This window comes from Arminella tubonensis (assembly GCF_003240585.1).
Classification (GTDB): Bacteria; Pseudomonadota; Alphaproteobacteria; order Rhizobiales; family Rhizobiaceae; genus Rhizobium; species Rhizobium tubonense.
Genome location: NZ_PCDP01000039.1, coordinates 1 through 113472 on the forward strand (window position 1 = coordinate 1; position 113472 = coordinate 113472).

Consider the following 113472-nt stretch of genomic DNA (forward strand, 5'->3'; position numbering starts at 1 on the left):
AAGATTACGAGGACATCGTCGCCCATTGCTGCGACGCATGGAATAAGCTGGTCGCTCAGCCGTGGAAGATCATGTCGATTGGAATGCGTGACTGGGCGCACCGGTTTTGATTAGCGCTCGTTGGTATTAGGTATGACCTTTCCGTGTCGTCCGGATCCCCCGGCGTCGTTGCAGGTATAAAAGATGATAATCAAACTCAAGCGGACATACGATGAGAAAGGTGCCGAAGACGGCTACCGGATCCTTGTCGACAGGCTGTGGCCCCGCGGTCTTCGCAAGTCGGAGGCGAACTTCGATGTGTGGATCAAGGACGCTGCCCCGAGCACGTAGCTTCGCAAGTGGTTTGATCACGACCCTCAAAAGTGGGACGAATTCAGGCAAAGGTACAATGCCGAACTGGCCGGAAGCGAAGGCTTTTCGAAGTTGTCGGCCCTGGCCGATCGCTATCCAGTCTTGACGCTCTTGTCGGCCAGTAGAGCGACCGAATACACGCATTCGATCGTTCTCAAAGATGCGCTGCTCGCAGCGAAGACTGCTGACTAGGCAGCCTTTGGCCATCCTCTATTCAGAATTCCGGCGTTCAAGGAATGCGGCCATGGCCCATCTCCTGCCTGTTCGTGCAGCACGATAGGACCGCTTGCCTTGATGCCGAAACTGGCTGCAATTGCGGTATCTTTGTCCGTTTTTTCAATAACATTCCAATTTCGGACGAGCAAGGCCCCCACTATATATTGGCCAAGACCTGAACGAGCCCGGTGGCTCGAGCCGCAACAGCTGGAGAGATCCATGGAATCCCGTCACATACCTTCGACCGCTTCCCCGACAACATTCGAGGAGATGACCGGCGCGGAAATGGTCGTCCGTGCATTGGTCGATCAAGGTGTCGATACTCTCTTCGGGTATCCCGGCGGCGCTGTTCTGCCTATTTACGATGCTTTGATCGAGGAACCTCGCTTGCGCCATATTCTCGTTCGCCACGAACAAGGAGGTGCTCATGCGGCTGAAGGATATGCACGCTCCAGCGGCAAGCCCGGTGTCGTTCTCGTTACGAGTGGGCCGGGGGCAACCAATACTGTAACCGGGATCGTCGACGCACTGATGGATTCAATTCCGATGATCGTTATCACCGGTCAGGTGCCCACGCATCTGATTGGCACGGATGCATTTCAAGAAGCCGACACCATCGGCATCACTCGGTCCTGCACCAAGCATAGTTACCTCGTCAAGACAATCGAGGACCTCCCTCGTGTCATGCATGAAGCCTTTCGAATAGCGACAACCGGCAGACCGGGGCCGGTCGTTATCGATATCCCGAAGGATATACAAGTTGCACGTGGTCACTATACCGGTCTGCAGAATTCTCCCCCTTTTCACGTCTACGAACCACAGATCAAGGGCGACCCGTCCAGCATCGCAGAAGCGGTCAGGTTGTTGTCAGAAGCGCGCCGCCCCATCCTTTATACGGGCGGAGGCATCATCAACTCCGGCCTCAGGGCGAGCGCCCTACTGAGAGATTTCGCAGCGCTGGTTGGGGCACCCGTCACGTCCACGCTCATGGGTCTTGGAGCTTTTCCCGCCTCCGATCCCAAATGGCTGGGAATGCCTGGAATGCACGGCGCGTACGAAGCCAACCATGCGATGCACGACTGCGACGTCATGCTCTGCATAGGCGCTCGCTTCGACGATCGGGTCACCGGTCGCCTCGATGCGTTTTCGCCGGGTTCCAAGAAGATCCATATTGATATTGATCCATCTTCGATCGGCAAGACAATCGCGGTCGATGTCGGAATCATTGGAGATGCCGCTTCCGTCTTGGAGGATCTGATCGCTGCATGGCCTCATCAGGCGCAGAACGGCGAGAATGGAATGCTTGCGCCTTGGTGGCACCAGATCAACATCTGGAGATCGCGCAAAGGTTTTGGGTACAAGAATTCTTCTACGGTCATCAAACCGCAATACGCTCTGGAAAGATTGCGAGCCCTCACGAGTGAACGGGATGTCTATGTGACCACGGAGGTAGGCCAGCATCAGATGTGGGCGGCCCAGTTCTTTCATCTGAACGAACCGAACCGCTGGATGACATCCGGAGGACTGGGCACGATGGGGTATGGGTTGCCAGCAGCGATTGGCGTTCAATTGGCACATCCAAACAGTCTCGTCATTGACATTGCCGGCGAGGCCTCCGTCCTGATGAACATGCAGGAGATGTCGACCGCGGCGCAATACAAACTGCCGATCAAGATCTTCATCCTCAACAACGAATACATGGGGATGATCCGGCAATGGCAGGAGCTGTTGCACGACGAGCGGTACAGTCACTCCTATTCGGAAAGCCTGCCGGATTTCGTTATGCTTGCAAAGGCTTACGGGGCAGTCGGCATTCGTGCCGAGACCCCCGACGAGTTGGATGAAAAGATCCTGGAAATGATCAATACGCCCGGGCCAGTCATCTTTGATTGCCGTGTCGAGAAGAGTGAAAATTGCTTCCCGATGATCCCCTCAGGAAAGCCCCATAATGAGATGATCCTGTCCGATGATGCGGAGAATATCGGCTCGGTGATTACCGGTGCGGGGCGTGCCCTCGTATGACGGAACGTTCTTTAGCATTGCCAGTCACCACGCGACTTATTTTGAGGTTTCCTTGTGAATAGTGCTGTCGAGACTGGGATCAAGTCGACAGGCGACGCCGCGGCTCCTGGTGGAGTGCGGCGTGCCAGTTTTGCTGTCATCGTCGATAACGAGCCCGGCGTATTGCATCGAGTAGTCGGGCTGTTCTCGGCGCGTGGCTACAACATTGAAAGCTTAGCCGTCGCGGCAACGGATCGCGGCGCGCTGACGAGCCGCATAACGATCGTGACGTCGGGGTCGCCGCAAGTTCTTGCCCAAATCAGAGCTCAGCTCGCAAAGATGATTTCGGCACGCGAAGTCTTCGTCGTCAGCGACGATCCCCATAGCGCAGAAGGCCAACCTCCGCCGGTTATTGCCATGAGCAAGGGTGACGCTCTTTGAACGGAAGTTAGATCACGGCTCTATTGAGCTGTTCTCGATCGATCAGGTTCGTGGCTTGCGGCACGCGTGAATGTGGCAACGGTCGTCTCCGCAGGACGAAAGCGTTGGCGATACTCGACTGGCGTAACGTTGATACGGCGCATGAACGCACGGCGGAGACCACTTTGATCTGAAAACCCGCACATGCTCGCAACCCTCTTTAGAGGCGTATCACTTTCCTCAAGCATTCTGCGGGCTGCTTCAACCCTTGTCGTCTCCACATAGTCGCCAGGCGTCATTCCCGTTTCCCGCTTGAATTGCCGCGCAAAATTCCGGCTACTCATGCCGAGGCGCGCCGCGAGTGTCTCGACAGACAAATCCTCAGAAATATTGTCAATGATCCACTCGTTGATATCGCGGATCGGACCAATCTCCGCCACCTGGGCTTCAAGATGCACGCTGAACTGAGATTGGCCACCGGGCCGCTTCAGGAACAGGATAAGTTCCTTCGCGACCCGTAACGCGACGCTGCGTCCGAAGTCTTCCTCGACAAGGGCAAGGGCCAGATCCATGCTCGCAGTAACGCCAGCGCTTGTATAAACGGGTCCGTCTTTGACGAATATGGTATTTGGCTCCAGCTTCACCTTTGGAAACATTTCCGCAAGCCGGGAGGTGGAGTTCCAGTGCGTTGTTGCGCGCCGGCCGTTTAACAATCCGGCTTTCCCAAGGAGAAACGCACCCGTGCAAATCGAGCCCAGGCGTCGCACGTGATGCGACTCCCGAACTATCCATTGGACCAATTCGCGATGATCCTCGAACTTCCTTATGCCGGGGCTACCTGCAATCAGAAGCGTATCGAAACCTTCAAGAGATTCCTCAATCGACATATCCGGGAGAAACCGCGTGCCGTTGAGAGCCGTCACTGGTCCCATGGATAGTCCGACGATCTTGAGAGAATAGGCGGATTCATCCCGCATCAACGTGGCGGCCTCAGAAAACACATCCATCGGGCCAGCCAAATCCAGCATTTGCACTCCGGGAATGGCAAGAATGGCTATACGCATCACTGCACCTCTTGTTTTTGAAGGCGCCGAGATTCTGCACTGATCGCGCCAAGCCTAGGCAAAACACAACAATCTCAGCCACTCGAACGAGCCAGTATAGACCATACTGGATTGGCCGTAATCTAAATAGAAGTTAAAAAACAGACATTCAAAGGGCAATGCCGGACAAGATTCTGACGCCATTTTGGCGATCACGATGACGGCCTGGGCGCTCCAGCCCAACTCAGCAAACGGCAGCAATTGGGTCAAATATGTCCGTTTTTTATGCGTGATAATAATTGCCACTGACGATAACCCAGTTACTGTCACGTTGATGCCAATGGATGCCCAAACGGCGAGTTCGATTTGATGGATCGAGCATTTGCCGACTGACAGAGAAGCCGCAAAGGGCCAAATGCAACCAGCTCTGCCGATTTCAGATTCGGACCGCTTGCTCGCCGATATTCTTTCGCCCGGCCTGTCGGTGTTGTTTTGCGGCCTGAACCCTGGCATGCGAGCTGTTAAAGTGGGTCATCACTTCGATGGTCAGAATAATCGGTTTTGGCAGACGCTGTATCTCTCCGGCTTTACGCCTAAACAACTTCGACCTGATGAGGATCGCAGCCTGCTTTCGTATGGATGCGGGCTGACCACTCTGGTCGAACGTGCCACTCCCGGAGCAACGGATATAGCCATCAAGGAATTTTCTGACTCCTCGCATCTACTTGAGGAAAAGATACAGGAATTCTCTCCGAAGTGGGTAGCTTTTCTCGGCAAGGATGGGTTTGCCGCTATTTCGCGGCAGAGACATCCGCACTGGGGTGAACAGCAAGAGACTTTCGCCGGCGCAAAAGTCTGGCTATTGCCGAACCCGAGTGGGCGGAACCGAGCCTTCACGCTTGGCTCCTTGGTGGCTTCCTATCGGGAGCTGCGCGCGGCGTCGATTTCGAGCGGTGCCTGAACTCACCAATCACTGGGCGCGTGACGGATCGTCTTCGAAGATGACTTCACTCGCCTGATCAAGAGAAATCCCGTGCGCTTGTCGCGATCAGCGGTCACAATTTTGTTCTTGACCTTCTAGTCGCTGGAAGGTTGATAAGCGTTGGATGGGGGCCTTGATGCCCCGTGGAGTTCCAATGACACTGCATGACGAACACGCCCATCACCATGAACGAACGCCTCGCCTTGCAGCCGTGGTGCGCGATCCCGTTTGCGGCATGACTGTCGATCCCAACGCAGGCAAGTCGCTGAACTATGACGGGCGCGTCTATCACTTCTGCTCGAAGAGCTGCCATGCCAAGTTCGAGGCGAAACCAGGCGACTATCTGACCGCCAAAGACCCCGTCTGCGGCATGGACGTAGACCGGTCGTCCACGGCTCATTTTCTGCGTGTTGAAGGCGAGAAATTCTATTTCTGCTCGGCCGGCTGCCAGGCCGAATTCGAAGCAGATCCAGCGGCCTATCGCGCTGGCGACCAGCCGGTTCCCATCGCCTTGCCGAAGGGCACGCAATATACCTGCCCGATGCACCCCGAAATTATAAGCGACCACCCTGGCGATTGCCCGAAATGCGGCATGGCGTTGGAGCCGATGGGCATTCCCGCCGCCGACGAAGGGCCAAACCCCGAACTCGTCGACTTCACACGCCGGCTCTGGGTCAGTGCGGGTCTTGCCGTTTGCCTGTTGATCCTCAGCATGGGACCGATGCTGGGCATGCCGCTGCGCTCCTGGATCGGCGAACCTCTCGCCACCTGGATCGAACTCCTCTTGGCAACGCCGGTGGTACTTTGGGCGGCACGACCGTTTTTCCGCCGGGCCTGGAATTCGGTCGTCAACCGAAGCCCGAACATGTGGACGCTGATAGGCGTCGGCGTCGGCGTTGCCTATCTCTACAGCCTCATTGCGACCCTGCTTCCCGGATTGTTCCCCATGGGTTTTCGCGCCCATGGCGACGCCGTACCCGTCTATTTCGAAGCCGCGGCAGTGATCGTCGCGCTGATCTTTGTCGGCCAGGTGCTTGAACTCAAGGCACGCGAGCGTACAGGATCGGCAATCCGCGCGCTGCTCGACCTTGTTCCTAAGACCACGCGTCGTATCGAGGCGAATGGCAATGAGATCGACGTGCCGGTCGATGCGGTCATGGTCGGCGATCGATTGAGGGTGCGGCCCGGAGAGCGGGTCCCGGTCGACGGTTCGGTTATCGAGGGTCTGTCGGCCGTCGATGAATCGATGATTTCGGGCGAACCCCTGCCGGTCGACAAGGCGCCGGGTGCTGCACTCATCGGCGGCACGATCAACCGCAACGGCGCGATGATCATGGTCGCTGAAAAAGTCGGGGCCGATACGATGCTGTCGCGGATCGTCGACATGGTCGCCAAGGCACAGCGCTCCCGCGCGCCGATCCAGGGCATGGCGGATCGCGTCTCGGCCGTTTTCGTGCCCGCGGTTATCGCAATCGCGATTGCCACTTTCGCCCTATGGGCCTTGGTCGGACCGCAGCCGCAGCTTGCAAATGGGCTGCTTGCCGCCGTCGCGGTGCTTATTATTGCCTGCCCATGTGCTCTTGGGCTTGCCACGCCGATGTCCATCATGATCGCGACCGGTCGTGGGGCGCAGGAAGGCGTACTGATCCGGGAGGCCCGGGCGCTGGAGCGCTTTGCCAACGTCGATACGCTGGTGGTCGACAAGACCGGGACGCTGACCGAGGGCAAGCCGGCCTTGACGGATGTACTGCCGGCAGCAGGCGTCGATGAGGGCCAGATGCTGTCGCTTGCCGCCAGTCTGGAGCGGGGCTCCGAGCATCCGCTTGCCGAGGCGATCGTTACCGGCGCCAAGGTTCGCGGCATCGATTTCCAAGATATCTCGGGCTTCGAGGCCAAAACCGGCAAGGGCGTTCTCGGTCAGACCCGAGATGCCGCGGTTGCGCTTGGCAATGCTGCCATGATGGCTGATCTCGGGATCGACATCGATCCGATGAAGGAAGATATCGCGCGGCTTCGCGGCGACGGCAAAACGGTGATGTTTGTCGGCATCGACGGAAAGCTCGCCGGTATCGTCGCCGTCGCGGATCGGATCAAGCCGACGACGAAGGCGGTGATCGCGGCACTACGCCGAAGCGGCATCAGGATCATCATGGCAACAGGCGACAATGCCGTGACGGCGCAGGCCGTTGCAAGGAGCCTCGGCATCGATGAGGTTCGCGCCGACGTGCTGCCGGAAGGCAAGAAGACGCTGATCGAGGAACTGCGGCAGGCAGGCGCCATCGTCGCTATGACCGGTGACGGCGTCAATGATGCGCCTGCCCTTGCGGCCGCCGATGTCGGCATTGCCATGGGAACGGGCGCGGACGTTGCGATGGAAAGTGCCGGTATCACCTTGGTCAAGGGCGATCTCAACGGCATTCTGCGCGCGCGTCGTCTGTCCGAAGCGACGATCCGCAACATCAAGCAGAACCTCGGCTTCGCATTTGGCTATAATGCGCTGGGCATTCCGCTTGCGGCGGGCCTCCTCTACCCGGTATTCGGCTTGTTGCTTTCACCGATGATTGCAGCGGCTGCAATGAGCCTTTCCTCAGTCTCCGTCATTGCCAACGCGTTGCGACTGCGGTTTGAGAAGCTATAGGAGAAGACGATGAATATCGGCGAAGCCTCTGATCGGTCCGGCCTGCCCGCCAAAACCATCCGCTATTATGAGGAGATCGGCCTGATACGTACCGATCGTGGAGGCAACGGCTATCGTGACTACGGAGCCAAGGATGTGCACAAGCTGCGCTTTCTCCAGCGCTCGCGGGGTCTAGGCTTTTCGGTCGAGGAATGCCGGCAATTGCTGGCGCTCTACGAGGACAAGCGCCGGGCCAGCGCAGATGTGAGGGAGATTGCCTCCTCCAAGCTCACGGAGATCGACCGCAAGATCCGTGAGTTGACAGAACTCAAGCACACGCTTGAGCATCTGGTCCATGCCTGCCACGGCAACGACCGTCCCGACTGTCCCATCCTCGAGGAACTGGCGGAAGGGACGGCCGCCTAGCCGCCTTACCAGACCCCGACGTGCAGGGCTGCCGCTTCTTCGGAAAGCACCGGACCAATGACCTCGACCTTGCGCTGACCTGCTTCGAAAACGACGCGGCAGGCCAGGTCCAGCGTTGGGTTTTCCGGATGGTTGCCGGTGATGTCCTTCAACTGGCTTTCGCTCATCGCATAGACGACGCGACCGACGCCGGCCCAGTAGATTGCACCGGCGCACATGGCGCATGGTTCGGCGGAAATATAGATCGTGCAGTCCTTCAGGAAACCCGGCTCGTATTGCTGCGAGGCCCGCGTCATCAGCACGCGCTCTGCGTGACCGGTCATGTCATGCAGCGGATTATAGGCATTTTCTTGTTCCATCAGCACCGTTCCATCGGGGCCGACAAGGATGGCTCCAAACGGATGATTGCCGTTGCGATGGGCCCGGGCAGCGACCTCGAAGGATTGCCGGAGTAGCGTTTCCTCGCCGGGCGTCAGATTGGTGCTGTTCGTCATTGCGTCTCTTCCGTGGTTGACTGAGACGCAAATTGGCGCATCGCAACGCAGCTGACAAGCGTGGAAACCGTCTGGGAAGAGAAGGTTGAGGGGTTCACCAGCCCTTGGCTTCGGCTCGCCCGGTTCCCGGAGCCTGAGCCGCGACCTCGTTCAGAAAATCCAGCCCGATATCGAGGATTGGCGCGCTATGGGTGATCCAGCCGATAGAGATGAGATCGACGCCGGTTGCCGCGATCGCGGCCACTGTCGAAGGCGTGATCCCGCCCGAAGCTTCCGTTATTGCGCGGCCCGCGACGATGCCGACGGCTTCTCTAAGCATATCGGGTGTCATATTGTCCAGAAGCACCGCATCGATGCCCATTGCCATTGCTTCGCCAAGCTGCTCGAGCGTGTCCACCTCGACCTCGATCTTGACCATATGGCCGCTGCCCTCGCGTGCGCGGCGGATCGCCTCCCTGACCCCGCCGGCGATGGCAATATGATTGTCCTTGATGAGCACTGCGTCGTAGAGCGCGAAGCGGTGATTGACCCCACCTCCGGCACGAACGGCGTATTTCTCCAATGCGCGCATCCCCGGTGTGGTCTTTCGCGTGCAGGCAATCGCAGCACCCGTCCCCTTTACAGCGTCGACGATGCCGGCCGTCGCGGATGCTATCCCTGATAAATGGCTGAGGAAATTCAATGCTGTACGCTCGGCGGTGATTACGCCACGCGAAGGTCCCCGAGCGGTGGCGATGACATCGCCGGGACGGACGGCTGATCCATCCCGGACATGCCGATCCACGACGATTGTCGGATCAACGAGCTCAAAGGCCAGTTGCGCCGCATCGAGACCGGCAACGACGCCAGCCTGCCGGGCGGCTAGGACGACGACCGACCGATGATCCCTCGGAATAAGCGCTGCTGAGGTTATGTCTCCGGCAAGCCCGAGATCTTCCAGAAGTGCCGCGCGGACGATCGGCTCGACGATCAGGCGATTGAGAGGGGTGAGTGTCATGTCAGGCGCTCCTGGCAAGAGTATGTGGCGAGAGGGACCGGGCGATGTCCACCACCGCGCGCGCGGTCAGTATTTGCCGTCGGGCTACGGCGAGTTTCTCAGTAAAATCGGTTCTGGCATGCGCTCCACGCGATTCCTGACGGAGCTTGGCAAACGTCGCGACCAGCAGGCCTACGAGCGCCGGATCGGATGCGGCGCCCTTGCCTTCCGCCATCGGCAGCAGCAAGGAAATCGCGTCATCGAGGCCGTCCCCATTGCGCAGGACGCCGAGATATCGGGACATGATCGGCCGAACGACAGAAGCGTCTCCGGCTGGCGGCAACGGCTTACTTTCCGGGCATGATTGCGGATCGAGCGAAGAACGGCCGATATCCCCCGCGACGCGCAAGCCCATCACGGCCGCTTCAAGAAGGGAATTGCTGGCAAGGCGATTTGCACCATGCAGCCCCGTCGAACCGGCCTCGCCGGCAACCCAGAGACCGCGAACCGAGCTCCGCCCCACGCTATCGGTTGCGATGCCGCCCATATGGTAGTGTGCGGCTGGCCGCACGGGAATGAGCTCTACCGCGGCATCTACCCCCACTTTCCTGCAAAGTGCTTCGATCCCCGGAAAACGCGAGGCGAAGCGGGCTCCGATGGCTGTCCGTGCATCGAGATAGACACGCCCGCCGCGGGCGATCTCGGCGCTGATCGCCCGCGCCACCACGTCTCGCGGCGCAAGCTCGGCGCCCGGAACGCCGGCCATGAACCGCTCGTTTCGCCCGTTCAGCAGTGTCGCTCCCTCGCCTCTCACCGCCTCGCTGACGAGCGCGAGCGGCCGCTGCCTTGAATCGAGGGCGGTCGGATGGAACTGGACGAATTCCATATCCGCAAGCTTGGCGCCGGCTCGAGCCGCAAGCGCTATCCCTTGCCCGTAATTCGCAGTGGGATTGGTCGTCGCGTCATACAGTCCGCCGATGCCACCGGTTGCAAGAACGACTCTGGTCGTCGGAAGGATCGCCGCGCCTCTCGGCGTCGCGCAGAGCAAACCCGCAATCGTGCCGCCCCGCGTCAGGAGCCGGCGAACATCGAAACCTTCCAACACGGTAACGGACGGAGTTGATGTTACGGTTTCGCTGAGCGCGCGGACGATTTCGGCACCCGAGCCGTCGCCTCCTGCATGAACGATGCGGTGGCGCCGGTGGGCCGCCTCCAGTCCAAGCGCCAGTTTCCCGTCCGCACGTCTGTCGAACAGCACACCCATGGTTTCAAGCTTAGCGATGGCGCGCACCGCTTCCCCGACAATCCCGGCTGCAACATCGGCGTCGCAGAGACCGTCACCTGCCGCGAGCGTATCGGCGAGATGAAGGTCGGCACTGTCATCAGCGCCAAGGCTTGCTGCAATGCCGCCTTGCGCCCAGGCAGTCGAGGTGCCGGCCCCTATTCCCGATCGGGTGAGGAGAACAACCGGTTCGGGTGCCAGCGCGAGCGCCGTCATCAAGCCGGCGAGACCGCTGCCGACGACGGCCACCCGGCCGGAAAGTGCGTGGAGGATTTCTGTCATACCGCCAGCATCCTTTCGACCGCACGACGGGCGGCAACCGCGATGGCCGGATCGATGGTGACCTCGTGCCGGTTTTCTTCCAGCGCCGTGCGAATATTGGACAGACTGATGCGCTTCATGTGCGGGCAGAGATTGCAGGGCCGTACGAATTCGATGTCGGGGTAGTGCACTGCTACATTGTCGCTCATCGAGCATTCGGTAAGCAGCACGACGCGCGCCGGGCGCTTCGTCGCCACATAGTCCGACATGACCGCAGTCGACCCGGCAAAATCGGCCTCCGCCACAACGTCGGGCGGACATTCCGGATGCGCCAGGATCGTCACGCCAGGGTAATTCTCCCGCAGCTGGCGCACGTCTTCGGCCGTAAACAGTTCGTGCACCTCGCAGTGGCCATGCCAGGCTATGACCTCGACCTCGGTCTCGCGCGCGACATTGCGCGCCAGATATTCATCGGGGATCATCAGGACGCGCGGAACGCCAAGCGACTCCACCACTTGTTTGGCGTTGCCGGACGTGCAGCAAATGTCGGATGCGGCCTTCACTGCCGCCGAGGTGTTGACATAGGTGATGACGGGCACGCCCGGATGCGCCTGGCGCAACAGCGCGATGTCATCCGGCGTGATGGAATCGGCGAGCGAACAACCTGCCCTCATATCCGGAATAAGGACGGTCTTTGCCGGGTTAAGGAGCTTGGCGGTTTCGGCCATGAAATGCACGCCGGCCAGAACGATAACCTCGGCATCGACCTCCACCGCCTTGCGGGCGAGCGCCAGACTGTCGCCGACGATGTCGGCGACGCAATGAAATATCTCCGGTGTCTGATAGTTGTGCGCGAGGACGACGGCGTTGCGTCGGCGCTTGAGATCGATGATGGCCTCGACGTCGTCCTCGAACGTCAACCATTCTGCCTTCGGAACGACCCGGCTCACGCGCTCGTAGAGAGAAGACGCAGACAGCATGACCATATCTCCATTCACTTATACTCACATTGAGTATATCATAGCGGCGAAGATATTCTCAATTTGAGCATATTGTCAATCGCGTGAAAGAGGCAATTTTGTGCCGACGAGCGCGCGTTCTTCCAGAACCGCATGCCGGAAGCGGAAAAGCTTGGCTGGACGGCCACCGGTTTCGCTTTCCACGCCCCCGGTCTCCTCGACCAGCTCCTGCTGTTCAATCAGCCGGCGGAAATTCTGCTTGTGGAGCTTCAATCCAGCGAGAGCCTCGACCGTGCGTTGCAGGGCCAGCAAGGTGAAAAACTCCGGCATGAGCTCGAAAACAACCGGTCGATATTTGATCTTGGCGCGCAGCCTGGCGATGCCGGTTGCGAGAATACGGCGATGATCGGCGAACATCTGCCGCCCGAGATTGATATCCTTCGAACCTCCGGCCTCGACAACCTGCTCGGCCTCGTACAGCAACTCGTAGCGCTGCAGGACTAGGTCCTCATTCCAGGGATTCCCATCCAGCCCAAAGGCAAGTGCTGCCCTGCGAAGGCGGGATTCGCGCCGCGCGGCATCCTGTTCCGCCCAGACCTTTAGCCGATTGGCGATGATGGCTATGGCGTCGGGAACGCCCTGGCGATGATCCTCCCAGGGCAAATACTCATACCAGTCGTGCCAGCCGGAACCAGGGCCGCCCTGTTCGCGGACCAGTCCCAGATAACTGATTGAGATCGTCCTGCCGCCGAGAATCTCGTTGTTGCGGTCGCGATCCGCGAAGGTATAAAGCTGCTCCAGATAGCCCACGGGATGCGCGGTCTGCTCCCGAACCCACTCCCTAAGGCCTGCCTGCAGCGTCCGGTGGCCCATCTCGAAGGGGCCTGAGGGCAGAGCTTCGCCGTGACGGACCGTCATGACGCGCGGTCGATCTCCCGTCACCGCGATGAGCACCCCAATCAATTCTGCATGTGCCAGGCCGATCGTCACAGGAGCCGCAAATCCCTTTTTCACGATTGAAGTCGTGAGACCTTCTGACATAGCCGGGGTGCAAAGCCAATGAAAAGACGGAGGAAAGTTCATCGCACCAGCGTAGGGCCGTCCGCCTCAAGGTACATTCGCATCGTCTGTTGCGCTGTTCGATCTCAACACAATTTAATATTGAGATGAGCCATTGTGACGCCCATTAGTTGCATCTAATCTCAACCAAGGGAGCAACGCGAAACGCGACGGCGACGGTGATGGCGCCTGCAACGCAATCCCTTCGATGGGAGCTATCGAGGGACGGATAAGAGTTCTTGAGGTTGTCGCCATGACATCGCTCGGAGTGGTTCCCACGGATGGAGACAAGCATCTGGCTCAACATGTCCTGTCTTTAACCCGCGGTGCCATGAGGGAGAAATGCAATGAGATGAAGCCGTGCCAAGGACACGAAGTCCCATCAGACATGCACAGGAACTCATCGATGCCTCATTCGAATGCATGGACTGTTCCCCGACGGTTATCATTGAAGAGGCGCCAGCCTGACGTGGGCGACTGAAGGCGGCGCGCCACGGATGAAACTGCGATTGAGTTCACAGAACCCCAATCACGAACGCGAACACAAAACCGAAGGCAAAAACCACCGACGCGACCTCAACAAAGCTCCGCAGCAGCGGCAGCAGGGCCGGGCGAGCATCTTGTTGGCTAACGGACAGGAAGGTTAAATAGGCCATAGAAACCTCCTAATACCAGGACAGCGGCGTCGGCTGCCAATAGAAGGCCTCGTCTTCGATCAGGGAACGGAACCGCTCTTCGTCGCGGCCATTTGATCGACCCATACTGTCGGAGTAGTCGTGCGACCGTGGAAAGGGTTCCGCCACAGCCGAGAAACGAAAGAGCACCGAGTTCGTGATTAACTGTCTGAGCTCATTGACCATTGGCAGGCTCCTTCTTCGGGAGGTCCATTTTGACAGAGAGATTAAAATACTCAATATAGTCTACAAAATTAGTATTCTATCAGGGGCGGCGTTGGGAGCAGGCTGTGCTCGTTGGAGCCTATTCCGGCGGAAGTTTTTCCCGCGCCGAATATGCCAGCTCGCCACTATGCGGGAAGATATCTTTTGGTGCGGCTTCCGACCTTGGCCTTGAGCCTGTCGAGAAGCGCGTAACCACCCGCCCACCTGCCGTAGCCGCTTGCGATGTTGATATGCCCGGCGAGCCCGAGATTTTGAACCTCGCTTTTCCAGACGTGCCCATATGTCATCAACAGATCGAGCGGCATATAGGGATCGTTGAGGCTGCCGACCGTAAGCGTCGGGAACGGCAGCGGCTCTTGCGGCATTTCGTGGAAATCCATTACCCCGGGGTGCAGCTTTTCCGTTGCCCACAGATCGCACGGCGCGACAAGGAGTGCGCCCTTGACCCTTCTTGCAGCTGGACGGCCAGCGAGCTGGGCGGTAAGAAGACAACCGAGGCTGTGTGCGACCAGGAATGCCTCCCCCGCCTTCTCGAGTTCGATTTCCAGGTTGTTCAGCCAGTCTGCCTGGCGCGGATAGGTCCAGCTCTCCTGCTGCACGATATGGCTTGTCGGATCTTCGCGAGCCCAGAACCGCTGCCAATGGCCGTCATTCGATCCGTTCAAGCCTGGAATGATGAGCGTCGAAACCATCAGTCGATCCTGTCAGCAACACGGATGATCTGAGCAACCATGTCTCACCTCGCCGCCTGAGAGGAAAAGCCAGGCGATGATGACAGGTATAATCTAGTAAATCAGTAGATTAAAGAAAACGCAGTTTAACGAACAATCCGATTTTGAAAAAACCAACCGCAGGATGCTGAGAACCGCGATCTCCGCCCCAAACTCTGCCCCTGCCTCGGACCTCGGTCGTACCACTTCGGCCTCCCGCCGATGCAACTTGATCACTTTAACGCCGACCATATGATGACAAAACCAGTTGTGATAATTTGGCCTTGGACAATTTGCGCGCCGGTTGCAAAGGCCCCATTATGGCCCCGGGCCGCATCGACTACGCGGTTTGCGTGTACGAATTCTACATGGATGGATGGGAAGCCGAAGCTGAGGACGCCTATCGCGCCATGCTTCCCGCGGTTGCTTTCACGATGCAGGGTCTGGAGAATTTGCTTTGCCATGGCAAGAGGCTCTTTGGCGAGCGGGCTGGAATACCAATCTTTGACAGGGCTCCCGCACTTCGCCCAACCGAGGTCGGTATCGAAATGACCCTTCGTTATGCACGCCAACTGCGCACCTTGTGCCACTGAGCGAGCCGTCTACCGCCAGATTTATCTTTGGCAGTTGCAGACCCCTGGTATCTAAGGATATCAGCAAATGCTGGGATACTATTAGAAACGCTGGAAGGTGATAATTCTTGGAGATATTCGGTTTAAAGGGCGCAATGAACGCGTTTGCCATCGGCGACCGGGGATTGCCGGCGCAGATCGCCGCCGAGATCGGCCGTCGCATCACGCTCGGCGAGCTGAAGCCCGGCGATATTCTACCGAAGGAGTCCGACATGCTTTCCAACCTGCGCGTCAGTCGAACGACGTTGCGGGAAGCATTGAAGATTCTCGAGACCAAGGGTTTTATTGTCGCCAAGCCACGTGCCGGCACGAGAGTGCGGGCACCTGAGTTCTGGAATACGCTCGATCCGACAGTGCTCGCATGGCAGGGGGACGCGGACGACCAGGAGGCGTTGGCGCAGGAACTCTTTGAAATACGACTGGCAATTGAACCGCTGGCGGCAAGTCTTGCGGCGTTGCGAGGCTCCGACATCGAACATTGGCAAATTCGCGCGGCCTACGATGCGATGGCCGTCACGCATGCAAGCCAGTATGAGGCAATCGAGGCCGACATAGATTTTCATCTGAAGATCATTCACGCGGCTCGCAACAGGTTCCTGTTGCCTATTTCCTCTGTCATTCGGGCTGCCCTGACAATCAATATCCCCAAGACCTTCAAAGCCTTCGGCGGGCTCGAGCATTCACTCGCCTTGCACGAGGCGATAGCCATCGCGATCGGCAAGCGTGATGGACCCGCAGCCGCAAATGCCGCCGAGACGCTGCTCCTCGAAACATATAGGCAAAACCTCAGTTCCGTCGGGCAGTCGGGCGCTGGCAACTGAACGCCGATCCGCGGACGGCGCCGTGGACCGTCGATTATTCTGTTGTTTGCAACTAAACGTGCCGATGGTCCGCAGAACTACGCCGCCTTCGGAACTCGCGATACGAAAGTGGCACGGGTGATCGAGATAATGGTGCCCGCACGGTTGCTCGTCAGCTCGATCTGGGCGCCGAGCTGTTTCACCAGCGCCTGAATGATTGCAGTCCCCAAGCCTCCACCCGCTTCAGCAACTGGGCCTTCATTCTTTCCGATGCCATTGTCGGAGACGACAAGCTTCCAGTCGTTTTCATCAACTTCGTAACTGATAAGAACATTGGCGTCAGCCTTGAAGTTCGGGAACGCATATTTGATAGCGTTGATGGTGAGTTCCGTGACGATCAGTCCGAGGCTGACAGCGTGATCGGAACTGATCCTGGCATCCTCGCATATGACGCTGATCTCGATCGGCTGGGCGCTGCCGGTCATCGACGTACACAAGCTGGCGCAGAGCTTGGAAAGATAGGGACCGACGTCGATCTGGTCTATGCCATGCGTGACATGCAGATGTCGTTGCACCTCCGCAACCGACATCAGGCGCTGGTGCGCGTCCTGCAGGTCGCGACGGGTTTCCTCCGAGGTGACGATGCGGGCCTTTAATAGCAATATGCTGGCAATGATCTGCAGACTATTGGCGACACGATGCTGCATCTCCTGAAGCAGAATTTCCTTCTGTCGCAACAATTCCTCGGAGCGTTCCAGGAGTTTGTCCCTATCGCGCTGGGTGGTTCGGCGGGCGGTGACGTCAGTGAATGCAAGCAGGATAGTCGCGCTCATTTCGTTATCATATATGACCTGCCTTGCATTCAGCAGCATCGTCCGGCGGCCGATGAGCGGAAAATCATGCTCGACTTCAAGGCCGTCCATGGCGGCATGGGTGGGGATGATGGTCTCCAGCAGCAGACGCAAGGCTGGAATATCCCACTGTCCGTCACCGAGCGAAAATAGCAGCCGACCGCGTGTGAGTTCCGGATCGGCTTTGAATGTGTGGTAAAAGGAACGGCTGGCGGCCAGCACGAAAAAGTTGCCGTCGAGGACGAGAAGCGGATCATGGATCGTGTTGACGATCGCCTGCGCAAGTTTCCGCGCGTCGTCGATATTTGCAAAGTCCATCATATTTTGAAAGGTTTCCATCGGACAGGGCGCGATGCCAAGCACTCGTCTCCCGTCCAGGATGGAGCCTACGCGCTTTGGTGAGGAATGTCGCAAGTATTCACGCGACGTGCGCCGATTATTTCGGCGTTCACTGAACGGACACCTCGAAATGGGCAGAAACACGGTACGACATTTGCGACACGACCTGATATCTTCAGTAAATTCTGATGCTTATAGAGCACATCCAGACACGAGGAAGCGCACGCGAGAGCGCAGATCTCTTAACGCCGCTTTTGGGCGGCTGCTTGAATATTCAACTGCCCCATAGGAGAGAGAATTGCGCCGCTTCACATGGATTGCTCTGAGCATGACACTTGGGCTCGCCATTCTCCTTGTGTCTGCCTGGGCTTCACTTGCCCTGTGGTACCGCCTTCCCCTCCCGGAGCTCACCAGAGGCGTCGCCGCCGGCTTGTTCAGCCTTTTTGGCCTCTTCACCATTGGAGCGCTCTTCAGCCGCTGGCGTCTCCGGGCAATCCTCGCATTCCTGATCGCGCTTATCGCGCTACTTGGGTGGTGGGGAACGATCAAGCCGCTTGCCGAGGCCGATTGGGCGCCGGATGTCGCCAGACAGGTCACTGGCAAGCGCGACGCCGATATGCTGACACTGACCAACGTTCGTGATTTCGACTGGCGGAGCAACAGTGATTTTACCGAGCGCTGGGCCACGCGGACCTATGACCTCGGCAAGCTTCAGACCGTGGATCTGTTCATGTCTTATTGGGCAGGACCTGATATGGCACATATGATGCTGAGCTTCGGCTTTGATGGCGGCGACCAGCTCGCCTGGTCGGTCGAGGTCCGCCGCCGCAAGGGTGGCGAATTTTCGCCCGTTGCGGATCTCTTCAAGAGCAATCCCCTGGTCATCATCGCGGCTGACGAGCGAGACGTCGTCGGCGTTCGGTCGAATATTCGTGGCGAGGATGTCGAGATCTATCGCCTGAAAGCGTCTCCCGAAGCGGCTCGGCTATTGCTTCTTCAATATGTCACCGATGCGAATGCATTAGCAGACACGCCCGCCTTCTATAATTCGATCACCACGAACTGCACCACGACCGTCGCCAAGATGATCCGGGCGGTCGGCGATGCCATTCCGTTCGATTGGCGCCTGATCGTCAACGGATACCTTCCCGACTACGCCTATGACCGTGGCGCGCTCGACACGACGCGGCCCCTGTCGGAATTGAGAGCGCTGTCGCACATCGATGAACGCGCCAAGGCGGTTGGCCTGACGGAAGGGTATTCGCAGGCGATCCGCGTCGCCGTACCGTCTCCGGTGCAACTGAAAATGCCCTAAGGTCGCGTGGTGGGTTAAATTTAAGTAATAAAATGGCAAGTTTGGTTAAAGTTATTTAATTATACCTAGATCATAGGCATTTTCGTCTGAATTATGGCATCATAACTCGGATTAGATTATTAATATTTAACGTGACAAAGAACTGCTCGAGGATATTACTCAGATCGAAGCTTAACACCTCAGCGGCTCCCATCGGGTGAGCTGAAAGTCAAGACTCTCGATCTGATCCATCACGCGAGATAGATGGACGCTTGGTCGATCCGATCCATCTCGCCAGGGACCACTCTCATGTCATCAATTCTCCAAAGACATCGCACGGCCGCGCTTGTCGGCGCGGCATTTATCATCGGCGCGGCATCCTTGCCATTCGCTCTCGACACCTCTTCGGCCAATGCAGCCCCGGATGCCGTCGCAGGCGTCGTTGCGCCAAACGGCTCATTCGCGTCCGTCGTCAGCGCCGACAAGCCGGCCGTCGTCACCATTACCACAACGATGAAGGCATCGAGCGCGACCGCCGACGACGGCGACTCTCCGCTGGACGAACAGTTCCGCCAGTTCTTCCAGAACCAGGGACGCATGCCACAGCAAGCGCCCGAAGGCAGGTCTTCGCAGCACGCCAAGGCGCTCGGCTCCGGCTTTGTTATCAGCGCCGATGGCGTCATCGTCACGAACAACCATGTCATCGACGGCGCCAGCGAGATCAAGGTAACGCTCGACGATGGAACCGAGCTGCCTGCAAAACTGCTTGGAGCTGATGCGAAGTCGGATCTTGCGGTGATCAAGGTTCAGTCTCCAAAGCCGCTGGCAACAATCGCCTGGGGCGATTCCGACAAGCTGAAGCTTGGCGACCAGATTCTTGCAATCGGCAATCCATTCGGGATCGGCACCACGGTCACGGCCGGCATCGTCTCGGCCCGCGGCCGCGATCTGCACAGCGGCCCCTATGACGATTTCATCCAGATCGACGCACCGATCAATCACGGCAATTCGGGCGGGCCGCTTGTCGACAACAGCGGCAACGTCGTGGGCATCAACACCGCGATCTACTCGCCGAACGGCGGTAGCGTCGGCGTCGGCTTTGCCATCCCGTCCGATCAGGCAAAGGCGATCGTTGCAAAGCTCGAGAAGAACGGATCGATCGATCACGGCTATCTCGGCGTCCAGATACAGCCTGTGACGTCAGACATCGCCGATGCGGTTGGGTTAACCCGGCCAGAGGGTGCGCTCGTGGCTGAAGTCAGCGACGGAACTCCCGCGGCAAATGCGGGCGTGAAGTCCGGCGACATCATCACCGGACTGGGCGATCAGACGATCAAGGCGCCGAAGGACCTGTCTCGCGTCGTGGCCGATCTGTCGCCCGGCACCAAGGAGAGCCTGGCCGTTTGGCGTGACGGCAAGACGGTCGACCTGAGTGTGACCGTCGGCGGAAACGACACCGACCAGAAGCAGGCGGCTACCGAGGGCCAGGACGGCCAGTCCCACCAGGCAAACCAGCCATCGATCGGCATCGGCCTGGCGGATCTGACGCCCGACGCGAGACAATCGCTGAACCTGCCGAAGAGCGTGACGGGCGCGATCGTTGCGAGCGTCAACCCGGATAAGCCCGCTGCCTCCGCAGGCATCCAGGCCGGCGACATCATCGTCTCCGTGAACCAGCAGCCGACAAAGAGCGCCAAGGACGTCCAGACCGCTGTCGCGCAGGCTGGAAAGGCCGGCCGCAAGTCCGTTCTCCTGCTGGTCGAGCGGGCAGGCACGAAAACCTTCGTCGCCGTCCCATTTGCGACCGCCTGATGCGATGATCGGTCCTCTTCCGCCCGGCACCATTTAGGCCGGGCGGATTTAAGGCGCCGTGACCACTCAACATGCCATGAGGACGGTCTACTGCGGCGAAATCGCCTTCGCAAGGAACGCGATAATCATATCCGCAACCTGTCGGTGGATGGCCTCTCGACCTCGCGTTCCCCCGTCCTTGCAGACGATCCCGTCGCCGGGTGTGTCCTCTTCGATCAAGGCAGCAGCTCCCGGCTTGCAAAGCTGCATGAAGCTGAAATGTATTGCGTCGGGAATCTCGACATAGCTGGACGTTGCCGCGGGCAGATGGGCTGCGAGATACCCCGATTCGAGTTTTGCCGGCAGATCGCCGATATCGACGCCGGCGCTGATCACCAGCACAGGCAAATGAATTCCCTCCAGGCTCTGCACCGTAAAGCCACGTGCGAGCCCGAGATCGAGCGACACCACCGCCGCGATCCTCGCGTCACGCAGATCGCCGTCGAGCTTGGTGGCGCTACCCTGAACGATGCCCAGTTCGCCGGATAATCCGCAGGCGCGCGGGCTTGAGTGCGTCTTGCAGTCTTGCGTAAACTGCTCTGTGCTGAAGCGTGCACCGCCAAGCGCGGCAACTGTCCATCCCCCAAGCGAATGGCCGACTGCAGCAATGCGGGTTGGCTGGATGCTGCCCGCCAAGGACGGATCCGTCGTCAGAGCATCGATAACGCGGCTAAGATCGTGTGTTCGCTCCCAGAGCTTGGCCGCCTCGACGGGGCTTCTGTTGAATGTCGTCGTGCCGGGATGGTCGGGCGCGGCGACAACATAGCCTTGATGCACCAGTTCGCCCGCAAGCCAGCTGAGATTTCTCCAACTGCCACCATAGCCGTGGGACAGGACAACGAGCGGATGGGGCTTGCGCGTCGGTGGCGCCTCCTTGACAGCGGGCACGCCGTAAAAGACCCGGTTTTCACCGGCAGGTATCGTCGGGCCGCCGTCCTCGGTTGGGTACCACATGCTGACATGGAGTGGCCTGTCACCGACTTTATCCGGCAGCTCGATCTCCCTGAAGCCGACGGCATCCGCCGCCTGTGCAGCAGACGCCAAGAGAGCGGTCACCAAAAGCGTGGCAATGGAACGTACAGGCATGAAAATCTCCAGGAGCAGCTGACCATGCATTCATTGCCTGGCATCAGGACCTTCCGCGACCTATAACGCGATCGAGGACACGTTTTCCGATTATCGAAACCAGGGCTGCCCTATGGTTGACCAAGACGGGCAAGGGCGGAGCGCAGGGGATTGGCCGATATCTGGATAATTCCATGGTATGGATTGGCCATTTCCATGATCAGGAAGATCGCGCCGGCAACGGACAGCGCACACACCACCAGTATGCAGACGACCGTCGCGTTGGTTGGCGCCTGCAGCCCGAAAGTTGCAAACAGCAGGGCGAGCCAGAGCACGAGGACGGCGAGGAAAGCCCAGGGAAGCCCCTCATCTGCAGTCTCGACGAAAAGCCAATGGCCTTCCGCAACGACGCCGCTGACTTCAAGGGCCCGGGCTTGGATCTGCCGCTGGCTGTCCGTCTTTGGTTGCAGTGCCCGAAGTGTGGTCTGCACTGCTTCGATGTCCTGAAATTCGCCTTCGGAATTGTTCGACATTGCGTCGGCCGTCGCTGCGGTCCAGCCCTGTGTCAGCCGTTTCTCGACGAGTTTGCGAAGTTGGCTTCGCGCCTCGTCCGTTTCCGGGCCGTAGTGCGCCATGACCCTGTCCAGAAGCACCACGCGGGCGGCCGACGACCTGAGTTCACTATCGGCATTGTCATAGGATGTCTTTGCCGACGCAATCAACAGGCCAAGTGCAAGGGCCGAGAGCGTGCCGACGATAGCTGTGGCAAGCCTGATCACATCCTTGGAATCAGTATTTATGTGATGATCCGGCAAGTGGGCCTGCAACACCATGCCGATTGCAATCGCACCGCAGAGGCACAGAAAGACTAAAGTCGCCATGAGCATCGGGGTCAACGGACAGCCTCTTCAGGTTCCTTGTCGGGCAAGGCCACGAATATCAAGACGGCGATGATCGTCGTCGAAAACCGGAAGGCACTTTCTATGCCGTTCCACTCGGTCGACATCCACATGCCGAACCATTCCCCGCCGACCGACATGAACCCGACCTGCCAGGTCAGAAAGCCGAATGTCAGGCCGCCAATGGCCCAATTCTTGGCGCGGTTGAAGGAAGATGCCTTCGCCGCCAATTTTGTCAGCAGTGCATAGACGCCAGCCCAGCACAAAAGCGCGGTCAGGAGTTCGGCGCCGATGATCAGGCAATAGCCCAAGGTGTGTATCCATGGACTGGTCAGCGCGCGATATCGGATGGTCGACGTCGGGAAGATAGTGTCCATGTCGAGGACATGTTTGACGAACTCGAAATTTGAGCCGTAATCGGTGATATTCCCGAATGCCACCAGCGACGCGAAAAACGCAGTCGCGGCCACAAGTGCGATCTTTGCCAGCCGGAGCACAATCACGCCAAATTCCACCCTGCACGCAGGACCGGTCGCCCCCTCGCGACTATCGGCCCATGCGCCCATCAATATGCGTGATTTACGATATACGAGCCCTAAAAATTCACAACCCTGGCCGTCTCCAACAGCGACGGGCTGACGGGCTAGCGTGAGTGCACGCCATTGAGGGTCGCTTGTCAGCTTTGGCAGCCTGCCCTACATTCTTCTTGCTATAGTTGTCTTTATCGCTCTTTGGCATCTGCCGATGAAGGCCGTGCGCGTCCAATACAGCTTCGAAGGAGAAGGCAGTGTCCGTCTGGTTTTTCATGTTGATCCCCTGGGCTGCCCTGGTGCTTGGAGCAATCGCGGCGACGGTTCGAACCTTCAGTCCTTCTGTCACGAGTGGCATCCAGCACCTTGCGGCAGGGGTGGTTTTCGCGGCGGCCGCGACCGAGGTTCTCCCCGCGATCCGGCATTCGGGCGCGACAAGCGCAATCCTGATCGGTGGCTTCCTTGGTCTGGCCACAATGCTTGGCGTCAAGGCGATTGGAAGACGCCTCCCGGGAGCCTGGTCGCTGGTCGTTCTCGTCGCAATCGACTTCTTCATCGATGGCGTCGTCGTTGGAATTGGTTTCGCGGCCGGAGAAGAACAGGGCACCATTCTTCTGATCGCGCTCACCGCAGAGATCTTGTTTCTTGGCCTTAGCGCGACGGAGGAGCTCCGCGAGGTAGTGAAGTCCCGGCTGGCGGTGATTGCGACGGTGCTGGCAGGCGGAGCGCTTCTGCCACTCGGCGCGCTCCTGGGCGAGCCAGTCCATATGCTGCCGCCGTTCTACCTGACCGCGAGCTTTACGTTCGCTTTGATCGCACTTCTCTATCTCGTGACCGAGGAACTGCTGGTTGAGGCGCACCAAAAGCCGGATAGCTCTCTCGTAACCAGCATGTTCTTCGTCGGCTTTCTGGGCCTGCTGGCGCTGGAAACGCCGATTGGCTGACCGCTCTTATGTGTCGCGCGGAAGGTCGCGAGCCGCGCATCAAAATTGCGTGAAACCATGGCGCGCAGGGAACTTCAGCGGCGGCCATGTGTTCATCTGTCATTCATCCACTTGCTCAGGAGAAGGCAGATGTTCTTGAGAGCTTTCGCAGTCTCGGCGCTTGCAATCGGCATGGCCACGACAGCTATGGCTGAGGGATCCCACGCCACCCATTCCGTCAACACCTTCAAAGGTGGCCGCATCAATTCCGCCATAAACCAGAATAGAGACACATCGAAAGATGCGATCCTGCCCGACGGAACGATCAACGTCGATCCGACGGTAACAGGGAGCGTTTCGCCGAGCGCAGAGGGCAACAGCAATCGCGGCGCGGTCAGGATAATATGCGATTCCAGCCCGAATACGTCTGAGATGCGGTCGAATACCTTCGATGCCGCCTTGCCGGGAGCCTGTCCCTGAGGCGGGACAGGGCTCCCGGCGCTCGTCAGCCGTTCGCGCGGGTCTTTAGGATCGCTGAAAAGCGGGGATCGAAAGCACGGCTGATCGGCTCGGCCGCAGCGCCGAGCGCTACCGCCCATGGGTCCGTCATGCCGAGCTGTACGCGCGGCAGCCGGCGGGTGCGTCGCTCTGCGATTGATGGAAGTAGCGGATCCATCGCCTGCATCAGGCGTCGCGCCAGCGGTTCGGGAGCGCTGCCGCATATGATCACTGTCTCCGGATCGAAGATGGTCTCGATAATCTGCACGCTCCACCGCAGGTCTCCCGCGGCAAGTTCAATCCACCCGGCAAGGGACGGTTCGGAACTTAGGGCGGCGGCTGCAAGTTTCGTGTGCAAGGCAGGATCGGCAGGATCCAGTCCCATATGTTGATAGAGCGAAGCCAGAGATGCCCTGTGCTCCAGCGCCTGATGCCGCTCCCCGGCGTGGCGAGGCGGCGTCAGCACCATGCCGATTTCGCCGGCGTTGCCATTCGCGCCGTTATAGAGTTCTCCATTCAGAATGAGACCGGCGCCGATGCCGTAGCCGAGATAGAGGCAAACAGCGTGGTCCAGGCCGTTTGCAACGCCAACCATGCGCTCCGCGGTCGCAGACGCGGATGCGTCGTTTTGCAGGCCGACATCGAGGCCCGTGCCGGCCGCCAATGTCTCGAGCAGCGGAAAGTTCTGCCAGGCCGCCATCATCCATGGGTCGTCGTCGACAATATCCATGCCGAACGGACCCGGCATGGCCACGCCAAGACCAACCAGGCGCTTTTCAGATTGAACGCTGAGGGTAGCCAGTTCCTTTCGCACGCTCTCGATCAGATCGAGGATCACCTTTGCGCCACGCGAAGGACCGCCGGGCGGCAGGTTTGCTTCCGCGCGTACCAGTACATTTCCAATGAGATTAACGGCGGCGGCGCGGGTCACGTGACGGTCGATCTGCAGGCCGATCGCGAAAGCGCCGTCCGGGACAAGTTTGTAGGGCGTCGACGGCTGTCCCCTGCCCTTGCGCACGACGTCGAGCGACAGGACCAGCCCATCGCCTTCCAATTCCTCGATGATGTTGGAAACTGTCTGCTTGGTGAGCTTCGTCGCCCGCGAAAGATCTGCGCGTGAGAGAGATCCGTTCAGCCGCAGGGCGTCGATCATCACGCGGCGATTATGGGCGCTCGTGCCTTCGTGGTTGGTGCCGCTTTTGGCTCGGATCTCGCGTGCATCGTTCATGCAGATTCCCTCTTGACTTGATTAGAATATTGAAGAAGAAATAAGTCAAGACAATTGACTTAATAAGGAACCGTCAGAGTTCCGGGGAACGCAGACGGTCTTGGAGAGACGACTTCCAAAGCCGGATCAACGCTCCGACACATTTGCCGGCACCGCTCTTTTTCATGCGGCGTCTTCCAACTATCCGGCGCTGGCCAAACTGCCAGCGTCGAATGCAACCGCAACTGTCAGTCACTGGAGGCAAGAAATGTTGAAGTCCACGCGCATAGCGCTTCTCAGCGCCAATCTTATCGGAGCAGGTTTTCTCGGGATGTCCTTCGCGGCGCAGGCGCACGCGGAAACGACGCTCAACGCATTGTTCATGGCACAGGCGGCCTATAGCGAGGCCGACGTTCGCGCCATGACCGACGCCTTCACCAAGGCGAACCCCGACATTAAGGTCAATCTCGAATTCGTGCCCTACGAAGGCCTGCACGACAAGACCGTGCTGGCGCAGGGCTCCGGCGGCGGCTACGACGTCGCGCTGTTCGACGTTATCTGGCCGGCCGAATACGCAACGAACAAAGTGCTGGTCGATGTCTCAGGCCGTGTTACCGACGACATGAAAAAGGGCGTCATGCCCGGCGCCTGGACGACGGTGCAGTACGACAGCAAATATTATGGCATGCCTTGGATTCTCGACACCAAATATTTGTTCTATAACAAGGACATCCTTCAGAAGGCAGGCATCGCGACGCCTCCAAAGACCTGGGACGAGCTGGCGGCCGATGCCAAGATCATCAAGGACAAGGGCCTGCTCGCCACCCCGATCGCCTGGAGCTGGTCGCAGGCAGAAGCTGCGATCTGCGACTATGCCACGCTGGTCAGCGCCTATGGTGGCAAGTTCCTCGACAATGGCAAGCCGTCATTCCAGACCGGCGGCGGTCTCGATGCGCTGAAGTACATGGTTTCAAGCTATTCCTCGGGCCTCACCAACCCGAACTCCAAGGAATTCCTGGAAGAGGACGTCCGCAAGGTGTTTGAAAACGGCGATGCTGCTTTCGCGCTGAACTGGACCTACATGTACAATCTCGCCAACGACCCGAAGGAGAGCAAGGTCGCGGGCAAGGTTGGCGTCGTGCCTGCGCCCGGCGTTGCGGGCAAAAGCCAGCTTTCCGCTGTCAACGGGTCCATGGGCCTCGGCATTACCGCAACCAGCAAGCATCAGGACGAAGCCTGGAAGTACATCACCTTCATGACCTCGCAGGCGGTGCAGAACCAGTATGCCAAGCTAAGCCTGCCGATCTGGGCGACCTCCTACGACGACCCGGCGGTGACCAAGGATCAGGAAGAACTGATCGGGGCTGCCAAGCACTCGCTTGCCGCCATGTTCCCACGGCCGACAACGCCGAAGTACCAGGAGCTTTCGACAGCCCTGCAGCAGGCAATCCAGGAAGCGCTTCTTGGCCAGTCTTCTCCTGAAGACGCCCTGAAGACCGCCGCTCAGAACAGCGGCCTCTGATCGCCGGTCCCCGGGCGGCGAGCCTAACCGCCGCCCGATCCCTATCGCAATTCCGACGCTTGAAAAGGGCTGCCCCATGTCCGGCACCTGGATGACAACCCGCGCGTGGCTCCTGATGCTGCCGCTGCTTGCGGTTATGATCGCCGTCATAGGCTGGCCGCTCATCGACACAGTCGGCCTATCGTTCACCGATGCGAAATTGGTTGGCACCGCTGGCACCTTCGTCGGCATCGACAACTACGTGAAGATGATCTCAAGCGCCGCCTTCCAGCGAACGCTGGTGACGACGACCGAATTTGCGGTCGTCTCGGTCGCGGCCGAGATGGTGATCGGCGTGTTGGCGGCATTGCTTCTCAACCAGGAATTTCGCGGCCGAACCGTGCTGCGCGCGCTGATGATCCTGCCATGGGCGCTGCCGACCGTCGTCAACGCCACGCTGTGGCGGCTGATCTACAATCCGGAATATGGAGCGCTAAACGCGGCGCTGACGCAACTCGGCCTGATCGACGCCTATCGCTCCTGGCTCGGCGAACCGGGTACCGCGCTCATATCGCTCATCGTTGCCGATTGCTGGAAGAACTTTCCGCTGGTTGCCCTGATTGCGCTGGCTGCGCTGCAGGCGGTTCCGCGCGATATTACTGCCGCTTCGCTGGTCGACGGCGCCGGACCGTTCAACCGCTTTCGCTTCGTCATCCTGCCCTATCTCGCCGGCCCGCTGATGGTGGCGCTGGTGCTGCGGACCATCGAGGCTTTCAAGGTCTTCGACATCATCTGGGTCATGACACGCGGTGGGCCGGCCAACAGCACGCGCTCGCTGTCGATCCTCGTCTATCAGGAGGCCTTCTCATTCCAGCGGGCGGGTTCCGGCGCGTCGCTGGCGCTGATGGTGACGCTGCTGGTCAGCGTGCTTGCGGCCGCCTATGCAGGCCTCGTGCGCAAGACAGCGGGGAGCGCCGCCTGATGGAACGCAAGAGCCCCGTTTTCTCCGCCTTCATCTATATCTCCGCCCTGCTGCTTGCGGCCGTCATCTTGGCACCGCTCCTCTGGTTGTTCGTCATGAGCATTTCGCCGCCGGCGGACCTTGCGGCCAAACCGCTGCACTGGTGGCCGCAGTCGATGGATTTCTCCCGCTACGGCGTGCTGCTCTCCATGGTAGAGAACAGCGCCGGCGCTGCATTTACCTCGTCGCTGGTCAACAGTATCGAGGTTGCCGGCATGGCCACGATCGTGGCGCTGGCCCTGGCTGTCCCCTCCGCCTGGGCCGTCTCCCGAACGCCGGCGGTCGGATGGTCGCTCTACATGGTGATCGCCACCTATATGCTGCCGCCGGTGGCGCTGGCCGTTCCGCTCTACATGGGGCTTGCCTATCTCGGCCTGCTCAACAACGTTTTCGGACTGGCGCTGGTCTACCTCACCATCCTCGCCCCGTTCACGACATGGCTCATGAAATCCGGGTTCGATTCCATTCCGCGCGAGATCGAACAGGCGGCGATGATGGACGGCGCCGGATTGTTCGCGACGCTCCGTATCATTACCCTGCCGCTCGCAGCACCCGTCATGGCGACATCGGCGCTCTTTGCCTTCCTGCTTGCCTGGGATGAATTCTTCTACGCGCTGCTTTTCACCTCCGACCAGCGCGCCAAGACCCTCACCGTCGCCATCGCCGATCTCGCCGGCGGCCGGGTTTCCGATTATGGACTGATCGCTGCCGCCGGCGTGCTCGCCGCCCTGCCGCCCGTGGTGATCGGTCTCCTCATGCAACGCGCCCTGATTTCAGGGCTGACCAGCGGCGGCGTCAAAGGATGACCATGAACTCGAGAGATAATCGCCCAGTCGGGCTACAGGCAATCGACCGCGAAATGGCCCGCCAGCATGCTGACGCCATCGCCTCCTACGAAGGTGCCGCAGATATGGCTGCAAAGGTTGCGGCCTCGCTCAGATCGACCGGCCGCCTGCTTTTGCTTGGAATGGGCGGATCGCATGCCGTCAGCCGCGCCGTCGAACCGTTGTACCGCGCGCTCGGCATAGAGACGATTGCCGTCACGCTCTCCGAGCAACTCGGCCAACCGCTGCCGCTAGGTGGGCGCACCGTCCTGGTGACCTCGCAATCGGGCGAAAGTGCCGAGGTTCTGCGCTGGTTTGCCGAAACGGCAGGAACCCCCGACACATTCGGCCTGACGCTCGAGGCTGGCTCGTCGCTCGCCAAGGCAGCCCCCTCGCTTATTGGCGCCGGCGGTACAGAGCTTGCGTTTGCAGCGACCCGAAGCCTGACCGTCTCCTTCGCCCTGCATCTCGCCATCCTCGCAGCGCTCGGAGAAGACCCGACCGCAGCGCTCGGCGCACTCAACGCACCGGAAGCCAATGACATCGATGAAGCGCTGGCGGCCTTCGCGAAGGTTGCAACGGTGGTCACCTCAGGCCGCCGTCTCCAGGGTCTTGCCGAAGCCCTTGCCCTTGGCCTGACCGAACTCTCGCGCCGGCCCTGTTTCTCGCTTGAAGGCGGACAACTGCGCCACGGGCCGATGGAAATGCTCGGGCCTGAGATCGGCGTCGTGCTGTTCCGTGCGCAGGACGCGACCGCCGCTCTCGTCACCGTCATGGCGGTCTCCGCTGTCGAAGCCGGCGCGCCGGTCGTGGTCTTCGATTCCTCGGGAGAGCAGCCGGTAGCGGGCACGACGACGATCCGCTTCAAGCCGGCGGCAGGTATGGCCGCGATCTTTGCGATGCTGCCGGTAGCCCAGCGTTTCATGATCGCCTTCGCCGATGCCCGCGTCGAGAATGCCGGGACGCCGGTTCGTTCGACCAAGATCACCCGGAGCGAATGATGCGTCCGCTTGCAGTCATCGGCAACGTCAATGTCGACCTGATCCTCGGGCCGGCGGAGCCCTGGCCCAAGGCCGGAACCGAAATTATCGTCGATCATGACGAGCTCAGGGTCGGCGGTGCCGCCGGCAACAGCGCGCTCGCCTGGGCAGCCCTCGGCGTCGACTTCGAAATCGCCGCCAATGTCGGCTCCGACGAATTCGGACGCTGGTTGCGTGAGACATTCGGCGAAAAGGCGCAGAAATGGCCGGTTCGTCCCGAAGGCACGACGCTCTCGGTCGGCATCACCCATCCGGACGGCGAGCGCACCTTCTTTACCACGCGCGGCCACCTGCCCCGCTATTCTCTCAGCGACGTCCTGTCGGTGCTCGACGGCGGGCGGCTGACTGGCGGTTACGTGCTGCTCTGCGGCTCGTTCCTGACAACCGATCTGACGGTGGATTACCCCGCGCTGTTCGATTGGGCAGACAGCCATGGCATCACCACCGTGCTCGACACCGGCTGGCCGCTGGACGGCTGGACCGAGGAAAATCGCCTGTCGACCCGCCGCTGGCTGACCCGCTGCGGCTGCGCGTTGATGAACGAGATCGAGACGACGACGCTTGCCGGCATGTCCGATTGCGCTGAGGCTGCCCGCGACCTGCGCACGCATATGCCTGACGGAGCCATCGTCGTCGTCAAGCGCGGACCCGACGGCGCAATCGCAATCGATGCCGACGGCACGCTCGTCTCAGTTTCCGCCCCTCTCGTCAACGTCGTCGACACTATTGGCGCCGGCGATGTCTTCAATGCCGCCTTCCTTGCGGCGCTCGCCGCCGGCAAGCCCCTGCGCGTCTGCCTCGAAGCAGGCACCACTGTCGCTTCGAAGGCGATCTCCACCCTGCCCCGTAGCTATGGCAGGCCCATGCAAACCGACGCCGAGGAGTCTATGCGATGAGCGCGCTCGAAATCCGCAACATCCACAAGAGCTATGGCGACGTCGTGACGTTGAAGGGCATCGATATCGCGCTGGAAAGCGGCGAGTTCCTCGTGCTGCTCGGGCCGTCCGGGTGCGGAAAATCCACGCTGCTGAACATCATTGCCGGCCTTGCCGAGGCTTCCGGCGGCGATATCCTGATCGCCGGAAAATCCGTGATCGGCGTTCATCCGAAGGATCGCGATATCGCCATGGTCTTTCAGTCCTATGCACTCTATCCAAACTTGACGGTGCACCGCAACATCGGCTTTGGCCTCGAGATGCGCAAGGTTCCGGCAGACGTGCGTGACAAGGCGGTGCTCGATGCGGCCAAGCTGTTGAAGATCGAGAACCTTCTGGACCGCAAGCCCGGCCAGCTCTCCGGCGGACAACGCCAGCGCGTCGCCATCGGCAGGGCGCTGGTGCGCAAACCGGAAGTGTTCCTCTTCGACGAGCCTCTCTCCAATCTCGACGCCAAATTGCGCATGGAAACGCGGACCGAGCTGAAACGGCTGCACCAGATGCTGAAGACGACGGTGGTCTACGTTACCCACGACCAGATCGAAGCGATGACGCTCGCCACCCGCATCGCCGTCATGCGCGATGGTCGGATCGAGCAGCTGGGCACGCCTGAGGAGATCTACGACCGCCCGGCTACCCTCTATGTCGCCGGCTTCGTCGGGGCTCCGCCGATGAACATGCTCAACGTGACCGTCCGCGGCGGAACGCTTGTCATAGCCGGCTCGGACGCAGTGGTGCCGCTTCCCTCCCGCTTTCGCGGCCTTGCCCAGGACGGGCAGCGCCTCATACTCGGGATTCGACCGGAGGCGCTCAATCTCTTCCGCGACGAGGTGAGCTTTTCGCTGCCAAGCCGCGCCGAAGTCGCTGAATTGACCGGTCCGGAGCTGGTGGTCACGGCGATGATCGGCGAGCAGCGGCTGATGGCCTGCCTGCCGCCACGCTCCAGCATATCAAGTGGCGAGGATCTTGCCTTGTTCTTCGACGAGGATGCCGCACATCTCTTCGATCCCGAGAGCGGCAAGGCAATCGGCTAGGCAACCTCGATATCCGTTTTGCCCAAGTTGCCGCCCTTGAACAACAATGGCTGGCGATAGTATCTGGCGCAGGCATAGGTCATGCAATCGTCGAGATCGAGGTCGGCGGCTTGGTAACCTTTGCCAAAGCGTTGGTGTGCATCCGCGGCAAGGAACGCAGCCCGTGGTGGTACTGCGAGAAGCTGGATGTTCATGATCTGTAGGAAAGCCTTGATCGCGGTCTCGACTTCGGTCATCGGCATGGCGAGAATCGAGCCGACCGAAACGGCTGCCTTGGCCACCGCCATGGGTGAGGTCATGCGAACGGTCGAGGCATGCATGCGGCGAGCGAAGATACGAGCCTCGCTCTCGCAGGTCATCATCGCAATGATCACTGAGGCATCGACGAACATCAGCTTTCCTCTCCCGCTCGCGTGCCACTTGCGCCAGATGCGCTAACCCGTTGCTCGGCCTTCTTTTTCAAGTCGCGGCAAAATGCGACTGCTATATCTTCGAGCACAGGCTTGGCGAGTTCTTTGTCGAGCGCCAGCTGCAATGCGCGGCGAACCGCTTCAGTCTTCGATGACGCCTGCGTCAGCATCTGGTAGCGACGCGCCAGGCGATCGATGGCATCGTCCTTGATATAGAGCGGCATCCGACATCCCTTTTTCCGAGTTGCCGAGATGGGTAACCACCGGGACGCCCGACTGCAACAAAAAACCCCGCTCCTGATGGAGCGAGGTTCTGGCAATGTCATGAATAGTGCTGGCGGCGCTACTCGGCCGGTTCCGGGGAGACTTGGCCCTGGCTCGCCTGCTCGCTTCCCGGCGCTGGTTTCGGCTCTCTCCAGGCGATCAGCCTGTAGAACATCGGAATGAAGAAGGTGGCGATGAAGGTTGCCGCCAGCATGCCACCGATGACGCCGGTGCCGATGGCATGTCTACTGGCCGAACCCGCGCCGGTGCTCGTCGCCAGCGGTACGACACCGAGGATGAAGGCAAGCGAGGTCATGACGATCGGGCGGAAGCGCAGCCGCGCCGCTTCAATTGCCGCCTGGCCCGCACTCATGCCCTCGTGGCGTTTGATCACCGCGAACTCGACGATCAGGATGGCGTTCTTCGCCGCAAGCCCGATCAGCGTCACCATGCCGATCTGGAAATAGACGTCATTGGTAAGGCCGCGCAGATGGGTGGCCAGCAGCGCGCCGAACAGCGCGAACGGGATCGCGGTGATGACGGCGAGCGGCAGGCTCCACTTCTCGTATTGGGCCGCCAGGATCAGGAAGACCATGATGATGCCGAAGATCATCGCCTGCGTGCCGGCGCCACTCGTCTCCAGTTCCTGGAAGGCCGAGCCGGTCCAGGCGACCTGGAATCCGTCGGGCAGGTTCTGCTGCGCGACTTCCTGCATCGCCTTGATCGCATCGCCCGAGGTATAGCCCGGTGCCGGATTTCCGGTGATCTTGGCCGCATTGAAAGCGTTGAAACGTTCGACCTGATCAGGTCCGATGATGCGGGTAACCTTCACAAGCGCGTCAAGCGGGATGAGGCTGCCGCCATCGGCACGCACGAACACCTGCCTGAGATCGTCTGGCGATTCCCGGAAAGGCGCCTCGGATTGCAGGTTGACCTGATAGTTGCGGCCATAAAGTGTGAAGTCGTTGACGTAGAGGCTGCCGAACGTCGCCTGCATCGCGTCGAACACCGAGTTGATCGGCACGCCGAGGGCCTTTGCCTTCTCGCGGTCGAGATCGGCGCGGAACTGCGGAACGTTGGTATCGAGCGTGGTGCGAACCGCCGTCAGTTCCGGCCGCTTGGCAGCCAGGGCCACCAGCTTGGCCGTCTGCTCGGCAAGGCCGGCCAGACCCTTGCCCGTGCGGTCCTGCACGTAGACTTCGAAGCCTCCTGTCGTGCTCAGACCCTGGATCGGCGGTGGATTGAAGGCGAGCACCATCGCGTCCTTGATCCCCATGTTCATGCCGATGATTGGCCCGGCGAGATTGCGGGCGTCGAGATCGGGCGTCTTGCGCTCGCTCCAGTCCTTCAGCGTCACGAAGGCTACGCCCGCGCTGCTCTTCAACCCGCCCGAGAGCAGGTCGAAGCCGGCGACGGCAAAGACGTTGTCGACTGCGGGAAGCTTTTTCGTGTTCACCAGCGCCTGGTCCATAACCGCTTGCGTGCGCGGCAGGGAAGCTGCCGGCGGCAGGATGGCGATCTCGAACAGCACGCCCTGGTCTTCGTCGGGAACGAGGGAGCCTGGGATGGTATAGAAGAGGTAGCCGGTGGCTCCGAGCAGGCAGGCAACGAGCACCAGCCCCAGCACGAAGCGCTTGACGAAGAAACTGACACCTGCCGAATAGCCCTGCGTCAGCCGTTCGAAGCCGCGGTTGAAAATGCGGAACGGCAGGATCGGCTCATGATGACCCGGCTTCAGGATCAGCGCGCAGAGCGCCGGCGTCAGCGTCAACGCGACGATGCCCGACAGGATCACCGACATGGCGATCGTCACGGCGAACTGCTTGTACATCTGGCCCGCGAGACCGCCCATGAAGGAGACGGGGATGAACACGGCGCAGAGCACGAGGACGATCGCGACCACCGGGCCGGTCACTTCGCTCATCGCTTTGATCGCCGCTTCGCGCGGTGGCAGTTTCTCCGTCGACATCAATCGCTCGACGTTTTCGAGCACGACGATTGCGTCGTCGACCACGATACCGATGGCAAGCACCAACCCGAACAGCGTCAGAAGATTGATGGAGAAGCCGAGCAGATACATGCCCGCAAACGTGCCGATGATCGAGATCGGAACGGCGATAACGGGGATCAGCGTTGCACGCCAGTTCTGCAGGAACAGGAAGACGACGAGCACGACGAGGAGGATCGCCTCGATGAAGGTGTGGATGACCTCATCGATCGAGACCTGGATGAACTTCGTGGTGTCGTAGGGGATCTGGTAGGCGACGCCTTCCGGGAAGGACTTCTGCAGTTCGTCCAGCCGTGAACGCAGCGCCTTCATCGTGTTCAGCGCATTGGCGCCGGGCTGCAGATAAACTGCAATCGGGATCGCCGCCGTGCCGTTGAGGCTGCTCTGGACGGCATAGCTCTTGGTGCCGAGCTCGATGCGCGCGACATCCTTCAGTCGCAACGTCGCCGCATTGGCATCGGCGCGAAGAATGATGTCTCCGAAGGCGTTGACGTCGGGCAATCGTCCCTGCGTTGTCACCGTATAGGTGAACGGCAGCGCCTTGCTATCGGGCTGATCGCCGAATTTTCCGGCGGCAAACTGGGAATTCTGCTCGCGGATGGCGGCGGCCACATCGCTCGGCGTGAGGTTGTATTGCGCCAGCTTGTCCGGACGCAGCCAGATGCGCATCGAATAGTCGATGTCGCCCAGAAGGTTGACATCTCCGACGCCGGGGATGCGCTTCAGATCATCGACGACGTTGAGCAGCGCGTAGTTGCCGACATAGGCGCGGTCGTAGCGGTTGTCGGCCGAATACATCGCGACGAAGCCAAGGATCGACGTCGATCTCTTGGTGACGACCACGCCGAGCCGGGTGACGTCTTCCGGGAGGGTCGAGGTGGCGCGCTGGACGCGATTGTTGACGTTGATCGCCGCCTGGTCCGGATCGGTGCCGAGCGCAAAGGTCACGGTGATCTGCATCGCGCCGCTGTTGGAGTTCGTCGACTGCATGTAGAGCATGTTTTCGACGCCGTTGATCTGCTGCTCAAGCGGCGAGGCAACGGTTTGCGCAACGGTTTCGGCACTGGCGCCGGGATAGGTGGCGGTGACAACCACTTGCGGCGGCGTCAGCTCCGGATATTGCGCGATCGGCAATATCCGCAGCGCCATGATGCCGGCAAGCATGATGATGATCGAGATCACCGCCGCAAAGACGGGGCGATCGATGAAGAATCTATTGCTCATCAGTTCTGCGCCACCTTGTTGGCTTCGCCCGTGGCGGTCGTCGCCTGGACAGGCGAGCCGGGACGGACCTTCATGATGCCTTCGGTGATCAATTTGTCGCCGGCCGCAAGGCCGCTCAGCACCAGCCACTGGTCGCCAACCTTCTGGCCGAGCGTCAGCGGGTTGACGTGCGCCTTGCTATCCTTGTCCACCGTATAGACGAACTGTCCCTGCGGGCTCTGCATCAGCGCCACCTCCGGGATGACGATGGCGTTGTCGAGCGACACGCCGGTGACCGTGGCGCGCACGAACTGCCCCGGCAGAAGCCGGCGGTCGGGATTGTCGACCACGGCGCGGGCCTGGAGCGTTCCTGTCGAGACGTCGATGGTCGACGAGGTGAAGTCGACGACGCCGTCGTGGCTATAGGTGGAGCCATCGCCGAACGAGATCTTCACGCCGAGCTTCGGAGCCTCGCCCTTGGCCTTCTTCAGGTCGACAAGCCGGCGAACCTCTGCCGCCTCGATATCGGAGAAGGAAAAGTTGACATAGACCGGGTCGAGCTGCGTGATGCTGGTCAGCAGGCCGGTATCGCCGCTGGTGCCGATCAGGCTGCCTTCCGAGACATGTTCTAGGCTGGTGATGCCGTCGACCGGCGCCGTCACTGAGGTGTAGTCGAGATTGAGCTGTGCGGTCTGCAAAGCCGCGCGGGCGGAGGCGACCTGGGCTTCTGCCAATTCGCGAGCGGAGATTGCGTCATCGCGGGCCTTTTCGCTGCCGACCTTCTGGTCGAACAGGCTGCCGGTGCGTTTCTCTTCGCGTTGCGTCTGGCTCAGCTGTGCTTCGGCCTGCTGAAGCTGGGCCTTCGATTGCGCCACGGCCGCCTGATAAGTCGCGGGGTCGAGCAGGAAGAGAACGTCGCCGGCCTTCACTTCCGCCCCTTCGATGAAGTTCCGCTTCAGCAGGATGCCACCAACGCGGGCCCGGACATCGACTTGTCGAAACGCTGTAATGCGAGCAGCATATTGATAGCTCAACGGAACCGTCTGCGCCTTGACGTCGACGACGGTGACGGGAGGCGGTGGAGGCGTCTGCCCGGCCTGTTGCGCAAACGCCGGCAAGCCGGAGAAGATTGTCACGGCAGCTGTGACAAGGCTGCTGCATAGGAAAGGGGTCAATCGCGCCGTCATGAAAAATCACCGCTGGTTATGGATTTTCTATTGCGCCGCAACATACAAACATGCATGAATGATTGTAAATATCAAATCGTCGTGACATCATAAAAAAGATGAGGAGCCGAATGCGCAGGACAAAGGAGGACGCCGCCAAGACCCGCGAGGAAGTGCTGAGCGCAGCCGCGGAAGTTTTCTATGAGCACGGCGTCAGCGGCTCGAGCCTGGACAAAATCGCCAAGCGCGCCGGTGTGACACGCGGCGCGATCTACTGGCATTTTAAGGACAAGGCCGAAGTGCTGACCGCCCTGCACAGGGAAATCAAGTTGCCACAGGAGGCCATCATCAGCGATGCCCTGGAACATGGCCACGACGATCCGCTCGGCCTTATTGAAACCGGCTCGATGTCCGTGCTGCGTCTTTTGGCTGAGGATGAGCATCAGCAGCGGATTTTCGCGATCATGACGCTGAGCTGCGAGTTTACCGAGGACATGTCCGAGGCGACGTCGCGCGTGGTGGCCGCCAATGCGGAAATGTACGGCAAGCTTCAAAATATCATCAGGCTGGCTGCCCGCCAGGACATGCTGGCAGTTGGATGGACCGTCGACACCGCAGCCCGTGCCTTCCAGTGCTCGGTCAACGGGCTTTTCGGCGAATGGCTGCGTTCCGGCAAGACATTCTCGCTCGTCGAGGTCGGCGAAAAGCTGGTGACCACGCTAATCGGCTCGATGCGTGCGGCGAAAGCTACGCACTAAAGGGCGCTCTAGCGGCCCGGCTATTGAAGCTGCCGCCTGATCCTCCGGCAACGCTTCGTGACCTCGTGAACGATCTCCGACATCATTTGATGCGGCCCGCCATTCATGGCATTGACGGAGGCAGCGGTGGCCTCAGCATGCTCTTCCACCGAGCCGGCCAACTGAGCCACGCGCCGCAAGGTCGATGCTCCGCTCAACCCAACCTCTCGTGCCAGGGATTCCCAGTCATCCGCATGAAGATCCGCTGCCGCATATCTACCGGCTATGTTCTGCGGCATTTGATGATCGACATTCTGGTAGACGTTTGCGCACATCAGATCATAGAGCGGCGCTAGCTTTGCAGACCCTCCAGATCCGATCAGCACCGAATAATTCTTCGCATGCGCGTCCGAATTGCAGATCAGGACATTGAAGATCACCGCATCGAGCAGTGGCACCCGTGCGGCGGGAGAGACATAGTTGCTGACGGCATCGAACATCTGCTTCAGGGAAACCCCGACGCCTGATTGTGACCGCTCGTATTTCTGATAGGGAAAATAGCCGAGAAGCTGGCAGAGGTCTTCCTGGTGGAGGCGCCGGACTTCTTGCCTGTCATCGACGAAGCGATCATAGCGGCTGAGGAGAAGATAAGTGCGGTCACCTGCGCGACCGGTCACTGCCGCCGCCGCATCCAGTCCGCAGGCACGCGCCAGCGCTAGACAGAACCCCTCATTCTGGACGCTTGCAGGCAGCCGACGGGCGTCGGGTTTTAAGATATGGGTCGACGGCGTTCCATCGAGCGGAATTGACATGCGGCCTTTGCCATCGACAAAGACGGGCAATTTCTCCTGAACCCCTGCAAGCGACATGGAAACGCCACGCTCCCCGACAAGGAACGGCTTGGAAGGGAGTTCGTCCAATATGCGGTTCAGGGCCTGGTCGTCCGGGATCGCTTTCAAGTGAAGGCCGGTCTTGCGGGGGACGCCGATGGAAAAGGCGCCCGCGGTATCCCGTCCGATGTGGCTCAGCATGCCGACGACATCCTGGGGCGAGACCTTCAGCCGTTGGCCAATTTCGGACAGGTGCGTTTCAGGCAGCAGATTTGCAAGCCACGGCATGATACGCGATGCATCGAAAGGCCCCGCCTTAAGCGGCATCGACAGGGAGACCGGAAAAGCCGCGGGGCGATTTTCCCATGCCGGATCATATTCCAACCTCAAATCGGTAGACGTTTGCAGATGCGCGACGGGAAACGTCTCGTAGTAGATCGTTGTCATTTGTCCCGCCTACGGAAATTTGGGGAGAAAGCCAAGATCGTCGTCGATCCGGTCGGCAGGGCCGACCCCGGCCTTCAGATCCCCAAGATCGATGCCGACGACACGGGCAGCAATCAGCGATTTTTCAAGGTGACAGGTCGGCTTGCCATTCTCTAGATCGACGATGAAACGCTCGCCCGTGCCGCAGCGGACAGCCAGCTCTGACTGTGTCCAGCCGAGCGCTTTGCGTCTCTGACGAATGAGCGACCCAAAATCAGCGGCGGACTTGATCATTTCAGCGCCTCCCGTGAACTTACCGTACAGGAAGAATCGGTTTAGTTCAAGAAACATCTTCCCGATCGGTAAGTTATAAGGATTTCCAGTGAAAACATACCGATCGGGAGGTCAAACCCTCATTGCGCAAGCCGCGCAACATCCCTCACCCCCCACCGACCCGCGCGTGCTTCGCCGCTTCAGCAAAGGAAATGTCCGACTTGATTTCACGTGTCGACATCGAGGTCGACGTTCTCTTGACGCCCGGCAGGCGGCAGAGTTCTTGACGCAGGATACGGTCGAGCGCGGCCATGTCGGCGGCGAGAATGTGGAGAAGATAGTCCGCCTCTCCTGTCGTTGCATGGCAGTGCCAGATCAACGGATGCCGGCGAACTGCGGCTTCGAATGCTTCGGAAAGCTCGAAGTCGATCGAGACCTGAACGAAGGCTTCCAGGCCGAAGCCAAGAAGGGCGGGATCAAGCATCGTCTTGTACCCGCGGATAATGCCGGCTTCTTCGAGCGCCTTCACCCGTTTCCAGCACGGCGTCTTGCTAAGGCCGACGAGTTCCGCCAGCGCCGCAAAGGACATACGCGCGTCCGCTTCCAGCGCAGAAACGATCTTCTGATCGAGCATACTTAAGGCCATCGTTCTCTCCGGCGAAGAAATTGCGTCCATTCGTGCTCCCAGCATGGCATTTGCCATGACAAATAGAAACAATGTTCAGCGAGAAATTTCGTATCCTCAGCAACAAGAAAACAGGCTTGCGCTCGAAGAGGCGCCGAAGGGGAACGACAAATGCGTAAGGAAGACTACTACGCTCGCATCGAAACGCCTGACATGCGCGACTATGGCGTCTACCTCCAATGCGACAAGCTGCTAGCCTGCCAGAAGCCCTTGGCCGAGATGGCCAATGCCGATGAGCTGCAGTTCCAGATCGTGCATCAGGTCGAGGAGCTCTGGATGAAGCTCATTGCCTATACGCTGGTGGATGTCATTGCCTACCTCGAACAGGCCGACACGCATCGCATCGTAACGCTGATGGGTCGCGTACACCGGCTGATGCGGATGATGACGACGCAGCTCGACCTGCTTGAAACCATGTCGCCGAAGGAATACCAGCAGATCCGCCTGCAACTTGGCAATGGCAGCGGCCAGGAGTCGCCCGGCTTTAAGTTCCTCCTGCGGCTTCCGCCGGATCTCTGGCAGGCCTTCAAGACAACCTATCTCGACGGACGCGACCTGACGGTCGACGATGTCTATGACGCCAAATATGACCACGGCGACAGCTATGTCGTTGCCGAAGCCTTGATCGAATTTGACGAACTGTTCCAGAAGTTTCGCGCCAATCACCTCTACCTGATCCACCGCTCGATCGGGCTCGGATCGAAATCGCTAAAGGGCCGTCCGGTCGATCTGCTGCAAGCAGGCGCTCGATACCGATTCTTCCCCGATCTCTGGGACGTCCGCTGTTCGATGACGGATCAGTGGGGAAGCCAGTACGGCGTCGTCAGAGACTCGATTTCAAAACAGGAAGAAGCCGGAAATAGCGAGACGGTCGCGACTATTCCGAGGTGAGTTTTCACCGAAATGCAAGCCGTGATGGTGTTGGCCACAGGAACAGCTGGAAAATTAAATTTGCGGTAACGTTTGCCCATATTTCGCCATGTTCTGCCTTAGCTTGGCCATCACCGTGATCTTCAAGGGTTCCCCGCATCGATGGCTGAAAGTCCGCTCTACGTTCAATTCCCGGCGGAAGCGGCAATACAGGCACATCCACACCACGAATTTCACATTCCCTTCTTGCCGCGCTCGGCACATCTGCGCCATCTCATTGCCATAGGCCTCGGCGGAGCGGCATCGGTCGGCCTGCTTGCGGCGGTGATCTATCCCCTGCTCGCCCGACACACGATTGCACAGGCGGTTCAAGTCGCGCATTCCGAGGTCACGCAATCTCTACCTTCGATGCCGAAGGCAAGCCGCCTTAGTGGTCGGAAGCGCTTCGACGGATCGCGGTTTGCCCAGGTTGCGGAGACGCTTTCCAGCGGTGAGACCAGGATATTCACCTATCACCGTCTGACACTGGTCTTCAAAGGCGATGCGAGCGAATATGGCGACGGCGCAGCCATGGCTGCGGCCTCCACGGATATCGATGAAAGCCAAGCCTATAGCGCCCGATTGTCCCAGCCCATACTGGCGGATCTGCGCAACGGCATCTATTCGCCGCCGGGCACGATGATCTCCGGCAAGCGGTCGCGTTTTCCGATCCGGGGCGTACCGCTCAATGTCAGCTACACCTCGGCCGAGGCGCCGCCCGCCCGCGAGATCAAGCGCCTGGTATCCATGCCAAAGAACCGGCAGGAATTGACCGACGTGCTCGAAACCGCCGGTCTCGGAGACGAAAACCGCGACGAGCTTGTGCAGGCGCTAGCAACCGACGCAATCGCACCGGGTGATAGCCTCGAGCTTTTGATGGAAAAGAACCCGGTCGACGGGCAGCCAAAACTGATCATGGCGAAGCTGAACGGCGACAAGGGTGGAGAACGCGTCGTGGCTCGCGATGATTCCGACGGCTTCGTCGCACTTTCGGACGACCATCTCTTCTCCACTCTCTATAGCGAAAGCCAGCCAGAGGCTCCGTCTTCGACCGAGGTCGCGGCAGTGGACCTCAAGGGTGTGCGGGACGGCGATGAGACAGGCCTTCGCTCCCGGCTTGAACGGGCGGGTCTTTCCGACGACGCCGCGACAGGGCTGATGAAACTCGCAGACTCGAAAGGAATTACGCTTGGCGTCGGCGACAATGCGCCTGACAGCGTCGATCTGCTTTTCCGCAAATCCGACGATCACAACCAGGAACTGATGTTCATCGAATTTCATTCCGGCGACGAGGCGCACCGCTTCTATCTGCATCGCAACGGGCCGGAAGCGCTCTCGGAATTTTACGACGAGGACGGCCATTCGGTGGCGAAATACCTCGCGCACCGCCCCGTCCCCGGCGGCAAGCTCGGCGACGGTTTCGCTTGGCGCATCCATCCGATACTTGGCGTGAAGAAATTCCACAACGGCGTCGACTTCCGAGCACCGATGGGAACTCCGATCCTCGCAGCCGGCGACGGCATCGTCGAAAAAATCGATTCCGAGACCGGGTACGGCAAATTTGTCCGCATTCGTCACGACGGCGGCTATGAGACGACATATGCCCATATTTCCTCGACGCCTCGTGACCTGAAGGTTGGCCAGCGCGTGACGCAAGGTGAAGTCATCGCCTTTGTCGGTTCAACAGGCTATTCGACAGGCCCTCATCTCTATTACGAGCTGCGCGTCAACGGCCAGTACGAGAACCCTTTGACGGCAAGCCTGCCTGCCGGCACCAATCTCACCGGTAAATCCCTGGACAACCTGCGCTCGCAGGTAACCCACGTCGACAGCATCATGAGCTATCTCGACGTATCGGCGCCGAACCAGCAGGCCAAGGCCTTCTCCTCCTTCGAACGCAAATAAACAACCGATACCGCCAAGGCCATCCCTTATGCCGGGCGTTCCAACGAGATCGGTGCGGTGGCCAGTGCGGTGGAAGTATTTCGCAAGGGGCAGCCAATAGGCGGCTCGAGCAGGCGGCCGAAGCCAATCGTATCGAGACCGAGGCCAGCCGCGTTCGGCCGACGGCGGAAGCGGAGGCAGCCGCTCAAAAACGCTTGCAAGAGGCAGCGGCAGGCCCGGCTTCCGGGTTGGGGCGGCTCGCGGTGGCTGATCTGGCGTTCGAACTCAGCGCGCCCTTCGCTACAGATTTCGAGGCATTGCGACACGATCTGAACGGTGCGCTCCAACAACTGGGCGAAACACTGCGTTCAGTTGCGCAGTCGACAGCGTCGATCGAAGAAACCGCCGCGGCACTCGATACGCGGCTTCCCCTGCACTGGATAGCTGGGAGGAATTATGAGGAGCCAATTGTGGTGCCGCGATCATCTTGCGGCACCACGCTCGACGCAATCTTGAAGAGACTTGGACGGGTGCGGGCTCACTGCGGACCGACCTTCGCCGCTTGCACCGGACCCAGACCGTGGCAGCCACCCATGCTTTCCAGATAAACAAAATTGGCTCAACCCTTTTCCATCAATGCTGAATGGCCCGGATGCCGCTTTCATTCCTCGCCACTGTCGAATATGACGCATTTGTGACAATGCATGGATGGTTTGTGATGCTCGGTTGGTTCAGGAAGCTTTTGCCCCGCGAAGATAAGTTTTTCGAGCTCTTCGAGAAACATTCGCGGACCGTGGTTGGCGCGGCGGAGGCGCTGGAAGTGTTGCTTTCGGGCCGTGAGACGGAGCGTCATTGCAGCCGCATTGTCGAGCTTGAGAACGATGCCGACGACATTACGCGAGAAGTGCTGCTCGCGGTGCGCCGGAGCTTCATCACGCCGTTCGATCGCGGCGACATCAAGGATCTCATCATGTCGATGGACGATGCCATCGACATGATGCACAAGACGGTCAAGACGATCCGCCTTTTCGAGCAGAGCAGTTTCGAGCCGGGAATGCAGGAGATGGGCGCCGTCATCGTCCAGGCGGCGAAGCTTGTTGCGGAAGCCATTCCGCTTCTCAATCGCATGGGGCCAAATTCCGCCCGGCTCAGCGCCATCGCGGAAGAAGTAGTGCGTGTGGAGGGGCGGGCCGACGAACTGCACGACCTAGGGCTGAAGGACCTGTTCCGGCGCTACGGGAAAAGCGATCCGATGGCCTATATCATCGGCAGTGAAATATATGGCGAGCTTGAAAAGGTGGTCGACCGGTTCGAAGACGTCGCCAATGAAATCAGCGGCATCGTGATCGAGAACGTCTGATGGAGGCCACCCTCGCCTTTCCGCTGCTGGCGGGCCTCGTTGCGATTGCGCTGTTCTTCGATTTTCTGAACGGGCTTCACGATGCGGCCAACTCCATCGCGACAATCGTCTCGACCCGGGTTCTTCGTCCGCAATATGCGGTTCTCTGGGCTGCCTTCTTCAATTTCATCGCGTTTCTGTTCTTTGGGCTACACGTCGCCGAAACACTCGGAACCGGGATCATCAATTCGGCGATCGTAACCCCTCAGGTCGTGTTCGCTGCGTTGATGGGGGCGATCGTCTGGAATATTGTCACCTGGGTGTTCGGTATCCCGTCCAGTTCATCGCACGCGCTCATCGGCGGATTGGTCGGCGCCGGGCTTGCCAAGACCGGCTTCAGCGCCATCGTCTGGTCCGGCCTGCTGAAGACGGTCGGAGCGATTGTGATGTCGCCGCTGCTGGGTTTCATCCTCGCCCTTTTCCTTGTGTTGCTGGTATCCTGGATCTTCGTGCGTCAGACGCCTTTTGCCGTCGACAGCACGTTCCGCATCCTGCAATTCGTCTCGGCCTCGCTATACTCTCTGGGTCACGGCGGCAACGACGCCCAAAAGACAATGGGCATCATCGCTGTCCTTCTCTATTCGCAGGGCAGGATCGGCCCCGAATTCCACGTTCCTCTGTGGGTGGTGTTGTCCTGCCAGTCCGCGATGGCGCTCGGAACCCTGTTCGGCGGCTGGCGGATCGTCCACACGATGGGATCGAAGATCACCCGGCTGAACCCGATGCAGGGCTTTTGCGCGGAGACAGGCGGAGCCCTGACGCTGTTTGCGGCAACCTGGCTCGGCATCCCCGTCTCGACCACCCACACCATTACCGGAGCGATAATCGGCGTCGGCGCCGCGCGCCGCGTTTCCGCGGTAAGGTGGGGCCTTGCCGGCAACATCGTCATAGCCTGGATCGTCACCCTACCGGCAGCGGCAGTGGTTTCCGCCCTGGTCTATTTTGCAGTGGGCCTTTTTGCCCACTAAACGCCTTATGTTTCCTTGCCCCGCGGTGTTATTTCATCCTCGCCTATCGAGGCGAAGACGGCGCTTGCGTCGCTGACGATTGCGACATGGGCGTAGGCGGCGCGGCCCGCCCCTTCGCCATCGGCGCGCATGATCGCGGTCACGATGCCGGCATGTTCGTCATAGGATTTTGCAAGGCGTCCGGGCAGCCTGAACTGGGCGCGCCGGAATGGCGCAAGCCGTGCGCGGGTCTGCGTTACGAGATCGCAAATATGGTCGTTGTGGGCGCCGCGATAGAGCCGGGTGTGGAATTCCATGTTGTATGCGGCATAGTTTTCTTCGTCGCCGGAATGCACCAGCTTCATCGAGGCTCGATGGCCGTTTTCCAGCGCGCGGCGCTCCTCGATCGTCATCCGCTCGGCGCAAAGCCGGGCGCAGATACCCTCAAGCTCTGCCATGGCCTCGAACATCGAAGAGAGATATTTGCCCGTCACATTGGTGACGACAGCGCTACGGTTCGGTTCGCGCCCGACCAACCCCATGGTGCAGAGCTGGCGGAGCGCTTCCCGCACGGGTGTTCTCGAAACCTCGAAGCGGACAGCGAGCGAGAGCTCGTCGAGGCGCTCGCCCGGCTGCATCTCTCCGGTAACGATAAGATCCGCGACCGCTCGTACGACCTGCTCGACGGTCGTTCCAGCCCGGATGATCTGTTTTCGCCTGACGTGTTTCACGCTCGAATCTAACGCTCTTATTATTGCATACACATGCATGCGGACATCGAAGATGTCAAATTCACGTCAGTAGAGACGATTTCTGCCTTCGAAGCCGCCAATTCAACCTCCTCGCCCAAAATTCAGATCGCGACATAGTGGCATAACTGCACATTATTTATTTGCTGCTTCTATTTTCAGCATTCTGGCCGAAAAAGTGCATGCACTTTTGCCGCCTAGCGAGTGATATATCACTAACTCTTTTATTCTCAGAGGCTTAAGAACTGGCACGGTCATTGCATACACTTTCTTGTAGGATTTCAAACCGGCTATCGCCACCTGAGGAGCATTCCGATGACCAAACTCCTTTCTATGACCCGCCGCTCTTTTCTGCAGACCTCTGCCGCTGGCGCTGCTGCAGGGCTCGCGCCCTCTTTCCTCTCTACGGGCGCATTTGCGCAGTCAGCGTTGACCGTCGGTTTCATCTATGTCGGCCCCAAGGACGACTACGGTTATAACCAGTCGCATGCCGAGGGCGCGGCGGTCGTCAAGGCGATGGCGGGCGTTACCGTCGTTGAGGAGGAGAAGGTCCCGGAAACTGTCGACGTTCAGAAGACCATGGAATCCATGATCAATCTCGACGGCGCCACGCTGATCTTCCCGACATCCTTCGGCTACTTCGACCCCCATATGCTGGCGATGGCCGCCAAATATCCCGACATCCAGTTCCGCCACTGCGGCGGCCTCTGGCAGAAGGACAAGAACCCGATGAATACCGGCTCCTATTTCGGCTACATCGGACAAGGACAATATCTGAACGGCGTCACTGCAGGCTATGCGAGCAAGAGCAAGAAGATCGGCTTCATTGCAGCCAAGCCCATTCCGCAGGTGCTGCAGAACATCAATTCCTTCCTGCTGGGCGCCAGCTCCGTCGACCCCGCCATCACATGCCAGGTGATCTTCACCGGCGAGTGGTCACTAGCCGTCAAGGAGGCGGAGGCCACCAACGCGCTGATCGATCAGGGCGCCGACGTCATTACCTGCCATGTCGACAGCCCGAAGGTCGTGGTCGAGACAGCCGCCGGACGCGGCGCCTTCATCTGCGGCTACCATGCCAATCAGAGCCCGCTTGCTCCGGAAAAATACCTGACCGGCGCCGAATGGGCGTGGGGCAACGTCTATTCGAACTTCATCAAACAGGCGCAAGCCGGCGAAAAGCTTCCGAATTTCGTGCGCGGCGGCCTTAAGGACGGCTTCGTCAAGATGAGCCCGCTCGGTCCTGGTGTCTCAGCGGAGGCGGCCAAGAAATTCGAGGCGACCAAGGCCGAGATGATGGCCGGCAGCTTCTCCGTCTTCAAAGGACCGATGAAGGACAACAAGGGCAAGCAGATCGTCGATGCGGGCAAGAGCTACGCCGAAGATGCGATCGAGCTGGAGAGCATGGATTATCTCGTCGAGGGTGTTGTCGGTTCGACGGCTTGAACAAGCGGGGAGAGCGTCATGACGATCGAGGCAGACAATTCCGCAGTATCGGCGATAGGCGAAACCAACTGGCAGACATCACTGCGACCGACGCTGGAGTGGGCGGCGCGGCGGGCGGAACCGGTTGCTATCGGTCTTGGTGCAATCCTGGTCGGACTGGCGCTCTTTTCCCTCTTCATCCTGGCGGTCGGCAAGTCCCCGGCCGACCTCTTCCGGTTCATGTACCAAGGTGGGTTCGGTAGCTGGTTCTCCATTCAGAACAGCCTCAGCCGGGCCGCGCCACTCCTGTTGACGGCGCTCTGCGTCGCCTTACCGGCACGCCTCGGCCTGGTGGTCATCGGCGGCGAAGGCGCCGTCGTGCTTGGCGGCGTGGCGGCGGCGGCAATCGCGTTGCCACTGGTGAACGGGGCGCCCCCTCTCCTGATGCTTCTCGCAATGGCGATCACTTCCATGGTTGTGGGCGCCGCTTGGATCGGCTTTGTCGGCTTCCTCCGGCATTATCGCGGCGTCAACGAAACCATTGCCTCGCTGCTAATGGCCTACATTGCCATCGCATTGATGAACCAGTTCATCGAAGGCGCGCTCCGTGACCCGGCAAGTCTCAACAAGCCCTCGACAATGCCGCTTCCCGCTGCGGACAGGCTGGGTAACATTCCGGGCATGGACGTGCACTGGGGCCTCGTCATCGGCATCGTCGCGTGCATTCTCTCCTGGGTCCTGATCGAGATCACCAGCTATGGCTTTGCTGCCCGCATCGCCGGCGGCAATGTCCGCGCCGCACAAATCCAGGGCCTCCCGGTTGGTCGACTGATCGTCGGATTCACCGGCATCGCCGGAAGCTTCGCAGGCCTTGCGGGCATGATCGAAGTGGCGGCAGTCCAGGGGAGCGCCAATGCCTCGCTCGCCGCCGGCTATGGCTACACCGGCATCCTCGTTGCCTTCCTCGCTCGCCACAATCCGCTGGCGATCATTCCCGTCGCCATTCTGCTCGGCGGCATCAACGCCTCCGGCGGTCTCATCCAGCGCCGCATGGGACTGCCCGACGCCACCGTGCTCGTGCTGCAGGGTACGCTCTTCGTGATCATCCTGTTTTCGGAAACGTTCTACGGCCGCTTCAAGATATTCAATCCCGATCTTTGGAAGAGGAGCGCCTGATGGAATCGACAGCAATAGGCCTCTGGGGCGTGCCGCTTGCCATTCTCGCCGGCGCTATCAGGGTCTCCACCCCCTTCATCTTCGTCAGTCTGGGCGAAACCATCACCGAACGCTCGGGCCGCATCAATCTCGGTCTCGAGGGGACCCTCGTCTTCGGCGCGATGACCGCTTATGCGGTCGCGGTCATGACCGGTTCGCCCTGGCTCGGCGTGCTTGCCGCTATGGCGACTGGCGCGGTATTCGGCACCATTCACGGCTGGATCTGCAAGTGGCCGAAGGTCAACGACATCGCGATCGGTATCGCCATGATGCAGTTTGGCCTTGGGCTGGCATTCTTCCTCGGCAAGGCCTTCATCAAGCCGGCAGCACCTCATCTTCCGTCCATCCCGTTCGGCGCATGGTCCAGCTACCCGCAGATACAGGCAGCGCTGAACATCAACGTCCTCTTCATCATCGGTGCTGTGCTGGCAGTCCTGCTTTGGTGGGCTTTCCGCAACACCAGAATGGGGCTGATCCTGCGCGTCGTCGGCGACAGCACGGATGCTGCCCGTGCCATAGGTATCAACCCGGATCGGATCAGGCTGCTGGCGACCGCGGTCGGCGGATCGCTTGCGGCGGTCGGCGGAGCCTATCTCTCACTTTATTATCCCGGCTCCTGGAATGAGGGCATCTCCTCCGGCCAGGGGCTGATGGCGGTGGCGCTTGTCATATTCGCGCGCTGGAACCCGATCGGCTGCTTTCTCGCCGCCTTGCTGTTCGGCGGCGCCGGCGCCCTTGGCCCGGCCCTGCAATCGGTAGGCGTCTCGGAAGGCTACTACCTGTTTTACGCTGCACCTTACGTGATGACGCTCGTCATCATGATCATCACCTCATCGCCGACGCGCTCGCTTTCCGGCGCGCCGGGCGCACTTTCGATCACCAAATAGGAGATGGACTCCATGGATGCGATGGCAACCACCAAGAGACATTATATCACCGCCGACCCCTATCCATGGCCCTATAATGGCGACCTCCGGCCGGACAACACGGCGCTGATTGTCATCGACATGCAAACCGATTTCTGCGGCCCCGGCGGATACGTGGATCACATGGGCTACGATCTGTCGCTGGTGCGTGCGCCGATCGAACCGATCAGGTCGGTGCTCGCGGCGATGCGTGCCAAGGGCTATCACATCATCCACACACGGGAAGGCCATCGCCCTGATCTGGCCGACCTGCCGGCGAACAAGCACTGGCGTTCGCAGCGGATCAATGCCGGCATCGGCGATCCCGGCCCATGCGGCCGCATCCTGATACGTGGAGAGCCCGGCTGGGACATCATCGACGAACTGAAGCCGCTGGAGGGCGAGACGATCATCGACAAGCCCGGCAAGGGTTCCTTCTGTGCGACGGATCTCGAGTTGATCCTCAACCAGAAGCGTATCGAGAATATCATTTTGACCGGCATCACGACGGACGTCTGCGTCCATACCACCATGCGCGAGGCCAACGATCGTGGCTTCGAATGCCTGCTGCTTGAGGATTGCTGCGGCGCGACCGATTACGGCAACCATTTGGCCGCCATCAAGATGGTGAAGATGCAGGGCGGCGTCTTCGGCTCCGTTTCGAACTCGACCTCGCTCGTGGGCCAATTGCCATGATGCTGGTCACCGACACACCCCTGCCCCAGCCGGGCGCTGCCGTCGGCGTCCAGACGCTCGACATGACCATGAAGTTCGGCAGCTTCACCGCACTCGATCATGTCTCGATCAATATTCCCGCCGGCTCGTTTCATGCGCTTCTGGGAGAAAACGGCGCCGGAAAGTCGACGCTGGTCAAATGCATCATGGGTTTCTATCACCAGACCTCCGGGTCGCTCTCGGTCGACGGTCGCGAGGTGTCCATCGCCTCGCCGAAGGACGCAGCCACCTATGGCCTGGGGATGGTCTATCAGCAATTCACCCTTGTGCCGTCGTTGACCGGCGCGGAGAACTTGGTCATCAGCCGAACGGAAGTGCCGGCCGTGATCAACTGGGCAAAGGAGCGCAAGGCGCTTGCCGCCTTCATGGAGCGCATGCCCTTCCAGATTCCGCTCGACCGCCCGGTCAGCCATCTTGCGGCCGGCGAAAAACAGAAGCTGGAAATCGTCAAGCAGCTCTATCTCGGACGCAGCTTCCTGGTGCTCGACGAACCGACGTCGGTGCTGACGCCCGCCGAGGCCGACGAGATGCTGGGCCTGGTGCGCGGCATGACTGAGCGCGGCGAACTTACCGTCTTGATGATCTCGCACAAATTCCACGAGGTGACCAAATTTGCCGATGCCGTGACCATCCTCAGACGTGGCAAGCTGGTCGGCGGCGGTAAGGTTGGCCAGCTTTCGACCAGCGAGATGGCGTCGATGATGATCGGCGATGTCAAACTTGCGGAGCTGGATACGAGGCTGCCGGTCGAGAGAGACGCCAAGCCGGTGCTCGCGCTTCGGCAGATCAAGGCGCCGGATCGCTCGGGCCTGAAAATGATCGATATCGAAGACCTGACGGTGCGGGCGGGAGAGATCGTCGGCATCGCCGGCATTTCCGGCAACGGCCAGAAGGAATTGATCGAGATTCTTGCCGGCCAGCGGCCTGCGAACTCGGGCACAATCAGCGTCAACGGCGCCGACTATCGCGCGACCCGCGAGGAGACAAGAAAGCACCATGTCCGCTTCATCCCGGAAGAGCCGTTGCAGAATGCCTGCGCGCCCAAGATGACGGTGACGGAGAACCTCTCCTTCCGCACCTTCGATCTCAAGGAGAGCGGGGCCGACGCGATCTGGTTGAACATGGGGGGCATGCGCAAACGCGCCTCGGCTCTGATCGCGGATTTCAAGGTGAAGACTGCCTCGCCCTCCTCGCCGATCGCGGCGCTCTCCGGCGGCAACGTGCAACGTGCCGTACTCGCACGCGAACTGACCGGCGAGGTCGATCTGCTGATCGTCTCCAATCCCTGTTTCGGGCTCGATTTCTCGGCAGTGGCTGAAATCCGCGCACGGATCATGCGGGCCCGCAATGCCGGCGCCGCCGTCCTTCTTCTATCCGAGGACCTCGACGAACTGCTCGAAATGTCGGACCGGATCATGGTGATCTCGGAGGGCCGGCTCGTCTACGAAACGCCGGCACTTGCGGCCGATATAGCCGTCATCGGCGCGCATATGGCGGGGCATCACTGATGGCGGAGATCAAGGCCCAACCCTTCGCATTTCCGCTGCGGCAAGACGCCATCGCGCTCATCGTCATCGACATGCAGCGCGATTTTGCCGAGCCCGGTGGCTTCGGGGCCAGCCTCGGCAACGACGTCAGCCGCATCACGCGCATCGTGCCGGAGGTGAAGCGGCTGCTCGACGGCTTTCGTGTCGCCGGATTGCCGGTCATCCACACGATGGAGTGCCACCGGCCCGATCTTTCCGACCTGCCGCCCGCCAAGCAAAACCGCGGCAGTCCGGCGCTGCGCATCGGCGACGTAGGGCCGATGGGTCGCGTGCTGATCGCGGGCGAACCGGGAACCGCGATCCTCCCGGAGCTTGCACCGATCGACGGCGAGGTCGTCATCGAGAAGCCCGGCAAGGGGGCATTCTACGCCACGCCGCTTAGCGATATACTGAAGAGCCACGGCATCACGCAGCTGGTATTTGCGGGCGTCACGACGGAAGTCTGCGTTCAGACGACCATGCGCGAGGCGAACGACCGGGGCTACGAATGCATCCTCGCAGAGGAAGCGACGGAGAGCTATTTCCCGGAGTTCAAAGAAGCCGCCATCGCGATGATCCGCGCCCAGGGCGCGATCGTCGGCTGGACGGCACATATTGATGATATTTTGAAAGGAATGGACCGTGCCTGAGACGACACGCGAACATCTGACCGCCGAGGGGTGGCGCCACCTCGAATTTGGGTCCTTCCGGCCGGGCGTGACAATCCACTGGATCCGCCAATTCGAAGGTGACCAGCCAGGTGTGGCGCTATTGAAATACGACGCTGGCGCTTCGGTCCCTCTTCATCTGCACCAGGGACTTGAGACCATCCTCGTCCTTGACGGCACGCAATCGGACGAGACGGGCGATTACGGCAAAGGCAGCTATCTGGTGAACGCGCCGGGCACCGAACATTCCGTCTGGAGCGACACCGGCTGCGTAGTACTCATCCAATGGGACAGGCCGGTGAAGATCCTCGAAGAGGAAGCAGCATGACCGACGGACAGGCTTTCGACATCGCATCCCTGCACGCCGCCTATGGCAATGGATGGACCCTGGTGGACATGATCGACACGGTGTTCGCCCGCATCGCCGCCGTCGACGACCCCGGCATTTTCCTGCATCTGGCGGAAAAGGCGAGCCTGATCGCCGAAACTGAAACGCTCGGGCCGTTCGATCCTCTGTCGAAGTCGCTCTGGGGCGTTCCCTTCGCGGTTAAAGACAACATCGATGTCGCGGGAATGCCGACCACGGCCGCCTGCCCCGACTTTTCCTATTTGCCGCAAGCGGATGCCACCGTGGTCCGACTATTGCGACAGGCCGGTGCGATCGTTATCGGCAAAACCAATCTCGACCAGTTCGCCACCGGCCTCGTCGGCGTCCGCACGCCTTATGCCGTTCCCCGCAATGCTGTCGACGCGACATTGGTCCCTGGCGGATCGAGCTCCGGCTCGGCAGTCGCAACCGCCCACGGGATCGTCAGCTTTGCACTTGGAACCGACACAGCGGGGTCCGGTCGCATTCCGGCTGGGTTGAACAACATCGTCGGCCTGAAACCCAGTCTCGGTGCGCTGTCGACGACCGGCGTCATTCCCGCCTGCCGCACACTCGATTGCGTCTCCATCTTCGCGCTGACGGTGGATGATGCATGGTCGGTCTTTTCAGTGGCGGCCAACGCCGACCCGACCGATAGCTATTCGAGAACCGTGGATGTGTCAGGCTCCGCTGCCGCGCCGCCAGCGCTGACCATCGGCATTCCGGCCAGAACCGATCTTGAATTCTTCGGCGACAACCAGATGGAGGCCGCCTACTCCGCAGCCTTAGAGACGTTGACAAAGCTTGGCCATAAGCTGGTCGAACTGCCGTTTGGCGATTTCTACAAGGTGGCAGACCTGCTCTATGAAGGCGCCTGGGTCGCCGAGCGCTATGCTGCGGTAAAGCCATTCTTCGACGAAAAGGAAGCAAGCTTCCATCTGGTCACCCGGAAGATCTACGGTGGGGCAAAAGCTCTGTCAGCGGCGGATGCCTTCAATGGGCTCTACGCCTTGCAGGCGCTGAAACGCAAGCTTGCCCCGCTGATCGCCTCGGTCGATCTCATCTGCGTTCCGACGGCCCCGACACACTATACTGTCGCCGACCTTGCGGCGGAGCCGATCCGGGAGAACTCGCGCCTCGGCACCTACACCAATTTCGTCAACCTTCTCGATATGTGCGGCATCGCTGTTCCGACCGGAATGCGCCAGGACGGCCTCCCGGCAAGCGTGACCCTGCTTGCGCCGTTCGGTTGCGATGAGCTGACGGCGGCGCTCGCACGTGATCTGCATCGAGCCACCCACCTTTCGCTCGGGGCTACCGGTTGGCCCCAGCCCGCGCCAGCAGCAATCCCTGCGCGGACGAAAGGCGATCGCATCAATCTCGTTGTCGTTGGCGCCCATCTGTCCGGGATGCCGCTGAACGGGCAGCTCAAGACACTCGGGGCCCAGTTCCTGAAAGCCATACGGACGACTGCTTCCTATCGCCTCTACGCCCTTGCCGGCCAAACCCCGGCCAAGCCGGGCCTTATCCGCGTCGACGACGGCAAGGGTGCGGAGATCGCCGTCGAGGTCTGGCAATTGACGCCGGCTGCCTTCGGTCAGTTCGTCGCAGCCATCCCTGCCCCGCTGGGTATCGGCACCATTACCCTTGCCGACGGAAGCGCCGCAAAGGGCTTCCTGGTGGAATCAGCGGGCTTGGAGGGCGCGCGTGATATCACAGGCTATGGAGGTTGGCGGGCCTATGTTGAAAGCCTCGTGGCGGCATAGGAACGACGCGTCTTTCGCCCGCACCACCTCAGCCCGCCTTTGTGGCTCTGCGTCGATTTTCGCTGTCCATAAACATCGACCGTCTCGTCAGTGCCAAGGCATTTTGCGGCATACCGCCAGCCACCAATCACTCGGCGGTCGTCGGGGCGCCGGACAATTCATCGAATATGAACTCCGGAATTTGCCGGTCCTGCTCACCCGCGTGACATCCTATGATCGGGCGCCCTCATATGCTCTAGTACCAGCCAACGTGAATCAACGGGGATGTCAGCCATGTCTTCCGAACCCAATCGCCACTTCCAGACCCCCCGCCGCGAAAATCTCGGCCTGCTTTCGATTGCCAATGATACCGGGCTATCGATAACAGTGTTGCCGAACGGCACGCTCTTTGCGATCGAGCATGGCGATCAGCACGGCACCGTCATGATCAACCAGGTATTGGGGTCGCCCGTCTACGGCGGGATAGGACGGCTCTATCTTAGGATCGGTGGCTCCGAGCCGCTTGTCAGCGAGATTGTCGGCCCGAGGGCGAAGGTGGATTTTGGCCATGGTGCGACCAGCTTCTCGTGGAGTGGAGAAACGCAGGGCGTTCGGCATAGCGTGCGGTTGCAACTGCATCCGACCGAGCCGATATGGTTCTGGCGAGTATCGCTGGAGAACAGAACGACGGAGGCTATTTCCGCCGACCTTGTGCTGCTTCAGGATATCGGTCTTGGCGACCAGGGTTTCCTGATGGGAAGCGAGGCCTATGCCTCGCAATATGTCGACCACCACATGGCCCTTCATCCGGCGTTCGGCCCCGTCGTCATGAACCGGCAAAACCTCAAACAGAGCGGCGCGCGAAACCCCTGGCTCGCGCAGGGTTGCATCGAAGGCGCGGCTGCCTATTCAACGGATGCCATCCAGCTTGTGAGCCTTGCAGCCAGCGATGGCCAGCTGGTGCCCGATTTTGGCTCCAGTCTGCCAAGTGCGCGGCGGCAGCATGAGTTGGCGTGCCCTACGATCCAGTCGATGCCGCTTTCCTTGCAACCGGGCGCACCCAGCAAGGTGACATTCTTCGGCCTGCCCGTCCTCGACCATCCCGAGGCATCGAGCGATGCCGACCTGTCTCGCCTCGATCTAGTGTCCCATTTCGCCGACGAACTGAACGATGCCGACATTGCCGAGAATACACCGGTTCGCGGTCTGCTGCAGGATGCGCCTCTCGCAGCGGCCCTATCGCCCGACGGGGCGACAATCGCCCGTCTCTACCCCGAGCGGGAACTGGAAGAGCGTGTCGACGGCCAGCTGCTTTCCTTCTTCGTGCGAGATGGTTTTCAAAACCGCCATGTCGTATTGCTTGAAAAGGAACGCGCCGTCGCGCGGCGTCATGGCGCGTTGGTGCGCAGCGGCGGTAACATGATGCCGGACAACCACACGCTGGCTGCGACCTGCTGGATGCAGGGAATATTCGCCGCGCAGCTGACGATCGGTAATACCTCGTTCCACAAACTGTTCTCGGTATCGCGCGATCCCTACAACCTGACGCGGTCAAGCGGCCTGCGCATTCTGGTCGACGCAGGTCAAGGCTGGCAGCTGCTGGGCGTTCCCTCTATTTTCGAAATGGGGCTCAGTGACTGCCGCTGGCTCTACCGGCTCGCCGATCGGACAATTGCCGTGACATCGGTCGCCTCGGGCGAGGACCCGGCAATGCAGTGGACCATCGCTGTCGATGGCGCTCCCTGCCACTTTCTGGTTTTCGGCCACATCGTACTCGGCGAGCGCGAGTTCGAGACGAGCGGCAGGATAGAGTTCGACGCCGCGCGTAAGCGCATCTCATTCCGGCCGGATCCCGGCTGGCTCTGGGGCGAACGCTTTCCCGACGCCGCCTATCATCTGGTCACCTCCACTCCTGATGCCATCGAGGCCATCGGCGGGGATGAACTTCTCTATGGCGATGGTATCGCGCGTAGCGGCGCGTTTGTCGCGTTCAAGTCCAACCCTGCAAACAGGCTTAGCTTCGCCGTCGTGGGTTCGATGACAGACGCGTCCGAGGGCGAGCGGCTCGCGGAGCGCTATGAAAGCGGCGTGAAGGAAGAGCTTATGATGGCGTCGGCAACACGCTTCTGGCGCCATGTCACGCGCAGTCTCGAGCTTGACGGCAAGGGCGCGGACATCGCCGCACAGGCGACCATTTTGCCTTGGTTTGCCCACGACGCAATCGTGCACCTCAGCGTACCGCACGGTCTCGAGCAATATACCGGTGCTGCATGGGGCACACGCGATGCTTGCCAGGGACCGGTCGAATTCCTGCTCGCCTATGAGCATGACGCCGAGGTGAAACAGCTTCTGGCGATTGTCTTTGCCGAGCAGTATCGGGACCGGGGCGACTGGCCGCAGTGGTTCATGCTGGAGCCCTATTCGAATATTCGGTCGAGCGAAAGCCATGGCGATATTGTCGTCTGGCCGCTGAAAGCGCTCTGCGACTATATCGAAGCAACGGGCGATTTCGCCTTCCTGGACGAGGCAGCATCGTGGCGTGACGACGAGACGACTGAGAAAACGCCGGAAACCGCGACGATTGCCGCACATGTCGAGAAGCTGCTGGAGACCGTGCGCGACCGGTTCATTCCCGGCACCAGCCTTATCCGTTACGGCGAAGGAGACTGGAACGACTCCCTTCAGCCCGCAGATCCTCATTTGCGCGACTGGATGGTTAGCAGCTGGACTGTCGCGCTGCTTTATGAGCAGATTGTCCGCTACTCCGCGATCATGGACCATCGGGGAGAGGCGGCCGAGGCAAAGGCGCTTGCCGAGAGCGCGGAGGCGATGCGGGCGGATTTCAACCGGTTCCTCGTTCGCGACGGGATCGTCGCCGGCTACGGTCTCTTCGATCCCGGCCATGACGACGTCGAACTCCTGCTTCACCCCGAGGATCACCGGACCGGCCTCCACTACTCGTTGATCTCGATGACGCAGGCGATGCTCGGCGGGCTTTTCACGCCCGAGCAGAGACGTGATCACATGAAGCTCATCAACGACAATCTGCTGTTTCCCGATGGCGTCAGGCTGATGGAAAGGCCGGCACGATATTCCGGCGGACCCGAGACGCTTTTCCGGCGGGCAGAATCGTCATCCTTCTTCGGTCGCGAAATCGGGCTGATGTATGTGCACGCGCATCTGCGTTATTGCGAGGCGCTGGCGATCGATGGCGACGCGGAAGCGGTCTGGAAGGCGCTGTCGCTGGCCAACCCGATCGCCGTGTCCGACCGGCTGCTTAACGCCTCGCTTCGCCAGCGCAACACTTATTTCAGCAGCAGCGACGCCGCCTTCCATGATCGTTATCAGGCGGCAGCCGAGTGGGGCCGCGTTAAATCGGGCGATGTCGCGGTCGACGGCGGCTGGCGCATTTATTCGAGCGGGCCGGGCCTTTACGCCAGGAGCTTTCTGCACAACGTCCTCGGTTTCAAGCGGAAGCTCGGCACACGTCTGCGCCAGCCGCTGCTGCCGGCGGGTCATAAGGCGACCGAGGTTACGCTCGACTTCGACGCGTAACCTCGGCTCGTTTCGAGTTCACAACAGCTCGTGAACTTCGTCGATCGACGTTTCGGCCGTGGGCCGATCGAAGACGATCTCTCCGCGCGCCATGGCGACGATCCGGTCGCAGGATTGGAAGACGTGCTGCATGTTGTGGGAGATGAAGATGCCCGTCAGTCCCTGCGCCTTCAGGCCCCGAACGAAGCCGATGACCTTGTTGGTTTCCTTGACGGAGAGATGATTGGTCGGCTCGTCGAGGATGAGGACCTTGGATTTGAAATGCATGGCGCGCGCAATCGCGACGCCCTGCTTCTGTCCGCCCGAGAGCTCGCCGACAAGCGCGTCCGGCGAGCGCAAATGCAGATCGACATCGGCGATTGCCTTGACGCTCTCTTCGCGCATGCGGCGCTGATCCATGATCCCGAAACCTCCGAAGGCCCATTTCAACGGCTCGCGGCCGATGAAAAGGTTTCGCGCGATGTCGGCACAGATTCCGTTCGTCACGACCCGAATGGAGCATTCGGCGTCGAAGAGGCCATCCGCTTTGCCAAAGGCATCGAGGATCTGAACAACGACTACTTCGAGGATCCAAACTGGGGATTGAACGGCATGCGGCGGGTGCGCGAGAACGCTTCGATGCCGTTGGCGACGAACACCGTCGTCATCAATTTCGAACAGTTGGCAACCAACGTACTCAATCCCGCATGCGACGTGATCCTGCTCGACACGACCTTTTGGGGCGGCATCCGCCCTTGCATCAAGGTGGCAGGCATCTGTGAAGCGTTTCAGCTTGGCATTGCCGTTCATTCCTCAGAAACTTGGCATCCAGCTCGCGACGATGCTCCATCTTGGCGCGGTGCTGCCAAACCTCGTCTTCACCGCCGACGCACATTACCATCAGCTCGTCGACGACATCATCATCGGCGGGCCGATGCAATACAAGAACGGGGCCATTGCCGTTCCGACGGGACCCGGTCTCGGCGTCGAGATCGACCGCGACAAGCTCGGCAAATATGCCGAGCTCTACAAATTCCTGGGTGGCTCCTCTATGACCGCGATCAGGCGCGACCTGGCTGGTTCTCCGTGGTGCCCAACACCCGCTGGGCCGATCCGGCTGACGGTCGCGTCGTCGATCATTGAGCTGAAGCCCTGCCGCCAAAATAGGCGCGCGGAGCGACGCCGAGCATGCGCTTGAACATGGTGGTGAAGGCGGCGATGCTTTCATAGCCGAGGTCAAGCGCGACCGATGTAACAGGCTCACCACCGGCAAGGCGCGGGAGGGCGGCGAAAAGGCATGCCTGCTGGCGCCAGATCGAGAGGCTGAGGCCGGTCTCGCGGTGGAAAGCCCGGGTGAAGGTGCGCCGGCTCATGGAGAGTTCCCTTGCCCAATCGTCGATGACGAGGTGTGGAGACGGCTTCGCCAGAAACCGGCTGCAAAGCGCAGCCAGCCGGGGCTCCTCGGGAAAGGGCAGCCCAAGCGAGCGATCCGGCAGCGTCGATATCACGTCGAGCAGCAAAGGCATTATCAGGTCGATCCGTCCGGTCGACGCACCGTCGGGCCGGGGCGCCGCGGCCTCGACGATCAGCGCACGGGCAAGATCGGTGATGGCGACGACACGCGCCACATTGGGAAAGGCCGGAAGCGCATCCTGCGCCACGTAAACCGACAGCATGTTGACCTCGCCCAGAATATCGACGGAGTGTTCAATTCCAGCCGGTATCCACAGCGCGTGCTCCGGCGGCACCATCCAGCGCCCCTGGGTCGAGGTGACCATCACAACGCCGGTGCGAGCATAGAGCAGCTGCGGTCGGCTATGGCTGTGCCACTCCACGAAATCACCGGCGGGATAGTGGCTCGGCATCGCATAGATCGGGCCGGTCGAAGCCTCGATCGCCCTCAGCCGCTTATTGTGACGTTCGGGTGTGTCGGCAGGAACACGTTTCGACCGATTGAGCATGGTTTGGCCCACTTGCGAAAGAAATGGACCAAAACACGAAAGCAAGGCGGAGACAAGCGGCCTATCGAGAGGCGTTGACAGACGGAGTATGAACGTGACCAACAGTGCAATGAGCCTGGAAAAGCAATCGGCCGAAGAGACTGTCTTCGCCATCATCATGGCGGTCAGCTTCTGCCATCTGCTCAACGACACGATGCAATCGCTAATTCCGGCGCTTTATCCCATGATCAAGCAGAGTTACGGGCTCGATTTCACGCAGATCGGATTTCTCGGCCTGGTCTTTCAGGTGACGGCATCGCTGCTTCAGCCGTTGATCGGAATTTACACCGATAAGCGGCCCCTGCCCTATTCGCTGACGGTGGGGATGGGCTTCACGCTCATCGGGCTGCTGCTGCTGGCATTCGCTCACGCCTATTGGGTCTTGCTGATCGGCGCCGGCGTGGTAGGCCTTGGATCCGCAGTCTTCCATCCCGAATCGTCCCGCGTTGCCCGGCTGGCCTCGGGCGGGCGGCATGGGCTGGCGCAATCTCTGTTTCAGGTCGGCGGCAATTTCGGATCGGCCATGGGGCCATTGCTTGCGGCATTCATCGTCCTGCCGCGCGGGCAGACCAGCGTCGCGTGGTTCTCGCTCGTGGCATTATTGGGGATGACGGTGCTGTGGCGCGTGGGCATGTGGTATGCGCGACACGGCGCAGCCAGAGGCAGGCGCAAATCGGTAGCGACGTCAGTCGCCCTCCCGCGCAAGACTGTCATGAAGGCCATCGCCGTGCTGGCGCTGCTGGTGTTCTCGAAATACGTCTACATGACAAGCCTGTCGAGCTATTACACCTTCTACATGATCGAGCGCTTCGGGGTGTCCGTCCAACACGCGCAAGTTCTGCTGTTCGTATTCCTGGGCGCAGTCGCCGTCGGAACCGTGGCCGGCGGTCCCGTCGTCGATTGGTTCGGAACCAAGTTCGTGATCTGGTTCTCGATCCTCGGCGCCCTGCCGTTCACCCTGGCGCTCCCCTATGCCGATTACACCTGGACGGTCGCGCTGACCTTCGTGATCGGCGTCATCCTCGCCTCGGCCTTCTCCGCCATCGTCGTCTTCGCGCAGGAGCTGGTTCCGGGGCGTGTGGGGATGATTGCCGGATTGTTCTTCGGCTTTGCATTCGGCATCGGTGGCATAGGTGCAGCCGGCCTCGGGGTTGTTGCCGACCATATGGGCATCGAGTTCGTCTATCGCCTCTGCTCCTACCTGCCGTTGCTCGGGCTGCTGACGGTATTCCTGCCCAATATCGGCAAGGGTCGGCGGCACAGAAGCCAAGAGCTCTAGGCTCTAGACTTTCACTGCTGTATTTTTAAAGTTGACACGCGCAAAGTTATTTGGTGTTTGGTGCCGTTGCTTGAATGTGGCGGCGTCATTGTTGCGCGCAAAACAAAAAAATCGGAAATAACGGGTCATGAGCAAGATACTTACGATCGGCGAAATCCTGGTTGAAATTATCGCTACCGAGCGAGGAAACGGGTTCCGCGCGCCGGTCTCGCTGATTGGTCCGTTCCCTTCGGGGGCGCCGGCGATTTTCATCGACCAGGTCGGCAAGCTCGGCCAGGACTGCGCCATCATCTCGCGTGTGGGCGATGATGATTTCGGCCACCTCAACGTCGACCGACTGAGGGCGGACAATGTCGACGTATCCGGTATCGACATCGTTCCGCAGGGCACGACTGGCAGCGCCTTCGTGCGCTATCGCGAGGATGGCAGCCGGGCGTTCGTTTTCAACATTCGCCACAGTGCCTGCGGCACGATCGAACTCACCGGCAATGCCGCCCGCCTCGCTGAGGAATGCACCCACCTTCACGTCATGGGCACGTCCCTCTACGCCCCAAGCGTCGTCGACAGTATTCTTGCGGCTATCCGGATCATCAAGTCGAAGGGCGGCACCGTTTCCTTCGATCCCAATCTGCGACCGGAGATATTGAATGCTCCGGGTATGCGAGAGGCGCTGAAGGCAGTCATTGCCCAGACAGACCTTTTCCTCCCAAGCGGCGCCGAACTCTATCTGTTCACCGAGGCGACCGACGAAAAAGATGCGGTCAAGGAATTGCTCGCTACTGGAATCAAGGCGGTCGTCGTCAAGCAAGGTTCTGTCGGCGCCACCTATTTCGATCAGACACGCACACTCACAAGTCCCGGTTTCGCGGTCGAAGAAGTTGATCCAACGGGTGCCGGCGACTGTTTCGGCGCCGCCTTCGTCACTTTCTGGCTGAACGGCGCGGAGCCGGAACAGGCTCTTCTCTACGCCAATGCCTGCGGCGCAAGAGCCGTCACCAAGGCAGGTCCGATGGAAGGCGCTTCCACGCGCGCTGAGCTCGACGCCTTCCTCGTTTCGCAGAAGGTATGACCCCGATGACGCACAACTACCTGCTCGACATCGCCTCCTGGCGCGGCCGCCCCGGGTTCCAAGGCATTCCTTCCATCTGCTCGGCCCATCCGATCGTCATCGAAGCGGCCATGCTCCATGCCCTTAAGGCCGACAGCCATCTTTTGATCGAAGCCACATGCAACCAGGTCAACCAGGATGGCGGCTATACCGGAATGACGCCAGCCGATTTCCGGGAATTCGTCGAGCGGCTGACTGACAAGACCGGCTTTCCAACATCGAAAATCATCCTCGGCGGCGATCATCTGGGCCCCAATCCCTGGAAACATCTGCCTGCAGAAGAGGCGATGGAACAGGCAGTGGTCATGATCGAAGCATTCGCGGCGGCAGGCTTCACGAAACTGCACCTCGACACCAGCATGGGCTGCCTGGGCGAGCCGGTGGCACTGTCGGATGCTGTTACCGCTTCCCGTGCGGCCCGACTGGCCGCCGCCGCCGAAACAGTGCTTCGCGGCCAGGGAAAAGTCATGCCGGCCTATATCGTCGGAACGGAAGTCCCGATCCCGGGTGGTGCGATGGAGGAACTGGGCGAGCTGGAAATCACCAGCCCCGAAGCCGCGCTTGAGACCATCCGTGTCCACCGCGACGCCTTTCGGCGCGCCGGTGTTTCAGATGCTTTTGACCGCGTGGTTGGGGCCGTGGTCCAGCCAGGCGTCGAATTCGGAAATCACAACGTTATCGCCTATATCCCGGCACGGGCCCGCGCACTGGGCGCAAGCCTTGCCAATCTGCGCGGCCTGGTGTTTGAGGCACACTCGACGGACTATCAGACACGGGATGCGCTACGCTCGCTGGTATCAGACGGATTCGCCATCTTGAAAGTCGGCCCCAGCTTGACGTTTTCTCTCAGGGAAGCTCTCTATGGCCTTGATCTAATTGCGGCATTTCTATTTCCAAACAAGCGTTCCGAGACACTCGCCTCCGTCATCGAGCGCGTGATGCTGGACGACCCCAAGAACTGGGAGAAATATTATCACGGGGTTCCTGAGGAACGGCATCTGCAGCGGCATTTCTCCTACAGTGACCGGATGCGGTACTATTGGCCGCACCCGGAAATTGCCGCCGCAGTGGAAACGCTGTTCGCCGTTCTCCAGAGCGTGACGATACCGGAGACGATGATCAGCCAGTATCTGCGGGGGCTGTACTCCGGCGTCCGAGCCGGCGCGGTAAAGCCTGAGGCAGAGGCATTGGCGATCGCCGCCGTCGATGTCGTGCTGGAGAACTATTTTCAGGCATGCCGTTCGTGATCGAGTGGGCCAAGGCTAGTCCTGCTTTGCCGCAGTCAGATGCGGCGACGTCGATTCATGCGCGATCGTCGGCTTCAAGTTGATCCGCATGTTGCACCAACACGCAAACGCAGAACTCAAGAGCGCAAGGCTCTCGCCGATCGCCAGGCGATTGTTGGAATTGCTCAGCAGCGTAAACGCGAAAAATAGCAGGCCGAGCGCATAAGTATGGAGTACCGCTCTCGGGATGAGCCCTGATCGAAAAGCGCGCCACACCGAAACCACCAGCGAAGCGAGAATCGTCGTCATGACGAATGCGCCGAATGCACCGAAGCGGACCAGCATTTCAAGATAACCGTTGTGGAGCAGCGTGTATTGAACATTCGCGTAGCGCGTCTGGTGCCATCGCTCCAGCCACTGATTTTCCCAGCCGAACCATGGCGCGGCGGAGATCAGCTCTCCGGCATTGTACCAGAGCTGCAAGCGCTCATCCATCGAGAAGGGCGTTGCGGTGGATGCGATTGCCCCGGCAACAACCCCGCTGACGTCCCGGCCGTCATCGATGCCCTCCAGCATCGTGATGGCAGCGGTAACGGTCGGGCCGGCGGTCTTGTTCAGATTATGCCGGACCGTATAGATCCCTGCTAACAATAGGGCGGCCGCACAGACGATGATGACAACGCCCATTTTCCGTCGGAGATAGGTCAGCGCGACGAGCCCCACGATCGGCAGGGTCACGATCAGCGCGAGCCACACGCCCTTGGATTTGGCGCCATAGATAGCGATAAAGCAGACAATGATGATCAGCGGCGCCGCAAAATAGGCAAACCGGGCAAAGGCCGGATTGCTCGACTTGTTCGTCATGTAGTGCAGCAGCCAGAAGGAGGCCGAAATGAGGATCAGTCCGCAGGCGACCGCGCCGTGAATCTGGTTGTTCATGATCAGCGGCTTGACGGTTTCGCCAGCAAAAATCAGTTGGAAATGCGTCGTTGTGACCAACATCACCACGGCCACGACGAAAAACGCGGCGACAATTCTTTCAAATTGCGCCTCATAGAGGCCAAACGCGACGCCAAGTATAGGGAAAAAGAAGGGGAAGGCGAAGAGCCAGTCGGATGCTCCAAGATCGTGACCTGGCGTCATGAAATATATGGCTGCGAACCGCACCACGACATAAAGACCCCAGCCCATGCATAGCCAACCGAGCAAATTGGTCCGCGGCCGATCTTCCATCTTCAGATAGTGGACGAGCGCAATGATGGCGAGGATCGCCGACGCGTAACGGTAAGTATCGCTTTCGACGAAAACCGGCGACGCGACAAGTAGCCATAGCACGCATCCGAGCAGCGTCAGCGGCAGGCCCATGGTCCTCATCGAAACGACCGGGGTTGTTTTCGGGGGCATATCTTCAGCATGCGGTTTGTTTGGCAACAATTGCTTCGGTCCTTTCGCTCCAGCCGCGCGTCATGCTTGGAAAGCGCCTGAGTATGATCCGGTGACGTTCCTAGTGGCAGCACATGAAGACGGGCTGAAGAAAAGTCCAACTCCCTCATGAACTTATGCGTCGCTGTTATAGCTGCCGTTAACACCAATAGCGGTCAATGGTCTACACCGTCACCGCGCACAACTTTTAACGCCGTCAGTAACAGTATGCGAAAATCGAACATGAAGGATCGTCGTGTCAGATATTCTTCATCCAGTTTCACTTTGACCGGAATGGGCAATTCGTCGCGGCCGTTGATCTGCGCCCAACCCGTCAGTCCGGGTAGCAGCGCCTCGACGCCGCGCGCCGTGCGCAGCTCGATCAGGTCCTGCTGATTGAAGAGGGCCGGCCGCGGACCGACCAGGCTCATGTCGCCCCTGAGGATGCACCAAAGCTGGGGCAATTCGTCCAAGCTGGACCGCCTCAGAAATGAGCCGATCGGCGTGAGGTAGGACCTGGGATCGCCGAGAAGATGGGTTGCGACCGCGGGCGTGTCTGTCCGCATGCTACGGAATTTCGGCATGCGGAAAATGCGATTGCTCCGGCCAACGCGATCGGACCAATAAAGAGCAGGCCCTGGAGACGTGACCTTGACCGCCGCCGCGATAAAAATGACGGGGATGAGAAGGACCACAGCGGCAACACCGACGACAAGAAGATCGAAAACGCGCTTGGCGATCGAATATGACATTTTCTCGGACATGTTTCTGTTGTCGCGCGCTACGGCTCTGCAGGTTAACTGACGTCTGGGTCAAATCTCACATTGCGCCGTCTTTCACAATCGCAAAGGATCGCTTTTCCTCAAGCATGGTCCGAGATTGCACTTGAGGTTGCGGCCACGTAAGAGCTGAAGCGCTACTCAATCGAATGGACGTCGCATGATATTGGTGACAGGGGCGACCGGCTTCGTCGGGCAGGCACTCTGCGAAGAGCTTGACCGCCGGCAGATCGCGTATCTGCCGACAAGCCGGGCGCCGCGAAAGGGTTTCCACATGTCGGGTGAGATCGACGGGACGACCGACTGGGCCTCAGGTCTCATCGGCGTGACGACCGTTGTCCATCTTGCCGCCCGCGTCCACGTCATGAACGACGTCGCGACGGATCCTCTTGCAGCTTTCCGCGCCGTCAACGTGGATGCGACGCTCAACCTGGCCCGTCAGGCCGCGGCCGCAGGAGCCAGGCGCTTCGTCTTCCTGAGCTCCATCAAGGTGAACGGCGAATCAACAAATCCCGGCAAACCGTTCACTTCACACGACATTCCGCAGCCGGGGGATCCCTATGGCCTATCGAAATGGGAGGCGGAGCGGGCTCTGGTTCAACTCGGAACCCAAACGGGAATGGAAATCGTCATCATCCGGCCGCCGCTCGTCTATGGGCCCGGCGTCAAAGCCAATTTTGCCAGCATGATGGCTTGGGTCCGGCGCGGCGTGCCCCTGCCGCTCGGACGGGTTGCCAACAAGCGCTCACTGGTGTTCGTCAAGAATCTCGCCGATTTGATTCTTGTCTGCGCTGAGAGCGACGGCGCCGCCAATCGCATATTCCTGGTGAGCGACGGGCGCGACCTCTCCATCGCAGAATTGTTGCGCAAGCTCGCGGAAGGCATGGGTCGTCCTGTCAGGATTTTTCCTATCTCACCGCGCCTGCTGGAAGCGGTGGCGCGGGCCGCCGGAAAGGGCGCAGCCGCGCGACGCCTGCTCGGCTCGCTGCAGGTTGATATCAGCGATACGCGCAGTGCTACCGGATGGACACCGCCTTACTCGGTGGACGAAGGCCTGAGGCAGACGGTACGGGCTTTCCTGAAAGACAATCCGAGGGCGTGATCAAAGGCTCCACACCGCGTGACCGGTGAGCCCCGGATTGCCGAGATCCAACGCCGCCTTCACATCCACGATCACGCCGCCGGGCTCTAGAAACCCCAGAATGCCCTGCGCATCTTCAACAAGGTACTGCTGATGCGGAACGGCCAGCACGATTGCATCCAGCGACGGAAAGTCGGCGAGCTCGGTAAAGTGCACGCCGTATTCTTCTTCCGCCTCGCATGGGTTGGCCATGGGGTCGTGAACCAGCGGGGTGAGCCCGAATTGATGCAGCTCGCGGATAATGTCCGGCACGCGACTGTTTCTGAGGTCCGGAACGTTTTCCTTGAACGTCAGCCCAAATATGCCGATGCGAGCGCCGTTGATCGGCCTGTTGGCTGCAACCAGCATCTTGATGAGCTTCTGCGCGATGAAGCTACCCATGCCGTCGTTGATCCGGCGACCGGAGAGGATGACCTCGGGATGGTATCCGAGCTCCTCGGCCTTTGCCGTCAGATAATAGGGATCGACACCGATGCAGTGGCCGCCGACGAGCCCAGGCGTGAACGGCAGGAAATTCCATTTGGTCCGAGCCGCCTTCAATACATCGGCCGTGCGGATATCCATCTTCTCGAAGATGATGGAAAGCTCGTTCATCAAGGCGATGTTGAGATCGCGCTGGGTATTTTCGATAACCTTGGCGGCTTCAGCCACCTTGATGGCCGGTGCCCGGTGAATTCCGGCAGGAACGACGGCGCCGTAAATTGCCGCGATCCTATCGAGCGTTTCCGGCGTATCTCCAGCAACGACCTTGACGATGCGCTCGAAGGTATGTTCGCGATCTCCAGGATTGATGCGCTCAGGCGAATAGCCGAGATTGAAATCGACGCCCTGCGTCAGGCCCGAGACCTCCGCAAGCACGGGCCCGCAGATGTCCTCGGTAACACCTGGAAAGACGGTCGATTCATAGACGACGACGCTGCCTTTTTTCATCACCGCGCCGACCGTACGCGAGGCCGCGATCATCGGGCGCAGATCCGGCTGGCGGTTCTTGTCGATCGGGGTCGGAACGGCGACGATGAAGACTGTGCAGTCTTCGAGGTCCTTCAGATCGCTCGTCAGCCGAAGGGTCGTCTCGCGAAGCCGCGAGGCAGGAACTTCGCGTGTCGCGTCCTCGCCCTTTGCAAGCGCTTTGACGCGCGCCTCCTTGATGTCGAAGCCGACCACGTCGGGGAATCTGGCGGCCAGCGCGATTGCAACGGGCAATCCGACATAGCCAAGGCCGATCACTGCTATTTTCTCGTTCACGCTCGTCTTCCCTAGGCAATGGCTGCAATTAGCGCATAGGCGATAGGGATGTCAGCTCAAATCTTTCGGAAGATCGCGTGAACCGCGGCCTTCCCATTCATTCGATCAGTCGAGCTTCACCAGATTGAGGGCCGGTAACGGCCTCCGGGAAACTTGATCTGGCCGGCGCCAATGCGCGATGCAGCCGGGGTGGAAATGGCCGCTGAACTGCGGGAGAGGATTCGTGAACGATCCCACCGCCATGGTAGATGCGGCTTTACTTGGGCTCGGCCTAATATGGACCGCGGTTCCCGACGCATTGAAGCATCTTGAAGACAGAACGCTTATAAGACGGGCCACGTCTTGGTATGTGGACGCCGGATCGATCTCGCTCTATTGTGCAAACCGCAAATTATGGCCGGCCAAGACACGCGCATTCATTGATTTCGTGGCGAAAAACCCTCGAAGCGAGCGCATGGCGGAGCGATTTTCGGGCAGCTTTGCGTCGCTTTCGGCATGTTCGAGAAGCAGCCCCTCCGGCGCGGCATTTATAAAATCTTTATATCTTTCCCCCTGGCGTCCTCTCGAACCTTAATGCGGTTCGGTCGCATATAAAGCCGCGAGACAATCGAGTGATCGTCTCCACGCCAGGAAGAAGAAAGGCGCCTTTCGGAGGCCGGCTCAGTTCTTTCGACGTTCCACAAAAACAACCAAGGATAACGATCGATGATGGACATTCTTCTTATCGGGATCGGTGCTTTATTTTTTGTGCTGTGCATCGCTTACACCAAAGCCTGCGACAGCCTTTGATCGGAGAGACACCCATGCTTCTGGATTATATTCTCGGTGGCGGCGTGACGATCTTCCTCACCGCCTACCTCATCTACGCACTCATTCGCCCTGAGCGCTTCTAGTCCCATGGCGCCGGATAGGGGAAAGTTAGACCCATGACAGTCAACGGATGGCTCCAGATCCTGCTCTATTGCGGGATCGTAATTTTGCTCGTCAAACCGCTCGGCGGTTACATGACGCGTGTCTTCAACGGCGAGCGCACTTGGCTCTCCTATGTCCTTGCTCCAGTAGAGCGGGGACTTTATCGTATTGCAGGAACAAGCGAACGCGAGGAGCAGCACTGGACGACCTACGCGATCTCGATGATCGTTTTCAGCCTTGCCGGCTTCTTCGTTCTCTATTTGCTGCAACGCCTGCAGGCCAGCCTGCCCTTCAATCCGGCCGGCATGGGCACCATCGGACCCGAGCTCTCGTTCAACAATGCCGCCAGTTTCGTGACCAATACCAACTGGCAGAACTATGGCGGCGAGAGCACGATGTCCTATCTCGTGCAGATGGCCGGATTTACCGTCCAGAACTTCACGTCTGCCGCAACCGGCATCGTGCTTGCGATCGCGCTGATCCGCGCCTTCGCTCGAGCTTCCGGCAAATCGATCGGCAACTTCTGGGTGGATCTGACCCGATGCACGCTCTATATCTTGCTCCCGGCCTGCATCGTCATGACGCTTGTCTTCGTCTATCTCGGCGTGCCGCAGACGCTTGGTCCTTACGTCAATGCGACAACGCTGGAAGGCGCGCAGCAGACCATCGCCGTCGGACCGGTTGCCTCGCAGCTGGCAATCAAGATGCTCGGCACCAATGGCGGCGGCTTCTTCAACGTCAACTCCGCCCATCCGTTTGAAAATCCGGATGCGATCTCCAACCTGATCCAGATGGTCGCGATCTTTGCGATCGGCGCAGCGCTGACCAACGTCTTCGGACGCATGGTCGGCAGTCAGCGCCAGGGCTGGGCGATCCTTGCAACCATGGGCGTCCTGTTCCTTTCCGGCGTCATCGTCACCTACTGGGCCGAAGCTGCTGGCAATCCGCTGGTCCACGCGCTCGGCATCGACGGCGGCAACATGGAAGGCAAGGAAGTCCGCTTCGGCATCACGCTCTCCTCGCTGTTTGCGGTCATCACAACGGCAGCGTCGTGCGGCGCGGTCAACGCCATGCACGGTAGCTTCACGGCGATCGGCGGCCTGATCCCGCTTATCAACCTGCAACTCGGCGAAGTGATCGTCGGCGGCGTCGGGGCAGGTTTCTACGGCATCCTGATGTTCATCATCATCGCCATCTTCGTCGCCGGCCTGATGGTCGGGCGCACGCCGGAATATCTCGGCAAGAAGATCGAGGCTAAGGAAGTGAAGATGGCGATGCTGGCAGTGTTGTGCCTGCCCGCCGGCATGCTGATCTTCACTGCGATCGCCGTCGTGTTGCCCACTGCGGTCGCGTCGATCGGCAACCCCGGCCCGCACGGCTTCTCGGAGATCCTCTATGCGTACTCGTCGGCTGCCGCCAACAACGGCTCCGCCTTCGGTGGCCTCTCCGGCAACACGACCTGGTACAACATCACGCTCGGCATCGTCATGCTGATCGGCCGTTTCCTGGTCATCATCCCGGCACTTGCCATTGCTGGATCACTGATTACCAAGAAGACCGTGCCAGCTTCCGCCGGAACGTTCCCGACGGACGGGCCGCTCTTCGTCGGCCTTCTCGTCGGCACGATCCTGATCGTCGGCGGACTGACCTTCTTCCCAGCCCTTGCCCTTGGACCTGTCGTCGAACATCTGGCGATGATCGCAGGACAGACCTTCTGAGGATGATGGTTATGTCGCAGCCGATGTTCAGAAGGCTTCGAAAGTGCATCGATCCACGCCCCGCCGATCGCGGGCGTGGACCAGGCCAAACGGCCTGCGCCTCCAACATCATCCTGGTGATGATGATCGCGCTGCTTCTAGGCCTTGCCGCTTTCAGATTTTTTCAGGGTTGACCGGGCGCTCCCGGTTTACCGTTCCCTCTTCTTGCTGGAGTTCATCCATGAGCCAGTTAAAATCCGCGAGTATCCTGGATAGTCGCATTCTCATCCCCGCCGTGGGTGACGCTTTCAAAAAGCTCAATCCGCGCCATCTTTCCAAGAACCCCGTCATGTTTGTCGTCGCCGTCGTCTCGACGCTGACCACTATCCTCTTCCTACGCGACCTATTGACCGGTGGTGCTAACCTCGGCTTCGCGCTGCAGATCAACATCTGGCTGTGGTTCACCGTGCTGTTTGCCAACTTCGCTGAAGCGGTGGCCGAAGGCCGCGGCAAGGCACAGGCCGAATCACTGCGCAAGTCGCGCACCGAAACCCAGGCGAAGCTTCTGACCGGCACCAGCAGAACCGAATTCAGGCTGGTGCCCGGCACCAGCCTCAAGGTCGGCGACGTCGTTATCGTCGATGCCGGCGACATCATTCCCTCGGACGGTGAAGTCATCGAGGGCGTCGCCTCGGTCAACGAAGCGGCCATCACGGGCGAATCGGCACCGGTCATCCGCGAATCCGGTGGTGACCGATCTGCCGTCACCGGTGGCACGCAGGTGTTGTCGGACTGGATCCGCGTCCGGATTACCGCGGCTGCCGGCTCCACCTTCATCGACCGGATGATCGCGCTTGTCGAAGGCGCTGAACGCCAGAAGACGCCGAACGAGATCGCCCTCAACATCCTTCTCGCCGGTATGACGCTGATCTTCGTGCTTGCCACGGTGACCATCCCAAGCTTTGCCGCCTATGCCGGCGGCGCGATCCCGATCGTCGTCCTGGTGGCCCTGTTCGTGACGCTGATCCCGACGACGATCGGAGCGCTGCTATCGGCCATCGGTATCGCCGGCATGGACCGCCTGGTGCGTTTCAATGTGCTCGCCATGTCCGGCCGCGCCGTCGAAGCTGCCGGCGACGTCGATACCCTGCTTCTCGACAAGACCGGCACGATCACGCTCGGCAACCGCCAGGCAACCTCGTTCCGCCCGGTGAAAGGCGTCACCGAGAAGGATCTTGCCGATGCCGCCCAGCTGGCCTCGCTCGCCGACGAAACCCCGGAAGGCCGCTCGATCGTCGTGCTTGCCAAGGAACAATATGCGATCCGCGGGCGCGACATGGCGAGCCTCAGGGCCACCTTCGTACCTTTTACCGCACAGACCCGCATGAGCGGCGTCGATCTGGAAGGTTCCAGTATTCGCAAGGGCGCCGTCGACGCGGTTCTGGCCTACGTCAATGGTGGCGTCGGCATCCCATCCGGCGTCGGCTCGACCGTGATGTCGCGCACCGGCAGCGATACCGTGCGCGAGCTGCAGGCGATCGCCGACGAAGTGGCCAAGGCAGGCGGCACGCCGCTGGCCGTTGCCCGCGACGGCCGCCTGCTCGGCATCATCCAGCTCAAGGATATCGTCAAGGGCGGCATCCGCGAGCGCTTCGCAGAACTGCGTCGCATGGGTATTCGCACCGTCATGATCACCGGCGACAATCCGTTGACGGCGGCGGCGATCGCGGCCGAAGCCGGCGTCGACGACTTTTTAGCCCAGGCGACGCCCGAGATGAAACTGGCGCTGATGCGCGAGGAACAGGCCAAGGGCAAGCTCGTCGCCATGTGCGGCGATGGCACCAACGATGCCCCGGCCCTTGCCCAGGCCGACGTCGGCGTGGCGATGAACACCGGTACGGTGGCTGCCCGCGAGGCCGGCAACATGGTCGACCTCGACAGCGACCCGACGAAGCTCATCGAGATCGTGGAGATCGGCAAGCAGTTGCTGATGACCCGCGGCGCGCTGACGACGTTCTCGATCGCCAACGACATCGCCAAGTACTTCGCGATCATCCCGGCGATGTTCATCGCCTTCTATCCGCAGCTGAAGACGCTGAATGTCATGGGGCTGGCGACGCCGCAGAGCGCCATCCTGTCCGCCATCATCTTTAATGCGCTCATCATCATCGCGCTGATCCCGCTGTCGCTGAAGGGCGTCAAATATCGCCCGATCGGCGCCGGCGCACTGCTCAGCCGCAATCTGCTGATCTATGGCCTCGGTGGCATCATCGTCCCGTTCGTCGGCATCAAGGCGATCGACATGGCCATATTGGCCCTCGGTCTCGTCTAACCATTGTTCGAGCCTGATCTTGTCCGAAAACCGCTTCACACTTTTCGGGATCAGGCTCTAAAGGAGCTAAACTCATGTTCAAACAAATCAGACCTGCCATCGTCATGATCGTTGCCATGACAGCCGTCACCGGCCTCATCTACCCGATCGGCATGACCAGCGTCGCACAGGCATTCTTTCCCCATCAGGCCAATGGCAGCCTGGTGGAAAAAGATGGCAAGGTCATCGGCTCCAGCCTGATCGGCCAGGCCTTCGCCAGCGACCGCTATTTCCACGGGCGCCCATCGGCCACGACCGCGGCGGACCCGAACGACGCGTCGAAATCCGTTGCCTCGCCCTACAATGCTGCCAGTTCCGTGGGCTCCAATCTCGGCCCGACCAGTTCGAGCCTGATCACCCGCATCAAGGCTGACGCTGCGGCATTGCAGTCGACCAATCCGAACGTCCCCGTGCCGATCGACCTGGTCACAACGTCTGGCAGCGGCCTTGATCCACATATCTCGCCCGACGACGCCTATTTCCAGATCCCGCGGGTGGCCAAGGCACGCGGCGTGGACGAGGCAAAGCTTCGGGGACTGATCGACGCTGCCGTCCAGCCGCGAGAACTCGGCATCCTCGGAGAACCCGTCGTCAACGTGCTGGCATTGAACCAGGCACTTGATGCTTCTATGACTCCGTGAGACTAGCACCGGAGGTCGCGCGAGACGACCTCCGGTTCGCATCTCCCAGGAAAGACAGACTGATGCCGGACGACAGCCGCGACATGCCCAACAGGCCTTCGCCAGATGCGCTTCTCGAAAAAGCACGGCAGGAAACGCGCGGCCGGTTGAAGATTTTCCTCGGCGCGGCTCCCGGTGTCGGCAAGACCTACGAGATGCTGATTTCCGGACGCGCCAAGATCGCCGATGGTGCGGATGTTGTCATCGGCATCGTCGAAACGCACGGTCGTCGGGAAACCGAGGCGCTCATCGCCGGGTTTGAGATCATTCCGCGCGTCATGGTCGACTACAAGGGCCGGAAGCTGGAGGAGATGGACCTCGATGCCATTCTCGCCCGTCGCCCGGAACTGGTGCTGGTCGACGAACTGGCACACAGCAACGCGGAGGGTAGCCGTCACTCCAAACGCTATCTCGATGTCAAGGAACTGCTCGATCGCGGCATCGACGTCTACACGACCCTCAATATCCAGCATGTCGAAAGCCTCAACGACGTCGTCTCGCAGATCACGCGTATTCGGGTTCGCGAGACGGTTCCGGACTCGATCATCGATATGGCCGATGATGTCGAGATCATCGACCTGACACCTGATGATCTGATCAAGCGGCTCCACGACGGCAAGGTCTATGTCTCAAAGACCGCCGAGCGCGCGCTTACCAACTATTTTACGCCTGGCAACCTGACGGCACTGCGCGAGCTGGCATTGCGGCGCACGGCGCAGCGGGTCGACGACCAGCTGCTGACCCATATGCAGGCTCATGCCATCCCGGGGCCTTGGGCGGCCAGCGAGCGCGTTGTGGTTTCGGTCGATCACCACATGCGCTGCGCGTCGCTAGTGCGCTATGCCTCGCGCATGGCATCGAGGCTGCGAGCGCCGTGGGCCGCCGTCTATGTCGAAACTCCCCGGTCGATCAATCTGACGGAGGCTCAGCGCGACGTGATTGCTGCAACCTTGCGGTTGGCCGAACAGCTCGGAGGCGAGGCGATCACCATTCCCGGCCGTGAGGTGGCCGAAGAGCTCATTCGTCACGCGGCGAGCAATAACGTCACCCACATTGTCATCGGCTCTCCGCGCGACACGAGCTGGCGGGGCCCTTTCCAACGCTCCATCACCGACGAGCTGATCCGTAAGGCCGGCGACATCAGCGTTCATGTCATCTCGGGGACTGCCAAGGAGCCGTCCCCGGACGCCCGCGGCGTCAAGACGGTGGCGGTGCCCGTTCCTTTCCAGCTTCGCGCCTATGTGCTCTCCACGCTTTACGTTGCTCTGGCTGTAGGCATCAGCGTGATCCTGGATCAGGTGCTCGATGTGCGCAATCTGGCGCTGGTCTTCCTGATGGCGGTGCTGGCTTCGGCCGTGACTCAGGGATTGCGCCCGGCTCTCTACGCCTGCCTTTTGAGCGCGCTCTCGTTCAATTTCTTCTTTCTGCCGCCGCGCTACACCCTGACGATCAGCGATCCGGAAAGCGTGCTGGCCTTTTTCTTCTTCCTCGGGGTCGCGATCGTCGCCTCCAATCTGACCGCGACGGTGCAACGCCAAGCTGCCGCAGCCAGCCGGCGTGTCCGTACGACCGAAGACCTCTATCTCTTCAGCAAGAAGCTTGCCGGCACCGGTACGCTCGACGACGTCCTCTGGGCGACCGCATTTCAGCTCGCCTCCATGCTCAAGGTGCGCGTGGTGCTGCTTCTGCCAGAGGATGGGACCATTGCCGTCAAGGCCGGCTATCCGCCCGACGATACGCTTGACGAAGCGGATATAGCTGCTGCGCGCTGGGCATGGGAGCACAATCATGCAGCAGGACGCGGTGCCGACACCCTGCCCGGCGCCAAGCGCCTCTATGTACCGCTGCGCACCGGGCGGACTGCCGTCGGCGTCATCGGCCTCGACAGTGATCGTCGCGACGGCCCCTTGCTGACCCCCGACCAGCAGCGCCTTCTCGATGCGCTGGCCGATCAGGCTGCACTTGCCATCGAGCGCGTCCAGCTCGTCGGCGACGTCGACCGAGCGAAACTGGCAGTCGAAGCGGACCGGTTGCGCTCGGCGCTGCTGACATCGATTTCCCACGATCTGAAGACGCCGCTTGCCGCCATCCTGGGCGCTGCCGGGACGCTCAGGGATTATCTCGATTCCATGCCGGCCGAGGATCGCGCCGATCTTCTGTCGACTGTCATCGACGAGTCGGAGCGGCTCAACCGCTTCATTGCCAATCTCCTCGACATGACGAAGATCGAATCCGGTGCGATGGAGCCGAACAAGGCATTGCACTATGCGGGAGATATCGTTGGTAGCACGCTTCGCCGCAGCGCCAAGATCCTGGCGCGCCACCGTGTGGAGGTTGATCTGCCGGTTGACCTGCCTGTGATCCGCGTCGATCCCGTCCTGTTCGAGCAGCTGCTGTTCAATCTGCTTGACAACGCCGCCAAATACGCGCCCGAGGGCTCCGCCATTCGCATCGAGGCATGGGCTGACACCTACAGCGTGGTATTTCAGATCATGGACGAAGGGCCGGGCATTCCGCCTGCCGATCTGGAACGCGTCTTCGATACCTTCTACCGCGTGCGTAAAGGCGACCAGGTGCGGGCCGGCACCGGCCTTGGCCTGTCGATATGCCGCGGCTTCATCGAGGCGATGGCGGGCACGATCACCGCAAGCAACCGGACCGGCGGATCCGGGGCCGTGTTCACCATACGCCTGCCGAGACCCACAGACATCCCGAAACTGTATGAGCTCAAATGACCAGTTCAACCGTCAAGATACTCGTCGTCGACGACGAGCCGCCGATCAGGAAGCTATTGCGCGTCGGACTGACTGCCGAGGGCTATCTTGTCAACGAAGCCTCCAACGCAGCGACCGCGCGGCAATCGGCCGAGGAAGATCAACCGGACCTGATCATTCTCGACCTCGGCCTTCCCGACAAGTCTGGTCACGAGCTATTGCGGGAATGGCGCGAAGCCGGCCTTCTCGTCCCCGTTGTCATCCTGTCCAGCCGTACTGACGAGGCCGGGATCGTCATGGCGCTCGAGAGTGGTGCAGATGATTACGTCACCAAGCCCTTCGGCATCCATGAGCTCGCCGCCCGTATTCGCGTCGCCCTGCGCCATCGGCTGCAGCAGCAGGGTGAGAAGGCGATCTTCCAGACCGGCGGCCTGTCGCTCGATCTCGTCAAGCGCATCGTCCGGCTGAACGGGGAGGAAGTGAAGCTTTCGCCGAAGGAATACGACATTCTGAGGGTGATGGCCCAGTATGCAGGCAAGGTGCTGACGCATCAGTTTCTGTTGAAGCAGGTCTGGGGACCGGCGGCGGATGTGCAATATCTCCGGGTCTACGTACGTCAGCTGCGGCAGAAGATCGAAGAGGTCCCTGACCAGCCACACTACATCACAACCGAGACCGGCGTCGGCTACCGCTTGCGGGAGCCGGACTGACCTTTCATCCCAATGTCGCCGATCTTTACCCCTTCCTGCGGGGCAACCCCTATGCCGCAGTCAGTTACCGAGTGAAAGTGTAACTATGGACCTCTCCACCATCATTCATCCCGAACATGTCTTCATCGGACTTTCCGCACCGACGAAATGGCGGGCCTTGCAGCTCGTGTCGCAAAAGGCCGCAACCTGTCTCGGCGTCGAGGAAGCCGTTGTCCTTCACGCCCTGGAAGCGCGGGAGAGGCTCGGCACGACCGGGATCGGCAATGGCATTGCTGTGCCGCATGCCGCGATCGCGGGCATGACAAAACCGCGCGGTCTCATTATCCGCTTTGCAAAGCCCGTCGACTTCGAGGCGATCGACAATGTCGGGACCGACCTCGTTTTCATGCTCCTGTTCGGCGAAAGTGGGCGAGGTGAGTATCTGAACGTGCTCGCAGCCATCGCACGGCGATTGCAGACTGAGGGCGTGTTGGCGGCTATCCGCCAAGCAAAAACCGGCGACGAGCTCTATGCCGATTTCATCGGCGACGCGCTGAGGTAGCACGCGAAATCGGTTAGCCACGGCCAACCGAAAGCAAGACGATTTCACTTTACGCGATTTTATGGGAATGCATTCTAAGCAGGCGCCGCCAGCGGGAACAATCGTCGTTACATTATACGACCAAGTTGATAGAGTTTGGCCATAATAAATGGAGGTGACGATGCAGACGGTACGACTTTCCCGGCTTCTCGCGGCAGCAGTTTTGATTGGCAGTTTTTCCCTGGCGGACCTTGCTCCGGCCTGGGCGGCGGATACGACGCTTCTTAATGTGTCCTACGATCCGACAAGAGAATTATACAAGGATTTCAATTCTCAATTTGCAGCCAAATGGAAAAAGGATACGGGCGAGGATCTGACGATCAAGTCATCCCATGGCGGCTCCGGCGCTCAGGCACGTTCGGTCATCGACGGTCTTGACGCTGATGTGGTCACGCTTGCAGTCGAGAGCGATATCGATGCGATCTCCAAAGCCACGAAGAAGATTCCGGCTGACTGGAAGACCAGACTTCCAAACGGCAGCGTCCCTTATACGTCCACGATCGTATTCCTGGTTCGCAAGGGCAACCCCAAGGGCATCAAGGATTGGGGTGATCTGGTCAAGGACGGCGTCCAGGTGATCACGCCGAACCCGAAGACCTCGGGCGGCGCGCGCTGGAACTTGCTGGCCGGCTGGGCTTGGGCCAAACAGGCAAACGGCGGCGACGATGCGAAGGCGAAAGACTATATAACCCAGCTTTACAAGCATGTTCCGGTGCTGGACAGCGGTGCGCGCGGCGCGACCACGACCTTCGTCCAGCGCGGCCTCGGCGACGTGCTGCTCGCCTGGGAAAACGAAGCCTATCTCTCGCTGGAAGAGCTCGGCCCCGACAAGTTCGAGATCGTGACGCCGTCCGTTTCGATCCGCGCCGACCCGCCGGTTGCCTTGGTCGACGGCAATGTCGACACAAAGGGCACGCGCAAGGCTGCCGAAGCATATCTTCAGTATCTTTATGCCGATGAAGGACAGAAGATCGCGGCCAAGCACTACTACCGGCCGATCAAGCCAGAGGCTGCCGATCCGAAGGATATCGCCCGGTTCCCGAGCGTCAAACTGGCGACGATCGACGATTTTGGTGGCTGGAAGGAAGCGCAGCCGAAATTTTTTGCAGATGGTGGTATATTCGACCAGATTTATAAGCCGGGGCAATAATTCTTAATGCATGCAGCAGTCCGCAAGCGGTGGCGGTTTAGGCAGCCGAGCGTCATTCCAGGGTTTGGATTGGCGCTCGGCTTTACCTTAATCTGGCTCACCCTCATCATACTCATCCCGCTTTCCGGTCTCGCCTGGCGTTCGAGTTCGCTCGGCTGGGCGCAGTTCTGGTCGATCGCCTCCGATCCACGAACGCTGAGCGCCTTGCGTATCAGTTTCGGCGGCGCCTTTATTGCAGCCACGATCAATGCAGTCTTCGGCGTCGTGCTCGCCTGGGTGCTGGTGCGTTATCGCTTTCCCGGAAAGCGCATCATCGATGCCATGGTCGACCTGCCATTCGCTCTACCGACGGCAGTTGCGGGCATCGCGCTGGCGACTCTCTATGCGCCAAACGGGTGGATTGGGCAGTTTCTGCTGCCGCTCGGCATCAAGATCGCCTATACGCCGGCCGGTGTTGTCGTGGCGCTGGTTTTCGTCGGCCTGCCTTTCGTTGTGAGGACCGTTCAGCCGATCATGGAAGAGATCGACAAGGAAGTCGAAGAGGCGGCGGCGACGCTCGGCGCCTATCGCTTCCAGACGATCTCGCGGGTGCTGCTGCCGGGGCTTGCTCCGGCTGTCCTTACCGGCTTTGCGCTCGCATTCGCGCGCGGCGTCGGTGAATATGGGTCCGTGATCTTTATCGCGGGCAATCTGCCATATGTCTCAGAAATAGCGCCGCTATTGATCATCATCAGGCTGGAAGAATTCAACTATCCTGCGGCGACAGCAATCGCCGCAGTGATGTTGGTCATCTCCTTCATCATGCTTCTTTTCATCAACCTTATCCAATCCTGGAGCAGACGGAGGTACGGTAATGGCGCTTGACGCTTCTGCTCCCCCTCGCCCACAGCATTCGGCAATTACCGAAAGTCGGATTGCGCGGTGGACGCTGGTCGCCATTTCGCTGGTGTTCCTGGCCCTCATCCTGGTGCTGCCACTTGCCGCCGTGTTCATCGAAGCGTTCAGCAAGGGTGCCGACGAGTTTTTTGCATCACTGCAGGACTCGGAGACCTATTCAGCGATCAAGCTGACGCTTCTCGTTGCCGCCATCAGCGTGCCGATGAATGTAATTTTTGGCGTTGCGGCCGCCTGGGCAATTGCGAAATTCGAGTTCAAGGGCAAGGCCTTTCTCACCACCCTGATCGATCTTCCCTTTTCGGTCTCCCCCGTCATCTCCGGCCTCGTTTTCGTGCTGCTGTTCAGCTCGAACAGCCTCATCGGCCCCTGGCTGCAAAGCCATGGGGTAAAGATACTCTTCGCCGTTCCCGGCCTTGTGCTGGCGACGATGTTCGTCACCTTTCCCTTCGTTGCGCGGGAGCTCATCCCCCTGATGCAGGAGCAGGGGACGGCCGACGAGGAGGCAGCCCTGTCGCTTGGCGCAAGCGGCTGGCAGACGTTCTGGCATGTCACGCTGCCCAACATCAAATGGGGCCTGCTCTATGGTGTCCTACTTTGCAATGCGCGCGCGATGGGCGAGTTCGGTGCGGTGTCGGTTGTGTCAGGCCATATCCGCGGCGAGACCAACACGATGCCACTACAGGTCGAGATTCTGTACAACGACTATAGTTTTGCCGCTGCTTTCGCAGTCGCGACATTGCTAGCACTCCTCGCGCTCGTTACGCTTGTTTTGAAGACGCTCCTGGAAATGCGATTCAGCGAAGAAATCGCTGCCAGCCGCCGTCACTGAAGGATTATGCATGGAAGTTCGCGTTCAAAACATACGCAAGGAATTCGGGCGCTTTCCCGCCCTGCACGACGTTTCCCTCGATATCAGGCCTAGCGAACTCATCGCGCTTCTTGGACCTTCCGGGTCAGGCAAGACAACGCTGCTGCGCCTGATTGCTGGGTTGGAGACGCCGACGGAGGGTCAGATTTTTTTCGGCAACGAAGATGCATCGAAAAGGACCGTCCAGCAGCGCAATATCGGCTTCGTCTTTCAGCACTACGCCCTGTTCCGCCATATGACGGTGCTAGATAACATTTCCTTTGGCCTCAAAGTGCGCCCGGCTGCCCGCCGTCCGACGCGCGCTGAGATTCGCAGGCGTGCCATGGAACTGCTGGACCTTGTTCAGCTCTCCGGCCTCGAGAAACGTTATCCGGCACAACTATCGGGGGGCCAGCGCCAGCGAGTAGCGCTCGCGCGCGCCATGGCGGTGGAACCGAACGTGCTTTTGCTCGACGAACCTTTCGGCGCGCTTGATGCTCAGGTCCGCAAGGATCTGCGCAAATGGCTGCGCGAAATCCATGACCAGACCAGCCACACGACGGTCTTCGTCACCCATGACCAGGAAGAGGCGCTGGAGCTTGCGGACCGCGTCGTCGTTTTGAACAAGGGTGCGATCGAACAGGTCGGCACGCCCGACGAAATCTACGATTCGCCGAACTCTCCCTTTGTCTTCGGTTTCATCGGCCAGTCGAACTGTCTGAACGTCCGGGTCACGGACGGCGAGATCTGGTTCGAGGACCGGCCGCTTGGCTTAAGTGCCCTCGGAGAACCGGACGGCGAGGCGCAGCTCTACTTTCGCCCGCACGACGTGGAGCTTCGTGATGGCTGTGGCGGCTGCATCGCCGGCCTGCTCACCACCAGTCGCCGCGTCGCCGGAACCCGCCATATCGAGATCGATATCGGCGCCGGCCATCCGCATATCGAAATCGAGCTGCCGCCGGACAAAGCGGGGGGGCTCGACCGCACGCGAATAGCGTTTAGGCCAACCCGCTGGAAGCTGTTTCGAAGCGGCGACTGATCGCCGGGACTGGTTCCGTTTTTGCACGATTTGCTTATGGTTGCGCCAAACGACGCCATCGGGAGGAAATCGCTCGTGCTCTATCTCTATGTGAAAGCCATTCATGTCATGGCGGTCATCACGCTTGTTGGCGGGATGCTTCTGCTTGCGTTTACGTTGTCACTTGTTTCAGGCGGAGACGGCCGTCTTCCAAGTGACCGCGAGGCAGCCTTCATCGCACGCGTTCGCCGATGGGACCGCATGGTGACGGCACCTTCGCTTGGCCTTGTCTGGATTGCCGGCATTTCGCTGATGACGATCGGCGGCTGGTATCAATCGCCCTGGCTGATGGTCAAGATCCTGCCGGTTCTTCTACTGAGCGCGCTTCACGGCATGGAATCAGCAGCGCTCCGCCGTCGCGTTGGGCTGCCTGCGTCCGCTCTATCGCCGATGCTTCGCTACGCCGTCCCGATCATCGCCGCCTGCGTGGTGTTGATCGCGCTGCTCGCGGTGGTCAAGCCGTTCTGAAGCTGGTTTAGTCATCGCTTCAGTCTTCGGGATGCCCTGCCGCAGCAAACCCGCCGCCATGGTAGAGCACGGCGGGATCGCTGATCGTTTCCGGCTCGGCATTGGCCAGGATCTCCGCTCGCCACTGCGATGAACTGTCCTGCGGTGTCCAGCCGAGGAAGCCGGCATTGCCGTTGTCCCACCACTGCTCATCATTGGCCGACGCACCGTAGACGATGGTGTGGCCAAGCCACTGGGCGTCGAACGCATGGCCACAGAGCGTTATGAGATCGCGAGCACTGAGCCAAGTCGCCAGCATCCGGCGATTGCGCGGCTTTGGAAAGCAGGAGCCGATGCGAACCGACAGGGTCTCCTGGCCGAACTTGTCGAAATACATGCTCGCGAGACCCTCCCCGAACACTTTGGAGACCCCGTAAAGCGAATCGGGTCGAGGCGGCACCTTGTTGTCGAGCCGCTCGTCGCGGCGATAATAGCCTATCGCGTGATTGGAGCTTGCAAAGATGATGCGCGGCTTGCCATTGTGGCGGGCCGCTTCATAAAGATTGTACAGTCCAAGGATGTTTCCCTGCAGGATCATGTCGAACGGCTTCTCGGTGGAAACCCCGCCGAGATGGATGATGCCGTCCACGCCTTTCATCAGTGCATCCAGCCCGTCTCTATCGGTGACGTCGCAGCGGACAAACCGCTCGTTCGGCCCCAGATCGTCGATGCCGACAATATCCGAGAGGATTACTGTCTCGGCGAGCTCCGATAGTAGTGGCCGCAACGCAGTCCCGACGCCACCCGCGGCGCCCGTCATCAACAAGGTCTTCAGCATCGACATCCTTTCAATCAATTCTCGGCCATGAGCTTATAATATAAGCTTTTGTTCGTCATCATATATCTGTAGAGTAGTCGATATCAAAACGGAGACTGATATGACGCAGCAGAGCGAAGCCGGAATCAAGGCGCCCGCCAGCCGGCGCAATCTGGTCGATGTCGTCGGCGGTCGGCTGCGGCAGGATATCATCAATGGCCTACTCAAGCCGGGAGAAAAACTACCGAGCGAAAGCGGGTTGACCGAGCAATTCAAGGTCAGCCGCACGGTCATCCGCGAAGCGATCGCCTCCATGCGGGCCGACGGATTGCTCGATGTCAGACACGGCATTGGCGTCTTTGTCGGCAATATCAAGGCGCATCCACTGCAGGGCTTGCTGGATACCGATGCCGGTCGGGTTTCGTCGATCATCGAGATGCTCGAGCTGCGCGCCGCGGTCGAAACGGAGGCTGCAGGCCTTGCCGCGCTGCGTCGCTCGCCTGCACAGGAGCAGGTGATCATCGAGAGGTTCGAGGAGATCGGCCGCGCCCTCGTCGAAGGCCTGGCAACGTCTGAAGCTGATTTCCGCTTTCATGTCGCGATCGCCGACGCCACAAATAATCCTCGTTTTCGCGAATTCCTGGAGCTGACGGGCCAGCAGATGATCCCGCGCTCGACGCTCCAGCAGGGCGGCAGGGAAGCGCCGGCGGATTATTTGGCACAAATCCAGAGCGAGCATCACCATATTGCCGATGCCATTTCCGAGCGGGACGAAAATGGCGCCCGGGAAGCGATGCGGCTGCATCTGAAAGGAAGCCAGCAGCGCTACCGCAGTCTCATCAGAAAGGCGTCGCCAATATAAGTCATATGATGAGTTATTGACACATATCATATGAGAGCTATGATAGCGGAAATTGGCTCGAGCATTCGGAGTAAGTCGTGACCCTGGACCCACTGGCATTGAAAGCGGCGCTCGGCGCCGGCCTCCTCTCCTTCCCCGTTACGCCTTTCGGCAAGGATGGCAATTTCAATCGTGCCGCCTACGCCGATCACGTCGGCTGGTTGGCAGGTTTCAAGGCCAGCGTTCTCTTTGCCGCGGGCGGCACGGGCGAGTTCTTTTCGCTGGCGCCGGAGGAAATTCCAGCGATCGTCAGCGCAGCAAAGGCTGCTGCACGCGATACGCCCATCGTTGCAGGCTGCGGCTATGGCACACGGATTGCCGTGCAGATTGCCCAATCGGCCGAAAAGGCCGGGGCGGACGGCATCCTCTTGCTGCCGCACTATCTCATCGACGCACCGCAGGCCGGTCTGTTCCAGCATATCAAGGAGGTCTGCGATTCAGTCTCGATTGGCGTCATGGTCTACAACAGAGACAATTCGATCCTGACGGCGGAAACCCTTGAAAGGCTTTGCGAGGCCTGTCCGAACCTCGTCGGTTTCAAGGATGGCTCCGGCGACATCGGACTGGTTCGCAAGATCACCGCGACGATGGGCGACCGCCTGACCTATCTCGGCGGCATGCCGACCGCTGAATTGTTCGCGGATGCCTATCTCGGTGCCGGCGTGACGACCTATTCTTCAGCCGTCTTTAATTTCGTGCCGGCTCTGGCGCAGAAATTCTACTCCGCCCTTCGAGCAGGAGAGACGGAGACCACCAACAAGATCCTCGTCGACTTCTTCTATCCATTCATGGAAATCCGCAATCGCCAGAAGGGCTACGCCGTGGCCGCGATCAAGGCGGGAGTGCGCCTGCTTGGCCACGATGTCGGGCCTGTTCGCCCGCCACTGACGGATCTCAATGAACAGGAGGTCGGCATGCTTGAAGACTTGATGAGGCCCTATCGCTGATGAAGATTGCTGCCGTCCATACGCATCTGCTGGACCACAAGCTCGACCATGCATTCGAAAGCGCGTCGATGCGCTTCGATCGCCGCCAGCATTGCCTCGTCGAGATCGTCTGCGACGATGGTACGATCGGCTGGGGCGAGGCACTGGGACCGGCCGCACCCAATGCGGCCGTGATCAAGGCCTACGCGCCTCGCCTCCTCGGACGCGACCCGCTTGATATCGAGGTCTTGTGGCTTGAACTCTACAACCTGCTGCGCGATCAGGGTCAGCGCGGCCTGGCGGTAACGGCGCTGAGCGGCATCGATATCGCGCTCTGGGACATCAAGGGCAAGCACTACGAAACATCGATCTCTCGTCTCCTCGGCGGTCGCTTCCGCGAAGATGTCAAGGCCTACGCCACCGGCTCGTTCCGCAAGGATGGTGTCGACGCGGTATCCGATGTCGCCGCCGAGACCGCCGCTTACGCCGCGCAAGGATTTCACGCGGTCAAGATCAAGATCGGTTTCGACGTCGATCAGGATATCGCCGTTATCCGCGCCGTGCGTCAGGCGATCGGCCCGGATGTCGGATTGATGATCGATGCCAACCATGGCTATGACGTTCTTGAAGCGTGCGCGGTCGGCAAGGCCGTGGCCGATCTCGACATAGGATGGTTCGAGGAGCCGGTCATTCCAGAGCAGTTGGGAGCCTACCGCGCTGTTCGGCAGGGCCAACCGATCCCAGTCGCCGGCGGTGAAACCTGGCATGGCCGTTTTGGCATGCGCGAGCCGCTGGAAACGCGCGCCGTCGATATCCTCCAGCCCGACATTTGCGGCTCCGGCGGCTTCAGCGAGATGCGGCGGATCGCCGACATGGCAGCCCTTCACGGCGTCCGCCTCGTGCCACATGTCTGGGGCACCGGGGTCGCCATTGCCGCCGGGCTGCAGTTCATCGCCTCCCTGCCCCCAGATCCCCCGCGCCGCAACGGCCGGCCGCCAATCCTTGAATTCGACCGGACAGTCAATCCGTTCCGGCAGGCAGTCCTGACAACGCCGCTGGATCATGCAGGCGGTATCGTCACCATTCCCGATGGCCCGGGGCTCGGGATAGAGATCAACCGCGATACGCTCGAGCGGTACAAATTGAGGGATTGATCCAGCCATCGCCCGCCGGCGATTTCGGCCTAGGATAGGCCGCCGACGGATTTCGGCTCGGGGGTGGCATCGGTTCGAGCGAGATCGAGGCTCAACGTCGCCTTGATCGGCAGATGGTCCGATGCGATGCGGGCGAGCGCCGACGCGTGCGCCTCCACCTTCGAAATCAAGCCACTGCGATTTGCGAAAATCCGGTCGAGCGCCAGCACAGGCAGGCCGGCAGGAAAACTCGGTACCGCAGCCGGCAATGGGCCGAAGGCGGATTGAAACGTGCTGAGCGACGAGCGATCTCCCAACCGCCATTCGTTGAGATCGCCGAGCAGGATCGTCGGCGTCTCGTCATCACCGGTCATCAGCTCGACGATCATCCGCGCCTGTTGCGCACGGGAGCGGCGCAGCAGACCGAGATGCGCGGCAATAATCCGCAGCACGCCACCGTGTGCAAGCTCGATTTCGGCAATCAGCGCCCCGCGAGGCTCGAGCCCTGGCAGACTGATCTGGTGAACGTCGCGCAGCTTTCCTCGCTTGAAAAGCACCACGTTCCCATGCCAGCCATGGGCCTTGGCAGCCCCCGAAACCGGGACCGGAACGAGACCGGTTTCCCGCTCCAGCCGGTGCAGGTCGAGCAGGCCGGTGCGCTCGCCGAAGCGGCTGTCGGCTTCCTGCAGCGCCATCACGTCGGCATCGATCTCATGGATTACCCGACTTATCCGCTCCGGATCGAAGCGACCGTCGGAACCGACGCATTTGTGGACATTATAGGAGGCGATCAGCGTTCCCGACGGCCGCATGTGGCCGCCAACGACATTCGCCGCCGCGTGCTTCTTCCTGTTCCTGATGGAATCGAAGATGCTTGCGCGCAGGCTTACGTTCTTTTTGTGCATCTAGTCGCCGACCGTTTCGTTGTCGAAGCATCCAAGGATTTCCTTGAGCAAGTATAGGGGCCATTGCAGAACTTGCCATTGGAAAAGCCGTTGTCACGGCGCCCAGATCAGAGATAAGGCGATCCCAGCCAAAGGATTTTCTCAAGTAGGCGAACGGCGAAAGGCCGCGATCTGAGCGCATGAAGCTCAACCTGCCTGGCGCTCTTGAGAATATCCGCGATATGCGCGTCGATTCGCCCCGCAAAACCCCTGTCGATAACCTCGAGGTCGACTTCGAAGTTCAGCCGCAACGAGCGAGGATCGAGGTTGGATGATCCGACATATGCCCAGACCCCGTCGATCGCCAATAGCTTCGAGTGATTGAAAGGGCCTTCGGCGCGCCAGATACGGCAGTAGTTCTTGAGCATCTGGTCGAACTGCGCCGTCATCGCGTGGTCTACCAGCTTCAGATTGTTGGCTGCGGGAACGACGATATCAACCTCGACACCGCGCCGCGCCGCCGTGACCAGAGCGCTGATCAGTTCGCGATCAGGCAGGAAATAGGGAGACATAATGCTGATCGAGGTGCGCGCGACGGAAAATGCCCCTATCAGCATCTTGTGATTGGTCTCGACGCTCCTGTCCGGTCCCGATGAAACGACGCGCATGAAGACCGGAGTGCCCGGCTCGTTTGACGGCGTCGCGATCCGCCAGTGGTCGCCTCGCAGGGCCTCTCGGGTGGCAAAGCGCCAATCTTCAGCGGCGGTGTGAAAGAGATCGGCCACAACAGGACCGGTCACGCAGAAATGCATGTCGCGCGCATGATTCGGACCCGCAAATTCCGTCGTAAACGCCTGTCGTATATTCATGCCGCCGGTCAAGGCGATGCGGCCGTCGACGATCAGTATCTTCCTGTGGGTCCTGAGGTTGGCATAGGGCAGACGCAGCCCCATGATGACGTTGCCGTTAAACACATCAACCTGAACGCCACCGTCGTGCAAGTATCCCATGATGCTGGGCACCGAGTAGCGGGCACCGACGGCGTCGATCAGAACACGGACGCTGATGTCGCGCTTGACCGCCGCGATGAGGGCATCAGCAATGCGCAGGCCAACCGGATCACGATCGAATATATAGGTCTCGAGCAGGATGCTGCGCTCGGCGCCATCGATAGCAGCCCTCATCGCGGCATAGGCTTCGTCGCCGCTGTCGAGCATCTCGATCGTATTGCCGGTCATCAGCGGACGACGCGCGACGCGGTCGCCGAGCGTCTTCATCGACTCGAAACGCCCGCCGAAGAGCTTGGCGACCGCGTCGCCGTTGGCATCGAAACTCGCCAGCTCTCCGAGTGCATCCACTTGAAACAGCATTCTGCGTTGCGAACTCAATGTTGCGCGGCGAATGCGATTGATGCCTGCAATTGCATATAGCAGCGCACCGACGATCGGCGATAGCAAAATGACTGCAACCCAACCCGTTGCCGCCCGGACTTCTTCCTTGGTCATGGCGGCATGAACAGCCGCCGCAGCCCCCATGGTGATGGACAGAAGCAACAGGATATGGGGCCAATAGGTGAAAATCAGACTGAACATGCGCGCAATATAACTTTGCCCGCAATCCGCGCAATGCGCTCGCTACGAAGATCTTTCCGTCGCGCGATGAACGCAAAGGAGGACCGAATGCGCCGCCAGTCTGTTCGACCCGATATCGTCCGACGTCTCCAACAAGAATACCGGATTGCCCGTCCAGGCCGGCACGACTTTCGGTTCCGTTGAAAGATTGGCCCGCAACTCGACTATTTCATCGCCGAACGTCCATGAGACCGCCACCACATCCTCCACCGTCGACAAGGTCGTGGCACGCACGTCCTTTGTATGGGCAAGGAGCGGCACGAGATATTCGCGGCGTATCTCCAGAAGCTCGCTGATGAAGCTGAGCCAACTGCGACCATGCTCGCTGTCCCTTGTCCCCCACTGAAGCTTCGACCCATCAAAGGTATTCCTTGCGTTCGGGTCCGGGAGGTCGGCAATCGACCTCCCCTTCTTCAAGCCGCCAAATCCCTCAGCCTCCTTGATCCGTCCCTTGCGGACGATCTCGCCGAGTTCGCCGGTATAGTCGCAGAAAAAATAAAACGGCTGTGTCTCGCCGAACTCCTCGCCCATGAAAAGGAACGGAATCTGCGGCGATAGCAGCATGATCGCAGTAAGCGCCTTCACCATGCTCTCGTCGGCCAGGCTGAGTAGCCGCTCGCCAAAGGCGCGGTTGCCGATCTGGTCGTGGTTCTGAAGGAAATCGATAAAGGAACTCGGAGGCAAAGAGGTGTCGCTCCTAGCATCCGTCGCCTTCATGTCACTCGACATATCGCGGTTGGTGTAGATGAATCCGTCGCACAATGCCTTCGCCAGCTTGGCCGATAGATTGGTTGAAAAATCCTTGTAGTGTCCAACCTTTTCGCCGGTCGCAATCACGTGGGCGACGTGGTGGAAGTCATCGTTCCACTCCGCGGTGTAGCCCCTGACCTCTCCGTTGGCATTGCGCTTCAACAGGTCCACATAGTTGCGTTGGTCCTCCACCACCAGATGCACTTGCCTGTCGGCGAAGACGCTGCGCACGGTCTCGGCGATCTCCGTCAGAACGTGCTTGGGCGATGCGTCGTGGATCTGCTCCACCGCATCGAGCCTCAACCCATCCAGTCGAAATTCACCGATCCAATAGAGGGCGTTATCTATGAAATAGCGACGGACGGCTTCCTGCCCGAAGTCGATCGCCGCACCCCAGGGCGTCTGCCGGTCAGCACGAAAGAAGCTTGGTGCGTAGCGATGAAGATAATTTCCCTCGGGGCCGAAGTGGTTGTAGACAACGTCCAGAAGCACCATCATCCCAAGCGCATGCGCCGCATCGATGAATGCCTTCATATCCTCAGGCGTTCCATAGGCCGAATGGGGCGCGTAATGAAGCACGCCGTCATAGCCCCACCCACGTTCGCCGGAAAAATGCGCGACTGGCATGACCTCAAGCACCGTTATGCCGATCTCGGCCAAAAGCGTGAGCTTGTCGATGGCTGCCTGAAACGTCCCCTCCCGTGTGAAAGTTCCGATATGCAGTTCATAGATGACGGCCTCCTCCCAAGGCCGCCCGCGCCAGTCGTGCTGCCTCCAACGATAGCTGTTCGGCCCGGCAACACGGGACGGCCCGTGGACGTCTTTTGATTGGGCGCGCGAAGCGGGATCCGGAATAGCCAGCCCGTCTGAAAGCACGAACAGATAGTCCTCACCGATTGCATCGGTCGATATCCACAGCTCGAACCACCCGTCCGCGCGGGCGGCCATCGGATGATCAGCTCCGGCCAGCCGCAGCTTTACGGCGTCCTCGTCCGGCGCCCATAGGCGAAATACAGTTCCCTCGCCGCCGACGTGGGCGCCCCAGCTTGGCTGAACCGCCTGATTATGCTTGGCTTTCGACAATTGGTCCGTCATTGATCCCTGCCCTATTTGAACGGGGAGAACTTTCCGACGGTCGAATGGTTCCTCGCGACGGCTAAAATGAAGTCATCGGAATATTCTGCGACGACGGCTGAAGGTAATGAGATTTTCAATTGAACGCCAGCCGATCTAAGGTCATACTCTGCCTCTGCCAGCTCGCGTCCAAAAATCACTCAACTACAGTCTAGGGCATTCGACCACGCGAGGGCTGAGCATACTGTCAATGAGCGTGTTGTTCTGTGAAATATTGCCTTAAGTGATGAGAGCCCGATCTCTCGCCACGCTCCACGACACGCAAGCCCGCACCTCAGAACGGGTGTCTCTCAACGTCGAAATGCACAAGGTGCCGCAGGTTTGGAACTTTCGATACCTTGCGAAGTTAGCGAATTCCAATGGTGCGAATGGAGATACGCGATGACAGAATCCAGGGACGAATGGATCAAGAAACGTGCATATTCCCTTTGGGAAGAAGAAGGATATCCGACCGGCAAGGACGCTGCTCACTGGGAACAAGCGACCAAAGAGCGTAGCGAGATGGAAAAGACTGCGCCCGACGGCCTCAAGGTCAAACCGAAGGCCAAGAGCGCGGCAGCTTCGAAAAAGTCGACCGCCAACGGGGCAATACCGCCAGCCGCAGTCGTCAAGCGTACTACGAAAAAGGCCGTTTCGGCCAAAGCTTAAATCCACGCATTTCGTTCGCCTTGGCAGCGGTTTGCTTATCGACCGGCCCGGTGCTTCTGCATCGGGCCTTTGCAATTTCCGGCGGGCACCGAATCTCCACCGAAAACGCGCAAAATTAAGCAGCCACCCGCTTCGCGCCGGAACAACGTTCACACAAGCGTGTTAACGCACGAAATGTGGAGCCCGCGATGAAAAGCTTATGCGAAAGATTTGGAATCTATCGTCCTGACCGCGGCGGCCATTTGCTGCACGTCGACCTCATCGATGGGAGGTCGTGATGGCGCTTTTCATTCTCGCTTCGGCCTACCTTGTGACAGCTTTGGGGCTGGTCTTGATCATCGACCGCATCGTCGGGGTCATGTTCCGCGCGCCGGATGAGAATGTGCGGGCGTCCCCCGATGCCATTGCCGCAAAATTGCTTCGCCGGGTCAAGTGAGCGCAGCCAGTCAGTCGTGAGCGTCATGGATGCGCGCCGCATGTTCAATTCATGCTCAGTCCCGCTATCTGCGATCGGCCGAGCGGCCTGTTGCGCAGCAGGGGTCGGGAACCTTTAACCGGGAAATCGGTTTGAAGGACGAAGGTTTCGGATCGGAGAGGCATCATGCCCCCAGATGACAAATCCAGTTATACGGACAAGCGGAAGCGGAAGGCAGAACACGTCAAGGAGGGCTACTTAAGGCGTGGCGTTTCCGAAGGGAAGGCCGAACGCCGCGCTTGGGCCACAGTGAATAAAGAAAGCCGCGGTGGAAAAAATTCCGGCTCCAGTCGCGGTCATGCCGAAAGCCACGCGTCGTCAGAAAAAGGCGGCAGGATCGCAGGCAAGGCCGCGGCCCCACGCAGCGCGCCCACCGTTCGGCCTCGGCAAAGAAGGCAGCTGCAACCCGCAAACGCAATGCTGAGCACGCCCGTCATTGAGTGAAGGCGCAGCCGGGATAAATGTCCGGGATATCGAGAGCAAGGGCCATTGAATGCCATATGAACTTTACTATTGGGACGGCATTCAGGGCCGAGGAGAATTCGTCCGGTTGGCACTCGAGGAGGCCGGTGCGGCCTATGTCGACGCAAGCCGTGGCTCCGAGAAGTATGGCCTGGGAACGGCGGCGATGGTCAGGATATTGAGGAGCAAGGCAGAGGTGCATATCCCGTTCGCACCGCCCTTTCTGCGAGACGGCGACCTATTGATATCGCATGTCGCCAATATCCTCATGTATCTTGGCCCCAAACTTGGATTGGCGCCTGAAGACGAGGCTGAGCGCTACGTTGCCAACGGCCTGCAATTGACGATTACGGATTTTGTCGCGGAGGTGCACGACACGCATCATCCGATCGCGACGTCGCACGATTACGAGGACCAGAAGCGGGAGGCAAAAGCCCGCTCGATGGATTTCATTGAGAATCGGATGCCAAGGTTTCTCGGCTATTTCGAGCGCGTCATGCAGCAGAATCCTAAGGGCCCGAAGCACGTCATCGGCGAAGGGCTGAGCTATGTCGACCTCTCTCTGTTCCAGGTCGTCGAGGGCCTGAGATACGCTTTTCCCAACGCCATGGCCCGCTTCGCGATGATCTATCCCTCACTGGCGGCGCTGCACGAACTGGTCGCCAAACGACCCAACATTGCTGCCTATCTCCTTTCGGAGCGTCGGCTTGCCTTTAACGAGGACGACATCTTTCGCCACTATCCGGAACTCGACAAGGATGCCTCGTAGGCGCCCGCGAGGTATAGGGACGATGAGACAACCGCTGAAACTACATTTTCATGCCGCGTCGCATGCGACCACGCGATGGGTCGGTAGCGCGGTCTCGCTTGCGATTTTGATGGCCGCGACCGCAGCATGGCTGGGTTTCGGCTATATCAGAGGCTTTCCAGAAAGCTGGTTTCTGTTGACCAACATCCCTGCCACAATCACGATATTTCTCGTTCTGCTGCTGCTGCGCCATGCCAGGACGCAGAACATCCGGGCCATACACACCAAGATCGACGAACTGATCCGCTCAAGCGACGCCGGCAATCATCTCATCGCGTCGAACATCTGGCCGAGGAATCGCTTGAAGCCTTTCGCGCCGTGCACCAGCACCTGGCGAAGGATGGAGGCGACTAGGCCGGTTTCGGCAGCGAGCGAGCTTTAGCTTTCGGTCGCTTGGCATTGTCGTCCATTGGATCGACTGCAGCTCTCGCTTCGGCGATGCAATCCTTGCTCATCTCCAGCAGTTGCTGCTCGTCGAGTTTCTCAACGCCGACGAACCGGTTGGATGCCTTGCTCGTCAGGATCAGTTCGTCAAGTTTCGCCTGTAGCGCCTTGCCGTCCCGATTTTGAGAATGCTGCAGGACGAATACCATCAGGAACGTCACGATCGTCGTGCTCGTGTTGATGACGAGCTGCCAGGTCTCAGAATAACTGAAGATCGGACCGGTGACTGCCCAGGCAAGCACCAGCAAGAAAGCGGCCGCAAACGTCAACGGCCTTCCGGACCAGTCCGACACAATGCTTGCGAACCGCGAGAACAGACTTCTGTTTTGGGTCAACTGCGCTCACCGCCTATTTAGTTTCCGAACCGGGCTTGCAAGAACGCGGTCTGAACGGAAGTCTGCTGCAAACGAGCGGTCTTTTGCGCCGCAACGGGGGTGACAGGATACCAGTTGTAACCAACGATCAGAATGACCGCGACGACAAAGCCGAAGGCGATAGAGGAAAAACGCGCGAGCATGGCTGCAACTCCTTGTGTCACATAAACTCGCGCAACGGTTCGAAAGTTCCAGAGCTTGAAACTAAATCGTGGAAGCCGTCGCCAGGCTTAAGGTGAAATAGCGCACTCATTAGTGCGCTAGCATTTCGGCCATCGTCGCAATACCTGAAACAATTGGCATCACCGACCGCCCGGCGATATTGCCGCCAGAGATTATTTCCTGATTTGTAATCAGACAGATACGCTTCAGCAATGACGGAAATACCTGCAAAATCCGCCGAATTAAGCAGTTTTTAAGCAGCATATACTATGAGGAAATCTGCGGCGAAGCATCCGCCGCCCAGCGCCCGGGCCAACGATAGTTCGGGCGACAACCAAGACTGATCGATCCAGCGACTTGCATCGATGATCAACCGTCAAAGGTATTGATCGAATTCATCGATGTCGTATTCAGAGCGAATGGATGGACGAATCGTTTGAAGCATAAAGAACCAATACCTGGCAGTGACAGCACTGCCGCTCAGCGGCGCACTGCCGCAGCCAACGCGTTCGAGCAGGCACGCCAACGCGGCACGCCCGTGGAGGACGACCCGCGCTTTCTGTCCTGGATCGATCAATGGGTTGCCGGCGACATGACGATGGTGGAGGTCAGGCAACGCTACGGCCAGCTGCAGTCGGCCCGACGGATGGCCCGCAAAATGCACATGCCCGGGGTCACTCCCCTGCCCGACGTGGCGTCGGAACCCCAAGGTATTTCGGACAGTCACTTCACGTTCGACGAGGCAGAGCTCAACCGCATACTGCAATCGGAAATCGACGACGAGACACCGGCGCGAAACGGCTAGACCATTGGGGATTTCGTGTCGTTGGCAGTTGAGCGCCTAAACTCAGCTATGCCGCAAGTGCCGTCTCCACCCGGTTGCGGCCATTCCTTTTGGCGATATAAAGTGCCGCGTCCGCTGCCTTCAACGCGTGCTCGACACCGGTCGTGCTGATATTGGCCCCGGCGGCGCCCAGGCTGACCGTCACCCGCATATTGGGATTTGTGCCGGCAAATTCGTGCGCCTCGATCCGCCGACGGATTTTTTCAGCAACAATGACTGCCCTGGTATGATCCACTCCGGGTAGCAGGACGGCGATTTCCTCGCCACCGAACCGCGCAACAACATCGGATTTCCGAACGCAATTGCTGACGATCGAGGCGACATCGGCAAGGACACCATCGCCAGTATCGTGACCATATGTATCGTTGACCGATTTGAAATGATCGATGTCGATCATAATCACCGAATAGTTTCCGTCGGGATTTTGCGCGGGCGCCAGAACGTTTGCCGCCTTGGCATCAAAGGACCGCCTGTTGGCCAGCTTGGTCAACGGATCGACTGCTGCGTCGCGCTCAAGGGTTCTGAAAAGCCGCAGGCCTTTCCGCTCGTGGGAAAGGAAGTCGTGGAGGATCAGGACGCCGACGATGTTTACGGCGTTCACGGATAGCAGAACCCTCCAGCTCAACATCGCCAGGGCAGCGTGCGGCAGCGCAACGATCGAGATCGTCGACAGCGAAGAAGCGAGCCCAAGGCTGGCGGCCTTGGAAAGGCGCAACTTAAAGAAGCGGTTCGGGATCCGGCCCACCAATATTCCAGCCGCTGCGACGATCAAAATGCCTATCGTGCCCGACGTCGCACCCGCGCCGCCGAGCCAAAGCCGATAGCCTCCAATCACCGCCGTCGTGATGATAGCTCCGGGGAGGCCCGAGAACGTGTAGGCCAGCGCCAGCACCGGAACGCGCCCATCGTAAAATATCCCCGGCGCGAACGTGATCGGGTCGCTCATCGAGACGAAGCCCGCAGCAGCAAACAACAGACCGACGCAGATGTCGGTCGAAAGGCCGCCTGACGTCACTCGGATCACTTTGGAAAATGCAAGTATGATCAGCGCCGAAAAGGCCAGACCTCGGAAGAGACCGATAAAAAGCCAACTGTCATCCATTCAGTCACTCACATTATTGGATTGAACACGTGGCTAACGTAAGGGCCGTCAATCATCGTAAAACTAAATGTCGCTTGGGATCAATCAACGCTGATAGAGCATATTCGCATATCAGGGTAAAGAAACCGCGCAGTGCCTCTCCCGTTTCGACAGCGCTCCTGCCACTGCGCGCGAACCACCGAATTGGCTTTGTGATCTGGACACGGGGCATGCTAGTCCCATAATCTTCTAGCCAAATCCAAACCAGAATGTGTTCCGGCTTCACTGATGAACAAGATCGACCTCCAGGCAAATGCGGAAGACAACGACGAGCGAGCGTTTGTCCCCGCTCGTCTTGGAACGCGTCTGCGCCTCGCTCGACAGACGCTGGGCATGACTCTCAAGGCACTGGCCAAAGCCGCCGACTGCTCCGAAAGCCTGCTGTCGAAGATCGAGAACGGCAAGGCATCGCCGTCGTTGCCCATGCTTCATAGGCTGGTTGAGGTCCTCGGCACCAACATCGGCTGGATGTTTGAGGAAACCGACGGCGACGAGGGCATTATCTTTCGCGCCGGCACGCGCCCGCTCATCGCTCTCGATCCGCTGCGCCGCGGCGAAGGCATATCGCTCGAACGTATCATTCCCTACTCGGCGGGACATTTGCTACAATGCAATATCCATCACATCGAAGCGGGTGGTGAGAGCGCAGGTCCTATCCAGCATTCCGGCGAAGAGGTCGGATATGTGCTTACGGGTTCGATCGAATTGATGGTGGCCGAGCGAACCTTCAAGCTTTCAGCGGGTGACGCGTTTGTGTTCAAGTCGGAGCTGCCGCACTGGTATCGCAACGTCGGAGGGGATCGCGCCAGCATTTTTTGGGTGAATACGCCCGCGACATTCTGAGACGACTAGGCGGTTCGTAGGACTGGCTAAAGATATATTCTCGCACTCCCCGTTTCGTGTTTTCAAGTAACTTGACAACCATTCAAGTCTCTTGAATTATGCCGATGCTTGATGCCAATGAGCCCGGTCACGGGCCTTTCCGAAAAGGGGAACTACAATGCGATTTTCCAGATATCTCACGGCCTGCACGATATCCGCGTCCCTGATGCTCGCCTTCGGCTCTGCATCGGCAATGGCGGAAACCTTCGCGCTGGTAACGATCAACCAGCAGGCACTATTCTTCAACCAGATCAACGATGGGGCAAAGGCCGCAGCGAAAACTGCCGGCGCCGACCTCGTCATCTTCAATGCCAACAACGTCCCGAGCGCGCAGAACGACGCCATCGAGACCTACATCACGCAGAAGGTCGACGGTATCATTCTTGTCGCGATCGATGTCAACGGTGTGAAGCCCGCCGTCACCGCGGCTAAAAAGGCCGGCATTCCTGTTATCGCAATCGACGCACAGATCCCTGATGGCGACAACATCGCCTTCGTCGGCGTCGACAACACCAAGGCCGGCGGCGATATCGGCAAATTCTATGCCGATTATGTCAAGGCCAATATGGGCGGCTCGGCCAAGATCGGCGTTGTCGGCGCGCTCAATTCCTTCATCCAGAACCAGCGTCTCGACGGCTTCAAGAAAGCAGTTGCCGACAGCGGCGAGAAGGTGACCTTCCTCGATACGGTCGACGGCCAGAACGTCCAGGACGTCGCGCTCAGCGCCGCCGAAAACCTGATGACGGCCAATCCCGATATGACGACGCTCTATGCGACCGGCGAACCGGCATTGCTCGGCGCTGTCTCCGCTGTCACCAGCCAGGGTCGTACCGGCGACGTCAAAGTTTTCGGCTGGGATCTGACGAAACAGGCGATCGAGGGTATCGACCAGGGTTGGGTCACCGCTGTCATCCAGCAGGACCCTGCCGGCGAAGGCAAGGCAGCCGTAGAGGCGCTCGTCAAGGTCAAGAAGGGCGGCACGATCGACAAGATCATCAATGTCCCCGTCACCATCGTCACCAAGGAAAATGTCGCCGATTTCAAAGGCATGTTCAAGTAGGCGAATGCGAGCCGCACGACCGCGGCCGGAATGGTCGCGGTCGTTTCCCAAGCCGCAGGCACAGTGCCCAATGCCAGGTGAGACCAACATGAACGATCGTCAAAGCTACCGGGTCAGGATGACCGGTATCTCCAAACGCTATAACACCATTCAAACGCTTGACGACGTATCCCTGACGCTGAAGCCGGGGGAAGTTCTCGGTCTTGTCGGGGACAACGGCGCCGGCAAGTCGACGCTGAGTAAAGTCCTGTCAGGCGCGGTGATCCCCGATTCCGGATCGATCGAAATCGATGGCAAGGCGGTCGCCTTTGCGTCGCCGGCAGATTCCCGCGCGGCGCGGGTGGAGATGGTCTACCAGGACCTATCACTTTGCGACAGCGTCGATGTCGCCGGCAATCTGTTTCTCGGGCGAGAGCCGCGGCGCAAAATGCTCGGCATGCCCTTTCTCGACAAACCGAGGATGCATGGGCAAGCCCGCGAAATGCTCGACCGACTGGGCATCGTCATCGCCGACACCCGCCTGAAGGTCGAAAACCTGTCCGGAGGTCAGCGTCAGTCGATCGCAATCGGACGCGCGGCCTCCTTCGACCCATCGGTCCTCATCATGGACGAGCCGACAGCCGCCCTTGCCGTTGCCGAGGTCGAAGCCGTGCTGGACCTGATCCGAACGGTCAGCGCCCGCGGCGTCAGCGTCATCCTCATTACCCATCGCCTTCAGGACCTGTTCCTTGTCTGCGATCGAATCCAGGTGATGTACGAGGGGCGAAACGTCGCCGAACGCCAGATCGAGGACACCAGCATCGAGGAAGTCGTCAACCTCATCGTCGGGCGAAAGTTCTCCGCCCGCTCCGCCGGTCGCGGCCAGGACAATGGAGTGCAGGCATGAACGTCTCCTCCCCCGCGGGCCAGGCCGATGCTGCGACGAGTGCTCGACCTCGCGTCCACAAGACGCGGCGACGGGACTTCATCATGGCCAACGGCAGCATCGTGTCCATCGCGTTGTTCTTCATCGTCGTCTGCATCGTTTTCTCAGTCCTCACCGGCGCGTTCCTGACAGCGCCGAACCTGCTCAACATCGTTCGCCAGTCTGCACCGCTTCTGATCGTCGCCGCGGCCATGACATTCGTCATCACCACAGGGGGTATCGACCTGTCCGTTGGCTCGGTTTTGGCGCTGACCTCGACGCTGTCGGCTGCCTCGCTTCAAGCGGGTATCCCGTGGCCGTTGGTCGTTGTGCTGATGCTGGCGCTTGGCGGCATCATTGGTGCATTGCAGGGTTTCTTCATCGCCTATGAGCGTATCCCCGCCTTCATCGTCACGCTTGCCGGCCTCTCGGTCATCCGCGGTTTTGCGCTGTTGATCACAGGCGGCTATTCGATACCCGTCGACGCAGAGAACCCGTTCACCGCGCTCGGCCGTGCCTGGTTCCTCGGCGTGCCGGTGCCGGCGTTGATCGCACTCGCTGTGCTCATCGTCGCCTATATCACCTTTAACGAAACGCCGTTCGGCCGCTATGTCACTGGCGTTGGCGCCAATGCCGAGGCCGTTCGTCGCGCGGGCATCAACACGCGCTTCACCATCATGCTGGTTTACGTACTATCGGGAACGGCCGCCGCCGCGGCCGGCATCATCCTCGCAGCCCGCCTCGGTTCCGGCTCGTCCAATGCCGGACAAGGGTTCGAACTTGATGTAATCGCCGCGGTCGTGCTGGGTGGAACCAGCCTTTTCGGCGGACGGGGGACGGTGATCGGCACGGTGCTGGGCGCATTGACCGTTGCCGTCATCGGCAATGGACTGATCCTCGCTCACATGTCGCCCTTCCTGACCCCTATCGTCACTGGTGCTATTATCCTCGTCGCCATCTGGCTGAATTTCCGCATCTTCAAGGGCGCGGTGAGGAGCCGATGACCATGGATCATCTGTTCGAAACCAAGGCCGGCGAACGAGCCGCGATCGGCGTAAAGTCAGGAAGCGCGATGACGGTTCTGGGGCCGGTTCCGGTCGATGATCTCGGCATAACGCTGATGCACGAACATATCATTTTGGACGGCGCACGGACCTGGAAATGCCCGTGCCATCCGGACGAGCGGCTCATTGCCGAACAGCCCGTGAATATGGAGATTATCGGCGAGCTGCGGATGAACCCCTATATGAACCGCGACAACGTCTCGCTCGACGACAGTGACCTCGCGCTGACGGAACTGAAGAAGTTTCAGGCGCTCGGTGGCCACACAGTCATCGAGGCAACGAATATCGGCATAGGCCGCGATCCGGAAAAACTCGCCCGGATCTCCCGCATGTCCGGCATGAAGATCATCATGGGAACGGGCTTCTACCTGCAGCATACCCATCCGGAATGGCTGAAGGGCATGGACCTCGCGGAGGTGACCGAGTTCATCGTCAATGATGTCGGTGGCGGGACGACGCAGCCGGAGATCATGGGCGGCATTATCGGCGAAGTCGGTGTCAGCAAGGATTTCACGCCTGAGGAGCTCAAATCGCTTCGGGCCTCGGCGCGCGCGGCACGAATAACCGGTCTGCCGCTGACGATCCATCTTCCAGGCTGGGAGCGGCTGGCTCACCGCGTGCTCGACGTGGTCGAAGCCGAGGGTGCCGACCTTCGCCACACCGTTCTCTGCCACATGAACCCCAGCCACAACGATCTCGCCTATCAAAAGAGCCTGGCCGAGCGCGGCGCCTTTCTGGAATATGACATGATCGGCATGGACTACTACTACGCCGACCAGGACGCCCAGTCGCCTTCCGACGAGGAGAATGCGCGGGCGATCCGCTCGCTGATCGATATGGGGCTTGTCGACCGGCTGCTTCTGTCGCAGGACGTCTTTCTCAAGATCATGCTGACCCGATATGGCGGGTTCGGCTACGGCTTCATCCTCAAGCATTTCGTGCCGCGCCTGAAGCGCCACGGTGTCAGTCAGGCGTCGATCGACCGAATGCTGATCGACAACCCGAAATCCGTCTTTTCTGCCGCCGCCCAGGCGCGCCCCAAACCTTTCAAGGAGTGAACATGTCCAAATCCAAGGTCCTTCTCGCGGGCGAATCCTGGGTGTCGAGCGCAACGCACATCAAGGGCTTCGACCAGTTTCCGACCGTCACCTACCACACTGGTGCCGATGAGCTGCTCGCCGCATTGAAGGGCAGTAACTTCGACGTCCGGTTCATGCCGGCGCACGAGGCGCAGCGCGATTTCCCCCAGACGATCGAGGCGCTGTCGGAATATGACGCGGTCGTGCTTTCGGATATCGGGGCAAATACGCTACTGTTGCATCCCGACACCTGGATCCATTCGAAGACAACGCCGAACCGGCTGCGACTGCTGCGCGACTATGTCGGTAATGGCGGAGCGCTGCTGATGTTTGGCGGCTACTACAGTTTCCAGGGCATCAACGGCGGCGCGCGGTATCGAAAGACGCCAGTCGAGGACGTCCTTCCCGTCACCTGCCTTTCCGTCGATGACCGCGTCGAGGTGCCGGAAGGTTTCGTCCCTGTGGTGACCGGCGATGGCAATCACCCCATTCTGCAGGGCCTCGGCAAGGATTGGCCTGTCTTGCTCGGTTTCAACGAGGTTGTCGTCAAGGTCGATGCCGAGATCTTGGCGACTGTTTCGACGGACTATGGCTCGCTGCCTCTGCTCGTCGCCGGAAAATACGGCAAGGGCCGCACGATTGCCTGGACCTCCGACGTTGGCCCGCATTGGCTACCGCCTGAGTTCATCGCCTGGCACGGCTACAAGACCCTGTTCGAGCAAATGCTTGCCTGGGCGACAGGCAAGGACTGAGCGATGCAGAGCCATTTTACCGGAACGAAACGATGAGTGCCGAGGCAAGGATCCACGGCCGACGCCTGCTTGACCGACTGAACGCCTTCGCACAGATCGGCGCCACGGCGGCCGGCGGCGTTAATCGACAGGCCCTGACCGCTGAAGATCGGGAAGCCCGGGCGCTGCTTGCGCGGCTTGCACGGGATCGCGGCTTTGCGGTCTTCCAGGACGACATGGCAAATCTCTTCGTACGACGGCAAGGCCGCCGCGCCGAGCTGCCACCCTTCCTGATCGGCAGCCATCTCGACAGCCAACCGACGGGCGGCAGGTTTGACGGTGCGCTTGGGACCCTTTCGGCGTTCGAAGTCCTTGAAGCGATCGAGGATGCGGCGGTCGAAACGGAGAGTGCGATCGAGGTCGTTGCCTGGACGAACGAGGAGGGAAGTCGCTTTTCTCCAGGCGCCATGGGTTCGATGGCTTTCGTCGGGGCGGCCGATCCGTCCGCGTGGAGAGATCTTAGGGGAAGCGACGGTGCATCCTTGAGCGAAGAGCTTGCTGCTACGCTTGTCGCCCTGCCGGAGGCCGAGCAACGGCCGGTCGGGATGCCGATTTCCGGCTACCTCGAGCTTCACCTCGAGCAGGGACCGTCACTCGAGAAAGAGAGGATACCAATCGGTATTGTCACAGGTGTCCAGGGCACCCGATGGCTCGAAGTGACAGTGCGCGGCCAAGCCGGGCATGCCGGCACGACCGAACTCGCCTATCGCCGCGATCCCATGGTAGCGACCACGGTCGCCCTCGAAAAACTTTTCGCCGCCGTGATGCCGGGCGACGCTGCCGCACGCTTGACGGTTGGGCGGCTGTGCACATTTCCAGGCTCTATCAATGCCATCCCGGAACAGGTCGTTTTCAGCGTCGACCTGCGACATCCAGATAGCGACCGTCTCGATGAGATGGAGGAACAGGTCAGCGCCGTCTGCGCGAAAGCCGCAACGGCCAGTGGATGCACCGTCGATATCCGCAGGACGTTCGACATGCCATCGGCCGAATTTCCAGCGACCATGATTGTCACCCTCGAGGACGCCGCACGGCGGCTGTCCATTCCGTTCAAGAAGATGATATCCGGCGCCTTCCACGACGCACTCTTCCTGGCACGGGTTGCGCCGACGGGTATGATCTTTGTTCCCTGTCGCGATGGGCTCAGCCACAATGAGGCGGAATTTGTCGAACCAGAGGATGCGATTCTCGGGGCACAATTGCTCCTGGAAGCGACTTTGGCAGTGACGCAATCGACCTGATTACCAAAACACGGCCGCATAGCGCAACGCAGCGGCACTACAAAAGAACAGCAAATTTTCCCAAGAGGCCGACCCATGAGCGATACACCCAGGAAGAACACCGTCTACCGCCAGAAGCAGAATGCAATCGAGGAGATTTTCGGCAGGCGGAAGGCCGTGATCGGCGTGATCCACTCGCTGCCGCTTCCCGGTTCGCCGGAGTATGACGGTCAGCCGATGGCGGATATCATCGATTTTGCCGTTGCCGAAGCAGGACGCTACAAGAACGGCGGCGTCGACGGATTGATCGTCGAAAATCACGGCGACATCCCCTTCTCCAAGCCCGACAAGCTTGGTCCGGAGACGGCCGCCTCGATGGCTGTTATGAGCGACGCGGTGCGTCGTCACTGTGGCCTGCCGATCGGCGTCAATGTTCTCGCCAACGGAGCGATCCAGGCACTCGCCGTGGCAAAAGCTGCAGGCGCTGCTTTTGTACGCGTCAACCAGTGGTCGAACGCCTATGTCGCCAATGAAGGCCTGATCGATGGTCCAGCCGGCGAGGCGACACGCTACCGGGCCTGGCTTCACGCAAGATCGGTGCGCATCTTTGCCGATGTCCATGTCAAACACGGAGCTCACGCCATCACCGGCGACCGCACGATACAGGAACTGGCCCGCGACAACGAATTCTTCGATGCCGATGTGGCAATCGCCACCGGCCAGCGAACGGGGGATTCGGCGACCATGGAAGAACTGCAGGCGATCGGGGCTGGAACGGCGCTGCCCGTCGCAGTCGGCTCTGGTGTCACGCCCGACAATGTCGGCGATATCTTTATCGTCGCCGACGCCGTCATTGTCGCGAGCTACCTCAAGCGCGACGGTGTCTGGTGGAACCCGGTAGACCCGGAGCGGCTGCAGGTTTTCATGCGCGCCGTTGCCAAGGCAAGGAGCTGATCGGATCATGGGTCGCGTGATTGTCCTCGGCAATGCCGGGCTCGACATCAGCCTGAGCGTGCAGCGCTTGCCGGACCTGGGCGAGACATTGCTCGGCCACGACGTCAGGCGGGCGCCGGGGGGCAAGGGGCTCAATCAGGCGGTCACGGCTGCGCGCGCCGGCGCCGAGGTGCTGTTCCGCGCGCCCCTCGGCCGCGACGCTCAGGGGTCCGAGATAGCAAGCGTGATTGCCGCTGAAGCCTGCCTGATGTTCCACCCCCACCATTTTGCCCATCCGACCGATTTCTCGCTGCTGATGGTATTGCCTGACGGTGAAAACAGCATCGTCAGCGCTGGGCCGTGCGCCGCTGCCTTCCGCATCGAGGCGGCGGGTGCATTCGCTGCAAAGGCCGAATCTGGAGATGTCTTCGTCATGCAGGGAAATCTCCGAGCGGACAGCACACAGCAGGCAATGGAGATCGCATCTCGGCGCGGCGCGACCACGGTTTTCAACCCGGCGCCGCTCTGGTGGGACGCGAAGTCGCTTCTGCCCTTCTGCGACATCGTCGTCACCAACCGCGGCGAGGCGGCATCGATCACCGGCATGTCCGATCCAACCGAGGGCTCTTCAGCGCTGTGTACACTCGGCGCCAAGGTTTCGATTATTACTCTTGGCGCGGATGGGTGCGTCGTTCATCAAGAGGGCAAGACCAGACATTTCGCAGCAGATCCCGTCGAAGCCGTCGACACGACCGGATGTGGAGATACATTCTGCGGCGTGCTCGCCGCGCTGCTGGCTCAAGGGCAGACGTTGGATGACGCGATTATACGTGCTCAAACCGCAGCGGCCATCACCGCCACCCGGCGTGGCGCCTTCGCGGCGTTACCAAGCCGCTCGGAACTCTTGGCATGATCGGCGGGGCTGGCGGAACGGCCTAGGTGCCCGGGCGAAAAGCTACTTTCCAGCGTGCGATTCCGCGAGGATTCTCTCGACCACCTTATCTGTCGACTGTTGCCACTGCGGCATTTTCCAGCCGAAGACACCCTCGAATTTCTGCGTCGACAGTCGCGAATTCGATGGTCGGATTGCCCTTGTCGGATATTCCGATGTCGGAATGTCTTTTACTTCTGCGCATGGTCCCCGCAGTCTCTTGCTGGCTTCAAAGATCGCTCGGGCAAAGGAGCTCCAGTTCGTGCTTCCCGACCCGACGAGATGATAGGTGCCGAAGTCAGCAAACTGGCGATCGGCCCCGAGCGTCTCGCAGATGTGGAGTATCGCATCGGCTATGTCGATTGCCGACGTCGGATTGCCCCACTGGTCGCAGACCACGGAAACGGTGTCGCGACTTTCGGCAAGACGCAGCATGGTCTTGACGAAATTCTTGCCGAACGGACTATAGACCCATGCGGTCCGCAGGATGAGATGCCGTGGGTTGGCGGCAGCGACGGCTGTCTCGCCATCCAGCTTGGTCTGTCCGTAGACGCTCCTTGGTCCCGTCGCATCGTGCTCGCCATAAGGCTCGTCGCCCTCGCCGGAGAAGACATAGTCCGTGGAGAGATGAAGAACCGGTACATTCATCTGCGCCGCCGCGCAGGCGACAGCGGCTGCGCCAAGGGAATTTATGCTTCGGGCCACCTCCGGTTCGTCTTCGGCTTGGTCGACGGCGGTATAAGCTGCGGCTGAGACGACCAGGTCAGGCTTGGCCGCGGCGATTGCATCGACAACCGTCTGCGGCAGCGCAAGGTCGAGTTCCGGGCGACCGAGGGCGATCAATTCGATGGCGCGATGCGACACTGCCCTCTCGACAAGGCAGCGCGCGACCTGCCCTTCACACCCGGTGACGACGATCTTCATGCTTTGACGCCCGCTGCAGCGACAGCGCCGAGCCTCGCGCCGGCATAGCGTTCTCCGCGGATCGGCTTCCACCACCAGTCATTGTCGAGATACCACTCGACCGTCTGCCGAAGGCCGGTTGAGAATGTTTCCGTCGGCTTCCAGCCAAGCTCGCGCTCGATCTTCGTGGCGTCGATCGCGTAGCGACGATCGTGCCCCGGTCGGTCGGTGACAAAGGTGATCAGATCGCGGTAGCGTTTCGCATCGGCGCGCGGTCGCTTCTCGTCCAGAATATCGCAGATCGTCTCCACGACGCTGAGATTGGTTCGCTCCGCGCGACCGCCAATATTGTAGCTTTCGCCCGGCCTGCCCTTGGTGACGACGAGCTCCAATGCGCGTGCATGGTCCTCGACGAAAAGCCAGTCGCGGATATTGGCGCCTGCGCCGTAGACCGGCAAAGGCTTGCCGTCCAGCGCGTTGAGGATGACCAGCGGAATGAGCTTTTCGGGGAAATGGAACGGCCCATAATTGTTGGAGCAGTTGGAGATGACCACTGGCAGACCATAGGTTTCATGCCAAGCGCGGACCAGGTGATCCGAAGAGGCCTTTGACGCGGAATAGGGGGAGGACGGTGAATAGGGTGTCTCTTCCGTGAAGATGCCGCTGTCAAACGGCAGGTCACCAAACACTTCGTCGGTGGAGATATGGTGGAAACGGAATGCGGATTTCGCAGGATCGGAAAGCTCACGCCAATGGGCGAGTGCGGCATTCAGCATCCGAAAGGTGCCGACAATGTTTGTCTCGATGAAATCCGCCGGCCCGTCGATGGATCGGTCGACATGGCTTTCCGCGGCCAGATGCATCACCGCGTCAATCTTTTCGTTGCGGAGAAGGCCGAGAATGGCAGCCTCGTCGCAGATATCGGCGCGCACGAAGCGATAGTTGGGATGATTTTCAATCTGACGAAGCGAAGCCAGGTTTCCGGCATAGGTTAGCTTGTCGACATTGATGACGCGATTGTCAGGATTGGCGGCGAGCAGCCGGCAGACCGCGGAGCCAATGAAACCCGCACCGCCCGAAACAAGGATGTTCATGCAGAGAATGCTCCCTCAAGGAAATAGGTCGACACCATCGAGGTGTGGCGCGTTGCGATCTTTGTCGGAAAGCTGCATCGCAGCACTTTCAAACGGCCACTCGATCCCGATCGACGGATCATCGAAACGCAACGACCGATCGTGCTCCGGAGAATAGAAATCGGTGACCTTATAGACGATCTCCGTGTTCTCCTCCAGGGTGACGAAGCCATGCGCGAAGCCTTTGGGGATCAAGATCTGGTTCCATTTCTTTGCGGCGATCTCCAGCGAGATCCATTTCCGAAACGTCGGCGAGCTCTTCCTGATGTCGACGACCACGTCGAGTATCGAGCCCTTCACAACGCGGACAAGCTTGTCCTGCGCGCGCGGGGGCAACTGAAAGTGCAACCCGCGCAACACGCCCCTTGCCGCCGAAAGAGAATGATTGTCCTGGACGAACTGCAGCGTGATGCCGGCTTCTGCCATGCGTTCCGCATTGTATGTTTCGGAGAAAAAGCCGCGATCGTCACCAAATTTGCGCGGCAACAATTCCAGAACGCCGTGAAGTCCAAGCGGCCTGACTTCCATTACGCTCTCCCCACTTCCCCGGCACGGCGGCGCAGATAGGTCGCATACTCGGTTTTACCCATCTTTGCGGCTCTTTCCAGGATCCGGTCGGGGCTCACCCAACCCCATTCGAGGCCAATTTCCTCCGGGCATGCAATCTTGATTCCCTGCCGAAGCTCGATCGTTCGCACGAACGACGATGCATCATGCAAGCTGTCATGCGTCCCAGTATCAAGCCAGGCATAGCCACGGCCTAGCTGCTGGACATGTAGATCGCCGCGTTTAAGATAGATGTTGTTGACGGTGGTGATCTCCAGTTCGCCGCGGGCGGAAGGCTTTATGGATTTTGCGATATCGACCACATCGTTGTCGTAGAAATAAAGGCCAGTGACGGCCCAGCTGGATTTTGGAACCTCCGGCTTTTCCTCGATGGACAGGGCCTGACCCGTCGCCTTGTCAAACGCGACGACACCGTAGCGCTGCGGGTCTTCGACGTGATAGGCAAACACCGTCCCGCCCTTCTCGTTTGCCGCAGCGGTCTGGCATATCCTCGACAGGCCGTCGCCGAAGTAGATATTGTCACCAAGGATCATCGCCACGCTGTCGTCGCCGATGAAGTCCTGCCCAATGATGAAGGCCTCCGCCAGACCATTCGGCTGCGCCTGCTCCGCATAGCAAAATCGGACCCCAAAATCCGCTCCATCCCCCAGCAGCTTCTGGAAAAGCGGTAGATCGTGCGGTGTGGAGATGACAAGAATATCACGTATCCCCGCAAGCATGAGAACGCTCAACGGATAGTAGATCATCGGCTTGTCATAGATTGGCAGCAGCTGCTTGGACACTGCGATCGTCAGCGGATAAAGCCGTGTGCCGCTCCCACCCGCCAATATTATACCCTTCATTCAAAAGCTTCCTCGAGTAAGCGTTAGACGACCCTGGTTGTGCCGCATCGTAGAAGAGGACGCCGGTACGAGCGATGCGCTGCCTGCCCTCCCCGACAGGCGCGCCACGTCAGTTCATCCTCAGCTTCGTTACTATAGCTCGGGCCTGTCTCGAGGCTTGTATCGGTATGGCACGGGCCGCAAAGTCCGCGGCCGCCCAAATAGGATTCCATTCCTTCGGCGCGCCTATTCGGGCAAAAGCATAGCTTGCTTTTTTAGTCATTCCGGAAATGATTGTGGGGCACTCCGGGAGGAAAACCATGAGCGACCAATCGGCTCTCTATCATGCCTCTGTCTACAACCACGGCATCCGGATCGAAGACGGCGTTTTTACTTTTCCGAAGCTGAAGGCGGTCATTTTGTCGACCGCGCCGAAGACTCGCAAGGTCACGCCTGGCGATATCCTGCGCGCCGTCACCGACAGGGACGGCACGTTTGAAATGGACGGCTGGCGGATCAAGACATCGAAGATCAGCCAGACTGACCGGTTATAGTCGCACGAAGGCGCACGGCTAGCCTCTTCTGTTGCCGGTGCCGGAGAGCCGGCACCGGCAGTCGTCAGCAATCTTATCCCTTCAATGCGCGCTCGAATACGCGCGCGAGCCGCTCCGCAAAGGCGCGCGGATTTTCCGGCTTGTCGCCATCCAGAACACGCGCCTGATCGAGAAGCAGTTGCACGGCATCCTCGCGGAAAGCGGCGTCTTCAACCGACGTCCCCGCAATCGCCCTGATCAACGCGTGATCCGGGTTGATTTCCAAAACCGGTTTTGCTGCGGCATCCAGTCGGCCGGCGCCCTGAAGGATCTTTTCCAGCTGGCGATCCGGGCCATGTTCGGGCGCAACCAGGCAGACAGCGCTTTCCGTCAGGCGATCCGACGCACGCACGTCCGACACCGCTTCCCCGAGGGCCGACTTTGCAAATGCGATCAGATTGCCGACGTCTTCAGTGGTTTCCGCCTTTGTCGGGGCGGCGCCGTCCGGCTTTGCAATCTGATCGAGATCGGCGGCGCCCTGACTGACCGACTTGAAGGACTTGCCCTCGAAATCCGGTGCATTCGTCACCCAGAAACTGTCGACTGGATCCGTCAGCAGGAGAACTTCGATGCCGCGGGCACGGAACCCCTCGATCTGCGGGGAAGACCTCAGCTGCTCGAGATTGCTGCCGGCCAGATAGTAGATCGCCGTCTGCCCCTGGTTCATATCCTTGATATAGTCTGCCAGTGACCGGAAGCCGGCCGCTCCCGCGGTGCTGCGGAAGCGCGACAGCGCCATCAGTTGCGCCCGACGCTCGTAATCCTCGTAGATACCTTCCTTCAGCACCGTGCCGAACGCTTCCCAGACCTTGATAAAAGCCTCGGCGTCATTCTCGCCAAGCTTTTCAAGGCTGGTCAGGATGCGGCTCGTCAGCCCCTTGCGGATCGCCGCGAGGATCGGGCTCTCCTGGATCATTTCGCGCGAAACGTTTAGCGGCAGATCCGACGTATCGATCAAGCCTCTGATAAAACGGAGGTAGCGCGGCAGCAGCTCGGCATCGTCGGTAATGAAGACGCGCTTGACGTAGAGCTTGATGCGGCCCTTACGGTCCGGATCGAAAAGGTCGAAAGGCTGGGAACCGGGGACGAAAGCAAGCGCTGTATACTCGTGCCGCCCTTCGGCGCGGAAATGCACCGTGACGGCGGGTTCATCGTACTGGCCGGAAATGCCGCGGTAGAAATCGTTGTATTCGTCCTTGGTGATTTCGCTCTTCGGCTTCGTCCAGAGCGCCGACCCGTCGGTCACCTCAACAGCCTCGGCACCGGGCTTTTCGACGATGTAGATCGGAACGGGCACATGGCCGGACTGCTCCTTGACGATCCGCTCGATCGTCCAGCGCGATGTATAGGTTTTCGCATCCTCCATCAGATGGAGCATGATCCGGGTGCCCCGCGCCGGTGCGTCGGCGATATCGGCCGGTCCGACCGTATAGCTGCCCTTGCCGTCCGAGGACCACAACCAGGCCTCGTCCGATCCCGCACGGCGCGAGATCACATCCACGCGATCGGCGACCATGAAGGCGGAATAGAAGCCGACGCCGAACTGGCCGATCAGCTGTGCGCCCTCTTTCTCCTTGGCAGCCTCCACGCGCTCCATGAAGGCGCGCGTTCCGGAGCGGGCAATCGTACCCAGTGCCTCGGCCATCTCGTCGTGGCTCATGCCGATGCCGTTGTCCTCAAGCACCAGGCGCAGATTTTCTTCGTCCAACAAGACGGTCATTCGTGCGGGCTGATCATCGGACAGCAAGCCGGGGGAGGTAATGGCCTCATAGCGCAGCTTTTCGCAGGCGTCGGCGCCATTCGAAATCAGTTCGCGTAGGAACACATCCTTGTCGGTATAGACCGAGTGCACCATCATATGCAGAAGCCTGGCGACATCGGCCTCGAAAACATGCTGTTTCGGTGTGCTATCGCTGGTGTTCGTCGTCATCTGATGTCCTCGATCTGTCTTTGCGCGTTCAAGTGGCGATTTCAAGTGGCAAAACGGCGACAAGATTTCAAGTGCCAAAATGGACAGGTGTGGGCCGCCAGCCTCACGGGCTGTAACCTTCAGTTTGAAAGCGTTACTACCGCTCCGATCTGTTTTTTGGGAACAACAGGAAGGCGCTGCCGTTCACCTCCTGCAACTTTCGAGCTAAGGAGAAACAAAATGTACAAGGCCCTGCTTGTCTCAGGCGCAATGGCGCTTGCATCCCTTTCCACGAATGCCATCGCTGCCAATGGCGCCGTTACGGGCGCAGTCGGCGGTGCTGCAACAGGCGCTATTATCGGTGGCCCGGTCGGTGCAGCCGTGGGCGGTGTCGCCGGTGCGGTAACAGGCGCAGTGCTTGATCCCCCGCCGCGCGAGGTCGTCACCTATGTCCGCCAGCAACCGGCTCCGGCAACGACCGCAGTCATCGAAGATCCCATTGAAGTCGGAAGGCCCATCCCAGGCGAAGTCGAGATCGTTCCCATTCCCGACAATCCGCACTACGCCTATGCGATCGTCAACAACCAGCGCGTTATCGTCGAACCCCAAAGTCACAAGGTGATCGAGGTCATACGATAAGTAGCCTGAGCGATTGAGAACCTCGCATCAGCGGGGTTCTCATTGCATCTGGAACAAGGAGAGGCACGATGCCGCAGCGGTTCTGGAAGGGTTACCTGAAGCTCTCGCTGGTGACCTGCGCCGTGTCATTGCTGCCGGCTACCTCCGAAAACAGCAAGATCCGCTTTCACGTCCTCAATCGTGCCACCCGCAATCGCGTCGAGAGCCACTATATCGATTCCGTCACGGGCAAGGCTGTTGCCGAAGAAGACGAGGTCAAGGGCTACCCGCGCGGCGAGAATGACTATGTCCTGCTTGAAGACGACGAGATCGACGCAGTGGCTTTGGAGAGCACGCGCACCATCGACATAGACACCTTCGTCGCCAATGATTCCATTGACTGGATCTGGTACGACAAGCCGCACTTCCTGATCGCAGAAGACAAGGTCGGAATGGAGGCGTTCTGCGTCATCCGCGACGCCATGGCGGCAAGCAAGGTGGTGGGCATCGCCCGGCTTGTGCTCTATAGGCGGGAGCGTGCCGTGCTGCTGGAACCGGCCGGGCGGGGAATCATACTTTGGACGCTGCGCTACGGCGACGAGGTCCGTACCCCCGACAAGGCCCTTGAAACAAAGGAAAAACCTGATGCTGAGAGCCTTTCCCTGATGAAGAAGCTGGTGCAGCGTCGCACCGAGAAATGGTCTCCCGCTCTGACCGAGGATCCTGTCGAGAATCGCCTTGCGGACATCGTAGAAGCCAAGAAGCAGGGCCGGAAAAAGAAGCCTGAACCTGCAAAGAAGCCCACGGCCCCGACGGGCGGCAACGTCATCGACATCATGGACGCACTCAGGAAGAGCGTCGCCTCGCAGGAGCGGCGATCAAAATAGGGTCAATGCGCCTTCGCCTTCGGCAGCGGCTTGGCAGCCTTGAAAAAACGCTCCCACGGATCGACCGACTGCGCAGCCAAATGTGCGGGGACATTGTTGACATTGAAGTCGGCCGGGCCACCCACTTCCTCCAATTGATCCCACGAAAGCGGCATCGAGACAGGGGCGCCCGGTCTTGCCCGTGGCGAATAGGCGGCGACCGCCGTGTTGCCGCGGCCGTTGCGCAGATAGTCGATAAAGATCTTGCCGACGCGCTTGTCCTTGGCGGCGGTGGCCAGAAATTTTTCCGGATGATCGGCACTCATGCTTTCCGCCATCGCGGCAGCAAACTCCTTGACGTCCGGCCACGATGCTGCGGGTGTTAGTGGCGCGACTACATGCAGACCTTTTCCGCCTGACGTCTTTACGAAGGATGCAAGGCCGGATGCAGCGAAATGTTTTCTGAGCTGTTGGGCAGCAGCAATCACCTCCGGCCAGCCGACATCTTCTGCGGGATCGAGATCCATCGTGATCATGTCGGGACGCGCCCAATGGTCTGTCGTCGTCCCCCAGGGATGAATTTCCAGGGCGGCAGACTGAACAAGCGCGATCAGCCCGTCGAAATCCTTGATGCGCAGCAGCTTTTCTCCATTTTTGTCCTCCGGATCGGCGATCTGCTCGATATGCGGGTTGATCCCTTTCCATGCATGCTTTTGGAAAAACTTCGGCCCGTCGATGCCATCCGGGCATCGCATCAGCGCTAGCGGACGATGAACAACGAACGGCGCCATAAGAGGCCAAACCTGCGCGTAATAGTCCGCCAAGTGCTGCTTCGTTACACCCTTGCCCGGCCAGTAGACCCGATCGGGATGCGTCAATTGGACAGAAGATTTCGAAAGCGTTTGGGCCAAAGTCTTTCCCACGGCATCCCCCTGATCCTGTTGTCAACTTCGAAACCGCAACCAGAGACTTACCACTGCAGCCTCAGCTTGAAATCGGCGCCGGTCGGCTTAGCTCGCCTTGCGTCGCCGCTCAGGTCCTTTTGGGGACTTTGCGGTCCTTGAGGACTTCGGTTTGGCCTTGGCCCTGTCGGCAACACCGGCACTTTCGCGCAAGGCCTGCATGAGGTCGATGACTTTTCCTTCAGCCGCCGGCCGTGGCTTCGGTATCGGCTTGCCTTCGACCTTGGCCTTGACCAGTTCGACGAGGGCCGCCTCGTAGCGGTCTTCATAGTCTGCCGGTTCGAATGTTCCGCGCTTCGTTGAGATGATATGATTGGCAAGGTCAAGCATTTCCGCTGTTGCCTTGACCTCTGGAATATCCTTGAAGGCATCCTCGGCGGAGCGCACTTCATACTCGAAGTTCAACATCGTCGCAATCAATCCGTCCTCATGCGGCCGCACCAACAGCGTACGATAGCGACGAAACAAGACG

Annotated in this window: 109 protein-coding genes and 4 pseudogenes (1 of these 113 only partly in view); 71 read left to right on the plus strand and 42 right to left on the minus strand. The window is 59.9% G+C overall.

From position 1 onward, the window contains the following. Positions 1 to 183 precede the first annotated feature (183 nt). From CPY51_RS19760 to ilvN, 3 genes and pseudogenes are all read left to right on the plus strand, one after another. Positions 184 to 543 (plus strand): annotated as a pseudogene (locus CPY51_RS19760) (DUF488 domain-containing protein). Positions 544 to 786: 243 nt separating this feature from the next. Further along, complete coding sequence (locus CPY51_RS19765; RefSeq protein WP_195909575.1) at positions 787 to 2589, plus strand: acetolactate synthase 3 large subunit; 1803 nt, start codon at positions 787 to 789, stop codon at positions 2587 to 2589. Positions 2590 to 2643: 54 nt separating this feature from the next. Continuing rightward, positions 2644 to 3009 (plus strand): acetolactate synthase small subunit, encoded by a 366-nt coding sequence (ilvN, locus tag CPY51_RS19770; protein ID WP_111161960.1) that lies wholly within the window; start codon positions 2644 to 2646, stop codon positions 3007 to 3009. Positions 3010 to 3029: 20 nt separating this feature from the next. Here ilvN and CPY51_RS19775 read toward each other — a convergent pair whose 3' ends face one another. Next, entirely contained in the window at positions 3030 to 4052 is a 1023-nt protein-coding gene (locus CPY51_RS19775; protein ID WP_111161961.1) for a GlxA family transcriptional regulator, read from the minus strand. A 54-nt stretch (positions 4053 to 4106) separates the two neighbouring features. Further along, on the minus strand, positions 4107 to 4337 hold the full coding sequence (locus tag CPY51_RS32325) for a hypothetical protein (RefSeq protein ID WP_146260147.1): 231 nt from the start codon (positions 4335 to 4337) through the stop codon (positions 4107 to 4109). 109 nt (positions 4338 to 4446) lie between these two features. On the opposite strand from CPY51_RS32325, the gene mug reads away from it, so the two are divergent. The 3 genes from mug to cueR all read left to right on the plus strand — a co-directional run bounded on the left by mug (position 4447) and on the right by cueR (position 8056). Continuing rightward, the gene (gene mug / locus CPY51_RS19780) at positions 4447 to 4992 is read left to right on the plus strand and encodes a G/U mismatch-specific DNA glycosylase (protein ID WP_111161962.1); all 546 of its coding nucleotides are present in this window, start codon (positions 4447 to 4449) and stop codon (positions 4990 to 4992) included. A 175-nt stretch (positions 4993 to 5167) separates the two neighbouring features. Further along, on the plus strand, positions 5168 to 7651 hold the full coding sequence (locus tag CPY51_RS19785) for a heavy metal translocating P-type ATPase (RefSeq protein ID WP_111161963.1): 2484 nt from the start codon (positions 5168 to 5170) through the stop codon (positions 7649 to 7651). Between the two features lie 9 nt (positions 7652 to 7660). Then, positions 7661 to 8056, plus strand: a complete 396-nt coding sequence (cueR, locus tag CPY51_RS19790; RefSeq protein WP_111161964.1) for a Cu(I)-responsive transcriptional regulator — start codon at positions 7661 to 7663, stop codon at positions 8054 to 8056. Between the two features lie 5 nt (positions 8057 to 8061). Here the strand turns inward: cueR and CPY51_RS19795 are convergent, their stop codons facing one another. From CPY51_RS19795 to CPY51_RS19830, 8 genes are all read right to left on the minus strand, one after another. Next, positions 8062 to 8550, minus strand: coding sequence for a nucleoside deaminase (locus CPY51_RS19795; RefSeq protein WP_111161965.1), 489 nt, complete (start codon positions 8548 to 8550; stop codon positions 8062 to 8064). Between the two features lie 94 nt (positions 8551 to 8644). After that, positions 8645 to 9547 carry a carboxylating nicotinate-nucleotide diphosphorylase gene (gene nadC / locus CPY51_RS19800; protein ID WP_111161966.1) on the minus strand — a complete coding sequence of 301 codons (903 nt, stop codon included), beginning with the start codon at positions 9545 to 9547 and terminating at the stop codon, positions 8645 to 8647. Between the two features lies 1 nt (position 9548). Continuing rightward, positions 9549 to 11090 (minus strand): L-aspartate oxidase, encoded by a 1542-nt coding sequence (locus CPY51_RS19805; RefSeq protein WP_111161967.1) that lies wholly within the window; start codon positions 11088 to 11090, stop codon positions 9549 to 9551. Continuing rightward, positions 11087 to 12049 (minus strand): quinolinate synthase NadA, encoded by a 963-nt coding sequence (nadA, locus tag CPY51_RS19810; RefSeq protein ID WP_244598730.1) that lies wholly within the window; start codon positions 12047 to 12049, stop codon positions 11087 to 11089. Before nadA ends, CPY51_RS19805 begins: the two co-directional genes overlap by 4 nt. Positions 12050 to 12124: 75 nt before the next feature. Then, positions 12125 to 13018, minus strand: a complete 894-nt coding sequence (locus tag CPY51_RS19815; protein WP_111162055.1) for an NUDIX hydrolase — start codon at positions 13016 to 13018, stop codon at positions 12125 to 12127. Between the two features lie 584 nt (positions 13019 to 13602). Continuing rightward, entirely contained in the window at positions 13603 to 13743 is a 141-nt protein-coding gene (locus CPY51_RS32535; protein ID WP_154677735.1) for a hypothetical protein, read from the minus strand. A 9-nt stretch (positions 13744 to 13752) separates the two neighbouring features. Beyond that, the gene (locus CPY51_RS19825) at positions 13753 to 13947 is read right to left on the minus strand and encodes a hypothetical protein (RefSeq protein WP_111161969.1); all 195 of its coding nucleotides are present in this window, start codon (positions 13945 to 13947) and stop codon (positions 13753 to 13755) included. A 164-nt stretch (positions 13948 to 14111) separates the two neighbouring features. After that, positions 14112 to 14678, minus strand: a complete 567-nt coding sequence (locus CPY51_RS19830) for an alpha/beta hydrolase (RefSeq protein WP_111161970.1) — start codon at positions 14676 to 14678, stop codon at positions 14112 to 14114. Positions 14679 to 15016: 338 nt separating this feature from the next. On the opposite strand from CPY51_RS19830, the gene CPY51_RS19835 reads away from it, so the two are divergent. Both CPY51_RS19835 and CPY51_RS19840 read left to right on the plus strand, forming a co-directional pair. After that, positions 15017 to 15289, plus strand: a complete 273-nt coding sequence (locus CPY51_RS19835; protein WP_111161971.1) for a hypothetical protein — start codon at positions 15017 to 15019, stop codon at positions 15287 to 15289. Positions 15290 to 15423: 134 nt separating this feature from the next. Then, positions 15424 to 16149 (plus strand): FadR/GntR family transcriptional regulator, encoded by a 726-nt coding sequence (locus tag CPY51_RS19840; protein WP_111161972.1) that lies wholly within the window; start codon positions 15424 to 15426, stop codon positions 16147 to 16149. A gap of 77 nt (positions 16150 to 16226) precedes the next feature. On the opposite strand, the gene CPY51_RS19845 is transcribed toward CPY51_RS19840, so the two are convergent. Then, the gene (locus CPY51_RS19845) at positions 16227 to 17300 is read right to left on the minus strand and encodes a sensor histidine kinase (RefSeq protein ID WP_111162056.1); all 1074 of its coding nucleotides are present in this window, start codon (positions 17298 to 17300) and stop codon (positions 16227 to 16229) included. 346 nt (positions 17301 to 17646) lie between these two features. On the opposite strand from CPY51_RS19845, the gene CPY51_RS19850 reads away from it, so the two are divergent. Both CPY51_RS19850 and CPY51_RS19855 read left to right on the plus strand, forming a co-directional pair. Further along, complete coding sequence (locus CPY51_RS19850; RefSeq protein ID WP_111162057.1) at positions 17647 to 18633, plus strand: Lnb N-terminal periplasmic domain-containing protein; 987 nt, start codon at positions 17647 to 17649, stop codon at positions 18631 to 18633. Positions 18634 to 18921: 288 nt separating this feature from the next. After that, entirely contained in the window at positions 18922 to 20424 is a 1503-nt protein-coding gene (locus CPY51_RS19855) for a DegQ family serine endoprotease (RefSeq protein ID WP_111162058.1), read from the plus strand. 87 nt (positions 20425 to 20511) lie between these two features. Here the strand turns inward: CPY51_RS19855 and CPY51_RS19860 are convergent, their stop codons facing one another. From CPY51_RS19860 to CPY51_RS19870, 3 genes are all read right to left on the minus strand, one after another. After that, a complete protein-coding gene (locus tag CPY51_RS19860) occupies positions 20512 to 21549 on the minus strand; it encodes an alpha/beta hydrolase family protein (RefSeq protein WP_111162059.1) in 1038 nt (345 codons plus the stop codon). Positions 21550 to 21659: 110 nt separating this feature from the next. Then, a complete protein-coding gene (locus CPY51_RS19865) occupies positions 21660 to 22415 on the minus strand; it encodes a bestrophin-like domain (RefSeq protein ID WP_420820724.1) in 756 nt (251 codons plus the stop codon). Between the two features lie 5 nt (positions 22416 to 22420). Further along, entirely contained in the window at positions 22421 to 22930 is a 510-nt protein-coding gene (locus tag CPY51_RS19870; protein WP_111161973.1) for a DUF2165 family protein, read from the minus strand. A gap of 284 nt (positions 22931 to 23214) precedes the next feature. On the opposite strand from CPY51_RS19870, the gene CPY51_RS19875 reads away from it, so the two are divergent. Continuing rightward, positions 23215 to 23901, plus strand: coding sequence for a ZIP family metal transporter (locus CPY51_RS19875; protein WP_244598731.1), 687 nt, complete (start codon positions 23215 to 23217; stop codon positions 23899 to 23901). A gap of 129 nt (positions 23902 to 24030) precedes the next feature. Continuing rightward, positions 24031 to 24360: a hypothetical protein gene (locus CPY51_RS19880; RefSeq protein ID WP_111161974.1), complete on the plus strand. Its 330-nt coding sequence runs from the start codon at positions 24031 to 24033 to the stop codon at positions 24358 to 24360. A 25-nt stretch (positions 24361 to 24385) separates the two neighbouring features. On the opposite strand, the gene CPY51_RS19885 is transcribed toward CPY51_RS19880, so the two are convergent. Beyond that, positions 24386 to 25606, minus strand: a complete 1221-nt coding sequence (locus CPY51_RS19885; protein ID WP_111161975.1) for an ROK family transcriptional regulator — start codon at positions 25604 to 25606, stop codon at positions 24386 to 24388. A gap of 247 nt (positions 25607 to 25853) precedes the next feature. On the opposite strand from CPY51_RS19885, the gene CPY51_RS19890 reads away from it, so the two are divergent. The 6 genes from CPY51_RS19890 (at position 25854) to CPY51_RS19915 (ending at position 31940) form a co-directional block, all read left to right on the plus strand. Next, a complete protein-coding gene (locus CPY51_RS19890; protein WP_111161976.1) occupies positions 25854 to 27107 on the plus strand; it encodes an extracellular solute-binding protein in 1254 nt (417 codons plus the stop codon). A 76-nt stretch (positions 27108 to 27183) separates the two neighbouring features. Continuing rightward, entirely contained in the window at positions 27184 to 28068 is an 885-nt protein-coding gene (locus tag CPY51_RS19895) for a carbohydrate ABC transporter permease (protein WP_111161977.1), read from the plus strand. Beyond that, the gene (locus tag CPY51_RS19900; protein WP_111161978.1) at positions 28068 to 28913 is read left to right on the plus strand and encodes a carbohydrate ABC transporter permease; all 846 of its coding nucleotides are present in this window, start codon (positions 28068 to 28070) and stop codon (positions 28911 to 28913) included. The genes CPY51_RS19895 and CPY51_RS19900 overlap by 1 nt, the downstream gene beginning before the upstream one ends. 2 nt (positions 28914 to 28915) lie before the next feature. Then, entirely contained in the window at positions 28916 to 29932 is a 1017-nt protein-coding gene (locus tag CPY51_RS19905) for an SIS domain-containing protein (RefSeq protein ID WP_420820723.1), read from the plus strand. Further along, positions 29932 to 30867: a PfkB family carbohydrate kinase gene (locus CPY51_RS19910; RefSeq protein WP_111161980.1), complete on the plus strand. Its 936-nt coding sequence runs from the start codon at positions 29932 to 29934 to the stop codon at positions 30865 to 30867. The genes CPY51_RS19905 and CPY51_RS19910 overlap by 1 nt, the downstream gene beginning before the upstream one ends. Continuing rightward, positions 30864 to 31940: an ABC transporter ATP-binding protein gene (locus tag CPY51_RS19915; RefSeq protein WP_111161981.1), complete on the plus strand. Its 1077-nt coding sequence runs from the start codon at positions 30864 to 30866 to the stop codon at positions 31938 to 31940. Before CPY51_RS19910 ends, CPY51_RS19915 begins: the two co-directional genes overlap by 4 nt. Here CPY51_RS19915 and CPY51_RS19920 read toward each other — a convergent pair. From CPY51_RS19920 to CPY51_RS19935, 4 genes are all read right to left on the minus strand, one after another. After that, the gene (locus tag CPY51_RS19920) at positions 31937 to 32332 is read right to left on the minus strand and encodes a type II toxin-antitoxin system VapC family toxin (protein ID WP_111161982.1); all 396 of its coding nucleotides are present in this window, start codon (positions 32330 to 32332) and stop codon (positions 31937 to 31939) included. The genes CPY51_RS19915 and CPY51_RS19920 overlap by 4 nt on opposite strands. After that, on the minus strand, positions 32332 to 32574 hold the full coding sequence (locus CPY51_RS19925; RefSeq protein ID WP_111161983.1) for a type II toxin-antitoxin system VapB family antitoxin: 243 nt from the start codon (positions 32572 to 32574) through the stop codon (positions 32332 to 32334). The genes CPY51_RS19920 and CPY51_RS19925 overlap by 1 nt, the downstream gene beginning before the upstream one ends. Positions 32575 to 32693: 119 nt before the next feature. Then, a complete protein-coding gene (locus CPY51_RS19930; protein WP_111161984.1) occupies positions 32694 to 35846 on the minus strand; it encodes an efflux RND transporter permease subunit in 3153 nt (1050 codons plus the stop codon). Beyond that, positions 35846 to 37012 carry an efflux RND transporter periplasmic adaptor subunit gene (locus tag CPY51_RS19935; RefSeq protein WP_111161985.1) on the minus strand — a complete coding sequence of 389 codons (1167 nt, stop codon included), beginning with the start codon at positions 37010 to 37012 and terminating at the stop codon, positions 35846 to 35848. The genes CPY51_RS19930 and CPY51_RS19935 overlap by 1 nt, the downstream gene beginning before the upstream one ends. Positions 37013 to 37122: 110 nt before the next feature. Between CPY51_RS19935 and CPY51_RS19940 the strand changes: the two genes are divergently transcribed. After that, complete coding sequence (locus CPY51_RS19940) at positions 37123 to 37749, plus strand: TetR family transcriptional regulator (RefSeq protein ID WP_111161986.1); 627 nt, start codon at positions 37123 to 37125, stop codon at positions 37747 to 37749. Positions 37750 to 37769: 20 nt separating this feature from the next. On the opposite strand, the gene CPY51_RS19945 is transcribed toward CPY51_RS19940, so the two are convergent. The 3 genes from CPY51_RS19945 to CPY51_RS19955 form a co-directional block, all read right to left on the minus strand. Further along, positions 37770 to 39005 (minus strand): type II toxin-antitoxin system HipA family toxin, encoded by a 1236-nt coding sequence (locus CPY51_RS19945; protein ID WP_111161987.1) that lies wholly within the window; start codon positions 39003 to 39005, stop codon positions 37770 to 37772. A 9-nt stretch (positions 39006 to 39014) separates the two neighbouring features. Then, entirely contained in the window at positions 39015 to 39278 is a 264-nt protein-coding gene (locus CPY51_RS19950; RefSeq protein WP_111162062.1) for a helix-turn-helix transcriptional regulator, read from the minus strand. 145 nt (positions 39279 to 39423) lie between these two features. Then, positions 39424 to 39903, minus strand: coding sequence for an Lrp/AsnC family transcriptional regulator (locus CPY51_RS19955; protein WP_111161988.1), 480 nt, complete (start codon positions 39901 to 39903; stop codon positions 39424 to 39426). 150 nt (positions 39904 to 40053) lie between these two features. Between CPY51_RS19955 and CPY51_RS19960 the strand changes: the two genes are divergently transcribed. From CPY51_RS19960 to CPY51_RS19980, 4 genes are all read left to right on the plus strand, one after another. Then, the gene (locus CPY51_RS19960; protein ID WP_111161989.1) at positions 40054 to 40833 is read left to right on the plus strand and encodes a tryptophan 2,3-dioxygenase family protein; all 780 of its coding nucleotides are present in this window, start codon (positions 40054 to 40056) and stop codon (positions 40831 to 40833) included. Between the two features lie 141 nt (positions 40834 to 40974). Further along, entirely contained in the window at positions 40975 to 42756 is a 1782-nt protein-coding gene (locus CPY51_RS19965; RefSeq protein ID WP_111161990.1) for a M23 family metallopeptidase, read from the plus strand. Between the two features lie 697 nt (positions 42757 to 43453). Beyond that, positions 43454 to 44095, plus strand: coding sequence for a DUF47 domain-containing protein (locus CPY51_RS19975; RefSeq protein ID WP_111162063.1), 642 nt, complete (start codon positions 43454 to 43456; stop codon positions 44093 to 44095). Continuing rightward, positions 44095 to 45102, plus strand: a complete 1008-nt coding sequence (locus tag CPY51_RS19980; protein WP_111161992.1) for an inorganic phosphate transporter — start codon at positions 44095 to 44097, stop codon at positions 45100 to 45102. Before CPY51_RS19975 ends, CPY51_RS19980 begins: the two co-directional genes overlap by 1 nt. Before the next feature lie 5 nt (positions 45103 to 45107). Here CPY51_RS19980 and CPY51_RS19985 read toward each other — a convergent pair whose 3' ends face one another. Further along, positions 45108 to 45851 (minus strand): GntR family transcriptional regulator, encoded by a 744-nt coding sequence (locus tag CPY51_RS19985; protein WP_111161993.1) that lies wholly within the window; start codon positions 45849 to 45851, stop codon positions 45108 to 45110. A gap of 294 nt (positions 45852 to 46145) precedes the next feature. On the opposite strand from CPY51_RS19985, the gene CPY51_RS19990 reads away from it, so the two are divergent. The 9 genes from CPY51_RS19990 to CPY51_RS20030 all read left to right on the plus strand — a co-directional run bounded on the left by CPY51_RS19990 (position 46146) and on the right by CPY51_RS20030 (position 57968). Continuing rightward, positions 46146 to 47273 (plus strand): BMP family ABC transporter substrate-binding protein, encoded by a 1128-nt coding sequence (locus tag CPY51_RS19990; protein ID WP_111161994.1) that lies wholly within the window; start codon positions 46146 to 46148, stop codon positions 47271 to 47273. A gap of 18 nt (positions 47274 to 47291) precedes the next feature. Then, complete coding sequence (locus CPY51_RS19995; RefSeq protein WP_111161995.1) at positions 47292 to 48428, plus strand: ABC transporter permease; 1137 nt, start codon at positions 47292 to 47294, stop codon at positions 48426 to 48428. After that, on the plus strand, positions 48428 to 49354 hold the full coding sequence (locus CPY51_RS20000) for an ABC transporter permease (RefSeq protein WP_111161996.1): 927 nt from the start codon (positions 48428 to 48430) through the stop codon (positions 49352 to 49354). The genes CPY51_RS19995 and CPY51_RS20000 overlap by 1 nt, the downstream gene beginning before the upstream one ends. Positions 49355 to 49366: 12 nt before the next feature. Then, entirely contained in the window at positions 49367 to 50068 is a 702-nt protein-coding gene (gene biuH, locus CPY51_RS20005) for a biuret amidohydrolase (protein ID WP_111161997.1), read from the plus strand. Beyond that, complete coding sequence (locus CPY51_RS20010) at positions 50065 to 51615, plus strand: ABC transporter ATP-binding protein (RefSeq protein ID WP_111161998.1); 1551 nt, start codon at positions 50065 to 50067, stop codon at positions 51613 to 51615. Before biuH ends, CPY51_RS20010 begins: the two co-directional genes overlap by 4 nt. After that, positions 51615 to 52283: a cysteine hydrolase family protein gene (locus CPY51_RS20015; protein WP_111161999.1), complete on the plus strand. Its 669-nt coding sequence runs from the start codon at positions 51615 to 51617 to the stop codon at positions 52281 to 52283. Before CPY51_RS20010 ends, CPY51_RS20015 begins: the two co-directional genes overlap by 1 nt. Continuing rightward, positions 52276 to 52629 (plus strand): cupin domain-containing protein, encoded by a 354-nt coding sequence (locus tag CPY51_RS20020; RefSeq protein WP_111162000.1) that lies wholly within the window; start codon positions 52276 to 52278, stop codon positions 52627 to 52629. The genes CPY51_RS20015 and CPY51_RS20020 overlap by 8 nt, the downstream gene beginning before the upstream one ends. Continuing rightward, a complete protein-coding gene (gene atzF, locus CPY51_RS20025; RefSeq protein ID WP_111162001.1) occupies positions 52626 to 54434 on the plus strand; it encodes an allophanate hydrolase in 1809 nt (602 codons plus the stop codon). The genes CPY51_RS20020 and atzF overlap by 4 nt, the downstream gene beginning before the upstream one ends. A 273-nt stretch (positions 54435 to 54707) precedes the next feature. Further along, positions 54708 to 57968, plus strand: a complete 3261-nt coding sequence (locus CPY51_RS20030) for a GH36-type glycosyl hydrolase domain-containing protein (protein ID WP_111162002.1) — start codon at positions 54708 to 54710, stop codon at positions 57966 to 57968. A gap of 18 nt (positions 57969 to 57986) precedes the next feature. Here the strand turns inward: CPY51_RS20030 and CPY51_RS20035 are convergent. Continuing rightward, positions 57987 to 58430: pseudogene (locus CPY51_RS20035) on the minus strand (ATP-binding cassette domain-containing protein); the annotation flags it as partial. On the opposite strand from CPY51_RS20035, the pseudogene CPY51_RS33940 reads away from it, so the two are divergent. Beyond that, a pseudogene (locus tag CPY51_RS33940) lies at positions 58362 to 59145 on the plus strand (enolase C-terminal domain-like protein). The pseudogenes CPY51_RS20035 and CPY51_RS33940 overlap by 69 nt on opposite strands. Here the strand turns inward: CPY51_RS33940 and CPY51_RS20045 are convergent. Further along, positions 59084 to 59908 carry an AraC family transcriptional regulator gene (locus CPY51_RS20045; protein WP_244598735.1) on the minus strand — a complete coding sequence of 275 codons (825 nt, stop codon included), beginning with the start codon at positions 59906 to 59908 and terminating at the stop codon, positions 59084 to 59086. The pseudogene CPY51_RS33940 and the gene CPY51_RS20045 overlap by 62 nt on opposite strands. A gap of 109 nt (positions 59909 to 60017) precedes the next feature. Here CPY51_RS20045 and CPY51_RS20050 point away from each other — a divergent pair, with 109 nt between their 5' ends. From CPY51_RS20050 to CPY51_RS20060, 3 genes are all read left to right on the plus strand, one after another. After that, positions 60018 to 61226, plus strand: coding sequence for an MFS transporter (locus CPY51_RS20050; protein ID WP_111162004.1), 1209 nt, complete (start codon positions 60018 to 60020; stop codon positions 61224 to 61226). Between the two features lie 127 nt (positions 61227 to 61353). Continuing rightward, the gene (locus tag CPY51_RS20055; RefSeq protein ID WP_111162005.1) at positions 61354 to 62295 is read left to right on the plus strand and encodes a tagatose kinase; all 942 of its coding nucleotides are present in this window, start codon (positions 61354 to 61356) and stop codon (positions 62293 to 62295) included. Positions 62296 to 62300: 5 nt separating this feature from the next. Further along, complete coding sequence (locus CPY51_RS20060) at positions 62301 to 63581, plus strand: D-tagatose-bisphosphate aldolase, class II, non-catalytic subunit (RefSeq protein ID WP_111162064.1); 1281 nt, start codon at positions 62301 to 62303, stop codon at positions 63579 to 63581. 15 nt (positions 63582 to 63596) lie between these two features. On the opposite strand, the gene CPY51_RS20065 is transcribed toward CPY51_RS20060, so the two are convergent. Continuing rightward, entirely contained in the window at positions 63597 to 64964 is a 1368-nt protein-coding gene (locus CPY51_RS20065) for an O-antigen ligase family protein (protein ID WP_111162006.1), read from the minus strand. Positions 64965 to 65158: 194 nt separating this feature from the next. Further along, the gene (locus tag CPY51_RS20070) at positions 65159 to 65734 is read right to left on the minus strand and encodes a sugar transferase (RefSeq protein WP_111162007.1); all 576 of its coding nucleotides are present in this window, start codon (positions 65732 to 65734) and stop codon (positions 65159 to 65161) included. 187 nt (positions 65735 to 65921) lie between these two features. On the opposite strand from CPY51_RS20070, the gene CPY51_RS20075 reads away from it, so the two are divergent. Beyond that, positions 65922 to 66863, plus strand: coding sequence for a UDP-glucose 4-epimerase family protein (locus tag CPY51_RS20075; protein WP_111162008.1), 942 nt, complete (start codon positions 65922 to 65924; stop codon positions 66861 to 66863). Here the strand turns inward: CPY51_RS20075 and CPY51_RS20080 are convergent, their stop codons facing one another. Next, positions 66864 to 68147 carry a nucleotide sugar dehydrogenase gene (locus tag CPY51_RS20080; RefSeq protein ID WP_111162009.1) on the minus strand — a complete coding sequence of 428 codons (1284 nt, stop codon included), beginning with the start codon at positions 68145 to 68147 and terminating at the stop codon, positions 66864 to 66866. It lies immediately after the preceding gene. A gap of 223 nt (positions 68148 to 68370) precedes the next feature. Between CPY51_RS20080 and CPY51_RS32330 the strand changes: the two genes are divergently transcribed. The 13 genes from CPY51_RS32330 (at position 68371) to CPY51_RS20140 (ending at position 82251) form a co-directional block, all read left to right on the plus strand. Further along, complete coding sequence (locus CPY51_RS32330) at positions 68371 to 68721, plus strand: type 2 periplasmic-binding domain-containing protein (protein WP_146260148.1); 351 nt, start codon at positions 68371 to 68373, stop codon at positions 68719 to 68721. A gap of 229 nt (positions 68722 to 68950) precedes the next feature. Next, complete coding sequence (gene kdpF / locus CPY51_RS20085) at positions 68951 to 69040, plus strand: K(+)-transporting ATPase subunit F (RefSeq protein ID WP_007691771.1); 90 nt, start codon at positions 68951 to 68953, stop codon at positions 69038 to 69040. Between the two features lie 33 nt (positions 69041 to 69073). Further along, complete coding sequence (kdpA, locus tag CPY51_RS20090) at positions 69074 to 70777, plus strand: potassium-transporting ATPase subunit KdpA (protein WP_111162010.1); 1704 nt, start codon at positions 69074 to 69076, stop codon at positions 70775 to 70777. 220 nt (positions 70778 to 70997) lie between these two features. Then, on the plus strand, positions 70998 to 73088 hold the full coding sequence (gene kdpB / locus CPY51_RS20095) for a potassium-transporting ATPase subunit KdpB (protein ID WP_111162011.1): 2091 nt from the start codon (positions 70998 to 71000) through the stop codon (positions 73086 to 73088). A 74-nt stretch (positions 73089 to 73162) separates the two neighbouring features. Continuing rightward, a complete protein-coding gene (locus tag CPY51_RS20100; protein WP_111162012.1) occupies positions 73163 to 73768 on the plus strand; it encodes a K(+)-transporting ATPase subunit C in 606 nt (201 codons plus the stop codon). 62 nt (positions 73769 to 73830) lie between these two features. Next, on the plus strand, positions 73831 to 76542 hold the full coding sequence (locus CPY51_RS20105; protein ID WP_111162013.1) for a sensor histidine kinase: 2712 nt from the start codon (positions 73831 to 73833) through the stop codon (positions 76540 to 76542). Next, the gene (locus CPY51_RS20110) at positions 76539 to 77231 is read left to right on the plus strand and encodes a response regulator transcription factor (protein WP_111162014.1); all 693 of its coding nucleotides are present in this window, start codon (positions 76539 to 76541) and stop codon (positions 77229 to 77231) included. Before CPY51_RS20105 ends, CPY51_RS20110 begins: the two co-directional genes overlap by 4 nt. A gap of 85 nt (positions 77232 to 77316) precedes the next feature. After that, complete coding sequence (locus CPY51_RS20115; protein ID WP_111162015.1) at positions 77317 to 77772, plus strand: PTS sugar transporter subunit IIA; 456 nt, start codon at positions 77317 to 77319, stop codon at positions 77770 to 77772. A gap of 160 nt (positions 77773 to 77932) precedes the next feature. Then, positions 77933 to 78961, plus strand: coding sequence for a sulfate ABC transporter substrate-binding protein (locus tag CPY51_RS20120; protein WP_111162016.1), 1029 nt, complete (start codon positions 77933 to 77935; stop codon positions 78959 to 78961). Between the two features lie 6 nt (positions 78962 to 78967). Then, complete coding sequence (gene cysT, locus CPY51_RS20125; RefSeq protein WP_111162017.1) at positions 78968 to 79825, plus strand: sulfate ABC transporter permease subunit CysT; 858 nt, start codon at positions 78968 to 78970, stop codon at positions 79823 to 79825. Beyond that, positions 79815 to 80687, plus strand: coding sequence for a sulfate ABC transporter permease subunit CysW (gene cysW / locus CPY51_RS20130; protein ID WP_111162018.1), 873 nt, complete (start codon positions 79815 to 79817; stop codon positions 80685 to 80687). Before cysT ends, cysW begins: the two co-directional genes overlap by 11 nt. Positions 80688 to 80697: 10 nt before the next feature. Next, on the plus strand, positions 80698 to 81744 hold the full coding sequence (locus CPY51_RS20135; protein ID WP_111162019.1) for a sulfate/molybdate ABC transporter ATP-binding protein: 1047 nt from the start codon (positions 80698 to 80700) through the stop codon (positions 81742 to 81744). 36 nt (positions 81745 to 81780) lie between these two features. Continuing rightward, complete coding sequence (locus CPY51_RS20140; protein WP_111162020.1) at positions 81781 to 82251, plus strand: CopD family protein; 471 nt, start codon at positions 81781 to 81783, stop codon at positions 82249 to 82251. A gap of 19 nt (positions 82252 to 82270) precedes the next feature. Here the strand turns inward: CPY51_RS20140 and CPY51_RS20145 are convergent, their stop codons facing one another. Then, the gene (locus CPY51_RS20145; RefSeq protein ID WP_111162065.1) at positions 82271 to 83068 is read right to left on the minus strand and encodes an NAD-dependent epimerase/dehydratase family protein; all 798 of its coding nucleotides are present in this window, start codon (positions 83066 to 83068) and stop codon (positions 82271 to 82273) included. A gap of 100 nt (positions 83069 to 83168) precedes the next feature. On the opposite strand from CPY51_RS20145, the gene CPY51_RS20150 reads away from it, so the two are divergent. The 3 genes from CPY51_RS20150 to CPY51_RS20160 all read left to right on the plus strand — a co-directional run bounded on the left by CPY51_RS20150 (position 83169) and on the right by CPY51_RS20160 (position 86028). After that, positions 83169 to 83909: a FadR/GntR family transcriptional regulator gene (locus CPY51_RS20150; RefSeq protein WP_111162021.1), complete on the plus strand. Its 741-nt coding sequence runs from the start codon at positions 83169 to 83171 to the stop codon at positions 83907 to 83909. An 83-nt stretch (positions 83910 to 83992) separates the two neighbouring features. Then, entirely contained in the window at positions 83993 to 84895 is a 903-nt protein-coding gene (gene kdgD, locus CPY51_RS20155) for a 5-dehydro-4-deoxyglucarate dehydratase (protein ID WP_111162066.1), read from the plus strand. Next, on the plus strand, positions 84895 to 86028 hold the full coding sequence (locus tag CPY51_RS20160; protein WP_111162022.1) for a mandelate racemase/muconate lactonizing enzyme family protein: 1134 nt from the start codon (positions 84895 to 84897) through the stop codon (positions 86026 to 86028). The genes kdgD and CPY51_RS20160 overlap by 1 nt, the downstream gene beginning before the upstream one ends. 29 nt (positions 86029 to 86057) lie before the next feature. Here the strand turns inward: CPY51_RS20160 and CPY51_RS20165 are convergent, their stop codons facing one another. The 3 genes from CPY51_RS20165 to treZ form a co-directional block, all read right to left on the minus strand. After that, on the minus strand, positions 86058 to 86912 hold the full coding sequence (locus CPY51_RS20165) for an endonuclease/exonuclease/phosphatase family protein (RefSeq protein WP_111162023.1): 855 nt from the start codon (positions 86910 to 86912) through the stop codon (positions 86058 to 86060). 107 nt (positions 86913 to 87019) lie between these two features. After that, a complete protein-coding gene (locus CPY51_RS20170; RefSeq protein ID WP_111162024.1) occupies positions 87020 to 88483 on the minus strand; it encodes a phospholipase D-like domain-containing protein in 1464 nt (487 codons plus the stop codon). A 42-nt stretch (positions 88484 to 88525) separates the two neighbouring features. After that, positions 88526 to 90367: a malto-oligosyltrehalose trehalohydrolase gene (treZ, locus tag CPY51_RS20175; RefSeq protein WP_111162025.1), complete on the minus strand. Its 1842-nt coding sequence runs from the start codon at positions 90365 to 90367 to the stop codon at positions 88526 to 88528. Between the two features lie 420 nt (positions 90368 to 90787). Here treZ and CPY51_RS20180 point away from each other — a divergent pair, with 420 nt between their 5' ends. The 5 genes and pseudogenes from CPY51_RS20180 to CPY51_RS20195 all read left to right on the plus strand — a co-directional run bounded on the left by CPY51_RS20180 (position 90788) and on the right by CPY51_RS20195 (position 93181). Further along, positions 90788 to 91054 (plus strand): DUF2934 domain-containing protein, encoded by a 267-nt coding sequence (locus CPY51_RS20180; protein WP_111162026.1) that lies wholly within the window; start codon positions 90788 to 90790, stop codon positions 91052 to 91054. A gap of 277 nt (positions 91055 to 91331) precedes the next feature. Then, complete coding sequence (locus tag CPY51_RS32540; protein WP_154677736.1) at positions 91332 to 91490, plus strand: hypothetical protein; 159 nt, start codon at positions 91332 to 91334, stop codon at positions 91488 to 91490. Between the two features lie 165 nt (positions 91491 to 91655). After that, a pseudogene (locus tag CPY51_RS33505) lies at positions 91656 to 91969 on the plus strand (plasmid stabilization protein). A 53-nt stretch (positions 91970 to 92022) separates the two neighbouring features. Further along, positions 92023 to 92760, plus strand: a complete 738-nt coding sequence (locus tag CPY51_RS20190; RefSeq protein ID WP_111162027.1) for a glutathione S-transferase — start codon at positions 92023 to 92025, stop codon at positions 92758 to 92760. Between the two features lie 22 nt (positions 92761 to 92782). Beyond that, positions 92783 to 93181 (plus strand): low affinity iron permease family protein, encoded by a 399-nt coding sequence (locus CPY51_RS20195; RefSeq protein WP_111162028.1) that lies wholly within the window; start codon positions 92783 to 92785, stop codon positions 93179 to 93181. On the opposite strand, the gene CPY51_RS20200 is transcribed toward CPY51_RS20195, so the two are convergent. Both CPY51_RS20200 and CPY51_RS32545 read right to left on the minus strand, forming a co-directional pair. Beyond that, on the minus strand, positions 93150 to 93578 hold the full coding sequence (locus tag CPY51_RS20200) for a low affinity iron permease family protein (protein WP_111162029.1): 429 nt from the start codon (positions 93576 to 93578) through the stop codon (positions 93150 to 93152). The two genes, CPY51_RS20195 and CPY51_RS20200, sit on opposite strands and share 32 nt — an antisense overlap. A 17-nt stretch (positions 93579 to 93595) precedes the next feature. Next, complete coding sequence (locus CPY51_RS32545; protein WP_154677737.1) at positions 93596 to 93760, minus strand: hypothetical protein; 165 nt, start codon at positions 93758 to 93760, stop codon at positions 93596 to 93598. 455 nt (positions 93761 to 94215) lie between these two features. Between CPY51_RS32545 and CPY51_RS20205 the strand changes: the two genes are divergently transcribed. Then, the gene (locus tag CPY51_RS20205; RefSeq protein WP_146260149.1) at positions 94216 to 94584 is read left to right on the plus strand and encodes a hypothetical protein; all 369 of its coding nucleotides are present in this window, start codon (positions 94216 to 94218) and stop codon (positions 94582 to 94584) included. Between the two features lie 46 nt (positions 94585 to 94630). Here the strand turns inward: CPY51_RS20205 and CPY51_RS20210 are convergent, their stop codons facing one another. Further along, positions 94631 to 95725: a GGDEF domain-containing protein gene (locus CPY51_RS20210; RefSeq protein ID WP_111162031.1), complete on the minus strand. Its 1095-nt coding sequence runs from the start codon at positions 95723 to 95725 to the stop codon at positions 94631 to 94633. Positions 95726 to 95992: 267 nt separating this feature from the next. Between CPY51_RS20210 and CPY51_RS20215 the strand changes: the two genes are divergently transcribed. The 9 genes from CPY51_RS20215 to CPY51_RS20255 all read left to right on the plus strand — a co-directional run bounded on the left by CPY51_RS20215 (position 95993) and on the right by CPY51_RS20255 (position 104610). Further along, on the plus strand, positions 95993 to 96607 hold the full coding sequence (locus CPY51_RS20215; RefSeq protein ID WP_111162032.1) for a cupin domain-containing protein: 615 nt from the start codon (positions 95993 to 95995) through the stop codon (positions 96605 to 96607). A 157-nt stretch (positions 96608 to 96764) separates the two neighbouring features. After that, entirely contained in the window at positions 96765 to 97706 is a 942-nt protein-coding gene (locus CPY51_RS20220; RefSeq protein ID WP_111162033.1) for an ABC transporter substrate-binding protein, read from the plus strand. Positions 97707 to 97794: 88 nt separating this feature from the next. After that, positions 97795 to 98592 (plus strand): ATP-binding cassette domain-containing protein, encoded by a 798-nt coding sequence (locus CPY51_RS20225; protein ID WP_111162067.1) that lies wholly within the window; start codon positions 97795 to 97797, stop codon positions 98590 to 98592. Beyond that, entirely contained in the window at positions 98589 to 99614 is a 1026-nt protein-coding gene (locus tag CPY51_RS20230; RefSeq protein ID WP_111162034.1) for an ABC transporter permease, read from the plus strand. The genes CPY51_RS20225 and CPY51_RS20230 overlap by 4 nt, the downstream gene beginning before the upstream one ends. Before the next feature lie 2 nt (positions 99615 to 99616). Further along, complete coding sequence (locus CPY51_RS20235) at positions 99617 to 100732, plus strand: phosphotriesterase family protein (RefSeq protein ID WP_111162068.1); 1116 nt, start codon at positions 99617 to 99619, stop codon at positions 100730 to 100732. Between the two features lie 2 nt (positions 100733 to 100734). After that, a complete protein-coding gene (locus CPY51_RS20240) occupies positions 100735 to 101505 on the plus strand; it encodes a glutamine amidotransferase (protein WP_111162035.1) in 771 nt (256 codons plus the stop codon). 32 nt (positions 101506 to 101537) lie between these two features. Beyond that, entirely contained in the window at positions 101538 to 102785 is a 1248-nt protein-coding gene (locus CPY51_RS20245) for a Zn-dependent hydrolase (protein WP_111162036.1), read from the plus strand. 75 nt (positions 102786 to 102860) lie between these two features. Then, positions 102861 to 103718, plus strand: coding sequence for a BtpA family protein (locus tag CPY51_RS20250; protein WP_111162037.1), 858 nt, complete (start codon positions 102861 to 102863; stop codon positions 103716 to 103718). A gap of 7 nt (positions 103719 to 103725) precedes the next feature. Beyond that, the gene (locus CPY51_RS20255) at positions 103726 to 104610 is read left to right on the plus strand and encodes a ribokinase (protein WP_111162038.1); all 885 of its coding nucleotides are present in this window, start codon (positions 103726 to 103728) and stop codon (positions 104608 to 104610) included. Between the two features lie 42 nt (positions 104611 to 104652). On the opposite strand, the gene rfbD is transcribed toward CPY51_RS20255, so the two are convergent. From rfbD to rfbA, 4 genes are read right to left on the minus strand one after another with little or no spacing between them, the layout of a single operon-like run. Continuing rightward, the gene (rfbD, locus tag CPY51_RS20260) at positions 104653 to 105552 is read right to left on the minus strand and encodes a dTDP-4-dehydrorhamnose reductase (RefSeq protein WP_111162039.1); all 900 of its coding nucleotides are present in this window, start codon (positions 105550 to 105552) and stop codon (positions 104653 to 104655) included. Beyond that, positions 105549 to 106625, minus strand: coding sequence for a dTDP-glucose 4,6-dehydratase (rfbB, locus tag CPY51_RS20265; protein WP_111162040.1), 1077 nt, complete (start codon positions 106623 to 106625; stop codon positions 105549 to 105551). Before rfbB ends, rfbD begins: the two co-directional genes overlap by 4 nt. 15 nt (positions 106626 to 106640) lie before the next feature. Next, positions 106641 to 107192 (minus strand): dTDP-4-dehydrorhamnose 3,5-epimerase, encoded by a 552-nt coding sequence (rfbC, locus tag CPY51_RS20270; protein WP_111162041.1) that lies wholly within the window; start codon positions 107190 to 107192, stop codon positions 106641 to 106643. After that, the gene (rfbA, locus tag CPY51_RS20275; protein ID WP_111162042.1) at positions 107192 to 108073 is read right to left on the minus strand and encodes a glucose-1-phosphate thymidylyltransferase RfbA; all 882 of its coding nucleotides are present in this window, start codon (positions 108071 to 108073) and stop codon (positions 107192 to 107194) included. Before rfbA ends, rfbC begins: the two co-directional genes overlap by 1 nt. Before the next feature lie 299 nt (positions 108074 to 108372). Here rfbA and CPY51_RS20280 point away from each other — a divergent pair, with 299 nt between their 5' ends. Beyond that, positions 108373 to 108606: a hypothetical protein gene (locus CPY51_RS20280; RefSeq protein WP_111162043.1), complete on the plus strand. Its 234-nt coding sequence runs from the start codon at positions 108373 to 108375 to the stop codon at positions 108604 to 108606. 73 nt (positions 108607 to 108679) lie between these two features. Here the strand turns inward: CPY51_RS20280 and htpG are convergent, their stop codons facing one another. Then, positions 108680 to 110575, minus strand: a complete 1896-nt coding sequence (htpG, locus tag CPY51_RS20285) for a molecular chaperone HtpG (RefSeq protein ID WP_111162044.1) — start codon at positions 110573 to 110575, stop codon at positions 108680 to 108682. Between the two features lie 219 nt (positions 110576 to 110794). Between htpG and CPY51_RS20290 the strand changes: the two genes are divergently transcribed. Both CPY51_RS20290 and ku (CPY51_RS20295) read left to right on the plus strand, forming a co-directional pair. After that, a complete protein-coding gene (locus CPY51_RS20290) occupies positions 110795 to 111193 on the plus strand; it encodes a DUF1236 domain-containing protein (RefSeq protein WP_111162045.1) in 399 nt (132 codons plus the stop codon). 68 nt (positions 111194 to 111261) lie between these two features. Beyond that, complete coding sequence (gene ku / locus CPY51_RS20295) at positions 111262 to 112059, plus strand: non-homologous end joining protein Ku (protein WP_111162046.1); 798 nt, start codon at positions 111262 to 111264, stop codon at positions 112057 to 112059. Between the two features lie 2 nt (positions 112060 to 112061). Here the strand turns inward: ku (CPY51_RS20295) and ligD are convergent, their stop codons facing one another. Then, on the minus strand, positions 112062 to 112961 hold the full coding sequence (ligD, locus tag CPY51_RS20300; RefSeq protein ID WP_111162047.1) for a non-homologous end-joining DNA ligase: 900 nt from the start codon (positions 112959 to 112961) through the stop codon (positions 112062 to 112064). Between the two features lie 87 nt (positions 112962 to 113048). Beyond that, a protein-coding gene (gene ku, locus CPY51_RS20305; protein WP_111162048.1) for a non-homologous end joining protein Ku crosses the window boundary here: on the minus strand, positions 113049 to 113472 show its 3' portion. Its footprint extends 431 nt past the window's final position; the window shows 424 of its 855 coding nt (coding positions 432–855); the start codon falls outside the window, past its right edge — the gene reads right to left on this strand; it ends in the stop codon at positions 113049 to 113051.

Bases quoted from the DNA above. Each gene is read 5' to 3' on its own strand.
- CPY51_RS19765 (WP_195909575.1), top strand. From the start codon at position 787: ATGGAATCCCGTCACATACCTTCGACCGCTTCCCCGACAACATTCGAG.
- CPY51_RS19775 (WP_111161961.1), bottom strand. From the start codon at position 4,052: ATGCGTATAGCCATTCTTGCCATTCCCGGAGTGCAAATGCTGGATTTG.
- mug (WP_111161962.1), top strand. From the start codon at position 4,447: ATGCAACCAGCTCTGCCGATTTCAGATTCGGACCGCTTGCTCGCCGAT.
- CPY51_RS19785 (WP_111161963.1), top strand. From the start codon at position 5,168: ATGACACTGCATGACGAACACGCCCATCACCATGAACGAACGCCTCGC.
- cueR (WP_111161964.1), top strand. From the start codon at position 7,661: ATGAATATCGGCGAAGCCTCTGATCGGTCCGGCCTGCCCGCCAAAACC.
- CPY51_RS19795 (WP_111161965.1), bottom strand. From the start codon at position 8,550: ATGACGAACAGCACCAATCTGACGCCCGGCGAGGAAACGCTACTCCGG.
- nadC (WP_111161966.1), bottom strand. From the start codon at position 9,547: ATGACACTCACCCCTCTCAATCGCCTGATCGTCGAGCCGATCGTCCGC.
- CPY51_RS19805 (WP_111161967.1), bottom strand. From the start codon at position 11,090: ATGACAGAAATCCTCCACGCACTTTCCGGCCGGGTGGCCGTCGTCGGC.
- nadA (WP_244598730.1), bottom strand. From the start codon at position 12,049: ATGCTGTCTGCGTCTTCTCTCTACGAGCGCGTGAGCCGGGTCGTTCCG.
- CPY51_RS32535 (WP_154677735.1), bottom strand. From the start codon at position 13,743: ATGGCCTATTTAACCTTCCTGTCCGTTAGCCAACAAGATGCTCGCCCG.
- CPY51_RS19825 (WP_111161969.1), bottom strand. From the start codon at position 13,947: ATGGTCAATGAGCTCAGACAGTTAATCACGAACTCGGTGCTCTTTCGT.
- CPY51_RS19830 (WP_111161970.1), bottom strand. From the start codon at position 14,678: ATGGTTTCGACGCTCATCATTCCAGGCTTGAACGGATCGAATGACGGC.
- CPY51_RS19835 (WP_111161971.1), top strand. From the start codon at position 15,017: ATGGCCCCGGGCCGCATCGACTACGCGGTTTGCGTGTACGAATTCTAC.
- CPY51_RS19840 (WP_111161972.1), top strand. From the start codon at position 15,424: ATGAACGCGTTTGCCATCGGCGACCGGGGATTGCCGGCGCAGATCGCC.
- CPY51_RS19845 (WP_111162056.1), bottom strand. From the start codon at position 17,300: ATGATGGACTTTGCAAATATCGACGACGCGCGGAAACTTGCGCAGGCG.
- CPY51_RS19850 (WP_111162057.1), top strand. From the start codon at position 17,647: ATGACACTTGGGCTCGCCATTCTCCTTGTGTCTGCCTGGGCTTCACTT.
- CPY51_RS19855 (WP_111162058.1), top strand. From the start codon at position 18,922: ATGTCATCAATTCTCCAAAGACATCGCACGGCCGCGCTTGTCGGCGCG.
- CPY51_RS19860 (WP_111162059.1), bottom strand. From the start codon at position 21,549: ATGCCTGTACGTTCCATTGCCACGCTTTTGGTGACCGCTCTCTTGGCG.
- CPY51_RS19865 (WP_420820724.1), bottom strand. From the start codon at position 22,415: ATGCTCATGGCGACTTTAGTCTTTCTGTGCCTCTGCGGTGCGATTGCA.
- CPY51_RS19880 (WP_111161974.1), top strand. From the start codon at position 24,031: ATGTTCTTGAGAGCTTTCGCAGTCTCGGCGCTTGCAATCGGCATGGCC.
- CPY51_RS19885 (WP_111161975.1), bottom strand. From the start codon at position 25,606: ATGAACGATGCACGCGAGATCCGAGCCAAAAGCGGCACCAACCACGAA.
- CPY51_RS19890 (WP_111161976.1), top strand. From the start codon at position 25,854: ATGTTGAAGTCCACGCGCATAGCGCTTCTCAGCGCCAATCTTATCGGA.
- CPY51_RS19895 (WP_111161977.1), top strand. From the start codon at position 27,184: ATGTCCGGCACCTGGATGACAACCCGCGCGTGGCTCCTGATGCTGCCG.
- CPY51_RS19900 (WP_111161978.1), top strand. From the start codon at position 28,068: ATGGAACGCAAGAGCCCCGTTTTCTCCGCCTTCATCTATATCTCCGCC.
- CPY51_RS19905 (WP_420820723.1), top strand. From the start codon at position 28,916: ATGAACTCGAGAGATAATCGCCCAGTCGGGCTACAGGCAATCGACCGC.
- CPY51_RS19910 (WP_111161980.1), top strand. From the start codon at position 29,932: ATGCGTCCGCTTGCAGTCATCGGCAACGTCAATGTCGACCTGATCCTC.
- CPY51_RS19915 (WP_111161981.1), top strand. From the start codon at position 30,864: ATGAGCGCGCTCGAAATCCGCAACATCCACAAGAGCTATGGCGACGTC.
- CPY51_RS19920 (WP_111161982.1), bottom strand. From the start codon at position 32,332: ATGTTCGTCGATGCCTCAGTGATCATTGCGATGATGACCTGCGAGAGC.
- CPY51_RS19925 (WP_111161983.1), bottom strand. From the start codon at position 32,574: ATGCCGCTCTATATCAAGGACGATGCCATCGATCGCCTGGCGCGTCGC.
- CPY51_RS19930 (WP_111161984.1), bottom strand. From the start codon at position 35,846: ATGAGCAATAGATTCTTCATCGATCGCCCCGTCTTTGCGGCGGTGATC.
- CPY51_RS19935 (WP_111161985.1), bottom strand. From the start codon at position 37,012: ATGACGGCGCGATTGACCCCTTTCCTATGCAGCAGCCTTGTCACAGCT.
- CPY51_RS19940 (WP_111161986.1), top strand. From the start codon at position 37,123: ATGCGCAGGACAAAGGAGGACGCCGCCAAGACCCGCGAGGAAGTGCTG.
- CPY51_RS19945 (WP_111161987.1), bottom strand. From the start codon at position 39,005: ATGACAACGATCTACTACGAGACGTTTCCCGTCGCGCATCTGCAAACG.
- CPY51_RS19950 (WP_111162062.1), bottom strand. From the start codon at position 39,278: ATGATCAAGTCCGCCGCTGATTTTGGGTCGCTCATTCGTCAGAGACGC.
- CPY51_RS19955 (WP_111161988.1), bottom strand. From the start codon at position 39,903: ATGGCCTTAAGTATGCTCGATCAGAAGATCGTTTCTGCGCTGGAAGCG.
- CPY51_RS19960 (WP_111161989.1), top strand. From the start codon at position 40,054: ATGCGTAAGGAAGACTACTACGCTCGCATCGAAACGCCTGACATGCGC.
- CPY51_RS19965 (WP_111161990.1), top strand. From the start codon at position 40,975: ATGGCTGAAAGTCCGCTCTACGTTCAATTCCCGGCGGAAGCGGCAATA.
- CPY51_RS19975 (WP_111162063.1), top strand. From the start codon at position 43,454: ATGCTCGGTTGGTTCAGGAAGCTTTTGCCCCGCGAAGATAAGTTTTTC.
- CPY51_RS19980 (WP_111161992.1), top strand. From the start codon at position 44,095: ATGGAGGCCACCCTCGCCTTTCCGCTGCTGGCGGGCCTCGTTGCGATT.
- CPY51_RS19985 (WP_111161993.1), bottom strand. From the start codon at position 45,851: ATGCATGTGTATGCAATAATAAGAGCGTTAGATTCGAGCGTGAAACAC.
- CPY51_RS19990 (WP_111161994.1), top strand. From the start codon at position 46,146: ATGACCAAACTCCTTTCTATGACCCGCCGCTCTTTTCTGCAGACCTCT.
- CPY51_RS19995 (WP_111161995.1), top strand. From the start codon at position 47,292: ATGACGATCGAGGCAGACAATTCCGCAGTATCGGCGATAGGCGAAACC.
- CPY51_RS20000 (WP_111161996.1), top strand. From the start codon at position 48,428: ATGGAATCGACAGCAATAGGCCTCTGGGGCGTGCCGCTTGCCATTCTC.
- biuH (WP_111161997.1), top strand. From the start codon at position 49,367: ATGGATGCGATGGCAACCACCAAGAGACATTATATCACCGCCGACCCC.
- CPY51_RS20010 (WP_111161998.1), top strand. From the start codon at position 50,065: ATGATGCTGGTCACCGACACACCCCTGCCCCAGCCGGGCGCTGCCGTC.
- CPY51_RS20015 (WP_111161999.1), top strand. From the start codon at position 51,615: ATGGCGGAGATCAAGGCCCAACCCTTCGCATTTCCGCTGCGGCAAGAC.
- atzF (WP_111162001.1), top strand. From the start codon at position 52,626: ATGACCGACGGACAGGCTTTCGACATCGCATCCCTGCACGCCGCCTAT.
- CPY51_RS20030 (WP_111162002.1), top strand. From the start codon at position 54,708: ATGTCTTCCGAACCCAATCGCCACTTCCAGACCCCCCGCCGCGAAAAT.
- CPY51_RS20045 (WP_244598735.1), bottom strand. From the start codon at position 59,908: ATGCTCAATCGGTCGAAACGTGTTCCTGCCGACACACCCGAACGTCAC.
- CPY51_RS20050 (WP_111162004.1), top strand. From the start codon at position 60,018: ATGAGCCTGGAAAAGCAATCGGCCGAAGAGACTGTCTTCGCCATCATC.
- CPY51_RS20055 (WP_111162005.1), top strand. From the start codon at position 61,354: ATGAGCAAGATACTTACGATCGGCGAAATCCTGGTTGAAATTATCGCT.
- CPY51_RS20060 (WP_111162064.1), top strand. From the start codon at position 62,301: ATGACGCACAACTACCTGCTCGACATCGCCTCCTGGCGCGGCCGCCCC.
- CPY51_RS20065 (WP_111162006.1), bottom strand. From the start codon at position 64,964: ATGCCCCCGAAAACAACCCCGGTCGTTTCGATGAGGACCATGGGCCTG.
- CPY51_RS20070 (WP_111162007.1), bottom strand. From the start codon at position 65,734: ATGTCATATTCGATCGCCAAGCGCGTTTTCGATCTTCTTGTCGTCGGT.
- CPY51_RS20075 (WP_111162008.1), top strand. From the start codon at position 65,922: ATGATATTGGTGACAGGGGCGACCGGCTTCGTCGGGCAGGCACTCTGC.
- kdpF (WP_007691771.1), top strand. From the start codon at position 68,951: ATGCTTCTGGATTATATTCTCGGTGGCGGCGTGACGATCTTCCTCACC.
- kdpA (WP_111162010.1), top strand. From the start codon at position 69,074: ATGACAGTCAACGGATGGCTCCAGATCCTGCTCTATTGCGGGATCGTA.
- kdpB (WP_111162011.1), top strand. From the start codon at position 70,998: ATGAGCCAGTTAAAATCCGCGAGTATCCTGGATAGTCGCATTCTCATC.
- CPY51_RS20100 (WP_111162012.1), top strand. From the start codon at position 73,163: ATGTTCAAACAAATCAGACCTGCCATCGTCATGATCGTTGCCATGACA.
- CPY51_RS20105 (WP_111162013.1), top strand. From the start codon at position 73,831: ATGCCGGACGACAGCCGCGACATGCCCAACAGGCCTTCGCCAGATGCG.
- CPY51_RS20110 (WP_111162014.1), top strand. From the start codon at position 76,539: ATGACCAGTTCAACCGTCAAGATACTCGTCGTCGACGACGAGCCGCCG.
- CPY51_RS20115 (WP_111162015.1), top strand. From the start codon at position 77,317: ATGGACCTCTCCACCATCATTCATCCCGAACATGTCTTCATCGGACTT.
- CPY51_RS20120 (WP_111162016.1), top strand. From the start codon at position 77,933: ATGCAGACGGTACGACTTTCCCGGCTTCTCGCGGCAGCAGTTTTGATT.
- cysT (WP_111162017.1), top strand. From the start codon at position 78,968: ATGCATGCAGCAGTCCGCAAGCGGTGGCGGTTTAGGCAGCCGAGCGTC.
- cysW (WP_111162018.1), top strand. From the start codon at position 79,815: ATGGCGCTTGACGCTTCTGCTCCCCCTCGCCCACAGCATTCGGCAATT.
- CPY51_RS20135 (WP_111162019.1), top strand. From the start codon at position 80,698: ATGGAAGTTCGCGTTCAAAACATACGCAAGGAATTCGGGCGCTTTCCC.
- CPY51_RS20140 (WP_111162020.1), top strand. From the start codon at position 81,781: ATGGTTGCGCCAAACGACGCCATCGGGAGGAAATCGCTCGTGCTCTAT.
- CPY51_RS20145 (WP_111162065.1), bottom strand. From the start codon at position 83,068: ATGCTGAAGACCTTGTTGATGACGGGCGCCGCGGGTGGCGTCGGGACT.
- CPY51_RS20150 (WP_111162021.1), top strand. From the start codon at position 83,169: ATGACGCAGCAGAGCGAAGCCGGAATCAAGGCGCCCGCCAGCCGGCGC.
- CPY51_RS20160 (WP_111162022.1), top strand. From the start codon at position 84,895: ATGAAGATTGCTGCCGTCCATACGCATCTGCTGGACCACAAGCTCGAC.
- CPY51_RS20165 (WP_111162023.1), bottom strand. From the start codon at position 86,912: ATGCACAAAAAGAACGTAAGCCTGCGCGCAAGCATCTTCGATTCCATC.
- CPY51_RS20170 (WP_111162024.1), bottom strand. From the start codon at position 88,483: ATGTTCAGTCTGATTTTCACCTATTGGCCCCATATCCTGTTGCTTCTG.
- treZ (WP_111162025.1), bottom strand. From the start codon at position 90,367: ATGACGGACCAATTGTCGAAAGCCAAGCATAATCAGGCGGTTCAGCCA.
- CPY51_RS20180 (WP_111162026.1), top strand. From the start codon at position 90,788: ATGACAGAATCCAGGGACGAATGGATCAAGAAACGTGCATATTCCCTT.
- CPY51_RS32540 (WP_154677736.1), top strand. From the start codon at position 91,332: ATGGCGCTTTTCATTCTCGCTTCGGCCTACCTTGTGACAGCTTTGGGG.
- CPY51_RS20190 (WP_111162027.1), top strand. From the start codon at position 92,023: ATGCCATATGAACTTTACTATTGGGACGGCATTCAGGGCCGAGGAGAA.
- CPY51_RS20195 (WP_111162028.1), top strand. From the start codon at position 92,783: ATGAGACAACCGCTGAAACTACATTTTCATGCCGCGTCGCATGCGACC.
- CPY51_RS32545 (WP_154677737.1), bottom strand. From the start codon at position 93,760: ATGCTCGCGCGTTTTTCCTCTATCGCCTTCGGCTTTGTCGTCGCGGTC.
- CPY51_RS20210 (WP_111162031.1), bottom strand. From the start codon at position 95,725: ATGGATGACAGTTGGCTTTTTATCGGTCTCTTCCGAGGTCTGGCCTTT.
- CPY51_RS20215 (WP_111162032.1), top strand. From the start codon at position 95,993: ATGAACAAGATCGACCTCCAGGCAAATGCGGAAGACAACGACGAGCGA.
- CPY51_RS20220 (WP_111162033.1), top strand. From the start codon at position 96,765: ATGCGATTTTCCAGATATCTCACGGCCTGCACGATATCCGCGTCCCTG.
- CPY51_RS20225 (WP_111162067.1), top strand. From the start codon at position 97,795: ATGAACGATCGTCAAAGCTACCGGGTCAGGATGACCGGTATCTCCAAA.
- CPY51_RS20230 (WP_111162034.1), top strand. From the start codon at position 98,589: ATGAACGTCTCCTCCCCCGCGGGCCAGGCCGATGCTGCGACGAGTGCT.
- CPY51_RS20235 (WP_111162068.1), top strand. From the start codon at position 99,617: ATGGATCATCTGTTCGAAACCAAGGCCGGCGAACGAGCCGCGATCGGC.
- CPY51_RS20240 (WP_111162035.1), top strand. From the start codon at position 100,735: ATGTCCAAATCCAAGGTCCTTCTCGCGGGCGAATCCTGGGTGTCGAGC.
- CPY51_RS20245 (WP_111162036.1), top strand. From the start codon at position 101,538: ATGAGTGCCGAGGCAAGGATCCACGGCCGACGCCTGCTTGACCGACTG.
- CPY51_RS20250 (WP_111162037.1), top strand. From the start codon at position 102,861: ATGAGCGATACACCCAGGAAGAACACCGTCTACCGCCAGAAGCAGAAT.
- CPY51_RS20255 (WP_111162038.1), top strand. From the start codon at position 103,726: ATGGGTCGCGTGATTGTCCTCGGCAATGCCGGGCTCGACATCAGCCTG.
- rfbD (WP_111162039.1), bottom strand. From the start codon at position 105,552: ATGAAGATCGTCGTCACCGGGTGTGAAGGGCAGGTCGCGCGCTGCCTT.
- rfbB (WP_111162040.1), bottom strand. From the start codon at position 106,625: ATGAACATCCTTGTTTCGGGCGGTGCGGGTTTCATTGGCTCCGCGGTC.
- rfbC (WP_111162041.1), bottom strand. From the start codon at position 107,192: ATGGAAGTCAGGCCGCTTGGACTTCACGGCGTTCTGGAATTGTTGCCG.
- rfbA (WP_111162042.1), bottom strand. From the start codon at position 108,073: ATGAAGGGTATAATATTGGCGGGTGGGAGCGGCACACGGCTTTATCCG.
- CPY51_RS20280 (WP_111162043.1), top strand. From the start codon at position 108,373: ATGAGCGACCAATCGGCTCTCTATCATGCCTCTGTCTACAACCACGGC.
- htpG (WP_111162044.1), bottom strand. From the start codon at position 110,575: ATGACGACGAACACCAGCGATAGCACACCGAAACAGCATGTTTTCGAG.
- CPY51_RS20290 (WP_111162045.1), top strand. From the start codon at position 110,795: ATGTACAAGGCCCTGCTTGTCTCAGGCGCAATGGCGCTTGCATCCCTT.
- ku (WP_111162046.1), top strand. From the start codon at position 111,262: ATGCCGCAGCGGTTCTGGAAGGGTTACCTGAAGCTCTCGCTGGTGACC.